This window comes from Chryseobacterium sp. MYb7 (genome assembly GCF_002979455.1).
In the GTDB taxonomy this organism is placed as follows: domain Bacteria; phylum Bacteroidota; class Bacteroidia; order Flavobacteriales; family Weeksellaceae; genus Chryseobacterium.
This window is the reverse complement of sequence record NZ_PCOU01000002.1, coordinates 1-115,343: the sequence shown is the minus strand read 5'-3', so window position 1 is coordinate 115,343 and position 115,343 is coordinate 1. Positions and strand designations below refer to the sequence as shown.

The 115,343-nt window shown below is 35.0% G+C and carries 103 protein-coding genes and 3 pseudogenes (1 of these 106 running past the window's edge); 51 read left to right on the top strand and 55 right to left on the bottom strand.

Translation table 11 applies throughout. From position 1 onward, the window contains the following. The 6 genes and pseudogenes from CQ046_RS02475 to CQ046_RS02450 all read left to right on the top strand — a co-directional run. Positions 1-148, top strand: partial view of a cupin domain-containing protein gene (locus CQ046_RS02475; RefSeq protein ID WP_105700750.1) — the 3' portion only. Its footprint begins 191 nt before the window's first position; only the last 148 of its 339 coding nucleotides appear in the window; the start codon falls outside the window, past its left edge; its stop codon occupies positions 146-148. Continuing rightward, on the top strand, positions 141-368 hold the full coding sequence (locus CQ046_RS02470; protein ID WP_105700749.1) for a hypothetical protein: 228 nt from the start codon (positions 141-143) through the stop codon (positions 366-368). Before CQ046_RS02475 ends, CQ046_RS02470 begins: the two co-directional genes overlap by 8 nt. Positions 369-375: 7 nt before the next feature. Then, positions 376-1,173, top strand: a complete 798-nt coding sequence (locus CQ046_RS02465) for a hypothetical protein (RefSeq protein ID WP_123906561.1) — start codon at positions 376-378, stop codon at positions 1,171-1,173. Between the two features lie 44 nt (positions 1,174-1,217). Beyond that, on the top strand, positions 1,218-1,481 hold the full coding sequence (locus CQ046_RS02460; RefSeq protein ID WP_105700747.1) for a heme oxygenase: 264 nt from the start codon (positions 1,218-1,220) through the stop codon (positions 1,479-1,481). A gap of 70 nt (positions 1,482-1,551) precedes the next feature. Continuing rightward, positions 1,552-2,556, top strand: coding sequence for an IS481 family transposase (locus CQ046_RS02455; RefSeq protein ID WP_105700746.1), 1,005 nt, complete (start codon positions 1,552-1,554; stop codon positions 2,554-2,556). A gap of 645 nt (positions 2,557-3,201) precedes the next feature. Next, a pseudogene (locus CQ046_RS02450) lies at positions 3,202-3,456 on the top strand (helix-turn-helix domain-containing protein); the annotation flags it as partial. A gap of 82 nt (positions 3,457-3,538) precedes the next feature. Here CQ046_RS02450 and CQ046_RS02445 read toward each other — a convergent pair. From CQ046_RS02445 to CQ046_RS02430, 4 genes are all read right to left on the bottom strand, one after another. After that, entirely contained in the window at positions 3,539-4,327 is a 789-nt protein-coding gene (locus tag CQ046_RS02445; protein WP_105700745.1) for a hypothetical protein, read from the bottom strand. A gap of 6 nt (positions 4,328-4,333) precedes the next feature. Further along, entirely contained in the window at positions 4,334-5,116 is a 783-nt protein-coding gene (locus CQ046_RS02440) for a hypothetical protein (RefSeq protein WP_123906560.1), read from the bottom strand. A 12-nt stretch (positions 5,117-5,128) separates the two neighbouring features. After that, positions 5,129-5,923: a hypothetical protein gene (locus tag CQ046_RS02435; protein ID WP_105700743.1), complete on the bottom strand. Its 795-nt coding sequence runs from the start codon at positions 5,921-5,923 to the stop codon at positions 5,129-5,131. A 237-nt stretch (positions 5,924-6,160) separates the two neighbouring features. Further along, positions 6,161-6,328: a hypothetical protein gene (locus tag CQ046_RS02430; protein WP_262498041.1), complete on the bottom strand. Its 168-nt coding sequence runs from the start codon at positions 6,326-6,328 to the stop codon at positions 6,161-6,163. 300 nt (positions 6,329-6,628) lie between these two features. On the opposite strand from CQ046_RS02430, the gene CQ046_RS02425 reads away from it, so the two are divergent. After that, positions 6,629-8,110, top strand: coding sequence for a serine hydrolase (locus CQ046_RS02425; protein ID WP_105700742.1), 1,482 nt, complete (start codon positions 6,629-6,631; stop codon positions 8,108-8,110). 104 nt (positions 8,111-8,214) lie between these two features. On the opposite strand, the pseudogene CQ046_RS24025 reads toward CQ046_RS02425, so the two are convergent. From CQ046_RS24025 to CQ046_RS02390, 5 genes and pseudogenes are all read right to left on the bottom strand, one after another. Next, positions 8,215-9,385 (bottom strand): annotated as a pseudogene (locus CQ046_RS24025) (IS3 family transposase). A gap of 127 nt (positions 9,386-9,512) precedes the next feature. Continuing rightward, the gene (locus CQ046_RS02405) at positions 9,513-10,031 is read right to left on the bottom strand and encodes a DUF2911 domain-containing protein (RefSeq protein ID WP_105700738.1); all 519 of its coding nucleotides are present in this window, start codon (positions 10,029-10,031) and stop codon (positions 9,513-9,515) included. A 35-nt stretch (positions 10,032-10,066) separates the two neighbouring features. Then, on the bottom strand, positions 10,067-11,758 hold the full coding sequence (locus CQ046_RS02400) for a sodium:solute symporter (RefSeq protein ID WP_105700737.1): 1,692 nt from the start codon (positions 11,756-11,758) through the stop codon (positions 10,067-10,069). 100 nt (positions 11,759-11,858) lie between these two features. After that, complete coding sequence (locus tag CQ046_RS02395) at positions 11,859-14,363, bottom strand: PIG-L family deacetylase (protein WP_105700736.1); 2,505 nt, start codon at positions 14,361-14,363, stop codon at positions 11,859-11,861. Between the two features lie 339 nt (positions 14,364-14,702). Further along, positions 14,703-15,374, bottom strand: coding sequence for a hypothetical protein (locus tag CQ046_RS02390; RefSeq protein ID WP_105700735.1), 672 nt, complete (start codon positions 15,372-15,374; stop codon positions 14,703-14,705). A gap of 577 nt (positions 15,375-15,951) precedes the next feature. Here CQ046_RS02390 and CQ046_RS02385 point away from each other — a divergent pair. Next, complete coding sequence (locus CQ046_RS02385) at positions 15,952-17,166, top strand: hypothetical protein (RefSeq protein WP_105700734.1); 1,215 nt, start codon at positions 15,952-15,954, stop codon at positions 17,164-17,166. Positions 17,167-17,469: 303 nt separating this feature from the next. Here CQ046_RS02385 and CQ046_RS02380 read toward each other — a convergent pair whose 3' ends face one another. From CQ046_RS02380 to CQ046_RS02365, 4 genes are all read right to left on the bottom strand, one after another. After that, positions 17,470-17,796 (bottom strand): transposase, encoded by a 327-nt coding sequence (locus CQ046_RS02380; RefSeq protein WP_105700733.1) that lies wholly within the window; start codon positions 17,794-17,796, stop codon positions 17,470-17,472. A 28-nt stretch (positions 17,797-17,824) separates the two neighbouring features. Further along, positions 17,825-18,265: a transposase gene (locus tag CQ046_RS02375; RefSeq protein ID WP_105700732.1), complete on the bottom strand. Its 441-nt coding sequence runs from the start codon at positions 18,263-18,265 to the stop codon at positions 17,825-17,827. Between the two features lie 161 nt (positions 18,266-18,426). Further along, positions 18,427-19,425, bottom strand: a complete 999-nt coding sequence (locus CQ046_RS02370) for a hypothetical protein (RefSeq protein ID WP_105700731.1) — start codon at positions 19,423-19,425, stop codon at positions 18,427-18,429. A gap of 38 nt (positions 19,426-19,463) precedes the next feature. Continuing rightward, a complete protein-coding gene (locus CQ046_RS02365; RefSeq protein WP_123906559.1) occupies positions 19,464-19,931 on the bottom strand; it encodes a hypothetical protein in 468 nt (155 codons plus the stop codon). 352 nt (positions 19,932-20,283) lie between these two features. On the opposite strand from CQ046_RS02365, the gene CQ046_RS02360 reads away from it, so the two are divergent. After that, positions 20,284-21,249 carry a helix-turn-helix domain-containing protein gene (locus CQ046_RS02360; RefSeq protein WP_165790449.1) on the top strand — a complete coding sequence of 322 codons (966 nt, stop codon included), beginning with the start codon at positions 20,284-20,286 and terminating at the stop codon, positions 21,247-21,249. 191 nt (positions 21,250-21,440) lie between these two features. On the opposite strand, the gene CQ046_RS02355 is transcribed toward CQ046_RS02360, so the two are convergent. Beyond that, entirely contained in the window at positions 21,441-21,995 is a 555-nt protein-coding gene (locus CQ046_RS02355; protein WP_105700728.1) for a hypothetical protein, read from the bottom strand. Between the two features lie 90 nt (positions 21,996-22,085). On the opposite strand from CQ046_RS02355, the gene CQ046_RS02350 reads away from it, so the two are divergent. Next, the gene (locus CQ046_RS02350; protein ID WP_047486272.1) at positions 22,086-22,319 is read left to right on the top strand and encodes a helix-turn-helix domain-containing protein; all 234 of its coding nucleotides are present in this window, start codon (positions 22,086-22,088) and stop codon (positions 22,317-22,319) included. A gap of 171 nt (positions 22,320-22,490) precedes the next feature. After that, positions 22,491-23,432: a DUF2806 domain-containing protein gene (locus CQ046_RS02345; RefSeq protein WP_105700727.1), complete on the top strand. Its 942-nt coding sequence runs from the start codon at positions 22,491-22,493 to the stop codon at positions 23,430-23,432. A 246-nt stretch (positions 23,433-23,678) separates the two neighbouring features. On the opposite strand, the gene CQ046_RS02340 is transcribed toward CQ046_RS02345, so the two are convergent. Then, on the bottom strand, positions 23,679-24,641 hold the full coding sequence (locus CQ046_RS02340) for a beta-1,6-N-acetylglucosaminyltransferase (protein WP_228406853.1): 963 nt from the start codon (positions 24,639-24,641) through the stop codon (positions 23,679-23,681). Positions 24,642-24,902: 261 nt separating this feature from the next. Here CQ046_RS02340 and CQ046_RS02335 point away from each other — a divergent pair, with 261 nt between their 5' ends. The 6 genes from CQ046_RS02335 (at position 24,903) to CQ046_RS02315 (ending at position 31,233) form a co-directional block, all read left to right on the top strand. Beyond that, a complete protein-coding gene (locus CQ046_RS02335) occupies positions 24,903-26,027 on the top strand; it encodes a helix-turn-helix domain-containing protein (protein ID WP_105700726.1) in 1,125 nt (374 codons plus the stop codon). 141 nt (positions 26,028-26,168) lie between these two features. Then, positions 26,169-27,215 carry a serine hydrolase domain-containing protein gene (locus tag CQ046_RS02330; RefSeq protein WP_105700924.1) on the top strand — a complete coding sequence of 349 codons (1,047 nt, stop codon included), beginning with the start codon at positions 26,169-26,171 and terminating at the stop codon, positions 27,213-27,215. A gap of 122 nt (positions 27,216-27,337) precedes the next feature. After that, positions 27,338-28,270, top strand: coding sequence for an AraC family transcriptional regulator (locus CQ046_RS02325; protein WP_228406852.1), 933 nt, complete (start codon positions 27,338-27,340; stop codon positions 28,268-28,270). Next, positions 28,239-28,463, top strand: a complete 225-nt coding sequence (locus tag CQ046_RS23830; RefSeq protein WP_228406851.1) for a helix-turn-helix domain-containing protein — start codon at positions 28,239-28,241, stop codon at positions 28,461-28,463. Before CQ046_RS02325 ends, CQ046_RS23830 begins: the two co-directional genes overlap by 32 nt. Positions 28,464-28,552: 89 nt before the next feature. Further along, positions 28,553-29,095, top strand: a complete 543-nt coding sequence (locus CQ046_RS02320; RefSeq protein WP_105700725.1) for a DUF3575 domain-containing protein — start codon at positions 28,553-28,555, stop codon at positions 29,093-29,095. A gap of 182 nt (positions 29,096-29,277) precedes the next feature. Continuing rightward, positions 29,278-31,233 (top strand): KUP/HAK/KT family potassium transporter, encoded by a 1,956-nt coding sequence (locus CQ046_RS02315; protein WP_105700724.1) that lies wholly within the window; start codon positions 29,278-29,280, stop codon positions 31,231-31,233. Between the two features lie 143 nt (positions 31,234-31,376). On the opposite strand, the gene CQ046_RS02310 is transcribed toward CQ046_RS02315, so the two are convergent. Beyond that, positions 31,377-33,290: an amidohydrolase gene (locus tag CQ046_RS02310; RefSeq protein ID WP_105700723.1), complete on the bottom strand. Its 1,914-nt coding sequence runs from the start codon at positions 33,288-33,290 to the stop codon at positions 31,377-31,379. Positions 33,291-33,799: 509 nt separating this feature from the next. Between CQ046_RS02310 and CQ046_RS02305 the strand changes: the two genes are divergently transcribed. After that, entirely contained in the window at positions 33,800-36,199 is a 2,400-nt protein-coding gene (locus CQ046_RS02305; RefSeq protein WP_105700722.1) for a TonB-dependent receptor plug domain-containing protein, read from the top strand. A gap of 138 nt (positions 36,200-36,337) precedes the next feature. On the opposite strand, the gene CQ046_RS02300 is transcribed toward CQ046_RS02305, so the two are convergent. The 4 genes from CQ046_RS02300 to CQ046_RS02285 form a co-directional block, all read right to left on the bottom strand. Next, entirely contained in the window at positions 36,338-37,357 is a 1,020-nt protein-coding gene (locus CQ046_RS02300; protein ID WP_105700721.1) for a S41 family peptidase, read from the bottom strand. 65 nt (positions 37,358-37,422) lie between these two features. Next, positions 37,423-38,481 (bottom strand): serine hydrolase domain-containing protein, encoded by a 1,059-nt coding sequence (locus CQ046_RS02295; RefSeq protein WP_105700720.1) that lies wholly within the window; start codon positions 38,479-38,481, stop codon positions 37,423-37,425. 155 nt (positions 38,482-38,636) lie between these two features. Then, positions 38,637-39,776: a helix-turn-helix domain-containing protein gene (locus CQ046_RS02290; RefSeq protein ID WP_105700719.1), complete on the bottom strand. Its 1,140-nt coding sequence runs from the start codon at positions 39,774-39,776 to the stop codon at positions 38,637-38,639. A gap of 767 nt (positions 39,777-40,543) precedes the next feature. Next, complete coding sequence (locus tag CQ046_RS02285; protein WP_105700718.1) at positions 40,544-41,077, bottom strand: hypothetical protein; 534 nt, start codon at positions 41,075-41,077, stop codon at positions 40,544-40,546. A 95-nt stretch (positions 41,078-41,172) separates the two neighbouring features. Here CQ046_RS02285 and CQ046_RS02280 point away from each other — a divergent pair, with 95 nt between their 5' ends. The 5 genes from CQ046_RS02280 to CQ046_RS02260 all read left to right on the top strand — a co-directional run bounded on the left by CQ046_RS02280 (position 41,173) and on the right by CQ046_RS02260 (position 45,692). After that, positions 41,173-41,454 (top strand): helix-turn-helix domain-containing protein, encoded by a 282-nt coding sequence (locus CQ046_RS02280; RefSeq protein ID WP_105700717.1) that lies wholly within the window; start codon positions 41,173-41,175, stop codon positions 41,452-41,454. Between the two features lie 94 nt (positions 41,455-41,548). Then, a complete protein-coding gene (locus tag CQ046_RS02275; RefSeq protein ID WP_105700716.1) occupies positions 41,549-42,334 on the top strand; it encodes a Shedu anti-phage system protein SduA domain-containing protein in 786 nt (261 codons plus the stop codon). Between the two features lie 235 nt (positions 42,335-42,569). Next, positions 42,570-43,613: a helix-turn-helix domain-containing protein gene (locus CQ046_RS02270; protein WP_228406850.1), complete on the top strand. Its 1,044-nt coding sequence runs from the start codon at positions 42,570-42,572 to the stop codon at positions 43,611-43,613. A gap of 379 nt (positions 43,614-43,992) precedes the next feature. Then, on the top strand, positions 43,993-44,463 hold the full coding sequence (locus CQ046_RS02265) for a hypothetical protein (RefSeq protein ID WP_105700714.1): 471 nt from the start codon (positions 43,993-43,995) through the stop codon (positions 44,461-44,463). 548 nt (positions 44,464-45,011) lie between these two features. Further along, positions 45,012-45,692 (top strand): hypothetical protein, encoded by a 681-nt coding sequence (locus CQ046_RS02260; protein WP_105700713.1) that lies wholly within the window; start codon positions 45,012-45,014, stop codon positions 45,690-45,692. Here CQ046_RS02260 and CQ046_RS02255 read toward each other — a convergent pair. Then, on the bottom strand, positions 45,689-46,609 hold the full coding sequence (locus CQ046_RS02255) for a helix-turn-helix domain-containing protein (protein WP_105700712.1): 921 nt from the start codon (positions 46,607-46,609) through the stop codon (positions 45,689-45,691). The two genes, CQ046_RS02260 and CQ046_RS02255, sit on opposite strands and share 4 nt — an antisense overlap. A 63-nt stretch (positions 46,610-46,672) precedes the next feature. Beyond that, entirely contained in the window at positions 46,673-47,500 is an 828-nt protein-coding gene (locus tag CQ046_RS02250) for an SDR family NAD(P)-dependent oxidoreductase (protein ID WP_105700711.1), read from the bottom strand. A 791-nt stretch (positions 47,501-48,291) separates the two neighbouring features. Between CQ046_RS02250 and CQ046_RS02245 the strand changes: the two genes are divergently transcribed. From CQ046_RS02245 to CQ046_RS02235, 3 genes are read left to right on the top strand one after another with little or no spacing between them, the layout of a single operon-like run. Next, the gene (locus tag CQ046_RS02245; protein WP_123906558.1) at positions 48,292-48,867 is read left to right on the top strand and encodes a hypothetical protein; all 576 of its coding nucleotides are present in this window, start codon (positions 48,292-48,294) and stop codon (positions 48,865-48,867) included. Between the two features lie 59 nt (positions 48,868-48,926). Continuing rightward, positions 48,927-51,677, top strand: coding sequence for a hypothetical protein (locus CQ046_RS02240; RefSeq protein ID WP_105700709.1), 2,751 nt, complete (start codon positions 48,927-48,929; stop codon positions 51,675-51,677). Positions 51,678-51,696: 19 nt separating this feature from the next. Beyond that, a complete protein-coding gene (locus CQ046_RS02235; RefSeq protein ID WP_105700708.1) occupies positions 51,697-52,197 on the top strand; it encodes a hypothetical protein in 501 nt (166 codons plus the stop codon). A gap of 81 nt (positions 52,198-52,278) precedes the next feature. Here the strand turns inward: CQ046_RS02235 and CQ046_RS02230 are convergent, their stop codons facing one another. Continuing rightward, entirely contained in the window at positions 52,279-52,533 is a 255-nt protein-coding gene (locus CQ046_RS02230) for a helix-turn-helix domain-containing protein (RefSeq protein ID WP_165790448.1), read from the bottom strand. Between the two features lie 68 nt (positions 52,534-52,601). Beyond that, entirely contained in the window at positions 52,602-53,297 is a 696-nt protein-coding gene (locus CQ046_RS02225; protein ID WP_105700706.1) for a hypothetical protein, read from the bottom strand. A 462-nt stretch (positions 53,298-53,759) separates the two neighbouring features. Between CQ046_RS02225 and CQ046_RS02220 the strand changes: the two genes are divergently transcribed. The 6 genes from CQ046_RS02220 (at position 53,760) to CQ046_RS02195 (ending at position 57,203) form a co-directional block, all read left to right on the top strand. After that, positions 53,760-54,185 (top strand): helix-turn-helix domain-containing protein, encoded by a 426-nt coding sequence (locus tag CQ046_RS02220; RefSeq protein WP_105700705.1) that lies wholly within the window; start codon positions 53,760-53,762, stop codon positions 54,183-54,185. Further along, complete coding sequence (locus tag CQ046_RS02215) at positions 54,161-54,496, top strand: transposase (RefSeq protein WP_105700704.1); 336 nt, start codon at positions 54,161-54,163, stop codon at positions 54,494-54,496. The genes CQ046_RS02220 and CQ046_RS02215 overlap by 25 nt, the downstream gene beginning before the upstream one ends. A gap of 53 nt (positions 54,497-54,549) precedes the next feature. Continuing rightward, the gene (locus tag CQ046_RS02210; RefSeq protein WP_105700703.1) at positions 54,550-55,179 is read left to right on the top strand and encodes a hypothetical protein; all 630 of its coding nucleotides are present in this window, start codon (positions 54,550-54,552) and stop codon (positions 55,177-55,179) included. A 12-nt stretch (positions 55,180-55,191) separates the two neighbouring features. Beyond that, a complete protein-coding gene (locus tag CQ046_RS02205) occupies positions 55,192-55,827 on the top strand; it encodes a hypothetical protein (protein WP_105700702.1) in 636 nt (211 codons plus the stop codon). A gap of 6 nt (positions 55,828-55,833) precedes the next feature. Next, positions 55,834-56,496, top strand: coding sequence for a hypothetical protein (locus CQ046_RS02200; RefSeq protein WP_105700701.1), 663 nt, complete (start codon positions 55,834-55,836; stop codon positions 56,494-56,496). 221 nt (positions 56,497-56,717) lie between these two features. After that, positions 56,718-57,203, top strand: coding sequence for a hypothetical protein (locus tag CQ046_RS02195; protein ID WP_105700700.1), 486 nt, complete (start codon positions 56,718-56,720; stop codon positions 57,201-57,203). A 73-nt stretch (positions 57,204-57,276) separates the two neighbouring features. On the opposite strand, the gene CQ046_RS02190 is transcribed toward CQ046_RS02195, so the two are convergent. Then, a complete protein-coding gene (locus CQ046_RS02190; RefSeq protein ID WP_105700699.1) occupies positions 57,277-58,143 on the bottom strand; it encodes a LysR family transcriptional regulator in 867 nt (288 codons plus the stop codon). Positions 58,144-58,237: 94 nt separating this feature from the next. Here CQ046_RS02190 and CQ046_RS02185 point away from each other — a divergent pair, with 94 nt between their 5' ends. Together CQ046_RS02185 and CQ046_RS02180 are read left to right on the top strand one after the other, a co-directional pair. Continuing rightward, entirely contained in the window at positions 58,238-59,215 is a 978-nt protein-coding gene (locus CQ046_RS02185) for an alpha/beta fold hydrolase (RefSeq protein ID WP_228406849.1), read from the top strand. A gap of 25 nt (positions 59,216-59,240) precedes the next feature. Then, positions 59,241-60,203, top strand: coding sequence for a zinc-binding dehydrogenase (locus tag CQ046_RS02180; protein WP_105700698.1), 963 nt, complete (start codon positions 59,241-59,243; stop codon positions 60,201-60,203). 93 nt (positions 60,204-60,296) lie between these two features. On the opposite strand, the gene CQ046_RS02175 is transcribed toward CQ046_RS02180, so the two are convergent. The 3 genes from CQ046_RS02175 to CQ046_RS02165 form a co-directional block, all read right to left on the bottom strand. Beyond that, positions 60,297-60,830, bottom strand: coding sequence for a MaoC family dehydratase (locus tag CQ046_RS02175; protein WP_228406848.1), 534 nt, complete (start codon positions 60,828-60,830; stop codon positions 60,297-60,299). A gap of 290 nt (positions 60,831-61,120) precedes the next feature. Next, entirely contained in the window at positions 61,121-61,315 is a 195-nt protein-coding gene (locus CQ046_RS02170; RefSeq protein WP_047388211.1) for a cold-shock protein, read from the bottom strand. 54 nt (positions 61,316-61,369) lie between these two features. Then, a complete protein-coding gene (locus tag CQ046_RS02165) occupies positions 61,370-62,086 on the bottom strand; it encodes a DEAD/DEAH box helicase (RefSeq protein ID WP_228406847.1) in 717 nt (238 codons plus the stop codon). A gap of 447 nt (positions 62,087-62,533) precedes the next feature. Between CQ046_RS02165 and CQ046_RS02160 the strand changes: the two genes are divergently transcribed. Further along, positions 62,534-63,481, top strand: a complete 948-nt coding sequence (locus CQ046_RS02160; RefSeq protein ID WP_105700695.1) for a beta-1,6-N-acetylglucosaminyltransferase — start codon at positions 62,534-62,536, stop codon at positions 63,479-63,481. A gap of 111 nt (positions 63,482-63,592) precedes the next feature. Next, a complete protein-coding gene (locus CQ046_RS02155; protein ID WP_105700694.1) occupies positions 63,593-64,801 on the top strand; it encodes a winged helix-turn-helix domain-containing protein in 1,209 nt (402 codons plus the stop codon). 77 nt (positions 64,802-64,878) lie between these two features. Here the strand turns inward: CQ046_RS02155 and CQ046_RS02150 are convergent, their stop codons facing one another. The 3 genes from CQ046_RS02150 to CQ046_RS02140 form a co-directional block, all read right to left on the bottom strand. Next, positions 64,879-66,387 (bottom strand): adenosine kinase, encoded by a 1,509-nt coding sequence (locus CQ046_RS02150; protein ID WP_105700693.1) that lies wholly within the window; start codon positions 66,385-66,387, stop codon positions 64,879-64,881. A gap of 164 nt (positions 66,388-66,551) precedes the next feature. Continuing rightward, positions 66,552-67,472, bottom strand: coding sequence for an AraC family transcriptional regulator (locus CQ046_RS02145; RefSeq protein ID WP_105700692.1), 921 nt, complete (start codon positions 67,470-67,472; stop codon positions 66,552-66,554). Positions 67,473-67,618: 146 nt separating this feature from the next. Further along, the gene (locus CQ046_RS02140) at positions 67,619-68,530 is read right to left on the bottom strand and encodes an SDR family oxidoreductase (RefSeq protein ID WP_105700691.1); all 912 of its coding nucleotides are present in this window, start codon (positions 68,528-68,530) and stop codon (positions 67,619-67,621) included. Positions 68,531-68,943: 413 nt separating this feature from the next. Here CQ046_RS02140 and CQ046_RS23480 point away from each other — a divergent pair, with 413 nt between their 5' ends. From CQ046_RS23480 to CQ046_RS02130, 3 genes are all read left to right on the top strand, one after another. After that, entirely contained in the window at positions 68,944-69,093 is a 150-nt protein-coding gene (locus tag CQ046_RS23480; protein WP_165790447.1) for a hypothetical protein, read from the top strand. Between the two features lie 195 nt (positions 69,094-69,288). Continuing rightward, positions 69,289-72,243 (top strand): SusC/RagA family TonB-linked outer membrane protein, encoded by a 2,955-nt coding sequence (locus CQ046_RS02135; RefSeq protein WP_105700690.1) that lies wholly within the window; start codon positions 69,289-69,291, stop codon positions 72,241-72,243. A 10-nt stretch (positions 72,244-72,253) separates the two neighbouring features. After that, complete coding sequence (locus CQ046_RS02130) at positions 72,254-73,717, top strand: RagB/SusD family nutrient uptake outer membrane protein (RefSeq protein ID WP_105700689.1); 1,464 nt, start codon at positions 72,254-72,256, stop codon at positions 73,715-73,717. A gap of 275 nt (positions 73,718-73,992) precedes the next feature. Here CQ046_RS02130 and CQ046_RS02125 read toward each other — a convergent pair whose 3' ends face one another. Further along, on the bottom strand, positions 73,993-74,505 hold the full coding sequence (locus CQ046_RS02125; RefSeq protein ID WP_123906557.1) for a hypothetical protein: 513 nt from the start codon (positions 74,503-74,505) through the stop codon (positions 73,993-73,995). 112 nt (positions 74,506-74,617) lie between these two features. On the opposite strand from CQ046_RS02125, the gene CQ046_RS02120 reads away from it, so the two are divergent. After that, entirely contained in the window at positions 74,618-75,658 is a 1,041-nt protein-coding gene (locus CQ046_RS02120) for a serine hydrolase domain-containing protein (protein WP_105700687.1), read from the top strand. Positions 75,659-75,940: 282 nt separating this feature from the next. On the opposite strand, the gene CQ046_RS02115 is transcribed toward CQ046_RS02120, so the two are convergent. Beyond that, positions 75,941-77,056: an acyltransferase family protein gene (locus tag CQ046_RS02115; protein WP_105700686.1), complete on the bottom strand. Its 1,116-nt coding sequence runs from the start codon at positions 77,054-77,056 to the stop codon at positions 75,941-75,943. A 186-nt stretch (positions 77,057-77,242) separates the two neighbouring features. Here CQ046_RS02115 and CQ046_RS02110 point away from each other — a divergent pair, with 186 nt between their 5' ends. From CQ046_RS02110 to CQ046_RS02095, 4 genes are all read left to right on the top strand, one after another. Continuing rightward, entirely contained in the window at positions 77,243-78,307 is a 1,065-nt protein-coding gene (locus CQ046_RS02110; protein WP_228406846.1) for a sensor histidine kinase, read from the top strand. After that, positions 78,300-78,995, top strand: coding sequence for a LytR/AlgR family response regulator transcription factor (locus CQ046_RS02105; RefSeq protein WP_105700684.1), 696 nt, complete (start codon positions 78,300-78,302; stop codon positions 78,993-78,995). The genes CQ046_RS02110 and CQ046_RS02105 overlap by 8 nt, the downstream gene beginning before the upstream one ends. A 381-nt stretch (positions 78,996-79,376) precedes the next feature. Further along, entirely contained in the window at positions 79,377-79,937 is a 561-nt protein-coding gene (locus CQ046_RS02100; RefSeq protein ID WP_105700683.1) for a hypothetical protein, read from the top strand. 80 nt (positions 79,938-80,017) lie between these two features. Then, entirely contained in the window at positions 80,018-80,713 is a 696-nt protein-coding gene (locus tag CQ046_RS02095; protein ID WP_105700682.1) for an ABC transporter ATP-binding protein, read from the top strand. A 39-nt stretch (positions 80,714-80,752) separates the two neighbouring features. On the opposite strand, the gene CQ046_RS02090 is transcribed toward CQ046_RS02095, so the two are convergent. Then, complete coding sequence (locus CQ046_RS02090) at positions 80,753-81,043, bottom strand: hypothetical protein (RefSeq protein WP_123906556.1); 291 nt, start codon at positions 81,041-81,043, stop codon at positions 80,753-80,755. Positions 81,044-81,235: 192 nt separating this feature from the next. Continuing rightward, positions 81,236-83,173, bottom strand: coding sequence for an SPFH domain-containing protein (locus CQ046_RS02085; protein ID WP_105700680.1), 1,938 nt, complete (start codon positions 83,171-83,173; stop codon positions 81,236-81,238). A 446-nt stretch (positions 83,174-83,619) separates the two neighbouring features. On the opposite strand from CQ046_RS02085, the gene CQ046_RS02080 reads away from it, so the two are divergent. Continuing rightward, a complete protein-coding gene (locus CQ046_RS02080) occupies positions 83,620-84,057 on the top strand; it encodes a hypothetical protein (RefSeq protein WP_105700679.1) in 438 nt (145 codons plus the stop codon). Positions 84,058-84,187: 130 nt separating this feature from the next. Here the strand turns inward: CQ046_RS02080 and CQ046_RS02075 are convergent, their stop codons facing one another. From CQ046_RS02075 to CQ046_RS02060, 4 genes are all read right to left on the bottom strand, one after another. Then, a complete protein-coding gene (locus CQ046_RS02075; RefSeq protein WP_105700678.1) occupies positions 84,188-84,988 on the bottom strand; it encodes a patatin-like phospholipase family protein in 801 nt (266 codons plus the stop codon). Positions 84,989-85,271: 283 nt separating this feature from the next. Continuing rightward, positions 85,272-85,862 (bottom strand): hypothetical protein, encoded by a 591-nt coding sequence (locus CQ046_RS02070; protein ID WP_105700677.1) that lies wholly within the window; start codon positions 85,860-85,862, stop codon positions 85,272-85,274. Between the two features lie 59 nt (positions 85,863-85,921). Beyond that, complete coding sequence (gene lpdA, locus CQ046_RS02065) at positions 85,922-87,310, bottom strand: dihydrolipoyl dehydrogenase (protein ID WP_047378183.1); 1,389 nt, start codon at positions 87,308-87,310, stop codon at positions 85,922-85,924. Between the two features lie 228 nt (positions 87,311-87,538). Then, positions 87,539-87,802, bottom strand: a complete 264-nt coding sequence (locus CQ046_RS02060) for a hypothetical protein (RefSeq protein WP_105680809.1) — start codon at positions 87,800-87,802, stop codon at positions 87,539-87,541. A gap of 180 nt (positions 87,803-87,982) precedes the next feature. Between CQ046_RS02060 and CQ046_RS02055 the strand changes: the two genes are divergently transcribed. Together CQ046_RS02055 and CQ046_RS02050 are read left to right on the top strand one after the other, a co-directional pair. After that, positions 87,983-88,369, top strand: coding sequence for a hypothetical protein (locus CQ046_RS02055; protein WP_105700675.1), 387 nt, complete (start codon positions 87,983-87,985; stop codon positions 88,367-88,369). A 125-nt stretch (positions 88,370-88,494) separates the two neighbouring features. After that, on the top strand, positions 88,495-89,376 hold the full coding sequence (locus CQ046_RS02050) for a hypothetical protein (protein WP_105700674.1): 882 nt from the start codon (positions 88,495-88,497) through the stop codon (positions 89,374-89,376). A 53-nt stretch (positions 89,377-89,429) separates the two neighbouring features. Here the strand turns inward: CQ046_RS02050 and CQ046_RS02045 are convergent, their stop codons facing one another. The 14 genes and pseudogenes from CQ046_RS02045 to CQ046_RS01985 all read right to left on the bottom strand — a co-directional run bounded on the left by CQ046_RS02045 (position 89,430) and on the right by CQ046_RS01985 (position 110,293). Next, positions 89,430-91,055 carry a beta-glucosidase gene (locus CQ046_RS02045; RefSeq protein WP_262498044.1) on the bottom strand — a complete coding sequence of 542 codons (1,626 nt, stop codon included), beginning with the start codon at positions 91,053-91,055 and terminating at the stop codon, positions 89,430-89,432. After that, positions 91,047-91,797 (bottom strand): annotated as a pseudogene (locus tag CQ046_RS23825) (glycoside hydrolase family 3 protein); the annotation flags it as partial. The pseudogene CQ046_RS23825 and the gene CQ046_RS02045, both read right to left, overlap by 9 nt. 164 nt (positions 91,798-91,961) lie before the next feature. Then, a complete protein-coding gene (locus tag CQ046_RS02040; RefSeq protein WP_105700673.1) occupies positions 91,962-93,407 on the bottom strand; it encodes an alpha-L-fucosidase in 1,446 nt (481 codons plus the stop codon). Between the two features lie 50 nt (positions 93,408-93,457). After that, complete coding sequence (locus CQ046_RS02035) at positions 93,458-94,357, bottom strand: TIGR01777 family oxidoreductase (RefSeq protein ID WP_105700672.1); 900 nt, start codon at positions 94,355-94,357, stop codon at positions 93,458-93,460. A 64-nt stretch (positions 94,358-94,421) separates the two neighbouring features. Next, the gene (locus CQ046_RS02030; protein ID WP_105700671.1) at positions 94,422-95,126 is read right to left on the bottom strand and encodes a YqjF family protein; all 705 of its coding nucleotides are present in this window, start codon (positions 95,124-95,126) and stop codon (positions 94,422-94,424) included. Positions 95,127-95,144: 18 nt separating this feature from the next. Beyond that, entirely contained in the window at positions 95,145-95,621 is a 477-nt protein-coding gene (locus CQ046_RS02025; protein ID WP_105700670.1) for an SRPBCC family protein, read from the bottom strand. A gap of 153 nt (positions 95,622-95,774) precedes the next feature. Further along, entirely contained in the window at positions 95,775-96,437 is a 663-nt protein-coding gene (locus CQ046_RS02020) for a class I SAM-dependent methyltransferase (RefSeq protein ID WP_105700669.1), read from the bottom strand. Then, positions 96,430-97,374, bottom strand: a complete 945-nt coding sequence (locus CQ046_RS02015) for a hypothetical protein (RefSeq protein WP_105700668.1) — start codon at positions 97,372-97,374, stop codon at positions 96,430-96,432. The genes CQ046_RS02020 and CQ046_RS02015 overlap by 8 nt, the downstream gene beginning before the upstream one ends. Positions 97,375-97,453: 79 nt before the next feature. Then, positions 97,454-97,957: a GbsR/MarR family transcriptional regulator gene (locus tag CQ046_RS02010; protein ID WP_047388136.1), complete on the bottom strand. Its 504-nt coding sequence runs from the start codon at positions 97,955-97,957 to the stop codon at positions 97,454-97,456. 131 nt (positions 97,958-98,088) lie between these two features. Beyond that, complete coding sequence (locus CQ046_RS02005) at positions 98,089-102,609, bottom strand: TonB-dependent receptor plug domain-containing protein (RefSeq protein ID WP_105700667.1); 4,521 nt, start codon at positions 102,607-102,609, stop codon at positions 98,089-98,091. Between the two features lie 3 nt (positions 102,610-102,612). After that, positions 102,613-105,384: a hypothetical protein gene (locus tag CQ046_RS02000; RefSeq protein WP_105700666.1), complete on the bottom strand. Its 2,772-nt coding sequence runs from the start codon at positions 105,382-105,384 to the stop codon at positions 102,613-102,615. Between the two features lie 64 nt (positions 105,385-105,448). Beyond that, a complete protein-coding gene (locus CQ046_RS01995) occupies positions 105,449-107,356 on the bottom strand; it encodes a vWA domain-containing protein (RefSeq protein WP_105700665.1) in 1,908 nt (635 codons plus the stop codon). A 90-nt stretch (positions 107,357-107,446) separates the two neighbouring features. Further along, the gene (locus CQ046_RS01990) at positions 107,447-109,762 is read right to left on the bottom strand and encodes a T9SS type A sorting domain-containing protein (RefSeq protein WP_105700664.1); all 2,316 of its coding nucleotides are present in this window, start codon (positions 109,760-109,762) and stop codon (positions 107,447-107,449) included. Positions 109,763-109,774: 12 nt separating this feature from the next. Next, complete coding sequence (locus CQ046_RS01985) at positions 109,775-110,293, bottom strand: RNA polymerase sigma factor (RefSeq protein ID WP_105700663.1); 519 nt, start codon at positions 110,291-110,293, stop codon at positions 109,775-109,777. A 196-nt stretch (positions 110,294-110,489) separates the two neighbouring features. Between CQ046_RS01985 and CQ046_RS01980 the strand changes: the two genes are divergently transcribed. Together CQ046_RS01980 and CQ046_RS23475 are read left to right on the top strand one after the other, a co-directional pair. Next, positions 110,490-111,692 carry an aminopeptidase C gene (locus CQ046_RS01980; protein WP_105700662.1) on the top strand — a complete coding sequence of 401 codons (1,203 nt, stop codon included), beginning with the start codon at positions 110,490-110,492 and terminating at the stop codon, positions 111,690-111,692. A 195-nt stretch (positions 111,693-111,887) separates the two neighbouring features. Then, a complete protein-coding gene (locus CQ046_RS23475; RefSeq protein WP_157885757.1) occupies positions 111,888-112,052 on the top strand; it encodes a bacteriocin-like protein in 165 nt (54 codons plus the stop codon). A gap of 224 nt (positions 112,053-112,276) precedes the next feature. Here CQ046_RS23475 and CQ046_RS01975 read toward each other — a convergent pair whose 3' ends face one another. Next, positions 112,277-113,338, bottom strand: a complete 1,062-nt coding sequence (locus tag CQ046_RS01975) for an NADH:flavin oxidoreductase (protein ID WP_105700661.1) — start codon at positions 113,336-113,338, stop codon at positions 112,277-112,279. Between the two features lie 167 nt (positions 113,339-113,505). On the opposite strand from CQ046_RS01975, the gene CQ046_RS01970 reads away from it, so the two are divergent. After that, positions 113,506-113,898 (top strand): winged helix-turn-helix transcriptional regulator, encoded by a 393-nt coding sequence (locus tag CQ046_RS01970; protein WP_105700660.1) that lies wholly within the window; start codon positions 113,506-113,508, stop codon positions 113,896-113,898. Positions 113,899-114,026: 128 nt separating this feature from the next. Then, positions 114,027-114,443 (top strand): carboxymuconolactone decarboxylase family protein, encoded by a 417-nt coding sequence (locus tag CQ046_RS01965; RefSeq protein WP_105700659.1) that lies wholly within the window; start codon positions 114,027-114,029, stop codon positions 114,441-114,443. Between the two features lie 2 nt (positions 114,444-114,445). Here CQ046_RS01965 and CQ046_RS01960 read toward each other — a convergent pair whose 3' ends face one another. After that, positions 114,446-115,261, bottom strand: a complete 816-nt coding sequence (locus tag CQ046_RS01960) for a DUF7003 family protein (protein ID WP_105700658.1) — start codon at positions 115,259-115,261, stop codon at positions 114,446-114,448. Positions 115,262-115,343 lie beyond the last annotated feature (82 nt).

The window sequence follows — 115,343 nt, the reverse complement described above, 5'->3', positions numbered from 1 at the left end:
AGGTAAGGCGGAAATCATCATAGATGGAGCTTCTTATTTTGTGGAAGAAGGCGAATGTATTATCATTCCTGCTCATCAGCCTAATTCCATAAAAGGAAATAAACGTTTTAAAATGATATTAACCATAATAAAAAGCGGCTATGAATAAAGTAGAAATCACATCCATTTTAACAAAGAGGATTTTTAAAAAGACGCTTGAAATTCAGAAAAATTACCCTGAATTGTATGAGCTTTTAGACGAAACACCGCTATTTTTTTCTTTTACAGAAAAAGATATCACAATCAAGGACTTAAGACAATACCTTATTTCACTTATTATGCAAAAAAAGTATTTTGAAAAAAGGAATACAAAAAATGATTTACAATAAAACTCTAATGAAAAAGTTAACTAAACATCCCAAGAAGAGATTAGGATTCCGAAATAAAAAAAACATTACAAGAAGAGCCTATTACTCACAGTTTGTTGCTTTATTCTATATCAGGAATGCCAATATCACCCTGGAAAGGGATGCAACAGAGGTTCTTAGAATGTTAAAAGAATTACAGCAGCTTACTAACAAATCAAGATTAGTATTCAGCACGTACTGTAGCTTAAGCCAACATAATTTGTGGCAGTCTGTTTTAGAAGACATGAGCGAGAATATCAAAAATATTAGAATGCAGTTTGAATTTATACTTGAGAATATTATTAAAAAAAATACAATCAATTCACCCATATTCTGGCAGCAAAACAAAGTCTATACAGATGAACTGGAAGTGAGCCATAAAAAAATCACCCAATTGGCTGTTCAGGTTTTACCGGAAGAAGAAAGATTATCATGGAAGGCCACTATTTGCAATTTTTATGATGAAATTTTTTCTTTACTCATCCCACTTATCGGGATGTGCAGGCTTGAATTGGACTTTATAGAAAAACACTCACCAAAAATCTTTAACCAAACTGCTATGGATATTATTAAAGATATTCCGAAAAACTACACATTACAGGAAGCAAAGGAATACGAACATGAATACTTAAAAGTATTAACTAACTACAGTCATGAATTCTATAAAAAAAATAACTTTTGGAACAACTTATTATATATGCTTTCAGGTGGCATGTACGCACTACCATCAGAACGTACTTTATCCAAAAGAAGGATCAACAGAAGAATTAAAGATAAGCTTTCTTAATAAACTTCAACCTAAATTTTTCATTTTTATTAAATATTTTTCCAATGAAAACATTACATCTCTTTCGGTTTAACGATTCTATTTTCCGTAAAATTCCTTTCTTCAAAGAAGAACATAGGTTGAAAACCGATGTAGCGGACATCGATTTAATGAATATTGAAATAGTAACCGAATATATCGTGAAAACCCATGATGACTTTAGTTTCGACAACACATCAGGAAATGATCTTTTATCCATGTGTAAAAAAGCTCAAAAAACAATTGAACATTACTTTGTAATAAAATTAGATCATTATGATTTTATTTAAATGTAAAGTATCAATAGATCCGCTACAAAAATGACTTAAATTTATGGTGTAAAGTTTAAAACCTTTATCCATGAATAAACAGCAACAGCAAGTCAAGGCTCGCAAAGATTGGCTTAAAATCTATTTAGAATCGGGATCTGTAACGAAAACGGCTTTACGTTGTGGAATTGCAAGATCAACACTTCACCGATGGATAAAAAGGTATAAAGAAGAAGGAGAACAAGGACTGTCAGATAAGTCAAGACGTCCTAAAACCCTTACCAATACTAAGGTTACAAAAGAAACTGAATCTATTATCCTCGATTTAAGAGAGAAAAAAAGATGGGGAGCTGCAAGAATCTCAACCCATCTACTCAGAACGGGAACTTCATTATCTGCAATGACTGTTTGGCGGGTACTCTTTAAACACAAAGTTAATCCTGTAGTAAAAAGACGTAAAAAATCTGATTACAAAAGATACAGCAAAGAAGTTCCAGGGGATAGAGTTCAGCTGGATGTTACTAAAATCAGGAGTAAGGCTTATCAATTTACAGCTATTGATGACTGCACAAGAATGAAAGTTATTAGAGTTTACCCTAATAAAAAAGCAGAAAGTACGATACATTTTTTAGGTGAAATTTTGGATACATTCTATTTTCCTATACAGCATATTCAAACCGATTGGGGTACGGAATTTTTTAATTACTCCTTCCAATATGAGCTGCATGAACATTTTATCAAATACAGACCCATCAAGCCCAGATCCCCTCATTTAAATGGTAAAGTAGAAAGAACCCAACAGACTGACAAATCTGAACTCTGGTCACTAGTGGATTTATCTGATCCAGATCTCAATTTAAATACTTTAGCTATTGAATGGCAGGAGTTTTACAATAAGAAAAGACCACACTCTTCTTTGAATGGAAAAACGCCTTGGGAAAAATTACAGTCTTTGGAACATCTTATCCCTATTCAGCCTGATGTTACCGCTAAATTTTGGGACTCAAATGAAGAAATATTGCCCAGAAATTATACGTATTTAAATTACATAAGACAAAAAAATACTAATTTAGTCTCAAAGCCCAAGAGGAAGTAGGCTCTGCTGGGGAGCAACCTACCAGCAATAGGCTTTTAGATATACGGAAAGGGAGACCGAAAAGGTCTCCTCTTTTTATTTCCGGTATCTTTTTATGGCTAAGAAAACCCTCTCTTAATTTGTAGCGAATCTATTGTTATAGCACAATTTAAAACTGTTATTTATTGTACTCAAGAGCTTTCTACTCAATAAAATTGTTGAGTTACTATAAAAGTGATGTCTTTACTAAATATCTTATTAAAAGAAACAAGACAAATAAAACCAATTAAAGATAAACTAAGCCAAGTTCGCTTATGTTTAATTTTTGAAATTAAATTGTTTTGAGTTTATAACATTTTTATTCTAATAAAAGTTTCTTGATCAAAATAACCTTATAATTCCCCCCTAATCTTGCTCAAACGAACCAAATCATCGATAAAAGTGTTTGAAGATACACTCGTCTTATTCACAAATAGCCAAAATACGTCACTAAACTGACGTATTTTTTATTAAAAGATCTCAATTTTTCTAATTGTGCTTATCAAGTTTATTTCTTTTTCAAAGGTGCTTCCACATAGGAAAATTGTTGTACAAAAGGTGGTAATCTATCTCCTGTTATTTTAATAACATCCAGCTCATTACTTAATTCTTTAAATTCAGCTGCCTGTAGCCTACTGTGCCGAAGAATTACATTTTTCTCCAAATTATTTTGGAGACCTCATCAACAAAGAAACGGGAAAAACAGCACAGGAATATATTCAGAATAAAATTATTGATGTAGCCAAGCAAAGAGTTTTCAATGTTGATAAATCTATTGCTCAGATTGCTTACGAGCTGGGATTTAAGTATCCACAGCACTTTAATCGTCTTTTTAAACAAAGAACAGGTGTTACTCCTAATGAATATAGAAGTTTGAATTAGATATTCAATCAATTGCACTTGACTTTCATAACATTATTCGGTTCTTTTGATTTAAATCAAAAGAACCGAATAAATATATTTTTTATGATCCTAAGTAAACAAAAACATTAAGATTAAGGTGTTTGGGATCAATAGATACTGGTGTATTCGTTCCTCCGGTAGGTACTGTAAAAGTATGGGTATGTGCACCGGCAGTACTTGTAGTGAAAGTTCCTGAAGTGTCATCAGCATTATCATTGCCAGCACCTCCCCCGTTTACTGAAGAACTCCCTCTGTCCACATAGGTATGAGAGTGATTACCGGCTGAAAGTGCTGTACCATTGAAGGTAACGGCTGGTAAATTAGTCTGTGTAAGTACAAAACTTGAATTTCCACCTGATGCTCCCAAAACTTCGGCACCCGTTTTTGCCTTCAAATACCTATTTGAAGCATCAGGAATATTTGCAGGAAAGCCTAGAGATACAGCAGTTGCCTGTACAGCAGCTGGAAGGGAAGATACTGCTCTTCCATTCAATAAATACCATCCGTTGTGGTCACCCGTCTGCACACTATATTTTATGTGCCCTTTAGGAATATCTGAAGTAGATAACCGAAACCATTGGGCTCCGTTATTCATATAAAGACCTTCTGATACTAATGCATTACTTACTGTATTATAAACGATCATTCCTTTAACATGTTGGGAAAGAGGAGATGCACTTGTAGTATTAACCAAAGATATTCTTGGAGGTAACCAACCTTTATTGGTAGAATTTAATTCTAATAAAGCATTGGCATTGGGGTTAGGTGTATCAATGCCTACCTGACCTTTCAAAATATTGCCATTCCAAATAGCCGTAGTTAAAATTAAAGTAATAATTATATTTTTCATAATGTGCTAATTTCCTAAATAGATAAAAACATTTGTTACCAAATAACTTGGCGTAATATTAACTGGTTGGGAAGTTCCACCGGAACTGAATGATACGGTATGAGTGTGTGCACCATCAGTTGTTGTATTAAATGTGGCTGAAGTATCATCGGCTATCGGATTGGTAGCCCCAGTTCCACTGTTAACAGAAGAACCTGCTCCTCTATCTGTATAAGTATGCGTGTGAGCTCCGTCAGTGGATGTAGTGCCGTTAAATACAACATTTGGCAGATTAGCCTGTGATAAAACGATACTAGAGTTACCACTTAAAGCACCTACTGTTTCCGATGTGTCCTTAGTTTTAATAATTCTGTCATCTGCATTAGGTAAATTGGTTGCAAACCCAAGGCTGATTGCTCTTGCCTGAATATTGGATGGAAGTGAAGAAACTGCTCTTCCATTTAACAGATACCATCCATTATTGTCTGCAGTGGCAAAACTATTTGAAATTGTACCATAAGGATAATCACGGGAAACAGCAGACCAGCTTGTTCCGTTATTCTGATAAAGACCTTCAGAAACATCATTAACATTGGCCAGATTGTAGGTGATCATTCCTTTTACATGGGCAGATAAAGGGGCAGGAGAACCTGTATTCGTAAGATTGTTTCTCATCAAAAGCATTCCTTTATTTGTTGTAGTCAGGTCCAAAATAGAATTTAAGCTGGGAGAGTTTGTTCCTATACCAACCTGACCACTCATACTAATTGTAATTAAGACAGGTAGTAGATAAAATAATTTATTTCTCATAATATGTTTTTTTTAAAGGCCTAGATAGATAAAAGTATTCGCTGCAAGATTTTTGGGTTCGGTATCAATAGCTGTTCCGGATCCGCCTGAACTTACCTGTACAGTATGAGAGTGATTGCCTGCAGAACCAGTATTTTGATTGGTAAGCTGCGCTGTGTTTGCAAATGTTGCAGTACCAGTTCCATGATTCCACGTTGTTTGACCTCTATCTACATATTGGTGGCTATGATTACCATTGCTGGAAGTTGTCCCTGTATAAGTAATATTGGGTAGGTTTTGCTGTAAAAGTGTTGTAGTTTGTGTACCAGCTGTACTTAGTAATGCAGAAGCTCCTTTTTGTTTTAAATATCTGTCTGCCGCATTAGGAAGTGAAGTTGTTATACCAATTTTAGCTGCATTTGTCTGGGCCGCAGCAGGTAATGAAGTAATATTTCGGCCATCCAATAAATACCATCCCTGATGATCCGATGCTACAAAACTATAATATACATCTCCTACATTGGGTTGGTTGGTATATAGTCTGTTCCATTTTGTTCCGTCATTTTCATACATCCCTTCCACAACATCATTTATTACAGCTGTATTGTATACAACCATTCCTTTTTCATGGGCAGAAAGAGGTGAAGATGAAGTAGTATTTGTAAGTGCCACACGTGATAAGAGTAATCCTTTTGAAGTAGAAGAAAGCTCTAATACAGCATTTGAATTAGGATTAGTTGTACCAACCCCAACTTGCGCATTTAAGAAATTTGCTGAATTTATTGAGACTAATAAAAGTACAATTTTGCCGATATAATTATTTTTCATAAAATTTCATTTGTTTGGGCAAATTTATATCTTTTTTCATATTAGGCAATACAATATTTTATAATATTTTAATTATAGATACTGATCACGACCCAAATACATGTTAATTTAATTTCATATTAAATTAATTTATAGAACTCAATAATAAGTTCAAATATTTTATTTTAAAAGAGTTCTGCGACAATGAAATATAGAGTTGAATCTAATGGTTAAACCAATGATTAAAATTCCATAACCCTATCTAAACCTCTCTTTAAGCCGGTAAATGTATTCACTTTTTATAGCAAGAAGAGCTTCATTGATATAAGGTTCTGCTCCTGTACCTGAATCGTGGCGAATTGTTAATCTCTCATCTTTTAGTCCAAAAACAGACTCTATAGAAATAACATATCCGGGACGTCTCACAGAATGTACTTTTAGCCCATTCAAATTAGCTCCACGACTACATTTATCACCAATAATTTCAAAGAAGCAAAGAATAGAAATTAAAAATCGAAAACAAATGTTTATGGAAATTCAAAAAGAAACTTAGGAAACAATATAATTCTCAATGTAACAAATACTTTTTTTGAGTTGTCTTAATTAGAAACTAATAACACCTAAATGAAAAAACTAAACATTATCTTTTTATTGCTATTGTCAATTCATACTTTTCCACAGAAAATTGATAAAGAAACTTCAAAGTAAAATAATTAAATTAAAAAAATGAAAAAACTACTGACCATCATCCTAATCATATCCGGATTTTTTGCTTTTGCCCAAAAAACCATCACTGAAAAACAAATTTTTGCTGCAATGGATTCTCAGGCAGAAATATTTTTAAAAGCAACAAAGGCGAATTCGTTCTCTATCGGAATCGTGAAAGACGGGAAAACGTACACCAGGCATTACGGTGAAATGGATAAAGGAAAAGGAAATAAAGCCAATAATTATACATTATTTGAAATCGCTTCCATTACCAAATTATTTACAGGAACATTGATGGCAAAAGCTGTTTTGGACGGAAAGATCAATCTGGATGATGACATCAGAAAATACATTACAGGATCTTATCCGAATCTTCAGTTTAATGGAACACCTGTAACGATTAAAGATTTGGTTTCATTGAAATCCGGTTTCAATAAAGATTTACCAGACAGAAGTGAATTGTTGAAAGTAAGAAATGATAGTACTGCTTTCAAAGTTGAAAAATTGGAAAAAGCGTATACGAAAGAGCAATTTTTCAAAGATTTGAAAGCAATTAAAGTGGAGACTTTGCCAGGGACAGTCTATAATTATAATAACGGAACTTTACAGCTGGCAGCACATATTCTTGAAAATGTTTATGGAAAAAGCTTTGAGACATTATTGAAAGAAAACATGCTGATTCCTTTACAATTAACTCACACAAAACTTCATATCAACCCAAACGAAACTATTGCAAATGGTTATGACGGAAACGGGGTTTTGATGCCGTTTTTACCATACTCACTCTGGGGAGCTTCGGGTTATATGAAATCAACTCTGACAGATTTAACCACATTTTTAAAATTTGAAATGGATAAAAAGAATCAGCTGGTTCAGGAATCACAAAGAGATTTACTTAATAATAAAAACTATTGGAACGCCTATTTTTGGGATGAAGTTACTGTAAATCACAACGGGCGAAATGCAAGGAAACACGGTGGTGCTTTTGGGACACAGAATTTATTTTGGGTTTTCCCAGATTATAACATCGGGATTTCTGTGATTACCAATCAAGGAGGAGAAAATACTTATGAAAATTTATACCATGCTGTTCAAAATCTGGTAGACGATTTGAAACCGTTTGGACAAAAATTAATAGGGAGAGAAATCGATAAAAAATGTTTTGAAAATATCGATTCCGGAATTGCTTATTACAAAGAATTAAAGAAAAACAAGCCTGATTCTTTCAATTTTTCTGATGAATCTGAATTGAATAATTTAGGCTACAAATTAATGAGAAGCGGAAACATAATTTCATCCATCAAACTGTTTCAACTGTATGTTTCTGAATTCCCAAACTCAGCTAATCCTTATGATAGCTTAGCAGAAGCCTATTTCAATAATAAAGAATATACACTTTCTAAGCAAAATTATCTGAAATCTTTGGAGTTAAATCCTGAAAATACAAATGCCAAAGAAATGCTTTTAAAAATCAGTCAAATTCTATCTCCGAAAAATTAATTACAATGAAGAACCGATTTTTCCTATTATTAGCCACTGTTTTATTTACAAATACGTTTTCTGCTGAACTTGCAACTATTTTTGAGACAAAATTTATATACTCATTATGCTACATTTTTAGATTGATTAGACATTAAATTTTGATACTCTCTTATGGTTAAATTCCCTAAAGCTGAATGCCTTCTGTGAGTGTTGTAAATGTTTCTATATATTCAAACACAGAGTTTTTGGCATGGTTCTCTAGTTTCATATTTATTTTGATAAACAAGTTCGGTTTTCAGAGTCTTGAAAAAACTCTCCGCTACGGCATTGTCATAGCAATTTCCTTTTCCACTCATACTTCGGGTAATGTTTTTCCCGACTATTGACGTAAATTCTGTACACGCATATTGTATCCCTCTATCTGAATGGAAAATCAAGCTGCCATGATCCTGTAAAGGACGATGGAGTCTTGCCATTTTCAAGGCAGCAATACTAGTGTCCTGAGCCTTCATCGTCTCACTTAATGACCAGCCGATAACCTTTCTGTCAAACAAATCAATGACTATAGTAAGATACAACAACCCTGACCTGTGCGGATATACGTAATATCAGACACCCAGACCTCTTTACTGTTTTTAACCTGAAAATTTTGATTCAAATAATTCTTTACAACAGGGTATCGATGGGATGAGTTGGTAGTTTTTTTTAATTTTTTCTTTACAATACTTCTCAGGTTGCGTTCTCTCATTAATCTAGCCACTAAAGGACGTGAAGCTCTCATTCCTTTTGCTTCTAGTTCTCTGGCAATACGAGGGCTTCCATACCTCCCACGGCTCCAATGATAAATACTGAAGATTTCTGCTTATAAAATGGTTCTTCTTTCAGATCGCTTACTAGGCTTTCTTTTCTTCCAATAATAAAAACTGCTCCTGCTTACCTTTAATACTTCGCACATCTTCCCGACAGGAAACACCCCAGCGTGTTCTTTGATAAATTTAGATCTTACCCGTCTCTCTTGGAGAAGATGCCTACCGCCTTTTTTAAGATGTCACGTTCAAGCTTTGTTTCTTCTAGTTCCTTGCGTAGTCTCAATAACTCTTCCCTTATCGGATCAGAGGATATTTGTTTTTCCTTACTAAGTTTTCCTTCTTTGTGAAGTTTTCGCCAATTAACTAGACTTTCTTTACAGATCCCCAACTCTTCAGCTACCGAGGATACATTGCCTCGCTGCTCACTTAAAGATACTGCCCCAATCTTGAACTCTAAACTGTAATTTTTTCTGATCTTTTTCATACTCTTAAAGATAAAGAGTATAAGAATTGTGTCCTAACAAAGTTAGCAACTCCAATAGTTGTTATACCTTATAATTGTAAACAAAAAAATCCCGTTAATACGGGATTTTGATTTTTGATCTTCAAATTTATTTGATCTCTACAGGAACTGAGATTTTATCCCAATCCATTGTAAATCCATTATTGTTTATTTTATACACTAAAGTTTCCTGTGTAGCTGGTAAAGTCTTTGTTTTTATATCAACACGTAAAGCATCTTTTGCTTGTTCGTATTTATAAGCGCCCCATTGTTTGGGCTCTTTATTAAAAATGGCAGTCCAGGTTCCGCTTTGTTTAGGGATTAAGAAAAAGCTGTATTTACCTGCAGGAAGTTTTTTACCCTGAACAGTAATGTCTTTATCCGTTTCAAAAGTAGTTGCTTCATTGGCTCCCGCACGCCAAACTTTATCATAAGCTTCTAAACCGCCCCAGATGGTACGCCCTTTTACTGAAGGACTGCTGTAGGCTATGGTAATGGTTGCATCTTTAATTTTTCCCGTAGCAGTAGCTGGAGGGCTGGCAGGTTTTTTAGTGTCCTGTGCAAAGGCATTCAAGGAGATTGTCATTGTCGCAACAAGTACGGCAGCAGATTTCATGATAGTTTTCATATTATTTTTATTTGTTTGTTTTTATTATTATTTGATTACGAATTTACTTCTTTCTGTTTATAAAACAGCAATCCAATTGCAGAAAATATAATGACTGCTGCTGCCCCAATTACATTAAGCCAAAGGAAAGAAACGATATCAAACTGATACACGGCAATAACCGTAATTTCTGATAAAATGACAGCAATAAATACATTCGGACCGTCGATTTTTTTATAGTAAAATGCAACCAGAAAAATTCCCAATATCGGACCATAGAAAAGAGAACCCAATACATTCACCGCTTCAATAAGGGAACCCATTTGGGTTGCAAACATGGCTACGCCGATTGAGAAGATCCCCCAGGCTAAGGTGTGCAGACGGCTGTACTTCAATTCGGTTTTCTCATCAGGAAGCTCTTTTTTGAATATTAAATGAATATCTTTTAATGAGCAGGCAGCAAGGGAATTTAACGCAGCAGAAATGGAACCCCAGCTGGCCAGAAAAATGACGGCAAACAGTAAACCGATCATCCCTACAGGCAAAGTGTTTTTTACGAAATACAGGAAAATATAATTCGTATCCGTTTTCTCCGCGTTATAGTTTGATTGATTGATCGCTTCTTCTACCCTTCCGTGCAGTGCTTTTACTTCGGTTTGTGTATTTTTAAAATCCTGAATCGTTTTTTTAAGTCGGGGAGAATGAGTTTCTTTCAACTTTAAAATTTCTTTTGATTCTGCATTAAATTTGAGTTGTAAATCCTGATGTTCTTTTTCAAAAACCGCAGCCTGTTCTGGTTTTGTTTCCTTTAAATATTGATAAGAGCGTTCGTTAAAATAAATCGGAGCCGGTTTTAGAGAAAAGAATGCAAAAAGCAAAGCACCGATCAGAAGAATAGCAAACTGCATTGGAATTTTAACCAATCCGTTCAACAGCAATCCCATTTTTGCATTGGTATTGTCTTTCGCCGTAATATACCGCCCGACTTGGCTCTGATCCGTACCAAAGTAAGAAAGCGCCAGAAAAAAACCGCCGATTAAACCGCTCCAAATATTGTATTTATCCTTCCAATCGAATTCTGTGGTGATTACATTCAGCTTTCCGGATTTCCCTGCCAGATACAGTGCATCATTAAAACCAATTCCATTCGGCATATTTTCAATAAGCAGATACCCTGCAAAAGCCATTGTTCCCAGAATAATAAGAAACTGTAATTTTTGGGTGTGAGCGATTGCTTTTGCTCCGCCAACATAGGTGTAAATCAACAGAATACCACCTGTTAAAACATTCGTCAAATAAATATTCCAGTTTAAAACGCTTGATAAGATGATACTCGGAGCGTAAATGCTGATTCCCGTTGATAAGCCTCTGGAAAAAAGAAAAAGCAGTGAAGTGAGTACTCTTGTTTTTTTATCAAAACGGTTTTCTAAATATTCATAGGCGGTGTAAACATTTAAGCGCTGAAAAATCGGGATGAAAGTAATACAGATCACAATCATCGCCAAAGGCAGACCAAAATAATACTGAACGAAACGCATACCGTCCGTATAAGCCTGTCCCGGTGCAGAAAGAAATGTAATGGCACTTGCCTGTGTAGCCATAATCCCTATAAGTACAATGTACCAGGGCATTTTGTTATCTGCTTTCAGGTAGGATTCGTTGCTTTTTTGGCCGCGGCCGATGAATACGCCGTAAACAACCACTGCAACAAGTGTAAAAATGAGAACTGTCCAATCTATATTACTCATGCCCAGAATTTAGTAAACCAATAATAAAATACGATCTGCAATACTAATGCAACTGCCAATAGTATGTACCAGATATTCCAGTTTTTAAGTTTCTTGTTCATCAGTTTTTCTGTGCAGATAAAAAGTTTAAAAATAAACGTGCTGCACCCACATTTCCTGCAGGCAGCTGTCTGAAAAACGCCAATGGTGTATAAATAAAATTACCCTTCCCGTATTTGGCATATAAAGTTGATCCCTGCAGTGGTTCTTCATCTGTATCGTGCATTTCAAAAAGCGGTTCATACGCAGCATCCCATTGAGCAGGAAAATAGGCACCACGCTCCTGTACCCAGCCTTTAAAATCATCAGCAGTAATTTTATTCGGAAAGTTCAGTAGTTTATGATTTGGATTTAAAAACGTAACTGCAGCATTTTCTTCGGTAACACGCTTGTTGGCAATGCTGAAATTGTACATCCCCAATTGGTCCACGGTTGTATCCTGATTGGTGTTATACTGCATCACCAAATTACCTCCAGCTTTTACATAAGACCATAAAAAAGGCATCCAGCGGCCCAGCTTTTTCTCTGTATTATTGGCCCGGACACCCAATACGATGGCGTCATATTGCGATAGCTTGTTTGAGTTACCGTTTCCACCGGATTCATCTAGGTTTCCATAAAAATCTCCGTCTTTCAAAACATCTACCTGAATACCGGCAATGCGTAGGAATTCAGGAATGAAATCGCCCGCACCTTCTATGTACCCCACTTTTTTAACCTTCGCCTGTATATCGCCTTTCATTACAGTTACAGTGGCGGGTGCAAAATATTGTAAGGAGGGTAAATGCGGGTACTGAATTAATATTTGTTTTTTATTATAAGTGACTCCATCTGCAACAAAATTGGCATCCAATTGCAAGCGGGATAAATGTATTGCAGCAAGCTTATTTTTTGGAATAACATAATCGATGGTAGTATCCTTTCCATTGAACGAACTTACATCAGCGCCTCCTAATCGTTCTCCGTTGTACATCAGGTTAAGCTTACCATTACTGTACTTTCTGTTAGAATTAACCTTAACATTTAAACTCAAATGTAAATCTTCATTTTCTTTGATTAAATAAAGGGGTTGTGTAAATTTCAGTTCTAATGCAGGAACTATGCGCAAGGCTTCGACCACATCACCACGCACCGGATCTAATTTTTTGAAAGATAATGGAAGTTTAACCTGAAACTTTTCCGAGCCGATTTTTAAACCAAGCAAAACATTTAATGGTGATTCTGCCTCTGGCAAACCGATTAATGTATCATTCGGAACAGAGAAAGTTGCTGCGTTCGCAGGAGGTTTTGCCAACCAGTAAGGTTCTGTGAGTGCTGCATCTGCAGGAATCTGAATGTCATGCTGAATGGTAATTAAAGAATCTTTTGATAGTTTTCTGTTGAAGTTTTCTGATTGACTTAACCATTTGACATCTTCTAAAACAACAGGATTTGCAGCTCTTGAAATCAAATTTAATCTGAAATTATAATGATCCCCTGCAACAGCTTCAGCCTGATTGGTAACGATCTCGCCCATAAATCCGGCACAGCTTAAAATGATATTGTCAAGAGATTTAATTTTATCCTTTTTTAGGTTTACATCCTGCAGCGCGATAACCTTTTTCCGCAAAGCAAGTAAAGCAGGTAAGCTTAGGTCAGGATTATTAAAATTGAAAGATGAAATAATCTGATCTAATGACTGGTCAATATCAGTGTTTCCTTTTGTAGTCCAGGTTTTAACTACTCCGTCAAAAAGTGTCGTTTTTGCAGGCTCGCCCATAACGTGGGAAAAATATTCAGTTCTTATCCCGGCTACAGACTGTGTTCCTGCACCCTGGCTTTTATGTAAACTTCTGCTTAATCCTGCCAATTCACCATAGCCCATACCTAGTTGCGCGTCATATTGCCCAACCGTGACTTTCAGTTGATTTTCGGCAGTTGTATTGACCCCTCCAAATCGGAAAGTATTCCACAATACCCGCTTTGGCTGCCATACATTCACATATTTCAGTTGATCCGGGAAAGCTGTTTTATCACCTGCCAGCTTAAAAGCTTTTTCTGCAACCACAGCCGAAGCGGCGTGTTGCCCGTGTCCTGCTGCTGCAGTAGGAGGAAAACGACAGATGATAACATCCGGGCGGAATTTGCGGATTACCCAAACTACATCTGCTGTAATGCTGTCTGCATTCCATTGTTTAAAAGTATCGGTAGTATTTTTAGAAAACCCGAAATCAATCGCGCGGGTAAAAAACTGTTGGGCGCCGTCTAACTTTCTTGCCTCTAAAAGCTCGTGTGTTCTGATCAAGCCCAATGCAGCACCTTGCTCTGTACCTAATAAATTCTGACCGCCATCACCTCTGGTTAAAGACAAATAACCTGTTTCTGCATTTTGGTCGTTGATTAACCAGGAGAGCAATCCTGTATTTTCATCATCGGGATGAGCTGCAAGGTATAAAACTTTAGGCAGCTGTTTAAGGGTTTTGATTTCGCGGTAAATTTCAGATGATTTGGAAGGCCGGACCTGTTGGGCCGAACAAAAAACCGTATAAAATCCGAGGATAAATACTGTACTTACTTTTTTGAACATTTAGATTTGCTTTGCAGGACAAATATAAGTAAATCATCTTTCTTTCAACATTAAAAGAATTAGACTCCTAATTTCGCAAAAAAACTGTTTAATTTTTTCATTAAACCACAAAAGGCACAAAATTTTATTTTTTTAAACTGTGGAAAGTGTAAGAAAATACCGCACAATTAAGTTCATATAAGATGAGAATCAAAGATTTCAACAAGACTTTAGTGTACTTCTTATACACAAAGTATATAACTTAAATAGCTTAAGTGTTTCAAAAGCTTTTGTGACTTTGTGGTTAAGTTTAAACCCACTTTATGTATGATTTAGGGATTCAAAGAAAACAAAAACCACTTATGTTTTTCTAATTGTATTCCGTGTAAGATAGATATAATTAAACATGCAAAATGTTGCTGCCGCTCCGAAAGTATGCCATAAAAAGTGTGTTCCGAAGCTAAACAATTCCCATTTATCAGCGATACGGAAGGTCAGTGCAAAAACAAACGATAATAAAGCAAAGCCTACCCATTTGCCGACTTTCCATTGGGTATAGATTAAATAACTTACTACCGAAAAAAATACAAATGAAGCCATGATTGCATAATTTACGTTGATAAAAAGAGAAGTATTATCTACCAAAATCCAATTTCTCAAAGCAAACATAAGTACCGGATATATGAGAACCATTAAAACAGCATAGTACCATCTGGTGCTCTGAGCGACAAAATAAAATCCGGCAGACAAGCATAATAACATAATGGGCAGCCAATCCATCATGATAAATACCGACCATTGTCTGAATGAATGGTAAATAGTTCCCCCTATGGCACCAATGTATAATAAAACCAGGCAGTAGGTTAAAAAAGGATATTCTTTAAAATTACCCTTTATTTTAATGGTCCAAAAAATGGCTAAGGCTAAAAATAATATAGCAGTTACTGCATTTAATGGCTCAGGGAAAAACTGGGCCATATCCGTTTCTTTATATAACATGCCTCCGTCCGGAGGTATTGGGTTTATCGGCATTGTCTTTTTTTAATATTATATTGATAGGCATGTTTTAGAGTGCAAAATACAAACACAAGCCATTTTAGTAAACATTAGTAAAACATATACTAATCTTCTTCTAAATATAGAAAAAATTATGGCATTATATACCTGGACATGCCCGATTGTATTTTATAAAAATGTTAATTCTACTTCTTATACCCATAAACCAGATTGATTATTTATTGATTAAAAAGATGAACGCAAAGTTTATTAATAATTTCATTTATTGTAAGCAGGCAAAGCGATGCGACTTTGTCACCGGCAAATCAACAAAGTTGATGCTATCTTCTGCTCTCCTAAAACCAATAATTTCAAAAATGAAAGTTTTACACCATAAAATCACAAACAACATTTTATTTTTTCAATAAAAGAACAATCAAAGTATGTTATTCATATAAAAACAGAATTCAATATAAATAATTTTAATCGAAAATAAAATACTGAAATCAAATAAAACATTACCAATTAATTAACTTTCATCAATTTTAAAGTCATTATTTTTTATTTTCCATAAAAAAAGTTATATTTGACCTACAACATAAATCACCTTAATATGAAAACAAAATTTGCACAACTCAGTGTTATCCTTATTTCTGGATTCTCATTTGCCCAAGTAGGTTTCAATACAACCTCGCCAAAAACAATAGTGGATGTATCTGCTAAAAGAGATACTTCAGGAGTGATTACGGATAACACACAAACATTCGGATTACAGGCTCCGAGGCTTACAAGAGCTGAGCTTACAGCCAATACGGCAACCTACAGCAGCGATCAGAGTGGAGCATTAATTTACATTACTGACGTTACTGGCGGAGACGCTACGGGACAACGTGTCAATGTTACTGCTATGGGCTATTATTATTTTGATGGATCTGTGTGGCAGAGACTTACACAAGCAACAAACGCCATCTCTCCAGCAATTTCTGCATTACAATGTACTTCAGCTTACTTAAGTCCTTCTACTTATACTGCCGGTACACCTTTCACCGGAAACCTAAAAGTTACCTATAGCCAGGGAAACGGTGGTACCTATAATTCAGGAGCTCCTTTTACTGTAAATGGATTAACCTTCCAGCTAAGACCCGGAACTTTAGAGTTTGGTGACGGCGAACTGGTATTCTCAGTAACGGGAACACCTACCACTGCTAATGATATGACTCTTCCTCTGAACAGCACTGCAATTCCTTTCTTAACATCAGGACAGAACTGTACCGCTATAGTGGGAAATAGCAGCCGTGCAGACATTTCATCTCTCGCTGTGATGGGATATCCTACCCTAACAACCGATCCCAACGGGAAACAAGCTTATACTTTACCTCTTGCTACTTCAGATGGTAAATATTCGATCAGGGTAATATTTGATACCACAAGTGGTACAACCGCTGCAATTCCTAATGTACAATTGTATAATAATACAGGTTCTACCGTTAATCTGTATTGGAATTACAATACCGAATATGGTGGTTATATTGGTTCAGCTGTAACCACAAATAATATTACTTCAGGAGTATGGGGCGGTATGGCAGACTCATCAACTAGCTGGTTTCCTCAGGGCACAGGGGCAGTAGGATCTGCTTACTGGGGAAACCTAGGGATTATAGACGGATCCAGTGGACCTGAACACAGAAGATATACCTGGATAGACAGTAACCCTTCTTCAAAAACGGCTTATACTGCAACCATTATGGTAGGAGCCCCTACTACAGGTAGCGCTCAACCTAACCTTTCTAAAGTATTCATAAAGATAGAGCAGGTAAAAGCACAATAATGATATAATGATATGAATCTACACGGATAAATGTATTGAAAACTTTTGAATGCTTTTTCATTCAGTGATTCGATTCTAACAGCACAAATGAAACAAGAGGCTGTATTGAAAGTTTTTATACTTTGATACAGCCTCTTTCTTATTACTTAATTCCCACTTTTGTAATGAAAATAAACTAATTGAATTAAATCTAAGGGTTCCCAAACACCTCTAACTTTTAAAAATAATCAAATACAATTTACAAGCATTCTAAATATTAACATCACGTCCTATAATTTAAAATACCCTGTAACCATAAAAGTCTCATTTCAAAAACAACCTTTTCCATTTCGTTAAACTGTTTCTACTTACATTAAACACTTTTGCTGTCTGAACATTATTCAGACGATATATTTTCTGATAATTTAAAATTCTTAGGATAGCTTCCTTATCATATGACCGGTATTTTTGACTATTCTGCGTATCAGAGCTATCCTCTTCACCAAATAACATCTTATTAACCTTTATTACACTGAGAATATCCAGATTATTTTTCAATAAAGGCTTAAATTCTTCACTTCTTTGCGGAAACTTTTTTTTAATAAGATCCATGTATATATCATTATAATTAGGGTAATTTATCTTTTCCATTATAAGATTGATTTTTCTATGACTTAGACTACGGCCTGCCCAGTCTTTTACTATACTTATATAACCACCTGTTTACCGTTGTTTTCGGAATTTTATATTCATTAATCACATCATTAATACTCTTTTCACCCGTTTCAATGATTTCCAAAATAAAATCTATCAAGTCTTTGGTATAGATATTCTTCCGGAACTCCGGCATTTTAGAATGGTTCGTATTGAGGTCTGAAATATGATTTACGTTTTGGGGAGCAAACAAAATAATGTGTTGAGTGTATATTCTGAAGAAATCATATTTTAATAATTTACTCCATTTAAGCAAAATATCAGTATTCAGATTTTCTGACTGGTACATTTCTTCAATTTTTCCTTCACTACATTTAAAGTATTTACCTATGCGTTCCTTTTCTATTCCGTAGTCTTCCACTCTTTGCCGGATCAAAGATCCTATATTTATAGTCTTAAAATTCATAAATAAGATTGGCGTTACGCCTTTAATAATAATTTTTTGAGAGCGATTTTGATTCACAAATTATATGAACAATCGAAATTGAGGATTGTTCATATAATGTAGTATATAGATATTGTGTTTTATACACAAAGAACTTAAAGATAAAGTTCTAATAATGACAATTAATACCTACCATAAGTCGGGGTTAAAATATTATCATTGTTTGTTGTCCCCAATTGACGATAAGCATTATATCCGCAAACTATGATTCTATTGGAGTTTTCAAGATCTGTTCCTACAAGCAGACCTGAATAATCCAGATCAAGAGAAGTAAGGATAATGTCACCGTCATATATTTCACTGTTTAATTTAGCCCAGGTAGTAATTTGTGCACCACCATTAGAAAATCTGTAAGCTGTGTCCACACCGAATCTCCACATATAATGATTGGTTATGATTGCCCCACCCAGATCACTAAAGTCAAAATCAACAATTTTTTCACCAGCAGCCATCGTAATATAACCTGTAATATCCTGTAAATCTGATGAAGTTGAAGCTGCGGTTCCCAGGCCGATATAAGATTTTGAAATTCCAACAGATTGCGCAGCCCATATTGTCCCGTTACTTAGCAATGCAAAACTTCCATTATTACCAATCATTACTTTTTTTACAACACCGCCTGATGCGGTAGCTGCTGCAAAAGAAGATGTAATTTCTATTGGAGTTGATTTCACCCCGTTAGCTCCAAGACTTGAGCTTAGCCCTGCATTACTGTAATTTCCCCAGGCATAAATTTTATTATTATTGGTAATAGCAGTAAACATATCATTGGCATCAACATCATCCCCGCCCCAGATGGATTTTACATTACTTAAAGAGGCTATTTTTGTAAAACTTGTTGTATATCCATTTACAGTTCCCAGACCCGTTTGTCCAAAACCATTATTCCCTGCAGCGTATACATATCCTTTATTGGTAAGAATAATGGATGCATAAGGTGACATTTGTACCTGTATTGCTTTCTCATCTGCGGCAGCACCACTTAATGTAACCTCCTGCCATGTATCAAGATTTGAAAAATTTCCTGTTCCCAATTTCCCGTTAGTATTAACTCCCGTAACAAAAATTTTTCCATCCGTATTGATCAGAATGCTGGATTGATAACTACCGTTTACTGTCAATATATTGCTTTTATAGACTCTTTTGGCAGGAGATACAGCTACCGGCGGTCCGGGTACTCCAAACCATATGCGGGGTATCCTGCACCAGTAGAATAATCCTTATCTGCTGCATTGCCAAATACAGTAGCATACTGAGTTCCGCTGAACTTTTTCTGCATTAACGGCTCCGTCAATGTGGAAAAAGAACTCGCTACCCAAAAGGTATTTCCTAAAGCCGTAATACTTACATTGGATTGATCAATTAAACAGTTGGACCACCCGGCGCCTGTCTTTACACGGATACACTGGCTGGTCTGGTCATATACCAAAGTACTTTCTACAGCAGTGCTTCCGGATGGTGTTACGGTGTTATTAGCATCATCAACGACCGGCAGAACCAGACCGTTTTTGACGCCATTCTTGTTTTTTATATCTAACACGCCCTGAGGATTCTGAGTATTGATACCTACCTGTGCTGCAGAAAAACTCGAAATAGAAATTAAAACTAGTAATACATTTTTCTTCATTTTGTTGAATATTTTAATGGTTAAACTTATCTTGTAATTTTCAGACAATACTTTAAAACTATTTCTTAAAAAGCTTTGATAATAAAGCAAAAAACAGATGTATAAGATTGTACTTGGCAAATGTATAGGTTACCTAAAATCTTAATAACAACAACAGTCATCAAATTGTAAAAAACCAAGAAAAACAACATAACTAACTGAAAATAAAATAAATAAAACTTCAAAAAAAACTGTTTTTTGTTAAATTGATCTTTATGATGACCCTAAATTTATTTATTGATTCATGCCGTTATTTTTATTAATTTTACAAATGGAAACAAATCAACTTTTACTCCTCAAGGAAAAGGAGTTCATGAAAAATTTTATATTATTTACATCCCCGTTTTATTTCTTTATGGGTTGTTTCTATTTTATTGTTGATCCGGAAGGAATTGGTTATTTGATTATTTTCTCGTTTTTCCCCTGTGTGGTGGCTGGCTGGATGATTGGATTAAAGAAAAAATTAAGTTTTAAGGTCCTTACCACTATGTATGTGGTTGCGTATTCTATTTTTCAATATTCTTTCTATCTTATCTATAATTCTGTTTTAATACAGGCTCTTTACTATATTCCTGTTTTTCTTATTTTAAATTATCATTATAAGATGCGGACATTAATTTTATGGGCCATCTATATCATGATTTCTTTTCTTAGTCCATTCCTCTTATCCAGATACATCAATATTTCGCATCCTCTTCAACTTAGCAGAACGGAAGATATGGTTCAGAATATTTCGACAATAATAACTGTGCTGTTCTGCATATTCTTTGTGCTGCATTATCTGAAAATATTTAATAAAATAAAAGAGAATAAGATTCTGCAAATTCAAAATGAAAATTTATTACAACCTCAGGTACCAGCTGCAGACATCCATCCAAATAATGCGGCGATTACCACGGTAAACAAAAGTAAACCCTACCAGGACAAATTTGACGAGCTTTATCAGAATGCCATCAAGTGTTTAGAAGAAAAGAAACTCTGGCAGGATCCCAGCTTCTCGCTCAATCAGCTTGCAGAAATGCTTAATACCAACCGTACTTATCTTTCTAAAGCATTGAAGGAAAAAGGAAATACTAATTTCAACAATCTGTTGAATCACTACAGGATTAAACAGGTACTGGAAGATTTTGACAGTATGGAACATAAAAATTACAAAATTTCATCCATTTTCCAGAAAGCAGGCTTTGCCTATCAGGCAAGTTTTAACAGAGTGTTTAAACAGGTTACGGGCTGTACTGCAACAGAATATTTGCAGCAGCAGGAGAAATACGAAGTTTAAACAGGTCACACTGTTCCTATCTCTGTTCTTCTGAATTCAATTTATGCTCTGTCGGCTGCTACAGAATAAAAAATAAATATTATAAAGTCCAGCACTTCCTAAAAATGTACCTGCTCTCTGAAGTCTCCTGACTTTGGAGCAGGTTTAAAGGAAGACCAGCTGATTCACAACTCCCCACCTTTTACTTACGTTTAATCTCCTGATCCTGAATTAGTTTCAGCCATTTTCTTTTCTCTCTTTCTTTGAAGGATAAGGTGCGCGGCATCCAGCATTTTAACTGTGTGGATGTACGGCATCACGATATTCCTTTCCGGTAGATTTTCATAGACACCCATTGAGAAATAGACAATTCCGGACATAAAATAATCAAATTCTTTGAGGGTGTATTCTCTGAATGCGTTTCTGAAAACCAGCAGAGGATTCCGGTATTCCTTCTCCGAAAGCAGGCCAAGAACCCATGGGGAAATCTTTTCCGGTTGGGTATCTACCGTCCATTTTCTTTCCTTCAGCATGATGAGATAGCCTGCCCGGATCAACGACCGCATCGATTGATGAAACTGGAAGATCACCGCCGGATCTTCATTGATCCAACTATTTCTCTTTACTGCATAATTCATAATGTTGCTGAGTCTTTCTTTGGAAGCATCCAGCTCATTGAACTGAAAGAAAGTTTCCATCAGCTGCAACCCGGAGTGCTTCTTGTCTGCCCAAAACTGGGGAGCAAAATCTTTTTTTATCTTTTTCATTGTTTGTATTTTTTTATAAATGTAAGAAAAGAAATTCAATTACGGTCGATCGACCGTAATTTTTTATTATTTAATTATTTCATTTGTTCCATGACAGATATAAACGAAAAAATTTGTTTATACATTACAAAAAAATGGTTGATACCTTGGCTTCAAGAAGGCAAGTCACAAAATTCTTTTGCCAAAAATCATGGTGTGGAAGAAAGTACCATTAGAAAAATTAAAAGTGAAGAAACTTACAGAATACCAGTTGAAACACTTTTTAAAATATGTGAAGCAAGAAAAATTAGTTTATCTGATTTTTTTAAACTTATAAATGAATAGTCCTGACGAAAGTTGGGATTTTTTTGTGAGAAAATTTGCAAAATCTTTAAGGAATTCCGTGAAAATACTGATTGAAAATTTTAAGATGATTTTTATTTTAAGGGCGTATAAATTACTCAAACACATTAAGATAAAAACATCGATTTATTAATTGAAAAGTAACTAGATATCATGAATGAACAAAATGATAAAGACAACAAATTTATTATATTCTTTGAAGAATTAAATAAAATTCCTCTTCCTGGATGGATTAAAAATAATATCCTAATAGCATTAGGAAAGGGAATTGGTAAGTTAATTATTTCTAGCTTTGATTGGCCAACAGCCTATTTGGAATCCAAATCATTAAGCATAAGAACAAAAGCAGAAGGAAATAGAATAATACAAATTGAAGCTGCAAAAAATGCTTCTGAACTATTTAAAGCAGACTCTGAACTTACTAACAGAGCATTACATTATTATGCTGAGAAAATTGTTAGTTATCAAAGTAATAGAGAAGATATAGCAACTAATTTTATCAAACAAATACAAACCCATAAAATTAATGATGAAAACCAAAATAGTATTGATGAAGATTGGCTTGACATTTTTTGGAGCGTTGCTGAAACAAAAACAAATGAAAATTTGAAAATTATCTTTGGGAAGCTTCTTGCTCAAGAAGTTACTAACCCAAAAAGTATTAGTCCTACAACTCTTCAATTAATAGCGGCAATAAACAGTGATATAGGAGAAACATTTACAAGACTTTGCAACTTATCAATTGATATTGGAAACTTTACATTTGTTGTCCATCCAAAGGCTAATACTTTGTTTAATAATTATGGAGAGTTATCAGAATATGGAATTAGTATTAGTGAGCAAATGGAATTAGAAAGTCTAGGACTTATTAGGTCAATAAATTCAGTAAGTCTTCAAATAGGATCACAACAGGGATTGGTCGAAGCAAACTATGCTGGACACAAAGTTGAATTTAATTTTGGTAAGGGAGTAAACATAATAGATTTAACAAGAGCTGGCAGGGAAATTAGGAATCTACTTGATCTTACCCCAAATCAGAAATACACAGATTTTTTATTTAATATGCCTGACAACCTTATAAAATTCAAAGAATAACTCATGTTATTCAAATTTTATCGATTTCAAAGTTTTCATTCAATCAAACCATAACAAAAAACTTAATTACTAACCATCATCTTCTCCCCGCTCCCCGAAGTTCTCCCAACTTTGCAGCAAGTTTAAAGAAAATAATCTTATTTACCAGCTCAAAGTCTGGATACTAGATCTACCCGTTTTTACCAGCAATAAAAAAACCTCTATCAAGTTTGATAAAGGTTTTTTATTACAATTTCAATAATCTTTTTAGTTGAGATGATTAAAATTTCTGTCCATATTTTTCACATGGGTTATTTTTACTGATGTTTTAAAAGGCTCATCATATTTCATCTTAATATAATCAATTATTTTATTGTCAACATTATCATCGAACTTCCTGGCAAAAAGATGATTTCCTGTTTGGAGAAAGCTTATATCTGTTTTGGTGAATGTTTTAGGACGTAATTTGATGTCTCCGTCAGGAATCCAGATAATTGCTCTTTTGTCATCATTGACTAAAGTACCTCTAAATGAAGTATTCATCAAAACGGTTTGAAAGAAAGATTCATCAGCAATGAGTGTATTTAAATAATACTCTTCAAATTTTTTAACCTCAGCATTGTTGTTTATAAATTCACAGCAATCTCTCGTCAAAATCATCCATTGCCCTCCGATATAAGGTATGACATCTTTCATGAAGCCTCTTTTATGGGTTTTGTCAGAAATACGATCTTCCAACTCTTCAAAATAGTTCTCAATTCTGTTCATCGTTTCAGGTCTTATTTTTTCCTGATTGTCAATTTTAATATAGCTTTTACCATTATTTTTCGATAAAAACTCTTTGATGATTTTTTGTGATTTTAACGGATAATCCTGCCCGCTTAGGTTTATAAAATAATCCCATTTTGCATTCATGCTCAACAGGTATTTTATACCATCCAACTCAGCCTGAACCATACTATATCCTCCCCAAATAACATTTTCACTGTTTAGGATATGTACGTTCGGATATTGTTCTAAAAAATCCTTTACATCTTTCCCAATTTCCTGATTGGCTTTTTTGTCAATATGAATAAGGTAGAAATTAGTAGAATCGTAGATGGCTTTAAAAAGCTTCTTAAATTGATTCGGTAAGCGATGTACTAAAATTAAGTATGCTATACTAATTGATTTCATTGGAGTTTCACCAATTCTATGTCCGTCGCTTTCGCTTACATAAACACTTTTCATTTTATTTTGTTTAAAAATTACTAATGTTTACAACTTATTTCATAAAGTATTAATAGACATTTTTATAAATATACGAAATTTAAACTACTTTTATTGAAAATAATAAAATAAAAACATTCTCAACCCACTTAAAGCTTTGGATTGCGAAAGAATGGATTAATAAAATTTGAGGACTGATGATGATGAAATACAATATTTGAAAAATGATGATTGACAATCATTTCTCTTTATGACTTATATCCTATTTTTGTAAAAAAACTAATGGACAAATTAAGTTTTCTGGAAGTTATTGCTGCGATTGCCGTTTTTGTATCGCTGCTGCTTGCCATATTTTTAGTAACGGTAAAAACAGAAAGAAAACTGGAAAACAGATTATTTGCAGCATTCCTTATCATTAATGCTATTGATATCAGCGGAATTTTCATGCACCTTTTTGTGGATAGTTACAATCTGAAAGCGTTCAAAATATCTGCTTACTTATTGGTAATGCCTCTTTTCTATCTGTATGTGAATGCTGTTTGTTATTCTGATTTCACTTTAAAAAGAAAGCATTTGCTGCATCTTATTCCTTTTATTGTTGCCAACTTAATTTTAGTTCCAAGGCTTTATCTGGCGGAAGGTACTGCAAAAGAAAATTTCTTTACAACGATGTGGAGTTCTCCTGAAATGTTTATTTATCAACTCATCGGGGAACTGCAGTTTTTCTTTTATATCGTTGGCATATTCCTTATCCTTAGAAAATATAAGAAGATTTATCTTGAAAATTATACGAATCCCAACACCTTATTATACCAATGGCTGTCTCAGCTTACCCTCATATTTCTGTTCATTCATCTATGTATTATTTTTAAAAATATCATCCGATATACCGCATATAACGACTTGTTTATCTGGATCCATATTGCAGCGGGAGCTTCATTTTTATTGGCCGCCTGCTGGTTTATCTTAAAGGCATTACATTATCCTGAACTTTTTCGAAGAATTGATTCTACCTTACAACCAACAGAAGATTTTGCCGAAACATTAGAAACTGAAAATACAACCGACGAAACAAAAAATTCTCAGATTGAACAGCTTAGAAAATTCATGATTGAGAAAGAACCTTTCTTAGATCCTTCATTAACGATTCAGGAATTGGCAGATCAGGTGAATATTCCCGTTCGTGAGCTGTCTGTATTAATTAACCATCATCTCAATCAGCACTTTTTTGATTTCGTAAATGAATACCGCATTAAAAAAGCAATGACCCTATTGAAAGATCCCGCGAGGAAAGAATATACGGTGTTAGAAATTTTATATGAAGTGGGTTTTAATTCAAAATCTTCTTTTCATACCTATTTTAAAAAATATACGAACCAAACACCAACAGCATTCAGAAACAACTGATAATTAAATAATTGCAAATAATCAAACTTTGGATTGTAAATAATCGGACTCATTTTATTCATTACAATGCGTCCGACTTTTTTACACGGACTTTTTTCAAGATTCTCTACAGCATATTTGCATCAAATTAAAATTCTGACCATGAAATATGTAACCCTTATTATATTTTTTGCCTTACTTGGATGCAAAAGTGTCCACCCAACCCATCAACAAAATGTTGAAAATGCAATTACAAAAAATGCGCTGAAGTTGTTAGAGGACAAAAGATTTCATTCTGTTTCTATTGCTGTGCTTAAAGATGGAAAATCCACCACAAAACATTTTGGAGAATTGACAATTGGAAAAGGAAACAAACCCAACGATTCTACTCTTTATGAATTAGCTTCTGTAACCAAAACCTTTACAGGTTATATCGCCGCTAAAGCTGTACTTGATCAAAAAATACATTTAGAAGATGATATCAGAATCTATCTGGACGAACGTTATCCCAATTTAGAATATAAAGGGGAACCTATTAAAATCAAACACCTCATCACCCATACTGGTGGATTTCCTAATTTCCCCATAAAAAGCGAAAATAAAAAAGCTTTTTTTGAAGGATTAAAAATCATCAAAATTGGAACGAAACCCGGAGAAGTCTATTCCTATTCCAACACAGCACCGGAGCTGACCGCCTATATCCTTGAAAAAGTATATCAAAAACCTTTTGAAGAACTGGTCATTGAATTTATTCTGAAGCCCAATAATATGAACCAGACAAAGTTTACACTCAATAAAAGTGACAGAACAAGATTGGTAAAAGGCTATAACGATAAAAACGAGATAATGCCTAATTTCAACAGAACGTTGTGGGGCGGAATTTCAGGATTGCACTCCACGACCACGGATTTAGTGAAATATATGAAACTGCAGCTTGACCCATCAAATCCTATTGTCAAAGAATCTCATAAAAGATTATACAAAGAAGGTTCTGATTTTTGGGAAGGTTATCATTGGTACATCATAGAAAATGATAATCAATTACTATACAGACATCATGGAGGGATATACGGAATGCAGAATTGGTTTGTGATTTATCCTAAACAAAGCATAGGAATATCCATATTGACCAACACCAGCTTTAATGAAACGGGAGAAATTTTAGAAAAAACAGTTGATAATCTGTATGATGACATCAATGTAAAATAAAAAATAAACGGCCATCTGTATTGATATCAATCCGTTTTATCAATTCGTATGAAAGAATTATATTTAAACTATAATTCTCAGGATAAGCCAAAGCAAATCTTTACAACAACTTTTATAAAAAATTGATTTATACAACACTTTTAAATATTGCGGTTTTCCAGGGAATCATCTTAGGTTTAGTGATCTTAAAATCTTCCTTATTCAACAGTAATTCAAACAAATATTTAGCATACTTACTATTTACCCTTTCAATTATTTTACTGAATTATGTTTTTGAGCTTCATCACGTATTTGCCTCCTATCCTCTTCTCCATTTTACAGACAATATCAATTGGGTATTTCTAATGCCTGCTTTCCTATTCCTGTTTATCATAAACCGGATTGATCATACCAGAAAATACAAACAAAAAAAATATTTGTGTTTTATCCCATTTGCTTTTTCCGCTATCCTTAACATCATCAACGATCTTGATCATGTTGCAGGAGTTTATACTTTTTCTGAGACCGGCATCACTATCATCCAAATATTGAATCTGATTCAAATTTTTTTAGCTATTACATTCATCCCATTCCTTCCAATTTACTCTTATTTTATGATAAGACATTTAAAAGATTCACAGGAAAAAAAATGGATACTAACCTTTTTGACAATTGTTTCTTCTGTTCTGTTTGTTTGGCTTATTACCGCTCTAGCCGGCTTATTTTTTAACTATGATATATCTTCAACAATGCGTGTCATAGCTTTATTGGCTACATTCATCATTCATTGGACAGCTTATATAGGCATTTACAAATATAAACTTGCCAAAAACAGAGAGGCTATCTACAATTTTTTAAATCCAGATTCAGCTATTTCGTACCCTGATCTGCAAATTGTAGAAAGTAGTACACCCCAGGAATATAAGGAGTCTATTACCGTGGATAATCTTTATTTTCAAAAACTGGAACTTCTTTGCAAAGAACAGCACATTTATACCGACAGCACATTAAACAGAGAAAAAGTAGCTGAAAAACTAGGCATAAGTGCAGGAAATTGTAAACACAATAACAGGTGACAACTTTGCTCATTATATCAATCAATATCGGGTGGAAGCAGTAAAGGAAATGATATCAGATTCAGAATATGACAACTATACTTTGCTGACGATGGGCTTAGAATCTGGGTTTACTTCAAAAACAACTTTTTATAAAGCCTTTAAAAAAGTGACCGGCCAAACACCTAATGAATACAAAAACGCCCTCAAATAAGTACCATTTTCTCCATTTTTAAGCTTTTGAAACCTGTTCCAATTTGAATTCATTGAGTTTTGCACTTAAATAATTCAAATAACTTTTTTATGAAAAAAATCTTTTTACTCATCATCACTTTATGTGCTTTTTATTCTGTCAAGGCTCAAAGCAACGAAAACAACGCGGATTCATATGAGAAAAAAAATGAAATTAAACTGAATTTATTATCTCCTTTAATGGGTGCTTTTGAAGTAGGTTATGAACGGTTTCTTAACAAAAATTCATCACTCGGAATTTCTGCATTTAAGGTTTATAACCATTCAGCAAATGAGGACATGAATTACTTCATCTCTCCCTATTACAGACATTATTTTGGAAAGAAATATACTGCCGGTTTTTTTGTTGAAGGATTTGGAATGTTCACTTCCATTGATGGTAAAAAAATATATGCAGCAGATAACGTAGCATTCACTGAAGGTAAAGATGTTTATGATCTTGCATTAGGAGCAGGTCTTGGCTGGAAACTGGTGACAAAGAAAGGATTTGTTTTTGAAGCCAATGCAGCTTATGGAAGACTTCTATTCAATGCAGATAAAACAGATCATGATCAGGTTATAAAACTCGGATTAAGTATTGGCTACCGATTTTAATAAATGGTTTGAAGATAATCTGGTCTCACTCCTTTAAAGAGATATTTAACAACTGTCTCTTTTTTATTCAAATTACGATGGTCCAAATTTCTAAGATGTCTTACATTGACACATGTAAAGAATATCAATAAGTTTTTGTACATACATTCTAAAATTTATTTTACTTTGCAGCAAAACATTTTATGACTGGACAAAATACTTCTGAGTTCCACAAAAGAATAACATTAGGAGGTTCTTTAATTGCCATAGGCATTGTATTTGGAGACATTGGAACCTCTCCCCTCTATACTTTAAATGCAGTTTTTCATCACAGAATCATCACAGAGGCCATTGCACTTGGAAGCTTGAGTTGTATTTTCTGGACCCTTGTTTTTCAAACGACTATTAAATATGTTTTAATCACTTTACAGGCTGACAACAAAGGCGAAGGCGGAATTTTCTCACTCTATGCTCTGGTAAGGAGATTCAGCAAAAAATGGCTCATTTTTATTGCGATGGCCGGAGGAGCTTTTCTTATGGCAGACGGCATTATCACCCCTCCCATTTCCGTTGCTTCTGCAGTGGAAGGTGTTCAGGCAGTTGTCCCCGGATTCAATACAGTCCCCATCATTGTTGGAATTTTAATTGTTTTATTTATCTTTCAGCAATTTGGAACAGACAAAATAGGGAAAGTCTTCGGGCCGGCAATGGTAATCTGGTTTGGATTCATCGGAGTCTTGGGAGCTATGTCTTTAAGTGAAAACTGGAGTGTTTTAAAAGCTTTAAATCCTTATTACGCTTATCAAATGTTAGTAAACGAGCCCAAAGGATTCTGGCTGCTAGGCAGTATTTTACTTTGTACCACGGGTGCAGAGGCTTTATACAGTGACATGGGACATTGTGGAAGAAACAATATAAGAATAAGCTGGCTTTTTATCAAGGTAGCTTTAATATTAAGCTATGCAGGACAGACAACATGGTTAATGAATCATGTAGGTGAAGAAGTTGGAAACTTAAGTCCATTTTACCATATAGTACCCCCATCTATTTTTTGGTTTGCATTAGTCATTGCAACATTGGCTACTATTATTGCTTCACAGGCTTTAATAAGCGGCTGTTTTACTTTAATCAATGAAGCAATCAGACTCAATATCTGGCCTAAACATCTGGTTTTGTTTCCCAGTAATGTGAAAGGGCAATTATATATTCCGGCTATTAATTGGTTTTTAATGGTTGGTTGCGTAAGTATGGTTTTACATTTTAAGGAGAGTACTAAAATGGAAGCTGCATTTGGGCTCAGCGTTACATTGACTATGCTGATGAGTACAATTTTGATCAATTCATATCTAAGAATAAAAAGAGTTCCTCTGATTTTTAATTTCCTAATTACAGGAATCTTTTTAGCCATCGAAATCAGCTTTTTGGCAGCAAACCTTCAAAAAGTAAAAGAAGGAGGATGGATTACCTTAATTATTGGATTCTCTTTATTTGCCATGATGTATATCTGGTGGAGAGGAAGAGAAATAAAATCCAGTATTCAGCCATTTGTAAAATTATCAGATTATATTCCAATGCTGAATAAGCTAAGTTTGGATGAAAATCTCCCTAAATATGCTACGAATCTGGTATATCTCACTACTTCCAACTCTGAAAAGAAAATTGAAAAAACAATTATTGATTCAATATTAAAGATAGGATTGCCAAAACGGGCAGACATCTACTGGTTTGTTCATGTCAATATTTTGGATGAACCTTATGCTCAAAAATATTCAGTTAATACCATTATAAAAAATGATGTTTATTATGTAGAATTTGATTTGGGATTCCGTGAAGAGCCTAGAATTGGTTATTACTTTAAACAGGTAGTGAATGACATGATTGAAAGAAATGAGATAGACGTTATGGATTCTTTAGAGCAGGCCTACCAGCAAAATAAAATTGGTGATTTTAAATTTGTATTGATGGACAGCTTCCTTTCTTACGACAACAAAATGCCTATCTGGAAGAATTTTATTATGAGATCTTATTATAATTTACTCCACTTATCCATAAAAGATCATATCAATTTTGGATTGGATGTAAGTCATTTACAAATGGAACAATACCCATTGGTTGTGGTACCTTTTGTTCAAAATAACCTGGAAAGAAAAGAAAATTAGGAAAACTTCAGGATCAATATTTTCAAAAATATTTCCTTATTGAGTTACAACATATACAATCAAAGCCATAAAAAAATCAGAGTAGAAATCATCTACTCTGATCGGGTTTGATTAGCAACTATTTAATTCTTCTCAGAAATAAATTATACGTTATCTGAAAAAAACACTTTTTTTCCAGCTACTTCTTCTGTACTCTTATTATTTACATAAACAGGTATACCACCCACCCATGTTTCCAATACGGGAATATCTCTCATTTTCATATACTGTAATGATGGAGTATTTAATGAAAGAGGATCTTGTTCCAATATAACAAAATCAGCAAAATACCCTTCATTTAACGATCCCACCCATTTGTCAGCATAACACTGCCAGGCAGCATCATAAGTAACAGCAATTAAAGCCTGTTCAGGGGTAATACGTTCGGCACTATTTAAAACTTCAATATCCTTCGGATTTTTTTCCATGATTCTGGTAATCGATTGCTCCATCATTCTTAAAGGACCCAATGGACTTACTTCATTGTCACTGTGAAGGGTAATTCTCATACCCGCAGCAAGTGTGGAACCACAAAGATCAAGCATTTGTGCCTTTTCCCCGAATATCACTTCCTTAAAAGCATATCCCCAATAGCCAACATGTCCGATAAGGAAACTTGGTGAAACACCCATTTGGAGCATATTGGTAATTTGATCCGATGTCAGAAGCGAGCAGTGTTCTATACGGTTGCGAAGTTCCGGACCTCTATATTGAGCAAGCGTACGTTGATAAGCATTGATAGCAAATGTTACCGCCTGATCCCCATTAGCATGAACCATCAATGGCCATCCTTTTACAGCTACAACCGTATTGATTAAGGTATTATAACTTGGCGGAATCGTATGCGCCGGAATACCTGACTGCGGGAAATTAAATACTCCCGTATTATCGGCAGGATTACACAGATAAGGAGCACTCTGATAACCCGTCAAACCTTGATTGGAACCATCTGAAACCACTTTAATATGTCCATTATATACCGGCTTATAGTGATCAGGCTCTTTATAATGATCCAGTTTATCTACATCTTCCTGGCTGGAACAAAGATATGCTCCGCCTGTTCTTACCAATTCAGGATGCGTCTCAAAATATTTGGTTAAAAGTGTTTCTGATCCTTTATTCAATCCGGCATCATACATAAAAGTAACGCCTCTTGAATTGGCTGTATTAAAAAGATCCGTCAGATATCTATTGATCTCTATGCTCATGGCAATAATCTGCAGCTTTACCGTCTTCAATGCTGGGGTCATCTGCAAGCCTTCCTGCAGCTGGCCTTTGGTTTCAATAATATATTTTTCAACGGTTTTATATTCGGCCTGTATGTCAGAATTATTCTTGAATACATGCTCCAATGCCATTGTATTCAGATAAAGCGTATGCATGGAAGCACTTAATAACATCATAGGTGTTTTAGCATTAATACTATCAAGTACCGCATTATCGATCGTTATTAGTTCTTTTTTACCGTCTTTTTCCTTAAAAGGCATAAGTGACGGATCCAACCCTCTTCCTAAGATAACAGCTCCGAGAACTTTAGGGGGAATGTGTGCATTGATGATAGCTCCAACTGAGTTCAGATCATATACAGCCTTTAAATTCTGTCCTTCAAAAGGGCTTAGATCCAGCCAGCCATGCATCATTGCTGTAGGAACCATATGAACATGGGGCTCTATCAGACCTGGAAGTAAGGTTTGAGTTCCTGTTAATTCCTTTTTTTGATGTTTCGGATGGTGTTTCGTCATATATTTTGCCACCTCTTTTTTCTCACCGGTTACCACCACTTTTCCATCAGCAAAACCAATGGCTTCAACGGTATCTGTTGATCCGCCAATCATAGGACGAATAATTCCTCCACTGACCATCAGAGTTTGTGGTTTTTCGTGGGTTGCTTTTCCTGAACCTGGATTTATTTTTGTTAGATTTTCTGCACTGAAAAGCTCTTCTTTGAGAACTTCCAAAACAGGATTGTTGCAAGAGCAGTGTGTACAGCCATGTGTGTGTTGGTGTGGTTTTTCCATAAGAATGATTGGGTTTGATTGTATGTTTAATTGTAATTCTATCTGTATTTATTTTCAATTACATATTGCTTTTGTACCCACAGAAACAAAAGCCTACGAACAAGCAAATACAATATATTATTGAAATAAAAATAGATAATTTTTAGTAAATTATATTTACATAAATATTTATGTGAAAATATTTTTCATTTATTTTCATGTATTAGTTTATTTTATAAAAATAATAAAAATATTCATTCAATACACTTTTTTTCACCGGATATTGATTAATTTTTATAACCTAAAACTTTAATTCACAAAACGTTTCCATTAAGTTCACACTTATAACATCTGTTTCTCTCAACATTTAACGGTGAGCACTTTCGGGCAATACTATTTTCTGATGCAGAAATTATAGTAAGGAAATATTCTCATCTTAATTCATTTCTTCTGAAATAAGACGTTAAATATCAATTTTCAAAGTCTTTAAATCATTACATTAGCACAGAATTAAATGCGTTAAGATTTCTATGAAAAATATATTCTGTGTGTTGCTTCTTTCCATGGTACAACCCGTACTGGCACAAGCTAAACTGGAAAAAGCACTTACCAATCTTGAGGACAATTACGAACAAGAAAAAGTATACTTACTTACAGACAAATCACAATATGCAGCAGGTGACAAGATTTGGTTTAAAAGTTTTGTATTTGATGGCTATAACCGTTCTGCATTATCTACTACCCTATTTGTTGAATTGTATGATGCTGATAAAAAATTAATAGACTGGAAAACAACACTTCTGACCAATGGTGAAGGCTGCGGAGATTTTCAACTAAAAGAAGATCTTCCTGAGCAGGTGTACTTTGTAAGAGCTTATACTCCTTACATGACCAATTTTAATGAAGATTTCCAAATTGTCAAAACACTTCCGGTTTACAATCCAAAATCTAAGCAATCATTAGTCATTTCCAAAAGTTCTGACTGGTCTGCAAAAGCTTTTCCTGAAGGAGGAACTTTCATTAATGGTATGCCCACGAAATTTGCTGTAAGGTTATCCAGCAACACTTCTCTCCCGGATAACTGGTCCGGAAAAGTAATAGATATCCAAAATCCTAAAACTCCTGTCGCTACATTTAAATCTTTTGATAAAAATGTAGCCTCTTTTACATTCACTGCAACATCAGGAAAAAAATACCAGGCTGTCATTCAGGATAATTCCGGAAAAATCCAGACAATCGACCTGCCGCAGGCTGCAGACAGCGGCCTTAGTGTAGAAGTCAGCAGCTCTAAGGAAGGTGTTAAATATACATTGAAGGGCGTTAACCTAAAACAACAGCTTCAGGGCTATAAAATTGTCGGAATTATCAATAACCACCTTGCTTACAGAGCCAATATCAATCATCTGACCAATGAGGCATCCAGTCTTATCCCTACAAAAGTAAGCAATGGAGCTAATGCTGTTTTGCAGCTGGCCATTTTTGATGAGCAGGATAATCTTGTTGCCAAGAGACTTTGTTTTATAAAACCCGGCAATTTAAAGGTGGAGAAAGCAGAAATAGTAGGTCAGAGCCTGAAACCTACTCCAAGAGCCTTCAACAGCATTGATCTTTCCCCGGAATCCAATTTTAAAAACTATACAGTTCTCGTAAAAGAGGACAACGGCACTCCAGATACGGAAGATGAGAATCTACTGAGCGGGCTTTGGTTAACAGGAGATTTTACTTCAAAAATAGACAGTCCTGCACAATATTTTTCTAAAACGGCCAATACTGAAGCACTGGACGCGCTGCTTATTTCTGAAACCTGGAAAAGATTCGATTGGAATTCTGTTCTTAGCGGATCTACCCCAGCCATTAAAAACAATTCTCAACAGTTTCTTTCCTATAGGGTAAAACCCATTAAAAACAATGCTCTGCTAGTCAATAGCACAGTAAACCTGGTATTGAGAGCTGGTAAAGGAGATCCTGCCATCAATCAGTTTCAAACAGATCAGAACGGATATGTCTATCTGAACAATATCAATACTGATGAGCCTTTGAACGTTTCATTATTTGTGAACGCGGAAAAAGATAAAGATGCCAGTAGTGATAATTTATTCGTTACAGTGGAACCTCTAGTGAATCCTACCACATTTAAAGGGAATTTCCCGAGCACAAAATATACATTAGTAAAATCTGGTGAAAACAAAACCCTTCCTCCAGCCATTGCCAGAGCCATCAACACGCAGAAAAACATTAAAAAGAAAGAAAGTGCTGATATCCAGATTCAGGAAGTAGCCTTGGTAGGAAAAAAGAAAGATCCGAAAGAAGAGTTAGACAAACAACTGTCTACCGGAATGTTCAGTTCTGTCAATTCTACGGTATTTGACTTCGTTAATGAAAACCAAAATGCCGGAGGGTCCAATAATATCTTAGACTGGCTTCAGGGAAGAACTGCCGGATTAACGTTTCAGAGAAACAATTCAGGGGTAAATGTACCTTATATCCGTGGTCAGCAGGCTAAGCTCTATTTAGATGAAGTACAAACTGATCCTACCATGATCTCCAACCTTCCCATCAACAATATTGCGATGGTAAAAATCATTAAAGGAGCAGGATTAATAGGTGATGCAGTAGCCATCTATACAATGAAAGGCAATATGAAATCTAAAAGCACTGAAAAAGAAACTCCTAACAATAACTCGGCTATCATAAAAGGATATGACAGACCTTCGGAATTCCCTATTGAAATGATCGATGATGACGCTCCGGAAAAAATTGAAAATGACACCAGAGAAACACTGTATTGGAATCCTAATTTATTTGACAGCGATTATGTTCCTCCAAGAATTAAATTCTTTAATAATGACAGTGCAAAACAATATAAAGTCCTGATCATAAGCTTTGATGAATACGACAATATTCTTTATGATCAGCAAATTTTAAAATAACCTTTTTCATACCATCAGAATTACAAAAAGGTACTGAAAACAATCTTATTTTAACCACATAAAGGGACAAGTCTAAATCCAGATCTGTCCCTTTTTATTGATAGATTCTAAAAAAACAGCACACTATCAAAAGTCACTTCAATTAATCTCTTGTTCTAATTGATGAACAAGCTTTTTTATTTCAGCTGGGCTTAGCTCTGTTTTTGTTTCTGTTTTTACAATATTTTTTAAAATTTTACTATGAGCCGCTTTTAAAGCATCTTTGGCTTTTACCTCCTGATCAGGGCTTATACCGATATGTTCCCAGTTTTTCTGATTGACCAAAGAACTTACTTTTCCTGTCGGAACAAGTAACAGATATTGATTTTGAATAACAAAATGATCTACCGGATTGGCTGCTCCAGGTGTTTTCTCACCTATTACTTCAGCCAGTTTATGTTGCTGCAAAAAATAAGCAAGCGCTTCTGCTGCAGAAAAAGTACTTTTGCTGGTAAGGATATAGATTTTTTTATGGAGATATTTTGCCCCCAAAACATCAGATTGTGTGCTGTTTACTACAGTGCTGTCATTATGTCTGAAGTAGGTGGTATAAAGGTCTGTTTTTTTATCAAAAAAATAACTGCAGAACAGGAGAAGCATTTCATTATCTCCCCCTTGATTTTCTCTGAGATCAATGATCAAGGCGCTCGTATTGGCAACAAAATTCATGGCAGCAGACAATGTAGCCGCGCTGGACTTTGATGAAGCAAAGCCTTTATAATTAATGTATCCTATATTGCCCTCCAATCGCTGAACACTTTCAAAACCAAAATTCTCAAGACTGTTGTGAAAATCATGCAGCTTCTCCTTTTCTTTCTCATCAACTACCTTTTCAGGGCTATAGTTTTCCAGATATCTGAAAGAAAAATGGTAGTCTTTTACATCCGATCTCAGTTTCTTAGCAAGAAGCGCTGCAAAATCATTTTTATTCAGCTTATTAAATACTCCTTTTTTAAGGTCGCTTTGAAATGAAGAATCTACTTTTTTGTAAGCTTCTTTATCGATATAATAACGCTTTACTTTTTCTGTAATTTCAGAAAGAACGATTGTCTTATCATCCTTCTGTGCATACGATAACAGGGAATGAAAAAGAACAATTCCGATTACTATTTTTTTCATGGAAATTGGTATTTATTTTAATAAACCGGGATACTCTTTGGTGGTAAAAGACTTATTATTTGTATTTATTTCAGAACAGTATCATAAATTTTGTTCATCAGATCCTGTCTCATTTTTGAGTTTCTCTGATCAAGAAGGATAATGAACCCCCATTTTTTTGCTCTGTTGTAACATATAATGGAAGACTGCCCCATAGAATCTCCTGATTTATAATAAATTGTATTTTTATCATCTGTTGAGATTCCTAAACCTAGCCCCATTTCTCTTTTTTCATCTTTATAAAAGATTTTTTCCTCAATGATGGCAGCCTGCCCTACTCTGGTTCTATTATTTAATACAGCTTTTAGAAACTTAACCATATCAACCGCATTAGATTTCACTAATCCTGCAGGTGCTGTAATATTCCAATTGAAGAATTCCTGAATTCCTCCTTCCGGATTGTGAGCCGTTGTTCTGTTTTTCACATTAAAATCTTTAGTGAATGTAGTTGTCATTTTCAACGGCTGAATAAGTTGATCTCTGATAATGACATCATAGCTTTTACCATATATTTTTTCCAGAATCTGTCCCAGCAAAGTATAGCCAATGGTAGAATATCGGTATTTACCATAATCTTTCAGCTCACTGCAGTTATTGATAATTGAGCTCAATGTATTTTGAGTAACACCGCTTACTGGCTGCTGTGGATTCTGCTCAATCAATTTTGGAAAATCGATGTCAGGTAAACCAGATTGATGGGATGCGAGATCTGAAACTCTGATTTTGTTTTTAAGATTCTGGTTCAATACATATTCCTTCGGAAGGTAGCTGTCTATATAATCATCCAGTTTTATTTTATGGTCAATAACTGCCTGAGCAATTAAATTTGAGGTTAAAATTTTAGTGATTGATGCAATTTCGAATAGAGAATTTTTGTCAATTTTAGTCTGGCTTTCCGCATTCAGATTACCATATGCAGTATAATATTCTTCGTTGTTACTGATGAAGCCAACACTGATCCCAACATTAGGATTTTTTTTATAATTATCCTGTATGATAGAATCAATCTTGGTGGAAAATTTTTGCCCAAAAGAAAAGCTGCTGATGAATAAAAGTACTGCTAAAAGTGAGAATGAAGTTTTCATTGTATCGTTTTTTAAATGTTAAAAATTTATTTCGATACAAAGATGTGGAAGACGCTGAAGCTATGCGACCGAATAAAAGTAATCGATCCCATTTGCTCAGAAAAATAGGTTAGAATCTTTCAAAAAAAGAGTACGAGTAATTACAAACAACTGTATTACAAATTCTTACGGTAATAAGTTGGCGTATTCCCGGTATGTTTTTTAAAGGCAGTATTAAAGGATGATTTTGAATTAAAACCCACTTCATATAGAATTTCAAGGATCGTCACCTTGCTTTTTGTAGCATCTTTTAAAATATTCATCGCATTTTCTATCCGATAGGTATTTATAAAATCATAAAAATGCTGGCCTAATTGGTGGTTGATCAAAAGAGATAAATCCCGGACAGGAATTTGTATTTCACTGGAAACATCCTGAATGGTAAGTGAGGAATTAAGAAAAGGTTTTTTCTCAATCATATAATTTTTTAACCTCAAAAGCTCTTCATTATATTCCTTGTTACTGGACACTGATTCATCACTGTTTTTCTCCTCTGAAATAATCTCAGACACCAGTTTTAATTTTGAATCAACGTTTCTGAACAGCTCCGGATTATTTAATGCTTTGAAAAGATACCAGCAAATAATAAAGAGCGACAGTAATAAAAGCCCAACCTTCATCCACTCAGAAATATAGGGATAATCTGAAAACTTAAAAATATTTTTCAAAAGAGCTATAGCATATACAATGCACAAAACAATCGTAAACTGGAAGAGCCAATTGTAAGAATTTATACTTTTCCCTGCATAATTTTCAAGATAAAGCGTCTTTGATTTTCTTAATACCCTGAAAACACCAACGAAATACGCAATCATCTGAACATGAATCAGGATATGATTAAACTGCAATTCTATCATGCTTTGGCGATTTTGAATAAAGCTGATTTTTGCAGCTGTATCTACCCCATAAAAACGAGGCACTAAAGCCAGATTAGCAATTAAAAACGGAAGCGCATGCAGGATATATTGAGGCCTAAGTTTGAAATCGGAATAGCAAACAGATAAGACATAGAGATAAAAAACCGGAATTTGCAGGTAAGCAAATGTATTTCTAAGCATTCCAAGGTTAGAGGGCCCATCAACCATCATATTAAACAATGGTTCGCTAATATCGATAGCATTGATGATCAGAAAAACAGCAAACAACCTATTGCTTACTTTATGTTTTGTCTCTACGGTAACAAGGAAAATAGCAAGAAGCACTGAAATGAATACGGAAACCGAAGCCACAATAATTAATAAATTACTCTTATCCATTCCTGATTCTTCTTTGTTTTTGGTTATTTTATTTTTAGTCTTTTTTATTGGGGTTTTTCCATATTTTGGTTATCCCCCAAGATGTGCAAATATAAAAATTAGATTGATACTGACTGAGTTTTTTCTCAATTGAATGAAGGAGGCCTTTTATTTCTTTAAAAACGCAAAGATCAAGTTCAAACCGTTTTATCTTTAAGGGAGCTAAGAGGGCGACAAAGTCGCAGATGAAGCCACATGGCTATGCGTCCGCTTAGAAAAATCAATGAAATTGATTCCACCTTTGCTCCCTTGTAATAGGATAATGATAATAGTAAACCTTTGCGTTAAATTTTTAGCTTAACACTGTCATTCTGACGAAGGAAGAATCTCTTTAAAATATATAAGATTCTTCACTACATTCCTGAGCTATGTTTGCAGACTTTTATTTCTTTAAAACGCAAAGATCAAGTTCAAACCGTTTTATCTTTAAGGGAGCTAAGAGGGCGACAAAGTCGCAGATGAAGCCACATGGCTATGCGTCCGCTTAGAAAAATCAATGAAATTGATTCCACCTTTGCTCCCTTGTAATAGAACAATGTTAATAGTAAACCTTTGCGTTAAAAAACCTTAGCCCAGCATTGTCATTCTGACGAAGGAAGAATCTCTCTGAAATATTTGAGATTCTTCATTACATTCCATTTCATTCAGAATGACAGCGTTGGAATCAAGATATTATCATACCAACCACCCGTCACCACGACTCATAATAACTTCCATCTTCCAACCTCCTACTCCACAACTCTCTTCCCTCTCCTTTCAAGAATCAGGTGGGCAGCATCCAGCATTTTGGTCAGATGGATGTAGGGATTGACGATATTTCTTTCCGGCAGATTATCATACATTACCATTGAGAAATAGACAATACCGGACATAAAATAATCAAACTCCTTGACACTGTATTCTTTGAATGCTTTTTTAAAAACCAACAGAGGATTTTGGTATTCTTTCTCCGAAAGCAAGCCAAGAACCCATGGAGAAGGATTTTCTAAATGAGCATGGGCAATCCGTTTCTTTTCCTTCAGATGAATGAGATAACCGGCACGCACAAAAGACCGCACCGCCTGATGAAACTGATAGATCACAGACGGGTCTTCATCAATCCAGCTATTTCTCTTGATGGCATAATTCATAATGTTGTTTAACATCTCTTTAGATGCTGTCAGATCATTGAACTGGAAGAAGGTCTCTATCAGCTGTAATCCGGAACGCTTCTTATCAACTGCCCAAAAACGGGTTTCAAAGTTTGTTCTGCTTTTTTTCATGTGTTTGTATTTTTTTATAAAAGTAATAAAAAAAAACAAAAAGGATACATATAAGTATCCTAAATTTTAACTCTAATCTTAGAATTTTACAGTTAATGAATGATATTGAACTTAATAACTGTAAAAAAGCTCTTGGTTATAGAATTTCTGAATTAAGAAAGAAAGTTATAAACCCAGAGACTAATAAACCTATCTCACAAGAAGAACTGGGATTAAGAACCGGACATGCAAAAAAGACAATAGGAGAATTGGAAAGAGGAAATACTAATCCACGATATGATACCTTACTTATAATAAGCAAAGAACTTAATGTCACAATACAAGAGCTCTTTGATTTTGATATGAAAAAATACATTAAACTATCAAACAAATCCTGACGAAAGTTGGGATTTATTCTTACGGAAAACAGTAAAGTTACTAAATAATGTATTTTGTATATTTGAAAGTTATGTACAATTCAATACCAATAATATGTATCACTTTGATGAATTAAGCTTAGAACAAAAAGAAAAATTCAAAGAATTTAAAAAAATCACAAGTTCCTATGAAATTGATATTGAAGCTTGGTGTAAAATAACGAATGATAATCCATTTTTATGGTATACTGACTCATATTTTCCTGATAATTTTCTTAGTGATTTCGATCTAAAAAATCATCATATTGAATATAATAAATATCTTGATGATTTAAAATTAATAATTGATAATAAAAATAGTACAGAAAGAGATATATTAAATTTCATTTCTAATAATAAACTTTTTATTGCAACATCAATTTTAAAAAACTTTACTCTATTTGGACATCATGACAGATATATTTTTAAAGAGTTTGAATTACCACCCCATCATGTCTGTGATTATTTAATTATTGGTAAAAATTCTCATGGCTATCATTTTCTATTGATTGAATTTGAAAATATATATAATAATATAACAATTTCTGATGGAGATTTTGGAACAACTATAAGAAAAGGCCTAAATCAAATTGATGATTGGAAAATTTGGATGGATAAAAATTTCCAATCATTTTCAAGTAACTTAAAAAGATTTAATAATAAATATAAAACTCTACCAGATGAATTTAATGATTATGACTCAACCAGATTTATATATTGCGTAGTTGCAGGGAGAAGAGAAAACTACAAAGAAAAAACATATCGTAAAGTAAGAGAATTATCTAAACAAAATATTATTTTAACTCACTATGACAAGCTCTTGGAAGAGGCAAAATTTTTAATAAAATCTGGAAATTACTAGAAATACATAAAAAATGTTTACATAATGCAGAATTAATTCCCCTATCATATAAATACTTTCTGATTCTTAGCATTATAAATTAACATTCTAAAAACAAAAATATAAATCCATCAATTCTACTCTGAAATTCAAGGAAAATTGGCCGGAATATAGTTTAATAATATGGGAATATTTCACTAAAATTATTATTTAGGATTAAAACAAACTAAATCAGAATTGAATTAATTACATATATTTGAAAATAAGTACTATTGCTAAAAATAATATGACTACGGAAATTTTTGAAAAACTAATTAAGCAAAGTGAATCAGATATTCTGGATTTTAAAAGATCAGAATATGATTTTTCAAGTAATGCACCAGAACCTAAAAAATCTGAATTTATAAAGGATATTATATCATTTTCCAATACCATCAGAAATGAAACATCATATATCATTATCGGGATTGAAGAAAATAATAAAAAAATAGAATTAAAAGGTATCACGCAAATTACAGATGACAGTATTCTTCAACAAAAAGTTAAAGTCAATGTCTTTCCAATACCAACCTTTAGATATTATTCTTTCCTTTACAAAAATATGTTATTTGGCATTATTGAATTTCCTATTAAAAAGTATGAAAGACCTATTACTCCTACAGTAAAACTAAAAGGATTACAGCCTGGCATGGTATATTTTAGAAGAAATTCAAGCAATGATGAGGCCAATGCATCAGAAATTATTCACATTAATAACTGGTTAAACTCTCTATCTACAGAATACATTTCCTTTGAAGAAATTATTAATAAACACTTACTCGAAATTCTAGATGATAGTATTCCACTATCAAAAATCATAGTTCAGTTGCTAAATGTAAGCAAGAAATTTGATATTACTAAATTAAAAAAGTTTTGTGAAAGAGAAATCAAAGGATTAATAAAAGGAGAGAACTATTCTGACGATGAAATCTATTCTATATTAGATTACAGAGTTAAAACAGTTACCGCCTTACCATATGAGATTAATTTAGAAGCAGCATCATACTACACCTCAAGCCAATTACTACAAGTATTAAAAAATGAACACGGGGCTTGGGATCAGCAACTGCTATTACAATACTCAATATTAAAAATTGAGAATCATATTAAAAATTTTCCAAAAGGTCAAAATACTTTACTCCATATTAAAGATAAAATGAATGATGAAGATATTTATATCTATTTTGATAAGCAAAGACTGCAATCATACTATCAATCAATTAGAGAAGAGTTAAAAAACTTACTTATTAATTTATTATAGAATAGTATCATAATGTAAAATAAATGATTAAACTTGTATAAATGTTAAGAATAAATAAAATTTTATTTCTACGGAATATTTGCCTGCTATTAAGTAATTATTTAAATCCCCCCGCTACCGCACGAATCCTTTCGTGTGGTTTCAATATTAAAATCAAACATTCTAAAAGCAACAATATAAATATCCTTGTCAAGGTTTAAAACCTTGACAAGGATATCAACCAACATCTCCCCTTTCCAAAGTCTCCCAATTTCGGAGTATTTTTAAAAGAATCATTTTTCATAGCTTCAAAGCCAAAACATTCCCCAGAAATTTCAAAAAAAACATCATCTTTCAAAAGAAACTTCTAAATATTCCGTTTAATTCTTAAATTTGGTTCATGCGAAAGAATTTTTATCTCATCATTATCTTATTTTCCCTTACCAGCTGCTATACCTATCAGGTAAAAAAGCCAGTAGATCCGGCAGCCAACAACAAGCAAGATCCTAAAAACAATACAGCTCCTGCCAATACTGCTTCCCCGCAAATGAACAGTACAGGAGCGGCACCTCAAAACCTGAATGCAGTACAGGCACCTACTCCGGTGAATGTTCAGGAGAAGCTTGCCCCTGGTAAGAATGTTAAAATTGAGGTCAATGGTAAGAGTTATAAAGTAATCGTTGACCGATGGGAAAGCGACAGCCTGGTAGCCCATCCTGTTCGCAATGCTAAAACAAGTCTGAAGTTCCATAAGAACCAGATCAACAGCGAAAAAATTGCAGAAAAACGTTTCTCACAACCCATTGCAGATATTCTTACGGTGACAGCCTATACTGCCATTGGTGTTGGAATCTATCTTCTTGTCCGCTAGTTTTTAAACTTTCCGGCTCTCCAAAGTCTCCTGACTTCGAAAGCTCTATTTCAGTGACTAAAAAACTTAAAAAATAGCCTGCAGCCCCTTCCGAAGGGTCTCCAGGTACTTCTACAACCCCCTCCAGGGCCTTCCGAACGGTCTCCACCCCCTTAAGCAACGGTCTACCCCCCCCTTACCCAAGGGTCTCTACCCCCTTGGGTAAGGGGGTAAAGGGGGTTATGCAAGGGGGTAGAGAGGGTTATATAACCGGGTAGAGACCCTTATCCAACGGGCTCGAGACCCTTATGATACCCCCTCGAGGGGGTTACGAACGGGGTACAGTGATAAATCGTATTTATTTATACCATTACCGGAACTTCAAAATCTCAGACTCTGGGGACTCTTCAAAGAATTTGTTAATTGATGATTTCCAAGTCAGTAAACTTTACGCAGCTGGGTGTTTGAAAACATAAAAGAACTGACAAAACATTAATGGAATTGTCTATATCGGGAAGAGTTGCCTATATTTGAGAGGAGCGAAATTATGGAACCGCAACACTTACCCTATGAAAACAAAACTTAGCTATCTGTTTATTCTATTATGCGCCCTTATAAATGGTCAGGGAAAATCTGTTATGAATGACCTTCAGTTTTCTAACTATTCCTGGAATCCCAAAACAATTACAGAGATCATCACCTTTTCACCGGAAAATATCAGTAAAAATATTTCTTATTATGACAGAGAGGGCTTTCTGACAAAAATAGAATATTATAACGCTATCGGAACCGGATCTTCTAATGAAAGATCTCTCAATAAAATTATCAGCTACAATTCAAAAGACAAAGCCAAACGCCATTTTGAAGCCATTAACCCCGGAAATAAGAAGATAGAAACGACAGGCAGTTTTGAAAAAATTTCTGATTCTCTGTACAAAAGAGTTTCCCATAATTCTGTTCACAGTATATCACTCAGCAAGCTGTTTTATTTTGACAAAAACAACCGCCTTATCAAAACAGAAGAAACCGGAAATTTCTTCGAAACTCCCGTTAATAATGTCATTCTTTATACCTATATCAATGGGGTAAAAAGTGAAACGCTTCTTGAAGATCTCACGAGCGACAAAAAGTCTAAGCTTATTTATAAAAATGTGAAACTTGACCTTCATGCCAATCCTGTTTATGAAGAATTAGTTGATGATCAGGGAACAATGCAGCAGAAAACAGAAAGAATATTTGAATATTATTAATTGAAAGACTTCCTGAATTCTAAAGGAGAAAGTTTGGTTTTTGTTTTAAATAAATTGCTGAAAGACTGGGAATGCTCAAATCCCAGGGCATACGCTACTTCGCTCACAGATAGGTTGGTAGTGGAAAGCATTTCTTTAGCCTCACTGATCAGTTTATCATGAATATGCTGCTGGGTACTCTGCCCTGTTAAAGAACGCAGCATATCACTCAAATAGCTGGGTGAAAGATGAAGGTTTTCTGCAAAATAACTCACCGTGGGTATTCCTTTGTTAAGAGATATTTCATCTTTAAAATAAGCATCCAGCAAATCTTCAAATTTCTGTAAAAGGGTACTGCTTGTTGCTTTACGGGTAATAAACTGGCGTTTGTAAAAACGATTGGCGTAGTTAAGAAGCAGTTCTATCTGAGAAATCATCACATCATGGCTGAAATCATCAATCCGGCTGTTGAGCTCAGATTCAATAAAATTGAAGATAGAAATTACCGTATTTTTTTCTTCTTCAGAAAGATGAAGTGTTTCCTTTGTGGAATAGGAGAAAAAGCCATACTGCCTGATCTTCCTCATGATTGGATATCCCAAAAAGAAATCAGGATGAATAAGCAGAGAATATTGTGAACAGACTGTATCACTGTTTCCGTTCCCTCCTATTACCTGGCCGGGTGCTGCAAATAATAATCCACCCTCATTAAAATCATAATAGCCCTGCCCGTATTCTATTTTACCCTCTAATTTGGGTTTATAAGAGATCTTATAGAAGCTCAAAACATGTCTTTGAGACAATTTATCGGTCAGCACCATATTGTGTGCCCCATTCATTAAGCTAATGAGAGGATGTTTGGGTTTGGGCAGTCCAAAAAACTGACTCGCTTCAAATAGGGATCCAAATTTTAATGGAGTTTGATCTGTCTTTTTCATAAATAGTATTTTAAAGGTACAAAAAACCGGCTATACATGGATAACCGGTTTTTATGGTTGTTATTACCCTTGCGCAGCACTGGAAACCTCGTCCCATGCTTCCCAAAGACTGATTCTGTCAGCATATACAGACTTCACCTGTGGAAGATTATGACTTCCCAAATGAAAACGTAACGGTGGGTTTTCAGCATCTACAACTTTGAAAAGTGCCTGTGGGGTTGCATTAGGATTTCCTCTTTCATAAGATTGAATGGTCTTTACAAACTCTGCTTTGAAGTCATTGTACACCTCCAGGTTTTGAGAAAACTTCAGAGAGTCCTGACTTCCAAATTCTGTTGCATAAGCTCCCGGCTCTATAATGGTTACTTTAATCCCGAATTGTTTTATTTCTTCTGCAAGACTTTCATGGATGGCTTCAAAAGCCCATTTAGAAGAGCTGTAATAGCCAATGACAGGCAGTGTGAAATGTCCCAGATTACTTGAAGTCCCCAAAATATGTCCATACCCCTGTTCTCTCAAGATCGGCAGTGCCGCCTGAATGACACTTACGGGACCCAGAATATTGGTTTCATATAAAGCACGTATTTCATCTGCACTGGCCTCCTCTATGGTTCCCACTAGTGAATATCCTGCGTTATTCAGTACAATATCCAGTTTTCCAAAATGCTGATGTGCTTTATTTACGGCTTCTTTCACCTGATTTGGATTGGTAACATCAAGTTCTAAAGTCAGCACATTATCGCCATATTTTTCTTTAAAATCGGCAATACTTTCCAGTTTTCTTGCGGTTGCCACCACTTTATCACCACGTTCTAATGCTGCTTCAGTCCAGATTCGTCCGAAACCTCTTGATGCTCCGGTAATGAACCAGATTCTATTTTGCTGTATCATAATTTTAAATGTTTTTATTTACTAAGCAAAGTTATACAGCCTGTCTTCCGGAATTGTAGGCTAATCGCAGACCTTTGTAGGCGAATTGAGGATCTTTATTTTGATACTCCTAATTGATCAACCAAAAAATGTAATATTTTTCATATTTAATCCAATTAGAAGTAAAATTTACATTCTACCATTTTCTATTTGCAGTCTTGATCTGTTTTTATTAAGATATTCAGAGTATTCTTTATTTTAAATTAATTCTACTTTTTCTCTTCTCAGGAAGGTAGAAGGAGACTTATTTTATATTCTTTGAAAAATCAGGGATTCTATTATTCGACTTATTCTACAAAATTTGTTTTTTAACTTACCTAAAACAATGAAAAGCAAACACATATGAAAAATCAATGATTTTACTAAAATGACTTAATGTTATAAATAAAATCTACAAAAAACATTAATATTAATCTAATTTTACCCCAGAAAACAAAACATAAAATCAATGGTATTTTAGATTAAAATGTTCAACAAATAAGAATTTATATTCAACAAAACACCTACTAATAATGTTTATCATAAGTCCATTCATTATGTAAAAAAATTATTCTTTTTATGATTTCATGAAAAATATTCTTCAACTTATCATTCCCCGACCACAGAAAGCATAACTGAATTTCAACCAGTTATATACACTTCAATTTCTAATTAAAACCTTAATCCCTCATTATATATGATTCAGATTTTTTCTGAACCAGGAAAAGTATTGAAACAAAACTCTTGTTTCTTATCAACATAAAACACACACAATGAGATCCCTACAACAGCAACTGAAGCTTTTTCTCCCTTTATATAAGAGGGCTTCATTGCTGTTGTTTTTATTTTTCGTACCCTTCAAAATACATGCACAGAGTCTCTATTATGTAAAGGGCACCAGCATTACTATTGGGGAAAATACAACGGTTTATATTGCCCATTCAGAAGAAATACATCAGGAGGATCTAAAGGATTTTGAGGGAAAAACTTCGGAAAAGAAAGGGGTACTGAAATCCAGAAAACAAAAGAAATCTGCATTCAATGCTGAGAAAACATTAGCCGGACATCCGGCAGCAAAAACAAAAACATATCCAAAGGTACAGTCGATAGTATTTGCAGTGCCTCAACCTGATGATTTTTTTCTATCATATTCGAAAGGAGAAGCAATTTCAGCATCAATAACAGTTCATGACCAGACCCATTATTCAATTGAGAATAAAAAACTAAGGATTACCCATGAATATCCCAACAAGATTAATCATAAGATCGTAAGCAATAGCTTTATTTTCTTTAAAGACTATTACTGGTTTCAGTGCAAAACCCGTCCTCCGCCATCTTCATTGGTGTAAAAGAATCGATATAATATTTAAATTTTAAACATACTAAAGTGAAAAAACACAATATATTAATGAGTATATTCCTGATAACGAATATATTCATGTTTACAAATGCCCAAAGCCCGGGAGGAATTACTCCTCAGCTGTGGTACAAAGCCGATGCAGGGGTTAATTCTTCATCAGGAATTGTAAATCAATGGAATAACAGTGCTTCTCCGGGAACTTATGATCTTATCCAACAGGCAGCAGCAACCAGTACTTTGCCTGCTTATAATACAAGCCAGATTAACTTTAACCCATCAATAAGATTTGATGGGGTTGATGACCGTTTGGCAGCACCCAGTGTTCCACAAAATGTAACAGTTAGTTCACCATCTCCTTATCAGTCATCACAATATGTGGTATACAGAAAAGTAGGAAGTATTGCAAACTCCTTATACAACCATTCTAATGGTTTTGGAGGAACATGGAATGTGGGAGGAAATTCCAATGGAGGCATGCTTATTACGAACCGTAGTGTAGGTTCTACAACTCCTGCAATCAATGAAATTAGGTTACAGTCAACGGATGGAACTTCAAGTTTAATGAATGTGTATGTGAATGGCCAATTTAAGTCTTCTGCCTTTTCCAATGGTAATGCTGTTTCTACTTCAGGTACACAGCCTGTTTGGGTAGGAGGCCAGGGACTTAATAATTTCGTGAATGTCGATATCGCTGAAATCGTTATTTACAATACCACGAAGACCTTAGAACGTCCTCAGATAGAAAGTTACCTTTCTCTGAAATACGGAATTACAAAATTTGGTGATTATATTGCTTCAGACGGAACAACCTATTGGAATTCCGCAACGAATAGTGCCTATAGCAACAATATAACAGGTATTGCCAGAGATGATAATTCAGCTTTGTACCAAAAACAGTCGATGAGTATTAATCCCGGACAGCAGCTTTTGATTGGGCTTACAGGAATGGCTAATACTAACGCTTCCAATTCGGGAACATTAGCCAACCTGCAGTCACTTGTCGTTGGGGATAATGGTCTTTCAAAAGCGCCTACAACCCTTGTAAACAACATTCCGGGAGCTAATTTCCTTTTCGGTTCTGTGTGGAAGGTTCAAAATACAGGCTCTGTAGGAACAATAAGGGTAATGTGGCCTCAAGGGCTGAATAATTTAAAATTGATTCAGAACAATTCGGATCCTACTTTTGCTTCCGGAAATACCGTGACTGATATGTCTGCCAACACACAGACTATTAATGGAATTGTATATAATTATGCCGATGTTTCCCTTGCAAACGGGCAATTTTTTACATTCGCATCTTTCGCTCAGGCTCCGGGAGGAATTTTAAACAATCTGCGCGTCTGGATAAAAGCAGATGATAATCCCAACGGAAATACTACGGATAACGTAGCAATAAGCACCTGGCCGAACAGATCGCCAATTGGTGGAAATTTGATTGGAGGGGCTGCGTTTCCCAATACCATTGCATTACAAACTACCGGTCCATTGTATCGAAATTCTTCAGCAATGAATATCAATTTCAATCCTGTGGCACAATCTACTTCCACCTCCGGGCTTGGTATGCAAAATGCGTTTGCCACTATCGGGGATGATTATACGATGATTGCCTTGCATAAAAACCCCACTCTTCCTTTTGCAGGATTTAGAAATATGTTTAGTTTCCATGATAATGCAAGCCTAAATACAGTAAGTACCTCTAGCAGCTGGTTTGGGACTTATACTAATTCTCCTATTGCGTGGCCAAGTGCTGCCGGAACATCCGCATATACTGTAAACATTCCTGCAGTCACTACATTTTCAGCTACGGGAACAGGAACAATTGCTTATCAGGTAAATAGTATATCCAAAGGCAGCGGCACCAGTCTTTCAAAAAACGGAACCAATTTAGTGATAGGCGTAGATGCTGATGGTGGATCTGATGATGGTATAGACATTATTATGCCTGAAAACATTATGTACAATTCCGTACTGAATGCTGCAGATTATAACAAGGTAGTATCCTACATGGCCATTAAATATGGTGTAACATTAGGTACATTTGCTGTCCCGGTGAACTATACAAGTACTAATGGTACAACAGTGTGGTCTACAGCGGTAAGCACCTACCAGACTAATGTAATAGGTATCGCAAGAGATGATGCAGAAGCTTTGCACCAGAGAATTGCAAAATCACAGGATGCTGTGGCAGATATTATTACCATCAGTACGAATAATGATTTTACAAGCACTAATACAGGTGCAGGTCATTCCAATATTACTAATGATCAATTTTATTTTATAACCGGGAATAATGGTGCTGCAACCACATATAATGCTCAAAACTTAATACTGCGCAGATGGAAAGTACAGTCTACGGGTACGGCACAGAATCTATTTATTAAGACTTCTGACAGCCAAGCGACCTATCTTGTGTATGCTGATGATGCAGCGATGACTACCAATGTCGTGAACGTTCATCTTACAGGCGGCTCTACTCCTGGTATTCAGATTCCGAATGGGAAATTTTTCACGTTTGGAAAATTTACCTACTGTACCCATACCCCTAATAACTCCCCTGCTGATATGGTTACCAAAATAGGTATTACGACTCTGTCTAAGCAAAACGGATGGCCTGAAGGTATTCCTAACGGTGCTGTTGCTCTGGAGTCTAAAACCAAAGGTTTTGTTATTACCCGTGCCCAAAGCTCAGCTATTGCAAACCCTGTAGAAGGTATGCTTATTTATGATACGGTAAGTAAATGTATGAAGCTTTATAACGGAACCAGCTGGAACTGTGTAGTAAGAAGCTGTAATCAATAATAATTTTAATACATCAAAAATGAAAAAAGTAATCATATTAACCCTTATTTTCACCGGCCTTTCTTCTCTTAAGGCACAAGTGGGTATGGGTAAGGCCTCTGTAGACGGAGATGCTATTTTAGATTTTCCCGTTTCTAAAACCGGAATTATTCTTCCTATAGTGGAAGCACTTCCTACGGGTGCAGCAGCCACCAACGGAACGTTTCTTCTGGATAAAACCGATATGACAATAAAGATGCGTGAAAATAATCTTTGGGTACCTTTATCTGATGCAGGAAACCTCACTGGAACAATGCCCAATACTTCTGCAGAAACAGGAGGTGGGGTAATTATTGGCGCCGGAAGCTCACCTGCACAGGGAGTACTGGTTCTGGAATCCACCAGTAAAGCGTTGGTTTTACCTAAGGTGAATGATCCGGTAGCGAATATGAAAAGTCCGGTAGCAGGAACCATCTGCTATGATACCGTAAGCAAAACAATGGCTGTATTTGACGGCATTAATTGGAGTTTCTGGAAATAGTAAATTTTGATAGATTAATGATGGAGTCCGGCACCAAAGGTGCCGGGCTTTTTTTATATTAATTTACTATTGAATTTATTTCTATTCTTCAATGTTTAAATTAGTCAGATATTCTGATGGAGTAACTCCTTCAATCTGTTTAAATACCCTGTTAAAGGTTGATTGATTGGAAAATCCTGATTCCGTATAGATATACATAAGGGTTACTTTGCTGATATCATTTTCCTGAAGGAGTTTCTTTACATTCTCTATTCGGCAGGTGTTAAGATAATGGCTGAAGTTTGAAAATCCATTTAATTTAATAGCTTTAGAAATATACAAATTATTGGATTTCAAAATATTGGATAATTGAGAAATGGTAAATCCTACATCTTTATAATAGGCTTTGTCTTCTACAATATCTCTTATCTCGTTAAACAGAAGGTTGTATTTTTCTGTATTTTCAAGGTTTGCAAAACCTGCTTTTCTTTTTCAACAGCTTCTTCTTCGGGTATAACGTACATCTCCTGCTGTTCGGAAAACCCTAGTTTGGTCAAAATATTTCCTTCTATTTCAACCTTCCTTATTTTTTCATTATAATACAGCAAAAGAGCAAATACAGCTATATTGGAAACGCCTACAAAAGTATCAGAAGCTACAATCACCTTCACATCATTGAGGGCAAAATAATCAAATACAAAAAACTTAGTAAGAATGCTTACAGCTACTATAATCAGTAAAATATATAAGGTATAAATGTAGATATACTTTTTCGGCAGAAAAATGTGAGCCCCCAAAGGAACAGGGAGAAGCCACATAGCAGTAGCGGCAGAAAATTTCCAGAAATCCAGCATGACAAATCCGGCAAATAAGGGTGCATAAGAAATATAGAGATGTACCAAAAACTTTATATTATAGCTTTTCCGGATCACCATAAATGTATAAAACATGGTAACAGCATAGGTAAGTGTACATGCTGCAAAAAAAATATCTTTGATAATAAAGTAGAATACAAGAGAATAAGCCAGCAATATGCCGGACATAAGATAAACATATTGTGAAATAAGTTTTCTCTTGAGCGCATCTACAGATTTATCCATGAATTCTTTATCAGCTGTCATCCTAATGTTTTTCAAAAAATAACTTATGCAAAAAACTGATTATCAGAATATTGAAAAATTAAATGAATTTAAAAATTCAATTTAAGCTTTCAATTTTTGATTGTTTTTATCTGTTAATTTTGCTAAAGTAAGTTACAAATTTAATAATATATGATCATATTCAAAATGATGGAAAATATAAATCAATTTTCAATTTAATACATATAAATAATTATATAAAGATAATTTTTGAGAATTTATTACAAACCATACAGAAAAGTAATATTTACATCAGAGAATAACATATTTAGTAAAAAAGATAAAAAAACATCAATTTGAGATAATTTAACAAACGATCAAGTTGGTTTATGTCTGCCGTTTTTCAAACACACAAAGGATTTAAAAAATTTAAAAATTATGATAAAAAAACACGATTTCGAGACTCTCAACTATTCTATCACACTCCTGCATACCCCCTCTTAGATGAAGTTCAAGAACATACACATTGGCGCAATGATCAATAAGCGTGTGAAAGAGTGTGAAACTCCTATACCGAGAATTTGTAAATTTTTCAACTGTACTGAAGAGGATATTTCGGAAATGTATACTTCCAAAAGTCTGGATACAGAAATTCTCCTGAAATGGAGCAAAATTTTGGAATATGATTTCTTCCGATTCTATTCTCAAAACCTGATCTTCTATTCTCCAGCGTCACCTGATGTAAAAAACAAGAAAAATAGGCCAAACTCAGAGATGCCTTATTTCCGTAAGAATATTTACACCAAAGAAGTCATCAATTTTATGCTGGAAATGATTGAATCCGGAAAAAAAACCAAAAGTCAGGTTATAAGGGAATATAATATTCCTAAAACTACTTTATACAAATGGATAGAAAAAAACAAAAAATAGAACAACCTTACTATAAAAAAATCTATACAGATATTCTTCTCATCAAGTTTCCGGAAAAGCTTGATGAATGTAAATCCCTACTCTCAAAAGAAAAGCTGAGTGTTTTGGATATTATTCAGCTCAATCAGAAGATTTTTGGATCTGAAGAAATTTCGTCTGAGAATCAGCGGCTGCGTTCTTATGATGATGAGACCATTATACAGATATTAGAATATCAGAAGAAATATAAACTTAATAATACCCAGCTGTCTAACCACTATAAACTCAGTAGAAATACCATTACAAAATGGAAAAACTGTTATAAAATTTAGCTTCAGCTTACTAATTTCCATGCAAACTATATCATACATTTAACACAACATTAATGAATAAAATTATTTTGACAGTACTGCTCACCGGTGCTCTTATTCCTGTGTGCGCACAAAATACAGGAAACGTAGGAATCAATACACCCAACCCCGAAAAAGAGCTCACGGTAAATGGTACGATGAAGACATCCGGTATGACCCTGAAGGATCCTCTGGAAAAACTTGGAGCAGATGAAAATTATTCTTTTTTAATCAAATCTCCGGCTCCCCAAAACAAAATCACCTCTTATAATGAGTCTTTTGTGCCCGCCACTCCGGCTCCTATTAACCTTATCCAATATAAGATCACTTGTAATAGTGCAGACAAAGATTGGGTAGATGAATATGATACTAAAATTAATTCAAATAAATTTTTAGTTGTTATTGCCTCATATGGTTTTACACAGCCCGTATTTACTTATACCTCAAGTGTAATTACTCCTGTACCCGAAGTTTTTGCCTACAATACCAACGGCACATGGAAACTCAAAGCTGATTATGTAGGGTTCTCAACAGATGATTCTTTACCTGATGGGGTCTGGACACTCAATTTACTGGTTTTTGACAGAGCTTATACCAAGGAATTTACCTCTGCACAATCCGTTACCTCCGGAACAGGTGCCGCTTCTGTTCCTTTAATCCAATAATAAAAAGAGAATATGAAAAAAATAGCCGCGCTTTTATCGACAGCATTTACTTATTTTGGAGCCAATGCACAAGTGGGAATAAACACAAAAAATCCTCAGGGGATGCTGGATGTTCAAGGGGGAACACTTGTTGAATCTTATATCATTGATACTGCTAATTCAGATGCAACCGGCAACTATTATCTGCTTACGCGTTCAAAAGATACAACGCCAGTAGGAAAGGTCAAGCTTCTTGATATTTCCCTTCGAAATGTAGCTCCTGTTAATACGTATACTATTACCCTCAAAAATGTGAGCCAGACAGATGTTGTTAGTCTTAACACAGGACTGGAAACAGAAAAATACATTGTTGCCATTACGGGAGCCGTTTTCACAGATGCTACAGCGGGTGTCAATACTACAACAAGCTTTCCATCATATGGAGCGTATTCTACAGAAATAACTCATGTGTCAAGTGGAGGAAAAATTTATAATGCTGTTAACCTGAGCTTTAAGGGAGCGGGCACAACATCTGCACAGAACGGAACCTGGACCCTTACACTTTGTGTCTATGAAAAAGCACTCATTAAAGACTGGGGAACTTACACAGGAAGCGTAAACGGTTCATTTACAGGAACTTCAACAAATACACCAACAGGACTTCAATAAACTAATATGAAAAGAGTAATTTACAGCACAATTGTATTTCTTTTGGGAATATTTATTAATGCTCAAAATACAAAAATAGGAATCAATACCTCAACACCATCCGAAACACTGGATGTAAACGGTTCAAGCTTTACCAATTCTTTATACTTAAGAAACCTTGGTGAGCCGGATAAAACGGGAGGCCGTTTTCTTGCTACTTCTAAAAATACCCTGGATGTGTATAATCCAGCACTTGAAACCAGCGGATTATTTAATTATATCAAGCTAACCATTTCAGGAGTTCCTTCCACAGGAATCGCAGATTATGACACTAAAATAGATGCTACTAAATTTCTGGTAGTAGTGCATAATTATTCATTCCAGCTTAGTAATGGTTCTACAAAAGTTGCTCTTGACTATGGCAGTAACGGCGTTAATGATAACAAACAGGGGTCTCCCAATGTAAATACCTTTAAAAGTAACGGAACCTGGCACATCAGAGCAAATTTTACGAATAGCAGATTAGAACGTTATACCAACCCGAACGGCACTTACAATAGTTTTAAAGTTGATCTTTATTTAATGGCCTATAAATACCTTATCACAAAACAGAATATTAATGATGATACAAAGGATCTGGGCGGTACAAACGGATCCGCACAAGTATTGAGCAAACCTTCCGGCTTTTAATTGTTTAAAAAATTAATTTCCGTTCATCAATTCCTGCTCTCCGAAGTCTCCCGACTTCGGAGATTTTCACCCTTGTTATCCTTTTTTACGCCCGACTAAAGCTTTACAGGCAAAAAACAATCTTCATTTTTTTCTTACAGTTTTTATTTTCCTAAAATCACCTCAAAACCCGGCAGAACCAACACTTTTTAAGTATTTTTACATAATAATATAAATAACTTATGAAAAGATTCATATTGGCGGGAATAGTTACTTTAGGAGGGTTTCTTACTGCAAACGCACAGTGTAAACCTGTAACAGCACTCACAGAAAATTTTGATACATGGAAAGACATTAACAAATGCTGGACTGCCCAAGGAGGAAAAGCAATGCTTTATGCAAGTGATAAGAAAATCATTTTCTATTCCATGAACAATCCTGGAGAGAATATGTATCTGGTAACTCCGGAAATAAAAGCGGGTATTTATACATTGAACCTTGATATTTCAGATAACGGTGGAGAAACTTCACTGGAAATTTTCTCAGTAGGTAATGCTTCTGATGCAAAATCTTACACTTCCATTGCTAAAGCTTCAAAAATTTCGGGAGAAAAGAAAACTTATACCATTTCTATCAAAAAAGATACGCACTTGGCACTGAAAGTTTTACTGAACGGTGTACACCAGGCTGTTTATGTAGATAATTTCTCATTAACACCTAAAAAGTAAATCTTTTAAGATCTAAATAAGCTGCCTCAAAAGTGAGGCAGTTTTCATACGTTTTATGAGAATCACGCCATTATCACGCCATTTCTGCATACATATCAATAAAGCATTGTAAAGCTCGTGACTGTGGCCCATCCTTTCTAAAAACAAGAATCGTATTCATAGTTCCCAGTTGTTTGTTCAGTCCGTAGGTTTTAAGTTCTCTTCCAGCGTAATATTTAGACACAATTTCTTCCGGCAATATGCTGATTCCCAAACCTGCTTCCACAAAGTTAATCACTCCTTCAATAGAGTTCAGCACTGTACTTTTGTAATTCAGAATTCCTTTATGGCTTAACCATGATTCTAATCTTTCCCTGAAAATACATCCTTCATCAAATACTACTATTTTCAGTGGTTCATTCGCGATGAGTGTCTGCAGATTCGGGCCTTTTGAGGAAGCAAGAATAACTAGCTGCTCTTCTTTAATACAAATTTTTTCCAGGCCTTTAGCGTTTACAGGAGCAGAAACAAAGGCCGCATCCAGATTGTAATTTACGACGTCAGAAAGCACTGAATCTCTGGTATCTGATTTAAACTCCAGCTCAATACCGGGGTATTTTTCATCAAAAGTATTGAGGATTTCAGGTACTTTCAAAGCCATCGTTGTTTCTATACAGCCTATCTTCAGACATCCTCTGATATTGTCACCACTTTGGATATTATTCTTGGCTTCTTCCACCAAATGCTGAATCTGTTTAGAATACTGCATCAGAATCATCCCTTCGGAAGTAAGCTCTACTCTTCTGGATGTACGGGAGAAAAGCTTTGTATTAAACTCTTCTTCCAGACTTTTTATTCTTGCTGTAACATTGGACTGAACCGTAAACATCATAGTGGCTGCTTTTGTAAAACTTCCGGTTTCTGCAACGGCTTCAAATATTTTCAAATCATGTATATTCATTTTAATTAATCATTAAAAGTGATTTAATTGATTATAATTAATCGTTTTTAATAATCAAATATCCGTATTAATTTTGAACTGTCAAAAAAAATAAATGAAAATAAATTCAAGACAATTCATTACAAGTCTGTCGGTTGCTTTATTCACAGGCAATATGACAATCGCTCAATCTCATCAAAACTTAAATCTAAATAATCACATTATGGAAAACCATCCCACTCATTACCGCAACATCAACGTAAATGATTTAAATCTGTTTTACAGAGAAGCAGGTCCTGTCAATGCACCTACAATACTTCTTCTACACGGATATCCTACCTCATCTCATATGTTCAGGAACCTAATCCCGATTTTGAGTAAAAAATACCATGTTATCGCTCCGGATCTTCCGGGATTCGGTTATTCTGATGCTCCGGATCATAAAGAGTTCTCTTATACTTTCGACAATCTTGCAGGAACGATACAAAAATTTGTAGATAAGCTGAAAATGAAACGTTTTGCGGTTTATATCTTTGATTATGGAGCTCCTGTAGGTTTACGTCTTGCTATGAACAATCCTGAGAAAATTACGGGTATCGTTTCCCAAAACGGGAATGCTTATGAAGAAGGACTAAGCAATGAATGGAATCCGATCCAGAAATACTGGAAAGACCCATCACAGGCAAACCGCCTTGCTTTAAAAGGCTTTGTTTCTAAAGAAATTACCTTATTTCAATATCAACATGGTGTTTCTGATCTTTCTTTGATTGCGCCGGAAGCCTATACCCTTGATCAGAAATTTCTTGACAGACCGGGAAATGTAGAAATCCAATTGGATCTGATGAGAGATTACAGAACCAATGTAGCCTTATATCCAAAATTTCATGAATATTTCAGAAAATACCAACCCAAATTATTATTAGTATGGGGAAACAAAGATCCATATTTCCTTCCTGCCGGAGCTGAAGCTTATAAAAAGGATATTCCGGATGCTCAATTAAAATTTTATGATACCGGACATTTTGCCCTTGAGACCAACGCTGAAGAAATAGGTGCTGAAATAGTTGAATTTATGGGAAAATTGCCTCAATAGAGCATATAATCAATTGCTAAGAAATATGAAAACAATTGTTATTAAAAACTATGGCGGACCGGAAGTTCTGCAGCTAGAGGAAATGCCTGTTCCTGTTATAGAAGATCCGTCTCAGGTTTTGGTAAAAGTAAGAGCAACCTCTATTAATCCTCTTGATTACCAGATTAGACGAGGTGATTATGCCTCATTTTTCGACTTACCTATTATAACAGGTCACGATATTGCTGGCGATATTGTTGAAGTAGGTGAAGCTGTTAAAAAATGGAAAGCTGGTGATAAGGTTTATTATTCTCCACGTTTTGGCAGCCCTGGCAGTTATTCTGAATATCATCTTACCGACAAGTCTTCATTATCAAGAATGCCTGATAATATTAGCTATGAGGAAGCTGCTTCCATTCCGCTTATTGGAGGAACGGTTTGGGAAATGCTTGTTGTACGGGCAAAACTAAAAAAGGGAGATCGTATTCTCATTCTTGGCGGCGCAGGAGGTGTAGGAACACTTGCTATACAGGTAGCTAAATCTCTGGGGGCTTTTGTCTATACAACAGGACAAAGTATTTTACATGAAAAACTAAAAAATCTCGGAGCAGATGTAGTGATTGATCATCATAAAGAAAACTGGATTGAAAAAATACAATTACATACGCATGGAAAAGGTGTAGACGTAATTATTGATACCGTGGGAGGAAGCACACTTTCAGACAGCCCGCTTGTTTTAGCTGACTATGGTTCTGTTGTAACCCTGGTTGATATTCCACAACCACAAAACCTCATTAATGCCTGGGAAAAAAATGCTACCTATCATTTTGTTTTCACGCGGCAAAGCAGAGATGAGCTTGATCATATTACTGAATTAATTGAAGACGGACATGTAAAACCTGTTATAGACAGTATATATCAGCTTGAAGACGTTCAGGAAGCGCATCGGAGAATTGAGAATTCCAAACGAAAAAGGCCTTTATTCGGGAAAATTGTTCTAACCGTGTAAGCTCTTTATAATGTGAAAGTATCATTGCATTCAATGATGCTTTTTTATTTGTGAAATACTAAATGTTGGGAATTTGTATACTCCGAAAGTAAATTAATCTTTAAAATGATAAAGGAAAATAACATCTCCTGTATAAGCAGGTTTTGCATGGTCTTTAATTAAGAGTTTGGCTTCCACGATTGCTTTTACAGTTCCTCTGAGGTTAATCACAGATTTTACAGTTGCCCGCAGCTTTACATCGCTATTTACCGGAACAGCTTCTCCGAATTTAAGGTTTTCTATTCCGTAATTGATCTCCATTTTTACATTTCTCACATCCGCAATCTGTTTCCAGAGATAGGGAATCAATGATAATGTTAAATAACCATGAGCAATGGTTGATTTAAAAGGACCTTCTTTCTCAGCTTTTTCCTGATCTGTATGGATCCACTGATGATCTAAAGTAGCATCTGCAAATCTGTTGATCTGTTCCTGGCTGATCGTATGCCATGCAGAATCTCCCAGCACCTGTCCTTCAAGAGATTTATACTCATTAAAATTATTAATAATAATCATATCCTTTTCTGAACCTTTTGAGGGATTAAAATATGTACAGATGTTATCATCACTGTAATAAGTGTATATCAAGTCTGCATATTTATTTTCCAGACATCCAGTCTTAGTCTTTCAATATTCAGACCAATTGCTGCCTTATTTTCTTAAATCCCTGAAAAACCTCTCACATAAAAGTAAGAGGCTAATGAACATAATGAAAATAAAAAATAAAAAGTAATTTACATTACATCAATGTTCTTTCAAACAATATATCCAGATCCTAAAGTTCCATGGATTTTTGAATTTTAAAAAAAAAATATAAAAATATGAGACTTGATATGGCAAAGAATGTCATTCTAACATCCCTGCAATTAAGATTTTAATTACGCTAACTTTACGTTAACAGCATTTAAACCTTTATCGCTTTTTTGTACATCAAAAACTACTTTATCATTCTCACGGATTGCTCTTGTATTTAATCCTGAAGAATGTACAAATATGTCTTTACTTCCGTCTGCCGGAGTAATAAAACCGAAGCCTTTTGCTTCATTAAAAAATTTTACGGTGCCTTCTTGCATTGTAATTGGTATTAAAAATTGTGTATTATGATCTGTAAACGCTACAGATTGTATTTATGATATTCTGGCAGGCATTATGTTTCCTACCAGCGGTTGAATATTTTTAAGATCCGGAAGCTTTACCGTCTGGGGTACTGAAGAAGCGGGATCTACAATAATCTCTACAGGATTATTCAGGATTGTTTTGGCAAAATATTTTAAACTTCCCGGCATTGTAGCAGAAAAAAGCAGATTTTGTCTTCTGTGGGAAGCCAGATTCAATATTTTCTTTATATGATTAATCAATCCCATATCAAGCATCTTATCTGCATCATCCAAAACAAGCAACTCAATTTTAGAAAGATCAATATGTCTCTGATTTTCTACATCAAGCAGCCCTCCGGGTGTTGCCACAAGAACATCTACTCTTTTTCTCAGTGCTGCAAGCTGGCTTCCAATGGAAACCCCTTCATAAATGGAAAGCAGAGATAATGGTAAATATTTACTGTAAATTTTAAGATTTTCTTCTATCTGTACTGCCAGTTCCGGTGTAGGTGTAAGAATTAAAGTCCGTATTTCTTTATGATCCGGAGTATGTCTTTTCAGCAGCTGCAAAATAGGCATAGCAAATGCGGCTGTTTTTCCGGCACCTGTCTTCGCACATGCTGCAACATCTCTTCCCGATAAAATATACGGAATCGCAGTATACTGTATTTCAGTAGGCCTGGAGTATCCTGCTTCTGTCACTGCACGGATAATAGGATTGATTAAATTTAAATTTTTAAAATTCATTATAAATTCCGGTTTTTCCGGTATTTTGCAAACAAATCTGCTGATCAGAATTTGAATTGGTGTATTATAATGATAAACAAATAAGGAATGTTCTTTTTCTGCTCATCTTTTTCTTGTTTCGGCTACTATACTATTTTTCAATAGATTACAAATTACCGGCAATGACTTGTCACTCTTATCTACAATACAACTTCATAATCTCTTACTTCCACTATGGAACCCAAGACTATAAATTGGTAGCTGAAAAAGCAAGACTGAAAGAAAAAATGTGATTTTAAACTATGCAGAATAGCAAAGGCAGTGACCTGTTTTATAAATGTTCTGCAAACCTACAATAAAAAAAACAAACACAATTTCATTTAATTGATTGATTATCAAAAATATATTCGTACCTTCTGCAAATAAACCGAATTATTTGGTAGCGCGGATGATTTTAAACTCCGAAACATGCAAACTTCTTCCCCACTAGCAGCCCCCTACCCCAAAACACTAGAATCACGCACTGCACCGCATGTAAGAATTGCTTATTTTATCATGGTACACCATAAGCCTGAAATATTTAAAGACATGTTTCAGAAGATCTATACAAGGGATCAGTTTTATCTTATTCATATTGACAGAAAAGCAAAACCTGATTTCATAGAAGAAATACAGCAGTATATTGTTCACTTTCCCAATGCCTATATTCTGGACAGTATGAATATTGTTTCAGGAGGCTTCAATATGGTTCAGGCTGAGCTGAATGCTATGGAATTTCTTTTAAATGTAAGCAAAGAATGGGATTATTTTATTAATCTAAGCGGTGAAGATTATCCCCTGAAATCACAAAATATTATCCGTAAATTTCTTACGCTCAATAAGGGGCGTAATTATCTTTTTTACTATGATCAGAAGTTTTACAGGCCAGATACCCTGCAAAGAATACAAAATCATTTTACGGAATTAGCTTATATTATTTCTACTTTCATCTACAGAAGATCATTCATGAAGGATGTGACACCTTATATTGGTGGAAAATGGTTTATTTTCACAAGAGAAACCTGTGCATTTTTAACCAATAACAAAATCGTTATGGATTTTGAGGATTACTATCTCCACACTTTTTTACCTGCAGAATCTTTTTTTCAGACTGTCCTTATGAATACATCATTCAGTGATATTATTATCAATGATGATAAAAGAGCGGTACTTGAGAAATCTATTTTTCAAACAGCACAGAATACCTTCAATTATATTGAATCTTTAAAATCCGGCAATCAGCTTTTTATCAGAAAATTTAACAAAAAAACGGACGAAAATATCAGAAAATACATAGAAGAAAGCTATCTTACACCTCTTCCTTTTGTGAATGAAATCGAAAGAGAACTAAAACGGGATAATCGTCAAAATAACTGACTTCTGACCAACTTACCCAGAATATTTAAAACAGATACTGTTCAATGCATTTTCCGTTAAATCATTATATTTGAAAGAGGATCATAAAATCTGTTTTCTTCAAATTAACATATGGAAAAGACGCTGACGCAAGAACAATTAAAGCTTGTAACTTTAGAAAGTCAGGGATTAACACAAAATACTCCTTTCGGAACCGGAAAAACTGCGGTTCTGAATGCTTTGGAACATCTCGGATATATACAGATTGATACTTTATCGATAGTAGAACGAGCTCATCATCATACCCTTTGGACGAGAATCCCGGATTTTCAGGCAGATGATCTGGAAGAACTGGTAGAAGATCGTAAAGTATTTGAATACTGGTTCCATGCAGCTTCTTATCTTCCTATGCAGGATTTTCGATATGTTTTACCTCAAATGCTGACAATCAAACGAGGAGAATCCCGATATTACAACGCTGATCCTAAAGTGATGGAATATGTAGTAGACAACATCCGTAATGAAGGTCCAAAAAGAGCAAGGGATTTTGAAAATGAAAGCTATAAAGCAGGAAGCTGGTGGAACTGGAAACCTGCCAAATTAGCGCTAGAAAGACTTTTTATGCAGGGAGACCTGATGATCAGCGGACGTTCCGGAATGCAGAAAACGTATGATCTTGCAGAGAGAGTTCTGCCGTCTTTCATTGATACCACAGAACCTACTCCACTTGAGCTGGCTGAATATCTCGTGAAAACCAATCTGCGGGCTTATGGATTTACTACATTGAAACAGATCACCCATCTTCGGAAAGGAAATGATTTAAAGAAAAATGTCAACCAGGTTTTACAGACTATGCTGGAAGAGGGATCAATATCTCAAGTCAAAATAGAAGGATTATCTTCTGCTTTTGTTCAGAATGATGTTTTTGAAAACACATTTAATGTTAAAAATTCTGGTGTCTGGCTGTTATCTCCGTTTGACAACGCTATTATTCATCGGGATCGGATCAAACAGGTCTTTGATTTTGATTTCCGCCTGGAATGCTATACTCCGAAAGAAAAAAGACAGTACGGCTATTTCTGTCTGCCCATCCTGTTTGGAGATCAGTTTATTGGAAGGGTTGACTGTAAAGCGCACAGAAAAGAAAAAAAGCTGGAACTTATTCATTTACATATTGAAAACAGTACTATAGAACCTGAGCTATGGCTTAACCCTTTTGTAGAAACTATAAAACGTTTTGCCATTTTCAATAACTGCGAATCCCTGGTTCTGACAAAGGTGAATCCGTCAAAATTAGGTGCTGTTGCAAAAAAAGAATTATCAAGATTAAAATTTAAATAGTAATTGATAGCTATTTAAAAGACAAATCGCATTATTGAAGTCAATAATGCGATTTTATTTTTCCAGAATGATCCTGATTAGTTTAATTTCTGATTTGTTTTCTGAACAAAATCATTCCATTGCTGATTCAGATAAGTTACTGCTTTCTTTTTCTCATTGTCATTCAAAGAAGAGTAATTAATAGAATTGAAAACCAGTTTTTTCAATGCTTTCACATCCAGCTCCCAATAGACCTGTGTTACCCAGAAATCATAGCTCAAACCTGTGTACCCATATACAGAAGGATCATCACTGCTGATGGAACACTGTATCCCATTGCTCAATAAAACTCTTGCAGGATGATTTCTTAAATCACTTACATATCCCAAAATTTGATTACTGATTGGGCTTACTTCTACCAGTTTGTTCTGTTTTCTGATTTGTTCCATTGTTTTAGGGAAGTAAATCAGATTAAGTCCGTGACCAATTCTTTTATTATTTAACAGGGCAACATCCAGAACATTTTTATTCAGGGCAGAATTGCTTTCTCCGGCATGAAGGAAAAGAGGTAATTCCACTCCGTACTTTTTACTAAGTTCGCTCATTTTTGTCCAGTTTTTCTCAAAAAAATTAATGTTATGTCCTGCAGCTTCATCTGCCACAAGATCAAAACCTGAGATCATATCCGGAAATTCTTTTTTCATTTCAAAAGCTGTTTGCAGCTGTTTCCCAATACTTTCATTATCTAAGAATTTAAAGCTTGAATAGATCAGTTTCAGGGTAAATTGCGGATCAGATTTGTGTATTTCTTTAAGAATATCCTGCAGATCTGTGATGGACGTTTTCAAAGGATATTTCCCATGTTGAAAATCGTAAAGTTCATCAAAGATGTATCTGATTTCTACATGCTGTACTTTGTCTTTTATTAAATCCTGAAATCCTTTCAGATAATATTCTTTAAAGAAAGGACGGTATGGAAGCAACAGGCTGATGCGCTTAAAACGTTTTTCAAATTCAATCCAATAATCTGTATAAGAGCAAAGATTGTCACGTTTTAAGGTAAGAAGATCCGACAGCTTATTTTCAAAATCCGGGGTTGAAGTCAGCTTTTTATCAAGGCTTACAAATCCAGCCGGAACTTTTCCTTTTTCAAAAAATCCAAGCTGTCCGAAAATAAACTGATCATTATCCTCCCGATCGAAAACATAGCATTCCTGATATTTTCTGGCAGCCGAAATAATCCATTTCACATCGGTTATTCCTCCGCTGTGGGTATGCAATAAACCTCCTTTCGGCATGGTCTGAAGAATTTCAAACATCTTACTGCCTTCTATTAATGGTTTTAATTCATTAAAAGAACTGTTATATAAAGATATTTTCTTTGTATCCGTATCACTGAGAAGCTGTTTATGAAGCTGGAATAGCTTTTTGTCCAAAGCCATTTCTGCATCGGATAATTGTATATCAGCATCAAATGCCATCGCCTCGTTTTCTTTCTCTGATAGTGTCAGATTCTGCTGGTATACAGATTTTTCATTCACTTTATTTTGTCCCAAAAATAAGGGTGCTCCCAAAAGTGATATATAGATAAGGTATTTTTTCATCATAATATTGGTGGAGTTTGTACTATCGGTTATGTCTTAACCGACAAAAGTAGCTTGTTACAGCAAAAATTGTGCAAAATAAAGATATTTCAAAAATAAGATTAATTTTTCTGTGAAAAACCTTCAATATTTCTTTTTCTTATCTACTATAAATGATTTTTCATTTTTTACTGAAAAGAGGTTCTGAATTCCAATGGAGAGCACTGGGTTTTATTTTTAAACAGTTTTGTAAAAGACTGTGGATGCTCAAAGCCTAATTCATAAGCAATTTCACTTACGGATAAATTTGTTGTAGAGAGCTTTTCTTTTGCTTTTTCAATCAGTTTATCATGAATAAACTGCTGTGTACTTTGTCCGGTAAGGTTTTTTAATAACCGACTGAGGTAATTGGGAGAGATTCCAACTTCATCGGTAACAAACTGTACTGTCGGTAATCCTTTTGATATCAGATTATTATCATTGAAATAATCCCTCAGCAAATCTTCCAATCGATTGAGGATGGAGTGATTAGTCATTTTTCTGGTGATAAACTGTCTTTCGTAGAATCTTTCGGAATAATTGAGCAGTGTTTCAATATGGGAAATGATGATATTCTGACTGAATTTATCGATAACTGCGTGATATTCCTGCTCAATATTTTCTATAATTCCATTGATGGTAAGTTCTTCTTTTTTTGAAAGAAACAAGGCTTCATTCACAGAATAGTCAAAAAAGTCATACTGTTTTATGGTCTTTGCAAGAGAAGTATTCCACAGAAAGTCAGGGTGAATCAACAGCATCCAGCCGGATTGTTTTTCCTGTCCGCCGGGATCTGATTCAATTCTGAAAACCTGGTTCGGGGAAATAAAAAACAGAGTTCCTTCATCAAAGTCATATTCCTGCTGGCCATACTTCAACTTTCCATTCATACCTATTTTTAAAGAAATCTGGTAAAAATCCAGCATCCAGTTGAACTCTCCGATATCGGCAGGCCGTTTTACCTCTTTATAGTCAATCACACTGATCAACGGATGTTCAGGAGGAGGAAGCCCTCTTGAGCGGTGAAATTCTGTAATGGATTTTATTCTTTTAATTGCCCGCTTTTCCATATCTATAAAATTACAAATTGTTTTTACAGTAAACTTTTGTTGTAGAGTTTTTTTTTACCACGGATGGCACAGATTTTCACAGATGCTTGTGGCTAAAGTAGTGCTTTGTTTATTCTTAAACATTTGTGACGTTTGTGGTTTGATATTTACGCTTCATCATTTTGATAGGCAGCAGCAAATTCCTTTGCAAAGTCTGCCAATTTTACTTTTCCTAAAACAGGCTGATTCTGATAATAATCTTCATACACAACTCCGCTTCCCTGGCTTGCCTGAGTTTCTACAAAGCCTTTAGCCACCTGTTCATTGAAACCGATATCAAGCCAGTTTTTCAATAATTCTTCATCTGAAATCACTTTCCACTCAAGATTCGGCTTACCGATTGCTTCACCCAAAGTTTTTGCAATTTCATTAGGAGAAACCACATCACTGGCTACATAACGTACTGTTCTTCCCTCAAATGGCTTTTCAATTTCTTCCGCTACAACGCCTGCAATATCCAACGGAGAAACCCACGGTTCTTTTTTATCTCCTCCCCAGTTGGAAATAATAGCCCCTTTGTTCTTAATCGTATTGATGAATGAAAACATATTGAAATAGATGCCTACCGGACGAATAAATTTAATGGCAACATCATTCGGAAGCTGTTTCAGAATCTGCTCTACATGGTAATGAAATACAATAATCCCCGTACCTCTATCCGTATGAGCTCCAATACTGCTGAGATGGATAATTTTCTTCACTCCTGAGCGCTCCACAGCAGTTTTATAGTGATGACCAATTTCACTGATCTTTTCGATAAAATCAACATTTTTATCAAATAAATCTCCTGCTGCCTCCATGGTTTCCATGAGATAAACAACATCTGCTCCTGTAAATGTTTCAGTAAGAAAATCAGGATCAAACATACTGCCTATAGCAGCTTTTGCTCCTAAAGCTTCAATAGCTGCCTTTCTTTCTTTATTACTGCTGATCACCGTTACCGAGTGTCCTTTGTCTACTAATTCTTTTGTAAGCGGCTTTCCGATGTTCCCGATGGAGCCTGTTAAAACAATATTCATTTCTTTATTTTTTTGTTGATGTAAAATTCCGAATTGCCTATGAGGAAAACTTCGCCGAATCTATCTTCTTCTTAGCCAAAACCAAACTCTATCAATAGCATTTCTTCTTATCATATTTCTTTCTTGAACATTGTAGAGCTATAAAATAAATAAAAAGTCTACAAAACAAATAGACTTATAATTTTAATTTTAATTCACACCTGAAAATTAACTTTTTTATCATTTTTTAACATTTACAACATTCTAAAAAATAAATTGATAATCAATATTTTATATCATTATAATTTAAATTTAATTTAATAACCTACTAATTTAGTAGACTAATATGATTTATCTCATACTCTCTTTTTATAGGGGTTTACCTTTTATTAAATAATTTTGACCCAGTTAAAAAAATCATAAACTTTATTCTCATGAATAAGAATACCTTTAATTCTTACCTATGCACCATTACGGTGGCAGCTTCTGAACAGCAAAATTGTTGTGGAATGCCTGCCCTTTCACAGCACAACAGTATTTCTCAAAACATGTGCTTTGATATGATGTGCATGATGATGTACTAACTTTTTTAAGAGATACATTCATTACTGTAGGAATTAAAGCCAAAGAGTTCAAGGCTTCTTTCATCCGGGTACATCTCCTGTAAATTTAATTTTCTATTTGTTATATCCTCCCTGAAAAAGGAGGCAGGAAATTATTATTTCTTACAGAGAGATCAGCAGTAATACACAGTTCAGTTTTAAACCTAGATTAATATAATGAAAAAGAAACAATGCAAGCTTGGTGTATTGGCCTTACTCCTATTCGCGGAATATGGTTTTGCACAAAGTAAGGACAGCCTTTCCAACGAAACTTCCATCAAAGAAGTGGTAGTAGTGGCCTTTGGAAAGCAGAAAAAAGAAGAGATCACAGGATCTGTACAGTCCTTGAAGGCCAAGGACCTTTCTAATCTTCAAAACGGAAATATTCTTCAGGGAATTGGAGGAAAAGTAGCTGGGGTACAAGTAATTTCATCAGGTCAGCCGGGTTCCCAGCCAACGATCAGAATGAGAGGAATAGGTTCCATCAATGCTTCAAGTGATCCATTAATTGTTCTGGATGGTATTCCGTACAGTGGAAACCTGAACAGTATTGCCTCATCAGACATCGAAAGTATTTCTTTCCTTGAAGATGCTTCTTCAAATGCTTTATACGGTTCCAGAGGAGCCAATGGAGTTATTATTGTGAATACAAAAAGAGGTAAAAACAAGGGCATAAGTATTGAGGCCGATGTAAAAACAGGAGTTAATTTCAGATCAATTGAAGATTATTCAGTTTATACTTCTCCGCAGGATTATTATAGTGCATATTACAACAGAGCCAGAATTGGTGAAATTGCGAGGATGAAACAACCGGGAGCAGTTCCTTCCGGTCCTTCTCCGCATGATGTAGGGCTTGCAGCGTTAACCAAACTGGGATATGATGCTTATAATGTTCCTTTTAATCAACTAATATCAAAGGATGGTTCTTTTAATCCGGATGCAAAATTGTTATATCAGGACGATTGGAAGAAACTACTTTTCAGACCTGCTTTGAGAAGAGAAGCCACTGTAGGCATCAATGCCAATGGTGATCAGGTAAAATCATATACTTCACTTAACTATCTGGATGACAAAGGATATTTGATTTCTTCAGGTTTTGAAAGGTTCGGGATTCGGTCTAATGTAGACTACTCTATCACCTCAAAACTGAAATTAACCAGTGCTTTGTCTTATACCTATAGTAAGCAGGATTTTGGTGAGACCGGCGGATTCTCCAACCCTTTCCAGTTTGCCCGAAATATTGCGCCTTTCTATCCTGTTTTCCTGAGGGATAATAACTACCAAAGGCTTTATGACAGCTATGGGAATGCTTTATATGATTATGGAGACGGTCAGGGACCTAACGGAGCCACCAGATCTTATGCCGTTTTTGAAAACCCAGTAGGTAACCTTCAAAAGAATAAATCACAGATCGTAAGTAATGTGACCAATCTTAATCTTGGTTTAAATTATGAAATCATCAAAGGACTTGATTTCACCTATAATTTCGGAGCCTATCTTGAAAATACAAGAAACCTGCAGTTCGGAAATACGGAAGGAGGAACATCTTCTTCTGTAGGGGGAACTATTTCGCAGAGTTCGAACTTTAAATATACACTGAACCACCAGCAATTGCTTACTTACCAGAAAAAACTGGGAAATCACAGCTTCAACCTCCTTGTAGGACATGAACTGAATAAGATAAAAGATGATGGATTATCAGGATCCAAACAACAGCTTTTATTACCGGATTCTCAAGCTTTTGATAATGCGGTAAAAATTACAGGTTTATCGGGAAGCGGTTATGAATATGCTGTAGAAGGGTATTTCACAAGGTTATTGTATAACTATGACGGTAAGTATTTCTTCAATGCCAATATCCGTAGAGACGGTTCTTCAGTATTTTCTCCTGAAAGCAGATGGGGGAATTTCTATGGATTAGGACTGGCGTGGAATATTGCAAAAGAAGATTTCCTTAAGGACAACAGCGTGATTAATTCTTTAAAATTAAAAGCCTCTTACGGTCAGCAGGGAAATGACAACATTCTTTTAAGCGGATCTACCAGAGACTATTATGCTTATCAGGATATCTACGGGATTAATAACTTCGGAAATGACAAACCTGTTCTGTCTCTAAAAAAACAGGGAAACAAAGATTTAAAATGGGAAACTTCCAAAAACCTGAATGCCGGTTTTGAGATTTCACTTTTAAAAAGCAGAATCACCCTGAATGCAGATTATTTTGAAAGGAAAGTATCGGATATGATCTACGCTCTTCCTCTTCCTCCATCCAATGCAGGATCTTATGTAAAATATGGCAACATTGGAGATATGACCAACAGAGGTGTTCAAGCCAACATAAGTGTGGATATTCTTCGTGGTGATGAGTTCCAGTGGAACTTTTATGCCAATGCCACCCATTATAAAAATAAGATTACCCGATTACCGGCTGAACAAAGGAATACAGGGCTGGTTAGTGGCTTGTTTATTCTTGCAGAAGGCGGAGACCGTTACACTTATTTCCTGAAAGAATTTGCCGGAGTAAATCCTGAGAATGGTGATGCTTTGTGGTACCGTACATCCATAAATCCTACCACTCAAAAGGAAGAAAGAACAGTTACCAGCAATTATAAGGATGCCACTGATTATAACACTGGAAAATCAGCAATTCCAAAAGTATATGGTGGATTCGGAACAGATTTCAGCTATAAAAGATTTAATCTGGCAGTGAATTTTGCTTACCAGTTCGGAGGATATGGATATGATGATATTTACAGAAGTTTATTCCATTCCGACAGCTATGGTTCTAACTATTCTACGGATCTGGATAAAACATGGACTCCGGAAAATCCTACGACTGCATTACCAAGAGTAGATCTTACCGCTACGAATCAGAACGGAAACTCAACGCTTTATCTGATCAAATCAAATTATATCAGTCTTCAGGACGTTACTCTCTCCTATCAGCTTCCTGACGGTTTTGCAAAGCAGGCAGGTTTATCAGGTCTGAAAGTTTATGTGACTGGAAACAACTTATACCTATGGTCCAAGAGAAAAGGATATGATCCGAGAGCTTCACTTACGGGAGTTTCTGACGCCTACCGTTATTCTCTGTTATCGAGCGTCTCTTTAGGCTTTAAACTTAATTTTTAAAAGAACAGGAATGAAAAAAATAAAATACATTATAACAGCTGCAACCATAAGTTTCATTGCTACTAGTTGTTCCAATGATCTCAACACATTACCGGACGGAGATATTTCCGGTGAACAGTTGAATAACGACGCCAACAGCCCGGAAAAAATACTGGGTGGAATCTATCTTGACCTTCGCAGCAATGGTGCCGGCGGTACTACCGTTCACTCAGATTTCGGAATCATGGGAATCAAGGCGGGTGCAGATCTGATGTCCAATGATGTCATCCAATCTACCAACCAGCATTTGGGAATGTTTTATAATTATGAGGCTACCAATGCCAGCAATATTGCATCTGAGATTGTATGGACCACTTTTTATGCTAGAATATTTATCATCAACAAACTTCTTGATAACCTGGATAAAAATGCAAACGCAAAAAACAGAGCTATAGCAGGGCAGCTTCTCGCTTTAAGAGCTTATTCTTACTTTTATCTGGTTCGTTTCTACGCTAATGATTATAACGGACATCAATCTGAACCAGGACTCCCATTGGTTCTTACAGCCAATAACCCAAGCCAGGGACTTCCGAGATCAACGGTTGCTGAAGTGTATACACAAATCAAGAAAGATATTGAAGAATCTGTTTCCCTTTTGGATACTTATTCCCGTCCATCCAGAGCTCAGATCGACCAAAGAACTGCTAAAGCTATTGCTGCAGAAGTATTTCTGGAAACAAGAGATTATATCAAAGCGGCCAAATATGCTGAGGAAAGTAAGCAGGGAGTAGTCCTTATGACTGAAGATGATTATACCAATACCGGATTCTCCAACATCAATAATCCTGAGGTAATATGGGGTTTTCATAATACGATTTCCACCATGAGTATCGGGAATTATTATGCTTCTTTCTTTTCGATGTTTGATAATACCAATGAAGGATATGCGGGAGCTGCACAGATCCGTAAACTGATAGACAAGCGTCTTTACGAAGCTATTCCGGCAACGGATTACCGTAAGAAAGTATTTAATGGAAGCCAGAATGCAACATATACTTTTAATGGAAAAACGAAAAATTATCCGCCTTACGTAAGCTGGAAGTTTAAAGATCCTACCCTTTTTGAAGGAGATTATATTTACATCAGAGCTTCTTCACTGTATTACATACAAGCTGAAGCCCTTGCCAGACAAGGAAGAGAAACGGAAGCCAGACAGGTATTATTCGACATTACCTCCAAAAGAGATAAAGCTTATACGATATCTACAAAGTCAGGCAGTGAGCTGATCAATGAAATTGTATTGCAAAAGAGGATAGAACTTTGGGGTGAAGGCTACGCCTGGTTTGATATGAAGAGATTAAATACTCCTTTAGAAAGAGTATACACAGGAACGAATCATACTTTTGGAAGATTCAACCTGACACCGGATAAATTCAGATTCCAGATTCCTAATAAAGAGATTAATAATAACCCACAAATCAAACAGAATGAGTAGATAAACAGAAACAATTTTACATTCAAATATATTCAGTGACGAGGAGCCATTTACTTGTAAATGGCTCCTTTTTTATGTTTAATTTAAAATGCAAAGTAAGAGTTATTCAAACGTTCATTTTTAAGGAGGCAAAGGAGTACGACTTTGTCGCCTATGAAGGTGGATGATGATACGTCTGCTCAGAAAGAATCAATTTATTGATTCCAGCTTTTTGCTTCCTTAAAAATTATAAAAGCATCAAAGAAGCTTTGCGTTAAAAAAATCTTGCAGATTATTTATTTTATAACAATATCAGATTTGTAATGATCTTTCACCAGCTCGCCATTTTTATACAACCGCTGGTTAATCACCTTCCCTTTTTCATTAAAATAAAGCCACAAAGCATTTTTTCTTCCTAAAGAATCCAGACGTCCCATTTCTTTTGGCATTTTATTGTTATGAAGAATTTGAACAGGATATAATCCTTTCAAATCTTTTAAAGAATCCATTTTTTCCGGGATCAGTTCAGATTCATTTCCAATCTTGAAAATATATTTTTTCCCTTTATCACTATTCAACATCAATTCATCACCTGATATTTTATATTTCCCTTCAGAGAAAGTTGCTGTTACGATTTGATCATAACTTACATGTTCTGTTTTTAAAAACTCAAAAGTTCCATCTTTTATATAAAGTGAATAGGTTCCATTTCCAGATTCCAGTTCGACATATTTTGGGTATTCTTTATCTTTTTTACAGGAAACAACAGAGAAAAAAATGATAGAAAGGCTAATAGTTTTAATTTTCATAGAGGCTAAATTATTATAATATTTGGAATAAAAGAAAAAGAGGAAATACATATATTTGAAAATCATTTTCATTTCTTACATCCCTTACTTTTTTCAATAATAAAAATATATAATGACCATAAAAAAATTACTCTTCACTGGTGTATTTTCCACCCTACTGTCTATTACCGTAACAGCTCAGAAAAAAGACGCTTATACTCATAAAATTGACAGCATTATCACAGCTTCCAGTCCGATAGAATTCAACGGAGTGGTTTTGGTGGCCCAAAAAGGAAAAACACAATACTTGAAAACCAATGGCTACAAAGATTTTGAGAAAAAAATTCCGTTGAAAACAGATGATCAGTTTGAAATCATGTCAAACTCCAAGCAGGTGACCGCTGTTTTGGTTCTGCAGGTTGCCGAACAGGGAAAACTGGATCTTCATACTCCTATCAAAAAATATCTTCCTTCTCTTACTCAAACCTGGGCAGATACAGTTACGATCCATCATCTCCTGAACCATACCCATGGGATTACAGATAAGGAAAAACCCACAATCTTCAAAACGGGTTCCCAGTTCAAATATGGAAATCTTTCCTACATGATGCTTGGAGAAATCCTTAAAAATACAACTGGAAAAAGCTTCACAGAACTGGCCAATTCTCTTTTCAAAAAACTGAAAATGGATCATACTTTTGTTTACAATACAAATAATAATCAATCTCTCGTTCCCGGTTATATGAACGAAAACAATCAGTTTGAAAAAGTAAAAGAGTCTTTTCTGAATGACGATATTGCTCCTGCTGCAGGAATTATTTCTACGGTACAGGATCTTGCAAAATGGGATCAGGCATTATTTAAAGGAAAACTTCTGTCTCCAGAGTTTCAAAAACAGATGCTGACCCCTTCCACCAGCTCTCAGCATGATGTATTTGGAAAAGAAAGCATGGGATTCGGGTATAATGTGAGGTTTATCAAAGAAGCTGGGCTGAATTATTATGCAGTGACAGGCCTTGGTGATGGCTTCACCTGCCTTAATGTGCACTTCCCTTCCACAGATACTACTTTGGTTATCCTTGAAAATCAAATGCCTGAAAACCGCGAATACTGGAGTTTTAAAGAAGCTGCAATAAAGAATGTAGTTCTGAAAGCAATTACAAACGGACAATAATTTCATTTATGAATAGTTTCAGAAGTGGATCTTGCTTTACTATTTAAGTTCCATAAAAATTTAAACGCAAAGTTTAATAATTCAAATAAAATATATTGAAGAAAGCAAAAGAAATGCGACAAAGTCGCGATGAAGCTAAATGATAGGTGTTCGCTTAATCAGAATCAATGCAATTGATTCCAGCTTAGCTTCCTTATAATTTTATGATCGAGAAGATAAAGCTTTGCGTTAAAAATAAATTAAGATCTTTTTGTAAATAATCTTTGTAACAGCTTTAGTAGATTACTCAGATTCTTTTAAAATTCTTGTTTTAACAATAGAAAAAGGTTTTTCTATCAAAAATCTGTAGAATAAACCTCCCAAAATACAGGCGAAAAGGCAAATCATAAGGCTTATATTATCTGACGTTTCCAGTTTAAAATAATCAAAACTCTCCTGCACCATATGAATAATTCCTTTATGTGAAAGATAAACAGCATAAGATAAAGCGGCCAGTTGAGCGGTAATATAAGACTTCGATTTGTACAGGAAAGACGATTGGGAAACCGCAGCCATAAGGATAATTCCATAGCTTACTGCCACCAGTGTAAATCCAAATAGAGAAGCTGTTTTTGAAGCCTGCTCATCACATACCCAGAAAGAAATTCCCAACAGTATAATTCCCAAAAAGAAAAGTTTATTTCCGTTGTGATTCACTATTTTTTTGAACTTTGAAGAATATTGCATTAGAAATCCGATCAAAACCCCTGTTCCAAGTCCAGCCAGCCTTGTATGGGTAGGGTAATATATTTTCATATACCAGAATTTCCAGAAATCTGAGGAAGCAGTATCCACTCCTGTTATACATTCATTCCATACCATTAGTCTGGCTATCATAGAAAATCCTATAACCGTCATCATCAGAACTGCCATATACCTGAACAGTTTTGTTGGCATCACTATCAAAAGGAATAAAGGAAGAATGAGATAAAACTGCTCTTCGATACATAATGACCATGCATGAGAAAATGTTCCCCGGTTGATTACGTCCAGACCATAATTTTGAGTAAAACTCATAAACTTCCACAATGGAGATAAAGCTTCTCTTTCCCTGAAAAAAGGAAATGTAAAATACAGAAAAAGTGTAAAAAAATAAGCCGGAATAATCCTGAAAAAACGTTTTATATAAAATGTATTCAGATGGATTTTCCCTTTAATTTCTATTTCTTTAAATAGCCGGCCTGAAATCAGAAAACCACTTAAAACAAAAAAGAGATCCACACCCGTCCATCCAAATCTTCCGATACTGTCAATCCAATCCGGATGTTTAAAAGCACGGTAATGGTACATTAATACGAGTAAAATAGCGGCAGCTCTCAGATGATCCAATCCGTAAAGCCTTTCAGAACGTTCTGTCATTATTTTTTTATGCAAATGTTGACAAATTTCAGACTGCTTTCTGATATGGGATCCAGACTACAGCTTATTCAGAATCAACAGCAAAATAAGCAGTCTATATAATAAATGATGTCATCTGCCATTATTTTAAAGCATTTAAGACGACCGCTTTCTGATGTTACTTAAGATTTTATATTTTTGAGGATGATGAAAACTCCGTCAGAAATTCAGATCAGACAAACACTATACTTCCAGCTGCTTTTCTGGACGGCTTTATTTTTATTCGGAACGGTAAGAATGTCTGAAGACTATGATAGTGAAGCTACCAAAGGATTGATTATTTATAATTTTTGCCATTGGATTTTCCAGATTGCGGGAGCCAATTTTATTTATTTTGTTCTGATCCGTCATTTCTTTGATCAGAAAAAGTATGCTGAATTAATACTGTCTATTCTTCTCAGCCTTTATATTATTTCTGTCATTAATCGGTTTTTTATCGTTTATATTGCAGAACCACTATTCATTAATGAATTATTGAAAGATACCCCTTTTGAAATTTTCACAGATATTCCTTACCTGCTTCTTCATTATACCTTTCCGATTATCAGCGGTGCATTTATTTTTATCTCAATCATGTTTATCATAAGGTATAAAGATGAAAAGGAACGTACTATCAAACTGCAGAAGGAAAAAACCGAACTGGAACTCCAATCACTCAAATCCCAGCTCAATCCTCATTTTCTTTTTAATACCCTGAATAATATTTATTCCCTGTCTGTTAATCATTCTGATAAAACCCCTCAATCTATCAGCCAGCTTTCTGATATTCTGGATTATATTCTGTACAAAGGGCAAAAAAAATGGGTAGCAATCTCTAATGAACTGAATATTATCGATCATTATATAGCTCTGGAAAGTCTCCGCTATCATGATGAAAGATTAAAAATTGAGAAACATTTTCTATTAGGCTCCCAGAACACAATTCCACCACTGCTATATCTCACTTTAGTAGAAAATGCTTTTAAACACGGAGCAGGAAAAAATTCAGAAACAACAGAAATAAAGATTGAAATAGAAACGAGTAAGCAGTCTTCTGTTTTTAAAATTGAAAATACTTTTTTTGAAAGCCCGGCAGATAACGAAAAAGGAATTGGACTGCAGAATATACAAAGACAATTACAATTTCATTATCAAGGAAAATCTACCTTTCGGGTTTCACAGGAAAACAATATTTTTAAAGTTGAAATAACCACTCCTTCCCATTATGATTAACTGTATTATTGTAGATGATGAACCTCTGGCTGCCTCATTGCTGGAAAACCATATCTCTAAGATTGACGATTTAAAGCTGACAGGAAAAGCCCAAAATGCAATGCAAGCTTATAAAATACTACAGAATCAGACTGTAGATTTGATGTTTCTGGATATACAAATGCCTCATTTGAACGGAATAGATTTTTTAAAATCACTGCCGCAGAAACCTAAAACCATTTTCACGACAGCCTACCGGGATTTTGCCATTGAAGGTTTCGAGCTGGAAGCAGTAGATTATCTTCTTAAACCTATTACTTTTGAACGGTTCTTCAAATCTGTAGAACGTATACTCAGAAATACACAGGACAGTAACGAAGATTTTATCATCATCAAAACTGAAGGAATGCACCGTAAACTTTCCCTTTCGGAGATTGCTTATTTTGAAAGCCAGGGAAATGACATCAAAATAGTACTTACCAATCAGGAAAATTGTGTTTCCAAAAATAAGATTGCTGATCTGGAAAAAACTTTATCAGGTAAAGGTTTTGTAAGAATTCACAGGTCTTTTATCATCAATTCTGCTTTTGTAACTGCTTTCAGTAATAATGAGATTGTGGTATGCCATCATCAGATTCCTGTGGGAAGAAGCTATAAGCAAGAGTTTGAAACCTTCATATCTTCTGTTTCCAGAAGAAAACTGTTATGAAACTATTTATGAAAACTTCAATATTGAATTTCTCACTTCTTTTTTAGAATTTAATCTATAAAGCCGCATTTTTAACATTTATTTCAAATTAATTTTCAACTCCAACGTATTTGAGCAATATTCAATCTGTATTTCAGCACATTACATCATATTAATTATTGTCAATCTGAATTTAATCAGAATCAACACTTTCGCGCAAAAAACCATTAATCAAATGATTATCAATTTATTAAATAAACAATGAAATCCATAGTATCCACAGATAATCTCCTATTGATATTAAAAAAAAATGTTACTTTTGCTTGAACTAATAAAGTTGTTTTTTGCTTTTTTATTAGTAAATTTATGTACACCAAGTAATAAAACATTAAAATTGATTTTATGAGAAAAATAATTCTACTTATTACATGTATGTTCGGTATTTCAGTTTTCTCACAGATTAAAGTGTTGAAGAATGAAAGTTTGGTGGAAATTGGTAAAGATAATTCCGTTGGTCTATATAAAAAGGAAGATAAATTTACAGTCAACTACCAGGATCTGAACACCAGTAACCTGAATACAATCCGATCTTTTTCTTTTCAGAACCTTAATGGGGATGTTGCCGGATTATATAAAATGATCATGGATGGCTTTGTTACTCCTCCGGAGGAGAATATTGTATTGGAACTTCCTAATGACATTATTGAACTTCATTATGAAAAGAATTACGGCCAGCAGACCGTACAGTTTATCCAGGTGATCAACAAAAACCGAAAATACATTGGAAAATCACAGTTTTTAACTCAAAAACAGGTGGAGAAAGTTTTCGGAAGAACCAATGGAAAGTATGCAATGTATGACAAACCTGCTTCTGTAAATCCTGCAGCGAGTAAAGGAAATGGAAATACAGCATCTACTGCAGCACCTGCAACTGGCGGAACCAAGAAAAAATCAAGAAAATAATTATATTTTATAAATATTGCGAAACTCATTCTATCGGATGAGTTTTTTTATTTTATTTTTGCAAAAACATCGTAAAACATATGCCGCTTCAGATAATCAATTTAACCAAAAAATTTGGTGAGCAGACTGCCCTAGACAATATCAATATTTCTATTGATAAAAATGAAATCATTGGTCTTCTTGGTCCAAACGGTGCCGGAAAATCTACCTTGATGAAATCCATTGTCGGAGCACTGAAAATTGATCAGGGTGAAATTATTTTCAATGGGATGAATATCTCTGACCATGAGATTGAAAGCAAAAAGAAAATAGGTTTTCTTCCTGAAAACAACCCGCTTTATCTGGAAATGTATGTGAAAGAATACCTTCAGTTTATAGCCAACATCCATAAAATCTCTGAATCCAGAGTAGATGAGGTCATAGAATTGGTAGGAATTACCCCCGAAAAATCAAAAAAAATTGGTCAGTTGTCTAAAGGGTACAAACAACGTGTAGGGCTTGCACAGGCTATTATTCATCAGCCGGATCTATTGATTCTGGATGAACCTACCAATGGTCTGGATCCTAACCAAATCATAGAAATCCGTAATGTAGTAAAGGAAATCGGACAGCAAAAGACGGTTTTATTATCAACACATATTATGCAGGAAGTAGAAGCCCTTTGTTCAAGAGTAATTCTTATACACAAAGGAAATATTCTTCAGGACTGCCCTATTGATGAGTTTAAAGGTAAGTTTGAAAGTCTGGAAGACGCTTTTGCAAGTTATACCGCATAAAGAATATGAAATCGCCCGAAAGTTTTTCGGGCGATTTTTTTAGTTTTTAATGATATATCCTACTGGTGCTGTAATTTTTAAAATCTCATACTTTTTATAGTGAACCCAGAATTTATTTTTATCATGAAAATCCTGATTCATATAAAGCGTATCTTTTTGAGGCATAAGCACAATATAAATATCCTTATCAACAACTCTCATTTTCTCACTTACAATATGAATATCAGACAATTCTCTTTTTGAAAAAGATGAATTGCTTTGTTCTATTTTTGAAGTTTTGATATTTTCTACAAGTTCATTTTTAACCAAATGATTGCGTACTGTAATCATTAGAAAAAATAAAATCAGGCTGATAAGCATGCCAAAAAAGGCTTTAGAACTCTTTTTCACAATTTCACAATAGATTTCAATAATGGAGAAAACAAAAAAACTAATAATCAGTAGTGCTATAATGAGCTGAACGATATAAATCATTTTAAAAATTCAAAATTTGAGTTAAGTGTAAGTTATTGGCCAATTGAGTTAAGAATCATTATCCGTTTTTTCTTCAGTGACAGGAACCGTTTCTACATTTTTCTTCTGAATCTGTTCCAACAGCTGAAGTCCTAAAAGTCCACTGATTCCTCCATTGGCAGAATCTCCGCTTCCCCCGATTAATACTTCAGGCATTATTCTTACATTCTGACTCGCTATATTTTCCATAATCTTTAATTGGGTGAAATTATTTCCGCCCATTGCTTCTACAGACAGTTTATAGGATTCCGCATTAGATTTACCAATGGCCAGAATTTTCTCTGCTTCAGCATTACCAGTTAATGAAATCTGTTCAGCACTTGCTTTTGCCAGCAATTCAATTTTTTCAGCTTCAGCTTTTGCCAGAAGTCTTGTTTTCTCAGCTTCTCCGGTTGCTAATAGCTTCAATCTGTCTCCTTCTGCATTCGCCTGCAATCTTACAGAATTGGCATCTCCGGTTGCCTTTTTCACCGATGCATCAGCAATTCTTTCTGCAATCACAACCCCTTGATCCGCTTTTACAATTTCCTTCTGCATATCAGCAACGGCTGTTTCTTTTTCAAGAGCTTGGCGCGTTTCCTGAGCCAGCATTTCAGTTTCATAAGTTATTTTCTGTTCTTCCGCTAATTTTCTGTCTGTCAAAGTTTTCATTAAACTTTCAGGAGGAACGATCGCGCCTATCAAAGTATCAACAGCGTTTACGTTATACTGTTCTAGAACACTGCTGATATGGTCTTTGGCAGATTGCTGTCTTTCTTTTCTGCTTCCTAAAAATGCAATCACATCACTGTCCTGTGCTGAGTTTCTGAAATAATTTCCAATCGTTGGCTCTAAAACCTGGCTCACAAGATTGATCATATTTCCGAAACGGGCGATCACTTTTGGAGCTTCATAAGTTGGAATATGAATGATTTGCGAAACATCAAGGTTGAAAGGGAAACCATCTTTACTTCGTACTGTAATGGTTGAAAGGTTCTTATCAAGCTGATGAGATTCACTTCTTTCATAAGCCCAGTTCAATACTAAATTGGTTGTAGGAACAAGCTCAACTTTCATAATGTATGGATTGATAGGATATTTTCCGGGACCAATAGGCTCCGCCCAAACTCCTTTATGACCTTTCTCCACAATATTTCCATGTTTAAAATCAACACCGCTCAGATCTTTTCCATCTTCTCCCACATAGCTGATAATAACGCCCACATGGCCAATCGGGATTTCCGTCATTTTTACCATTTCTACTTTTGTGAACCAAGGGTTCAGGAAATAAGATCCGGCAAGGATTACCTGCTCCTGAAGACCTTTATATCCTCCATTGTTTAAAAAGGTATCAACATCCTGAAATTTATTATGATCACTGATAATTTTACCGGCAATCTGACCTTCTTCCAGAGGACTTCCTTCCATGGTTGTAATAATTCCTACCGCATTATCAGGAATCTGAGTCATATCCGTTAATTCGATTTCAAACAACAATGTATTGATTCTGTAAGATCCCGGTGCAATGATTGCGGTCTGACGGCCTTTTCTTCCTCCGTTTTTTAAAAAAGCTTCAGCATCCTGAAAAGAATCACAGTCCACTTTTCTGGCTAAAATTCTTCCGGTTTCCAGCTCTACACCATCTTTTGCCAGTAATAATCCTATTTTACCGGTCGGGATCACTGTAAAAGATTGAAAATCGATAGAATACTGCCATATCCATTTCCCAAAATAGACTCCCGGAGCTAATGTCTGAGCCTGAAAACCTGCTTCTCCATTGGTGGCGATAATCCTTCCCTCAGGAAGTTCCTGTTTACCTACCAACACAAATTTTTTGGTAACCAAACCTATTTTGTCCTGGGGAACAATGATTAATCCAAAGAAAATTCTTAAGATGAATTTGTAAAAAAGTACGCACAAAAGCGCAATTACGGCCGGAACCATCCAGCCATGAAAAGCTAATTCCATAGTTTGTTTTTTTTTGTTTTTGATTAAATTTTAAAACAAGGATTGTGCTCTGATTCTTCAGAATATGAAAAAACAGAGTACGAATTATGTGATAATTCTTTCGAAAAAAATTAAGAAATTACAGGAGGAGAAGTATTAAAAATCGTGAAGATGATTTCTGATACTTTTAATAGAAAAAACTTAAAGTTAATTAGTTTCATTTTGATAATAAAGGAACGAGATCCTTTGATGGTACAAATGTACATAAGAAAAGTATTCAGTTGTTTCAGAATTTGATAATATTTCACAAACAAAATGGTAATCAATTGAAAATCAATATTATTATTTTTCAGAACCTCTATACAAAAGCCTTAAGGACTTATTTTCCAGAACGATAAGTCTTCTCTTTAATAAAAAATGGCTTCATATTTGATAGAGTCTGAAATGTTAACCAATAACCACTCAATATGATAAAGCATATTTTATTAGGAACTTTCTGCTTAGCTCAGTTTTCTTTCGTTTATGCCAAAGAAGTTCCTAGTCCAAAAACAGAAGGTTTTATAACCTCTTCTATCCTTCAGCAGGTCCCGAAGACTGTTATTATCAAAACCAAAAAATTCAAGATCAGAATAGACAAGCAGCCGAATGGCAAGTACCTTTACCAATCATGGAATGCCAATGCAAAGATTACGGCTAAACCAAGCATGATCATCAGTGATGGGGAACTGATTCCTGACGGTTCAGGAGGGAATTATTACATCAACTTCAATAATGAAGGACACAGCTATCAGGTTTGGAGAAATTACCTTACAGATTCTGCAAAAAAAGCTCCTTACACATTGGTTGTCAACGATGCTAATGACCGTGAAATTGTTCGTCAGGACGGATATGTGGTTAAAAATTAAGTATAAAGGCTGGAAGCTGGAGGATAGAAGATGGAAGGTGCTGTAGTTTGTCTACAACATATCTTTAAGAATTCAAATTTGCTTTCCTTTCTTATAAAATAAAAATCCTGCATATTGATGCGGGATTTTTTTATGTTCCGGATTGTCTTAATTCTGTAAAAAAGGTACTTTCCTCATAGCTTTCTTTTGCTGCTTTGTAACCGATATTAAAAATCTCTTCCAATCTGTCTTTTCTGCGTTCAAAAGTTCCATAAGAAGATAATTTCTGGGACGAAATGAACCAGTCACAGTAATCAAATTTTACTTTTTCTATCCTGTAGGAAAGCAAATCGTAAGAACGGGAAACAATCGCTTTAATGGAGTTCAGATCTTTAATCTTGGCTTCGTTGGGAGGAGAGACAAATACACCGATAAGCTTTTCACAATCCTCTCTGATGATATCTGCCGGAAAATTATTCAAGACTCCCCCATCACAATACATTTCATCCCCAATGATATAAGGTGTTGTAATTCCCGGAATGGAACATGAAGCAATGATGGCATCCACGATCTCAAAATCTTTATCAAAAATCTTCTGCGTTCCGGCAACAAGCTCAGTCGCTACAATTTTCACCTCGATATCAAGGTCACCCAATTTCATTTCATGGAAAATAGGTTTCAGATAGTTTCTGAAGATCACTGAAGAAACAAGTCCCGGCTGATTGAAGGTAAAGTGCTTCCAGTTGAAAAAATACACAGAATTGAAAAATTCCAGGATTTCTTCCGGAGTTTTTCCTATAGCATGAAGACATCCTACGATAGATCCGGCACTGCAGCAGGAAAGGATATCAATTTCAATTCCTTTTTCCTGTAAGAATTTTAATACTCCTGCATGAGCGATTCCTTTGGTACCGCCTCCTGATAAAACAAGTCCTACTCTCTCAAAATTCATTGAATAAATGTATGAAAACGGTATGAGATAATTAAGTTAATTTTTATAAATATGTTAATTTTAAAATTATTTTAAGAAAATCCACTGTATATAAATTAAAAATTCATCTAAAAACTTCATTTAAGAAGAATATAGAGTAAACAATAAAACTAACAGGTTTTTGAAATATATTAGGTTTATTGTTACATAAAAAAGAAGAGGCTGTTTCAAAAGGTAAACCAACGCTCTGAGAATTCCTTACATGACAAAAGTTGTCAGACAGGAAGACAGCCTCATTTAAATCTTATTTTAGTTTACTATCATATAATTGTAAAAGCTTGATGTAATCTTTCTCTATTTTAGCTTGCTTTAGTTTTTCCGTCAAATCCAAATCTTCTTTAAATAACTTCTTTAAATTCCGACTGAAGCCATCTAAAAGCATCTCTTTATAAAGAATATTTTTATCCTTATCCACCAAATAATTCACAATTTGGATACCTTGTGACAAAATCGAGTTACTAAAAGCCTTATACCAATTTATATTCTTTCCTTCATAAACTACCTCAACCAGCCCTTTCTCTTTAATAAATTTATCCGTTGATGCAAAATATTCATGCTTCTGCTTATCCTCATCCAAAATTTTAATATATCTTACTTCATTAATGGGGACCCAGGTTGTATTTCCTTTTTCATCCATCATCTTCATTTTAAATAAAACAGTAGCAAATGAATATTTTTTATTAGTATACATACCAGTATTTCTCACTCTAGCCTTTATGGTATCTCCGGACTTTTTTAAAACATATTCCGCTGGAAAATATCTTTTGTTTTCTTTTTCTTGAGAAAAAATGAAGGAGGAACAAAGGATTGCAAATAAAAAAAATATTTTCTTCATAGTTAATTATTAAAAAAAGCCCAGAAAAATCTGAGCTTTTATATATTTAAAATAATTGATTAAATGTGAATCACTTCACCGTAAGCAGCAGCAGCAGCTTCCATAATGGCTTCAGAAACTGTTGGGTGCGGGTGGATAGATTTGATGATCTCGTGACCTGTAGTTTCTAGTTTTCTAGCAACAACAGCTTCAGCAACCATATCCGTTACTCCTTCACCAATCATGTGGCATCCTAACCACTCACCATATTTAGCATCAAAAATTACTTTGATAAATCCGTCTGTATTTCCGTTTGCAGTAGCTTTACCACTTGCAGAAAGAGGGAATTTACCTACTTTGATTTCGTATCCTTTTTCTTTAGCCTGCTTTTCAGTAAGACCTACAGAAGCTACTTCAGGGTGGCAGTAAGTACATCCTGGGATATTGCCATAGTCGATTTTTTCAACGTGCATTCCTTTGATTTTCTCAACACAAGTGATTCCTTCTGCAGAAGCTACGTGTGCCAATGCCTGAGTTGGGATGATATCTCCAATGGCATAGTAACCAGGTACTGAAGTTTCATACCATTCGTTTACCAATACTCTTCCTTTATCTGTCTGGATTCCTACTTCTTCTAAACCGATGTTCTCGATGTTAGCAGCAATACCTACAGCAGATAATAAGATATCAGCTTCAAGAGTAATATTTCCGTTAGCTGTTTTCACAGTAGCTTTTACGCCTTCTCCACTTGTATCAACGCTTTCTACAGATGCGTTGGTCATGATCTCGATTCCTGTCTTTTTCAGAGATTTCTCTAAGTGTTTAGAGATTTCTTCATCCTCTACAGGAACGATGTTTGGCATAAATTCAACAACAGTTACTTTAGTTCCCATTGTGTTATAGAAGTCAGCAAATTCTACCCCGATAGCTCCAGAACCTACAACGATCATAGATTTTGGCTGCTCAGGAAGAGATAATGCCTGTCTGTATCCGATTACTTTTTTACCATCCTGTGGCAAGTTTGGTAATTCTCTTGAACGAGCTCCAGTTGCAATAATGATGTGAGTACCTGTATATTCAGTTACTTTACCTTCTTTATCCGTAACAGAAACTTTTTTACCTTTCTGTACTTTTGCAGTACCAAGAATTACGTCAATCTTATTCTTTTTCATCAAGAATTCGATTCCTTTGCTCATTTTGCTGGCAACACCACGGCTTCTCTGAATTACATTTGGGAATTCAAAGCTTGCCTCCACTTTATTCAAACCATAATCTTCAGCGTGGTTGATATAATGAAAAACCTGAGCAGATTTCAATAAAGCTTTAGTTGGAATACATCCCCAGTTAAGGCAAATTCCTCCTAAATTTTCTTTCTCGATAATTGCGGTTTTGAAACCTAATTGCGCTGCTCTGATCGCAGTAACATATCCACCAGGACCACTTCCAATGACAATAATATCGTAATTCATTACTTTAAAAATTTTTATGCGAATTTAAGGAAAAATATTGGATGTTTCATGTTTCTGTAAACTGATCTTAAAATGCATCAATAAAGCTATTTTCATTCAATTTTAAACAAAGAAAGAGAACACAAAACGCATTCTCTTTCAATATTTTTTATCATATATTAAAAATTCTTCAAAACACAGCATATGAAAATTGGCTTTTTCAATTTTTATAACTGCAAGAATTCTTTATTATTTTGCCTGTCTAAGTAATCGTTTTTCAGTCGCATACCTTTGGTTTAAGGCTTTCATCTGATCTCTTTTCATCTGTTTAGTGGCAAGAGGATGATTAAGGATGAGTTTTTTCTCTGTATTATATTTTTTGGTAAGCTCCTGCATTTTAATATTCACCAACTCACTTTTTGAAGGATGTGGAGGAACGGGTGGATGTTTCTGTGCAGAAACATTCATGGATAAACCTAGTAACAGTACTGTTGAAATTAATAACTTTTTCATAATGCTCATATTTTTGAATGATTTCAATTAATTCAATATCATTTAATTAAATTCATTCCGGTTCATTATCAATCTTGCATATATCATACCAATATTTTTTTATAACCCGTAAAAAACACAATGTAATATTAAAAGATGCTCTATTTTTCATACATTTATTTATCCTTTAAATAAGCGTTTATGAAGACTTCCACGAAAAAAAACAATCAAACTAAAGACAGTATCTGGATGAAAGAACCGGAAGATCACGATTTTCCTGCAGCGCAGGATTATCTGGAACTCCTTTTCGAACCGGATGAAGCCAAAAAAATGGTTGAAAAACTTAAGACCGCTCCTACTATTACCAAAAAGTCAAAAGACATCTTAAGAGCCAGTAAGCTTGCTTTGCTTCCGGAAACCAATATTCATGTAAAGGAGAATCTGAAAAAAGTACAAAAAAATAAGAAGCTTTCCCCTATACTGCTTGTAAGAGGCCAGCATGAACTCATCATTGCTGATGGTTATCACCGGCTATGCTGCAGCTACTATCTTACTGAGGATCTGGAAGTACCTTGTCGTCTGATCTAAAATATTATTACTATTATTAAAAAGCATAAAGGATTATTCGTATTAAAAACATACAAATAATTCTTTATAAGGTGATTTTTGCATCATATTTTTTATATTTTTGTTTGAAACCAATTTTATAGAATATGAAAAAATACATCTCAATTCTTTTATTTGGGGCTCTGCCCTTGTCTGCACAAGTAGGTATTAATACCTTAACTCCAAACAGTACTCTCGCCATCAACGGTTCCTTAAGGGCTGGGTACAAAGAGGTCACTGCCACCACTTATAGCATTCTGACAACTGATCATTACATTACCTATAACGGGACGGCTGATGCTACATTTACACTTCCTGTTGTTGGAGCAGGAACTACAAGTTTTACCGGGAGAATTTATAAAATCAAAAATATCTCCGCGAATGCCATTACACTCCAGGCTTCCAGTGGCAATACCTTAAGGATTGATAATACTCCTGTTGCGTCTTTTGTAATTCCTACGGGGGCTTATGCTGAAGTGGTAAATAATAGCAATACTACGGGAGGAACCTGGGATTTATCTTTTACTGTTCTTCCTAAACCAAGTAACGTGGAAATTTATGGTACGCAGCTTTTTATTCCGCCTCATGCTTTGGGAACGACAGCTATTGCAGACTGGACGAACCATTTTAATCCTGCCTATGACTCTGGTTCTGCTACTGACAGATGGTGGATTGTGAGTAAGGCGTCTGTAGATAATGCTCATTCTTCGCTTTATACCAATGCCAGTAGAATGACTCTTGTTTATGAATATCAGGGCACACCGTTTAATGTTACGAATATGTATCCTATCCTTACGGCAGGAAATAACTCGAGTTTTCCTGATGTATTTACTGCTTCGTTTGTGAGTCTTGCCAATAATGGGACTGCGGGAAGAACGAGACTTACAGTGTCTGTAGCACGTGTTGATTTTATGGGAAATAACGGATCCAATAACAGTAACTGGACAGGAACTTTCTTACTGAATGTTCTTTTGGCTAGAAAATACTAGAGATTCTTACAATATATTCAAAAAAGAGCAGATTTTTTCTGCTCTTTTTATTGTTATAATATTTCAATATTTTGTTTTAAAGAAAGGTTTTTTGAAGAGTTCCCTACCATGATTCTGTATGTTCCTTTTTCAACTACCCATTTCATTTTTTCGTTTAAAAATTGCAGTTGTTTTATAGGGAATTCGATTGTCACAGATTTTGATTCTCCAGGCTGTAATTCTATTTTCTGAAACCCTTTGAGTTCAATAATGGGTCTTGAAACAGAAGCTAACAGGTCTTTTACATATAACTGAACAACTTCGCTTCCTATTTTTGAACCTGTATTTTTTACATTTACTTTTGCAATGATGGTATCATTTTCTGAATACTGAGTTTTATTCAACTGTAAACCGGAGATTTCAAAGGTGGTATAACTCAGTCCAAAGCCAAACGGATATAATGGTTCTCCGCTCAGGTCATGATAATCATTCCCTCTTCCTGTTGGATGATGATTGTAAGTTAAAGGTAATTGTCCTTCTTCAATCGGAAAAGTAACAGGAAGTTTTCCTGACGGGTTTTCAACTCCGAAAAGCGTTTTGGCAACGGCATTCCCGCCTTCTTCACCCGGATACCAGATATCTAAGATGGCTCCTACTTTATCTTTCCATGCTGTTGTTTTTATGGCTGAGCCACCTATCAAAACAACTGTAGTTGGTTTATTTAATTTTGAAACTTCGTGAATAAATGATTCCTGGTTTCCCGGCAGACTTAATGATGAGCGGTCCTGAAATTCCCCTTCATGAATTCCGGCTGTAACAATGATATAGTCTGCTTTTTGAGCAAGGTCCAAAGCTTCTTTAAAATCTTTCTGATAATTGTGCAGGCCGTAGTTCCAGATCAGTTCCAGATTGGCTTCACCACGATTTTCATGAAATTCAATCTTAAGATCATATTTTTTTCCTTTTAAGAAATCTAAAGCAATCGTTTTTGTGGAATAGCTCAGTTTTTCCCATTGATCAATGATTAATTTCCCGTCAAGATAAAGCCTGAAACCGTCATTTCCTCGTAACCCCAATTGATACTTCCCTGATTCCGGCGCTTCTAATTTCCCTGTCCAGCGAACACTGTATTGATCGGGCTGAAGTTTTTCAGGATCAGGAGAATATAAGGTCCATTTGAAATTAAGCTGTTCATCCTGTTTTTCGAAGGCTGGGTTTCCTTTTAAATCTGTATTAGAAAAATAGCTTCCTTTTAATCCCTTTTTGTTGTCTGAGGACAAATATTCATTTGGAATGGTGGTAAAATCTTTTACATTCCAGTCAATTCCTTTTGAGTACATGATTTCAACTCCTTTATTCCTGGCATAATTTTTAAGTCCATCCAGAATATTTATTTTCTTATTTCCAGGCCCGGAATAGCCGCCTAATCTGGCGTCTGTAGCATCTGTACCCACTACCAGAATCTTTTTTATATTCTCAGAAAGAGGAAGTGTGTTATTATTGTTCTGCAGCAAAACGAAAGATTCTAAAGCTGCTTTTTCTGCTAAAGATTTATGATTCAATTTCTTTAATTCTTCAATTTCCTTAGCCGAAACATAAGGATTTTCAAATAATCCGAGCTCAAATTTGGCTTTCAATACTCTTGAAACGGCATCATCAATTCTTTCTTTCGATATTCTTCCATCCAAAAATGGTGGCATAAAAAGCTCATAATGTTTGTATTCTGTCTGAAAAATCACGTCAAGCCCGGCATTTATTGCTTGTGCAGAGGCATCATCATAATCTTTTGCTGTAAAATGAAGCACATTCGCTCCACCAACTGCACTTGCATCGCTGATCACGAAGCCTTTGAAGTTCCAGTCATTTTTTAATTTCTCTGTTAACAGCCAATGGCTTGCTGTTGACGGTCTTCCGTCAAGTAAGTTATAAGAAGTGCTTTGGAGTGGTAATAATTCCCTTATTTTCAAATGAACTGACAAAGCTGACTCCCATTACGGATGTCAAAAAAGGATCTTCACCATAGGTTTCTTCTGTTCTTCCCCATCGTACATCGTTTGCAAGATTGACCACGGGTGTCAGAATCTGACGAATTCCTCTCAGTTTTGACTCTGTAGCAATCGCTGTTGAAACCTGAGCCATCAATTCCGGATTAAAAGTAGCAGCTAAACCAATTGCCTGCGGAAAAGCTGTAGCACCTTCCCGAACCAACCCATGTAAGGCTTCATCAAAAGGAATAATAGGAATTCCTAATCTTGATTCTTCCACAAAATATTTCTGAATGGCATTGATTTTTTTCACCAGTCTCTCAGCATCTTCGTTGGCATTATATTTCAATAGTTGCCCTGCTGCTCCACCTCCTTGATTTCCTGCGCTTACCTGCAATCCAAAAATCCCATGGGAATATTGTGCTTTCGGGACGTTATCCAAATCTCCGGGAATCATGAAACACTGCCAGAATTTTTCTTCCGGAGTCATTCTCTTTAACAGGTCCTGAACTCTGGTTTCAATAGGCTGCTTTGGGTCTTTATATAAAGGTTTTTGAGCAAAAGTAATCACAACATTCAACAATAATGTGACTCCAGCAAGTTTAAAACTAATACATCTCATTATTGAACGATTTGAATTACAGTAGCATATTTCAGATTTTTCCTTTCTTCAGGTAATTTGATTTCAATGATATTTTCTGCTGTTTTCTTCCATTGAATTTTGCTTGATAATCCTAAAACTTTTAAAGATTTTGGTTTAAAAGTTTCGGAAATGGAAAAGGTAAGAACGGCTGGAGCCTGATATTCCGACTGTTCACTAAGATGAAATACATTTACTGTATGGTGATCCTTGCTTTGAGTATAATAGTAATTTCCTTCGTGGTAAGGTATAATGCTTCTGGTCGCAAAAACTGCTGACTGATTTTTCTCCATCCAGCCTGAAATCTGCTGTAATCTTTCATAGACTATTGGGTCATAATCTCCATTAGGTCCGGGAGCGATATTCATAAGATAATTTCCACCTCTTGAAATGATTTTAACCAAGGTTTCAATGATCTTCTGGGAGGTTTTATAGTTGTCATTCGGAACATAGGAAAAGGAATCTCCCATTGTAATACAGCTTTCCCAGGGAATGGAAAGAGCATGCTCAGGAACTGCCTGCTCGGGAGTTACATAATTTTCCCATTTGCCGGGAACGGTACGGTCTACAATGATAATCCCCGGTTGATTTTTTCTGGCCATCGTCCCTATTTTGTCCATATCAATATCCTGTTCTACTTTAATGGTGCGCTGCCATTCAACTTTCGGATCTATGGTGTGAAAAGGACGTACCCAGCCACCATCCAGCCAAAGAATATCCACTTTACCATAATTGGAAGTGATTTCGTTCAGTTGGTTAAAGGTAAATTTCTTAAAGTTATCCCATCTTTCCGGATATTTCTTTGGATCATAATTCACATTTCTGTCTTTGGGCGGAAAGTAAGACCACCAGTAATCATCAGAGTGCCAGTCAGGTTTTGAGAAGTAAGCTCCTATTTTAAATCCTTCTTTTCTGAATATATTGAAAATTTCTTTCGTCACGTCGGATTTTGGATTTTTTGAAAATGGGATCTTGGAAGATGTTATTTTATAATCCGACTGCTGGGTATCAAACATGGCAAACCCATCATGATGCTTGGTGGTAAAAACCACGTATTTCATTCCTGCTTTTTTTACAGCATCAGCCCATTTTTGGGGATTGAACTGGGTTGGATTGAAAGTTGTCTGAAGGTTTTCATAATTTTTCACATATTCGTAGTAAGATTTTCCGTGCTCAGGTTTTCTCTGCGTCCATGATTCGTCTTCAGGACATAAACTCCAGCTTTCTACAATTCCCCATTGGCTGTAGGTTCCCCAATGCATAAACAGCCCGAATTTCATATCCTGCCACTGCTCCAGATTTTGGGCAACCAAGGGATCTGTAGGCTTCTGATAGCCGTCAGACACATTATGAGCCTGCGAAAATGCTATTGAACTTATCAAAAAGTATGAAAGAAAAAGGGGTTTTACTTTGGATGTAACCGGCATATGGAATAGTTTTCCGCTAATTTAATTATCCTTTGGGAAACCCGCAAACATTAGGCTTCCAAGAGATTAAGAATTGCGTCATCAAATCCTGGATAGGTAAACTGAAATTCGTTTTTAATGAGTTTTTCAGGATAAACGTTTCTGCTTTTTAAGAGTAATTCCGTTTCTGTATTCAGGAATACTGATGCAACTTCCAGCTGCCACACAGGTGCATTGAGTCCAAAGGGTATTTTCATTTTATTTCTAAGCTTTTTCATCATATTTTCATTGGAAACAGCCTCTGGAGCAGTTATGTTAATAGTTCCTGAAATAGTTTCATTCTGAATAATCCATTCTACTGCTTTGCAGAAATCGTCAATATGAATCCAGCTTACCATTTGATTTCCTCTTCCTTGTTTTCCACCTAATCCCAGCTTTGTAATCATTTTGAGTTTTGGAAAGGCACCACCGTTATTTCCTAAAACAATAGAAGTACGAAGAGCAACTTTTCGTATTTCTTCATTTTTAACTTTAAAAAATTCTCTTTCCCAGCTCTTACAGATATTCATAGAAAAATCATCTCCGATAATTCCGTTTTCTTCTGTATTGATATGTTTTTCAGAATGAACATAAATAGTTGTCGAACTGGCATTCAGCCAAATTTTTGGCTTATCAGAGCATTGATCTATGGCTTTCTGTAATATTCTTGTGCTCTCGATTCTTGAGGAGTAGATTTCATTTTTATTTTTCTCGTTATAGCGGCAATCGACAGATTTTCCTGTAAGGTTGATGAGAACATCTGATTTTTCAAGACTGCTTTTCCATTCGCCTATTGTTTGAGCATTCCAAAATATTTCATTTTTACGTTTGGGATTACGGGTAAGAATGTAGACCTGATTTCCTTTTTCTGTAAAGTATTTTTCTAAGTTTTCGCCGAGGAATCCGGAACCTCCGGCTATGATTATTTTCATTGTTTTTAAATTTAAGGGATTAGCCTACTGATCGCACAGATTTTTGTGGCAGGAGTTTTTTATTTTAGCTGATGTGTTTTTTGGTTTTGACCTGAATTTCTGAGCCTTCGGCCAACATTACAGAAATGGGTTGCTGGTGATTCAGGCATTCAAAATCATTTCCATAGGTCTTGTGAAAATCAACTTCTAAATAGTACTCTTTTACAGGGTAATATTCCCATTTTGGATGACATACTTCGTATTCAGAGGTTGTATTTTCTTTTTTTGTAAAGCCAAAATAATGTTCTGTGATAAATTCAAATTCTGAATTTTCTTCCATAGGTTTTGGTGTATTTTCCGCTATAATCTGAATGGAATGCCAGCTTTTATCTTTCCAAAAATACCGGATCAACAGTTCATCTTCTTTTTCATGAATCTGATTTTTCATCGGCATAGTGTGATAATTTTCTTTGTAAATGGAGTTTGCTACAAAGCTTAATGCAGGTTTTGGAACAATCTCTTTGATGAATACAACTCCCCTTTTCCAGATTCCATTTTCTTTTTTCTTTACATAAAATCTTAGGTTTACTTCTTCGAAATTCCGGTGAAAAGGGATTGGCAGTCCTAATAATTTAGTATTTAAAAACATAAACCCGACCAGACTTACATAGCATTTGCCTTCGTAAAAATCAAGTTCCGTCCCTTTTGGCAGGTATGGCAGTAAAATATTAGGATTGATTTCGTAATTGATGATGGCCAGTTTTCGCCATTCTGCTTGTAAAAAATTCATAATTGTGTATTTTTTGGATTAAAAAATGGCTATTCCGTCATGGGTAGAAGATTCTGCAATCGTTTTGATCATTTCGTTTCTTTTGAGCAGAAACTTTCTGAGATATCCGGTAAGAAAAATAGCATTAAATAATTTTCCAATGATGCCCAGCGGAGATTCAAACTCGAAAATATCGGTCATAAGTGTTTTCCCGTTTACCGTTTTAAAAATATGTCGGTGACGTATAGATTTGAAAGCTCCTTTCTGCATCACATCAATGAACTGAACCGGTTTCTCCATGCTGACAATTTTCGTGGTGAGGTTTTGGTATACTCCCAGATGTTTTGCACGCCAGGTCACGGTTTCATTTTCTTCAATCAGCCCTGAGGTACGCCCTGCAATTGCTTTTTCATGAGATTTTGAGGTAGACTGCTGATGCAGATCAATATTCCTTGCCAGATCAAAGACATAGTGAATATCTGCTTTGATGACTGTGTTTAAATAGATTGTTGACATTTTTTAAAAGGTTTTAAAGTGGTTAACTATAGTTTAAAGTGATCCTTTTTTTCTGAAATAAATAATCAGGAATAAGTGAATGATTAAATTTTTCATGATTATTATTTATTTAAAATGTTCAGTAATTTTTGAAATATAAATTCAAATAAAAAACTAGTTTCTTCTCACATGAAGGATTTCAACTAAATCAAGATATCTTTTGTGAGATATGATAGAAAGCCTGTTTTTGCTAAATTGATTTTTAAGATCTTCAAGGCTTTCATTTTTGTTGATATAGTGAAACAGTTTTCCAAATTCGTTTCCAAAAAGCTTTGAAACAAGTACTTCGATATACCATTTCACACAGCTGAATCTCCACTTTGTTTTCGGTTTTACAAATTCTACAATGATGATTTCTCCTTTTTCATCAATGATTCTTGACAGTCTGTCGGCAAAAATTGGTTTCTGATCTTCTTCTATTGTCTTTGTTCCGTAAGAGCAAAGTATGATGTCCATAGAATGATCTGGAATTTGACTTTCAAAAAAATCTTTCTGGATCTGTTGTATTGATAGCTTATTACCAAATGTTGCAGCCAGTTTCATATGCATTGCTGAAGAATAATCCAGTGCTACAATTGCTGTATTTTTATTGTGAGATTGTATAAATTCCAGATTTTCTCCCTGCCCGCTCATCAGATCCAAAACTCTTTTGTCTCCATAGCTTTTTACCTTTTGAACGGCCATCTTTCTGAACAGTCTGGTAAATCCTAAAGATGCAATTTCATTAATATAATACCTTGGCTGCAGGCGGTCAAAATATTGTTGCAGATCATTCATTTTCAGATTGTGTTTTTATAGATTGTAATACATGGGTTTGCATTTTATCAATGATATAGCCAGACCATTTTTTCCAATACCATGTGGGTGCTATTTTATAACTGTATTTTGTTTTCGCAATGATCTTTGTTTTATTTTCTGACAGTTTATCTAAAGTAATCTCGCCATACTTCACAATAAAGTAATCATGTAAATGCCTGGCATCAATATCTTTATAAGGGGTGATCTCTTTCATAGGAACAGTTTGATTTTCCAGAGAGAATTTTACTTTTTTATTTTCTATCAACTCATCAATATTAAGCTGTAGTTGATCATTGTTAGTCTGACAGCTATACCCCAATTTTCCGTTTTTATTTATCAGCTTTATATTCTTTGGATAACTGACTCCTTTTTCAAACAGTATAAAATCAGGGGTATTGAAATTGATTTGTGTATTTAAAAGCTTCCAGACCTTCTCGTTTGATGAGTTTACAATCATTTCTGTTGTAATAGTCTCCTCAATGGGCTTTGTATAGGTATCAAAAATATAAGATGCCGGATTGATGAAAAGAAGAAATGCAATAACACTCCCCATATGTCTTTTCTCATCAAGAACCCCAATAATAAAACCAATAGTGAAGCCCACAAACATGGCAAAGCCAATAAATGGAATAGCCATAATAATACAAAGAGCTCCTTCTGTTCCGGCTGCTATCAAGATCACAGAGAAAATGACCAGCCCTAAAACGATTTTTAAAATAGTTTTCAGGACATTCATCAATCCAATTTTTTTAAAATACTTTACATATCCGATGATAAATCCTATAGAAACCGGAATAGTAAAAAATAGAGTTACGCCGTACTCGCCTTCGGCAACCAGAAAAAACCATATACCAGCAATTAAAACGACCGTTAGAAACAGGCTTAAATAAAGGTATTTTTTGAAAAATTTCTTCATGATATTATAAATTTTATATTTTCAGTAATTTTTGAAAATTAAATTCAAATAAAAAAGGATTTGTATCCTCTTTTGTTCTTTATTTCAACAGATTGGTAATCTTCCCTACCAGCCAATGGTCATCACTTTTTATCGCCAGATCCATGATATTATTGATTTTTCCGGTTACAGAACTGAAATCGTTCATCAGCTTGATAAATTCCTGAGCTTCTTCCGAATCTTTATCTTCAATATTTTTTAACTCTTCAAGAAAGGAAATGACAGGCTCAATTTCTCTCTTTCTGCGTTCTTTCGTAATCTGTTTGAACAGGTACCAGACATCTTTCTCGGCTACAAAATATTCTTTACGGTCACCTTTCACAAATTCTTTCTTCACGATTCCCCAATCTATCAGGGCACGAAGATTCATATTGGCATTTCCTCTTGAAATCTCCAGCTGTTCCATTACCTCATCGGTAGAAAGGGGTCTTCCACTAGCCAAAAGCAGCGCATGTACCTGTGCCATCGTACGGTTGATTCCCCAATTGGTAGCAAAGGTTCCCCAGGTCTGAATATATTTTTCTTTTGCTTCTGAAAGTTGCATTGTATTTCCCTTTTTAATTTCTGTAACAAATGTAATTATATTTTTTGAATTTTCAATAATTTTTGAAAATTAATTTCCAAAATAAAACAGACATTCCTGATAATGCCTGTTTAGGTTTATAAAATTTAAAATTAAGGTTCTATTTTCGTAGTTATTCCCTGGTTCCAGTATTTTGCTTCCGGCATGTAGTACAGATATGCGTTGCTTGATTTTCCGGTATAAATTCCTGCAAATTCTACTTTGAGGTCAAGATTAATGGTTTTCGTTTCCTCAGCATCAAAATGTTCCCAGTACAGAACTAAATAGTTGTCGAAAATCTCATAATAAGAGATCTGCTTTTTATCAATCAGATCTTTTAATAAGGCATTTTGAAGGGTTAGCCCTGCAGGAATACCTATTTTCGCGATCGTCATCGGCAGCTGACCATTTATTTTATTTTTAATGCTAACAGTCATTCTGTTGGTCTCCCCTACTTTTGATATCCCGGATTTCAGTTTTGTTTCCATAGTAAGAGGAATATCTTTACTTTCCGGAGCCTGCAGGGTATAATACTGGTATCCCAGTTTATAAGGCAGTCCTTTTTGCGACGGATAATGAATACTGATATCATTTCCTCCAGCTTTAAATGCTGACGAAAAACTGAGCATAGGAGAAATTTGTGCCTGATTAATCCTGATAACAGGCTTTTCAGTTCCATATATTTTTTCATTTTTAGAGAAAAAGTCAGACAGCGCCTGTATTGCCAGTGTAGTTGCCTGGGTAGAACCGAATCCAAAATACCCATCGAAAGCAATCAGCATATCTACTGCCTCTGCAATTTTCAACTGGTTTAGTTTTTCATCTTTCTGAAGTGCCATAATATACAATGAAAGGGTTTCCGCCTCTGCAGACCTTCCCCATGAACCTGTAAAAGTGATTTCAGATTTTATATTCTTCGCTTCATACTGCTTGTCCAGAATTTTCATCAGATCGTCATATTCCTGTTGTTTTCCAAGATCTGCAGCCGCATTGGCAAGTAAAGCCAGCTGATACGTATCTTTTGTAGTCAAAGCTCTTTTCAGTGTTACCTGAAAGGTATCTTCAATTTCATTTTTGAAGCCCAGTTTGGATAAAGCATAGACAACGTACATATTTCTCGACCAGGAATATTCAGAATATGCTTTTTTGGATTCATAGGGTCTTCTGACTTCAAATAATCCGTTTCCGTTTTTTCTGGATAAAATAAATGAAGAAAGTCCCTGAATAATTTTAGCATCCGGGTTTACATATTTCTTTAATTCCGTAAATTCCAGTAATGCAAATGCAGAAAGTGCCACATCTGATTCTTCAGAGCTGAAATACCCGATCCCTCCATCTTTATTTTTATAGCTCAGCATTTTCTGGAAACCTTTTTTCAGGTTTTTAATCACCAGATTTTCCGTTGCCGTATTTATTTTTTTAGTTGATTTTAAATAATCAAGGATAAAAATATTAGGATATACTGTTGAAGAAAGCTGTTCAAAGCATCCGTAAGGTTCTCTTTTCAGTTGTTCCAGATCTTCAAATAACTTCAATGCGGTATTTTCAAATACATAATAGGATGAATACAGCGTTCCGTTGATGTATTCCGGAATATTGATTTTGATATCCTCTGTTTTATTATTAATAATGGAAAACTGATGTGGAAATCCCTTTTCTTCTACTTTAAAAGGAAGAATCATTGTTTCTCTGAAATCTCCGGATCTCACAGAAAACTGAATATCAGAATTCACGATCTCATCAGTCTGTATTTTAACAAATAATCTTCCTGATTCCAGTGGTTTTAGGGTAATAATACTGTCAGAACTGACTAGTTTTACATGGTTGGGAACAATCACATCCATAGTCATTTTACGGGTTTCAGAAGAATTATTTTTTATCACCACAGGAATCATCATCTGATCTGTTCTCGTCAGGTATTGCGGAATTTTTGCATCCAATGAAATAAGGCTTTGCGCAGCATAGGTGGTTTCATCTCTTCCTAAAAGCCCTGTTGCAGAAATACCTTCTGTCATTACTCTAAACGTAGAATTGGCATCTGAATTATAAAACGCCACCGTCGCTTTACCGTTTTTATCGGTTTCTATCACCGGATTCCAGTAAAGTGCTTCTCTGTAATCGAAGCGATAGGAAGTGTTGGTAGTTTCATATTCCGGATAGGCAAATTCTCTTGCAGGAGCATATGATAACAATCTTCCGGATGGTAAACTTTCTACAGCAATATAAGATTTTGGGGTGATATCCAACTTAATTTGTGAACTTCCACTTTTGTATGAGTTAATTATCACCACTCCATTTGAAGCTCTGCTTCCATAAAGGGCAGTAGCGGCTGCGTCTTTAAGAATGGTAATACTGTTGATATCATTAGGATTAATCGTGGTATTGAAATTTTCTACAGGAGCTCCATCCACAATAAACAACGGATTTTTATTTGTAACAGAGGCTTCTCCCCGAATTCTGATTTGTGCACTTGCGCCAGCCTGTCCCACTGGGGTTATTATTATTCCGGCAGCTTTTCCGTTTAATAATGAAGGTATATTGGGGTTCTGAATTTCTAAAGAAGATGTTATGGTATTGGATGCCACGATACTTTTGCTCTTAGCTATTGAACTATATCCTAATACCACAACCTCTTCAATACTTTTATTTTTAACAGTATCGGTTTTTGAGTAGACAGGTTTACTCAATGGGCTGGTATTGTTTCTGTTTTCTGTTTTTATTTCTTCTTTTTTTTCGGCTTCCTTTATAATTTCTTCAACATCTATATTGGATAGCTTTTGTTTTTCTAAAGGATTAATGTCCAGATTATAAGATAAAATTCTGATTTTCAGTTTCTGTTTTGGCTGATAAGATTTTGCAATAATTTTGTATGAATTTCCAACATTTAAATCTGAAAAATAAAACTTTCCGTTTTCTGCAACGGTTTGTTTAAGGATCTTTTTATTGTTCGTACTTACAAGGAAAACATCAGCTTTCACTGTTTTTTTGTTTTCATCTTCCACTACTCCATAAATTGTATTTTTCTTTTCGGGAAGGTATTTGTATTTGTTGGTCTTCAGTATTTCGGGGATCAATTCGAAATATCTGTAACCATTCGTCAGCATAACAAGATCAAGGCTTCTATCGGCTTTTTCTTCTTTTGTATCGAAATAAAACTGAGGTTTTTCAATTTTCCCTTTCAGTTCAGAGTCCATCAATAGCCATGAGATGAGATGATTCTGCTTATCGTCTGCATAGGTCCAAAGCTTATCATCTACCACGCTCATTCCGAGGTTGGCAGGAACGGGTTTATTATTTTCATCGGTAGTTTCAATATTCAGAATAACTTTTTCTCTTGGCTGATAATGCTTTTTCACCGGAGTAATCTTTACATTAAGCAGGTTCTTCTTATTGGTGAAAACAATACGTTCTGCAACTGGAATATTATTCTCCAGAACAGTAAATCTGCAAATTCCTGTCGGAAAGTCTTTCACTTCAATTTCCAAAGAATTCATTCCTTTTTTTAACAGAATTTCTTTGCTGTACAATTCTTTTCCGCGGAAACTTCCTTTCAGGGTAATCGTTTTTTCATCTGTTGAAATGATGGTGAAACTCAGTTTTGTATTCTCATTTTGAACATTCAACACCAATCCTTCATTTTTTGCTACTGGTAAGTTAAAAATCTGGGCTATATTGTCTGGTTGTATAACTTTAGCATAATAATTTTCTCCTTTTTTAGGGGTAAAACGAAAGCTTCCCATCCCGAAATTATAGGCCGAAATTTCTTTTATTTTTTCATGATTCTGGTTGTAAACAGCCAAAGCAGCATCTACGGGTTTTTCAAACTCATCAAGGATTTTAAATGCGATATTTTGTTCTATTCCATTGATAAATGTTCCTCCTTCAGGTAAAAATTTCACATCCAGATTATTCAGAACAATGGGAATATTTCTGGAAATAGATTCTGTAAATCCGTCAAAATTCACTTTGATATTCAAAAGGGCATCAGAGGATTTCAATACTTCAGGAAGCTTAAAGGTCAACAGTTTTTTGCCTTCTTTATCTGTAATCAGTTTTCCAGCAGAAATGGTTTCTCCATCACACATTACCGTATAATCTGCTTCATAAAAAGGAATCGGAAGACTGCTAAGACTTCTCATTGAAAAGTCGGCCGTCACCTCATCTCCCGGACCATATCCTTTTTTAGGAAAATCCAGTTTCATGAGAATCCTTGGGGATACTATTTTCTGGAGGGTAATTTCTTTTTCGAAAGCATTTTTCTCTTCTTCATTCTGCATCCAGTTGGTATAGGCTCTGATTTTATAAATCGCGCCTTTCATGTCTTCATCAAAATAGAAATAGCCCTGGGCATAGCCGTTGGTAATTTCATATTTTAATTTTTTCACAACACTTCCTGCCGGATCAATAATTTCAACATTAACAACCCTGCTGGCATCTGTCGGGAGGTTGTTATTTCCTTTTACCACGTACATTTTAAAGTACATTCCCTCTCCAGGTTTATAAAAAACATGATTGGTCTGAATGTAGGTTTTCTCTTTTTCAAAATCCTGAAATGATTGTTGAGCTTTCAGAGAAATCGTTGACAATAAAAAACTCAGCAGGATGATATAGGCTGATATAAATTTGAAATTCATAGGTTAAAATCTAAGTGAAACAATACATCCAAAAGTTTTAAAAGACGGAAGGTTGAAAAAATCCAGTCCTCTTCCATGGTCCATATCATAAAAATTCTGATTAGGATCTACGCCTTTATTGGCCTGCCAAAGCATTATATTATTGACGTAAAAGGTCAGTTTGAGATTCTGTTTTCCATAGTTAATCGGAAAATTGGAAGACAGTGAAATATTATTGATTCTGATATAATCTGCCTTCTGAACATAATTTTCTGCCACACCAAGATAACCATACCTTGACCATCTGTTTTCCTGAACATTGCGATTGGGATCATAAAAATCTACAGGAATCTGATTGACCGTTCCGTTCGCCTGAAAACCTTCGAAAATATAGTTTTTAATATTCCTTTCTTCACCAGAACTTTCAGAGCGGCCGTAATAATCGAGAACGGCTTGAGTTCCGTTCCAGAGCTGACCGCCTTTTTTCCATTCCCAATTGATGTCTAAGGAAAGATTTTTATACACAAAATTATGATTGAACTTCATGACAAAATCCGGTGTAGGATCTGCAATAATTTTCATTCCGTCTGCTTTTTTCGGGAATCCGAACTCATCAATAATCAATTGCCCGGCAGCATTTCTTTCAAAATAAGTTCCCATTACAGCGCCCAAAACCTGTCCTTCCGACAATGTTTTGTAAATATCTTTGAATCCTGAAACTGCCAGATTCTGATATCCGGGGGTTATCCTGTCTACGATATCTTTATACTTGAAAAAGGAGACTTTATGAGTTGTATTTACCTCATATCCAAGACGTAGGTGTTCATAGGTAAAATTGAACTCATACCCACTGTACGTGTGATCGGCAATGTTTTTTAGTTTTAACTGATTGTTTTCAAAAACAGGAAATATATCGTCTGTATTCTTTTTATTGAAATACTCTCCATCTACGCTTATGTTATAGCCAAGGTTGAGTTTCGCTCCTATTTTCCATTCTTTAGTATTGATATTGGATAATCCTCTGAAATTTTCCACTTCCTGTACCGGAAAATATTGATTATAATCTGCTGCGTTCAATAATGTTGTGGCATACGACGCATATGATCTTGTAATATCAGGTTCGGAGCTTAATTGTGTATAACTTCCAAGCAGCTTAATATCGTAATTATTCCAAAAGATATCTTTGAATTTCACATAGAAATTAGTTCTTGGCAGCCAGTAGCTGTTTTTAAGGGAGGTATTAGAGATGTAGAATGAATTTCCAAGGTTAAAACCTGCTTCAAAGTCACGATCCTGAATATCCATATTATAATTAAAAATATGATCCTGTGAAGTTCTCTGGTAGAGATACTTTTGATTGACAAGACTATTATAAACATCTGATTTTCTATCGTTTAAAATAAAATTCAGACTGAATGTATTTTTAAAATTATAATCCCCTAATGTATATGTTCCCAATATATTAGATTGATACAAACCATTATTTTGAATCCTCTCATTAAAAGATCCGCTGCTGAAGCCATAGGTGGAAGGTTTATACTGATCCCAGTTTCGGATATTATCGTTTTCATACGACTGGTTAAGGTTTAACCTAAAATCTCCCCATGCTTTAACAAGATTAAGGCTAAACTGTCTCTGCCGGTTTTGATATCGGTATTTGCTGTCCTGATCAAAAAGAAACGAAGGATTGTCTGCATATTGGCTGTAACTTCTCTGCAGACCATTATTTAGGAAAGCATTCTGTTCATTTGAAAAAGAAATAGGGGTAAGCAATGAATTCTGATAGGCTCTGTTGAACAGCCCTATTCTGTTGGTATTTGTAGCTTTATCTTCTTCGTAATTAAAAGTAAGATTGAGAAAATATCCGGCAAAATTTGTATTCAGCTTTGTTTTAAAGGTATTGGCAATATCAAACTGATCGATGAAATACATCTGATTCTTTTGCTGTCCTATATTGAAAGAAAGACGAATTTTCTCATCATAACCTTCTTTTATAAAAGCACTTACATTGAGCTGATTATTGTAACCAACTGTAGTTTTAAAAATGTTGTTATTATATTTTTGGGCATGCTGAAGTCCGTCAACCCAGGGGATTAATCTTCCGTTCCTATCATATTCATAAGGTAATCCATTAAACCCCAACATAGAAATATCGGGTCCAAAACTGAACATTTCATTAGTTTCCGGGCCTTTCCAGATAAGGTTTCCATTTTCTGATCTTCCCTGTACATACTTATTTTGAGTTCCGGGAATGGCATTTCTGCTTTTAATATCAAGAGAGGTGGTAAAGTTTCCATTCAACACGAATGTTCTCTGACTGAGGCTTTTTAAGGTATAAATACTGTCATTCTTCCGCCTTAATTTTCTTATTTCACTAAAATAAGGATAGGACTTTTTACTTAAACGTGCCTTCGTCTTTTCAATACTGAACTCATCTTTAGTTTCTTTTGAAACCAGACTGTCATAAGCTTTGCTGTAAATATTCTCTACACTTTTCTTTGCCGTTTGATTTTCCAGAATTGATTTTAATTCTCTCACTTCGTAGGCAGCAATAACATGGCTATTCTTCCCTTGGTTCCATACGAGTGTATCATACGGTTTGGCGGCAATAATTGCAAATCCCTTATCATCAGTAAGTTCATAGACCCCACTGTTTTTATTATAAACCTTTAAAAAATTCTGTGCCTTATTTTTAGATGTTAAAAATTTTCCGGAGTAGTATAATTGTGAGTTTTGTGCCTGTAAAATGGTAATGGTAATGGTAAATGGCAATAACAGCAAATAATTCTTTTTCATCAGTTATTAGTATGCTTAAAAATATAAAAAAAGAAATTTCCGGGGAAATTTCTTTTTTTATGAATTATTTTTGAATTGTTTTATAGCTCTCTATCAGCCTTATAAATTCTGACCGATAGCCTTCTTCATCCTTACTTTTGCCCTGCTTAGCGAGGTTTTCAATATCGGAAAGATCTTTTTTTGTAATCAGTTCTGAGTTTCTTAGTACTAAACCGAACCAAGCTACAGAAGATGCAAATTTAAAATCCGGACTTACTGAAGATTTATCTTCTTTTTTAATCACTTTAGTTATCTCCATGCTCTTGTCTCCATCAGGTTTTTTGTACCTGAACTTGATTGTTGCCATTTCATCTCCAAAGTTCTTCTTCTTAGAAATTTCAGAATATTTCAATTTTGTTTCCTTTGGGATAAATTCAGAAGCTACATTTGCCGGGATAACTTCATATAAAGAAGTTACTGTATGTCCGCTTCCTAATTCTCCTGCATCTATTTTATCATTGATAAAGTCTTCGTTTCTCAGTTTCCTGTTTTCGTATCCTATCAAACGGTAAGATTTTACAAACTTAGGATTAAATTCAATCTGGATTTTTACATCTTTAGCAATGGTATAAATATTTCCTGCAAATTCTTTTCCCAAAAACTTTTCGGCTTCCTGCATATTATCGATATAGGCATAATTTCCATTTCCTTTATCTGCAAGAGTTTCCATAGTATTATCTTTATAATTACCCATCCCATAGCCAAGGCAGGTAAGGAAGATCCCTGTTTTCCTTTTTTGTGTAATTAAAGTTTCAATATCAGTTGTTGAAGAAGCACCTACATTAAAGTCTCCGTCTGTTGCCAGAACTACCCTGTTATTTCCTCCTTTGATAAAGTTTTCCTTAGCCAGCTTATAAGCAAGCTCTATTCCTGCCCCTCCTGCAGTGCTTCCTCCTGCCTGAAGATTATCTAGTGCTTTAATGATTTTTTCTTTTTCTCCCGCTGATGTAGGGGGAAGAACCATTCCTGCACTTCCTGCATATACTACGATTCCTACTTTATCTTTAGGTCTGAGCTGTTTCAGTAAAACTTTAAGAGAAGACTTCAGCAACGGCAGCTTATTTTCCTCACTCATTGAACCTGACACATCAATAAGAAAAACAATATTAGAGGCTGGTAGTTTATCCATTGGAATATTTTTTCCCTGAAGCCCTATTTTAAGTAATTTATGTTTAGGATTCCATGGAGAATTACCATATTCAGTATTAATCGAGAAAGGATTACCCGTTTCAGGCTGTGGATAATCATATTTAAAATAATTGATCATCTCTTCCACTCTTACTGAATTTGGATCTACTTTATTTCCATAATTAATCATTCTTCTGACATTAGAATAAGAAGCATTGTCCACATCAATAGAGAATGTAGAAACAGGTTGATTGCGGGTTAATTCAAATGCATTTTCAACTAACGCTGCATATTCTTCATTGTTAAAATCAATATCCTGATCAGCTTTTTTTGTAGTCTTTTTAACATTTTTTTTGTCACCTACCTGATGGTCATAAACTCTTCCTGATTTAGGGAATCTTATGGAACTTTCTACTTCCATTGCAGTAATTGACTTTGGTTTTGGGCAGCCATTATATTCCGGTAATCCTGGAACCGTAGGACAGGCATCGTCTTTATCCAAAATACCATCTCCATCTGTGTCCGGCCATGGGCAGCCATTATTTTCAGGAGGTCCTGCTACTGTAGGACATGCGTCATCTTTATCAATAACACCATCTCCATCCGACTCTACCCACGGACAACCTTCATTTTCTACCGGACCGGCAATATCAGGACATTTATCTAATTTATTAGGAATCCCATCCTGATCTTTATCTTTCCTGACACTATAAGTCTTTGGTTCGTTGACTGTTTCAGTATTTTTTTGAGTTTTACAACTTGTCAATGCAACAAGCGCTAGCATGGTTATTACAATTTTTTTCATCTTTTAAAATTTCGACAGGAAATTATTAAAATAAATTCAATCCTGTTAATAATTGTTAAATAAAACTTATTCTTTAAATAAAAAATACAGTTAATTTTTAATGACCTTAAACGTTTCCCATTGATCATTGTTCTTAATACGTACAAGATAAATTCCTTGAGGATAATAAGTTAAATCAATCGTGTTTTTACCTTCTGGCAATTTTTCTTTTCTCATAATAATTTTTCCTGCAAGATCATAAAGAAATAATTCATCAATTTCTTTTCTCGTCTTTATCTGTAGCAAGCCTTTTGTTGGATTTGGAAATATAACAGTTTTACTATCCGTCTGACTGTCAACTTCTGTCTGCATTTTTTTATTGATATTATCATTTGAAATTCCTTCGCTGCATTCTGGCAAAACGGCTCTTTGAAGGATTAATCTTAATAATAAATCATTCAGCTTTTCAACCTCATAAGAATCTATAGTAGGTTTTATATGGCTGTTTCCTATTCCACTGTCATCTGTAAGGAAGGTATAGGTACCATTTGTAAGTAAAGCAAATGTCCGCATCAGGTATTCTGTTTGTTTATCTGTATCACTGGCAGCCAGTGGAATAATGGTTATACCTTTTTTTGCTGCAGCCTTTATTTTACTATAAAGTTCCTTTATATTCTGTTCTGAATGGTGTGGTGGTGCGTCCAGAATTAAAAACATAATTTTAGTTGAATTTTCATTACTCCATTTCAACTCGTCAACAGAAACTTTCATAGCTTCCACAACAGCTTCAGGTGTGTCTCCTCCACCTCCGGCACTCTGTTTTTTTATAAATCCAATAAGATCTTCTGCTTTATCTGAAAAATCAAATTTCCTGGTTACATAATCATCCCCTTCGTCTCTATAGAAAACAGAACCATATCTTACTGTAGTATTCTTAAGTTGTCTTTCTATCTTTTTTAACACATCCAAAAGCTCAGATTGAAGATAAGAAATTTCATCACCCATAGAACCTGTTGCATCCACCACAAAAGCAAGATCCAGTACACGTTTTTGCAGACATTGCTTATCTACTATTATCAGGTTTTGTCCATTTTTAAATGTTCTGAGGTTACTACTGATTACCTGTCCTGAACCATCAGATAAATAATATTTCCCCGAGTCTGTGCTTTCATCCGTCATTGGTGATATCCATAGTTCTACATTGCCCAGGTTATCTGAAACGGCTTCCCAAATAACATTTTTCTTATCATCCAACAGTTTTACCTTTTCGCCCACCACTGGTCTTTTATCCCGGTTTACCAATTGAACAGAAACCCTGTTATCAGGAAAAAACTTCCAGGTATTTTTATATTGATCAAGAATTGGAACTGCAATATCTTTCCAATACTCCCATTTAGAAAAATCATTTACCTCTCCGGCTGTCAGCTGACCTGCTTTAGGAAGTATTTTTTCAGGTTCTTCATCTTCTTTTGAGGGTTCTTTTATGCTATCTGAAGATATTTTTTTAAAGTTTTCTATTTCAGCTCTGGATAATCCTTTGGTTGTGATCACCACCACCCCATTCGTTGCTTTACTTCCATATAAGGCTGTAGCTTCTGCATCTTTTATTACTTTTACCTCTTTGATCTTTTTAGGATCAAGTGTATTAAAAAAATCAGATTTCCTTCCTATTATAACTCCGTCAACTACATATAAAGGGCTTATCGAACGACCGTCTATACTCTTAGCTCCTCTAATCAGTATTTCACCAGATCCTTTAGTCCTACTTGTTACTTTTATCCCAGCAACACTTCCTGACAATGAAGATACTGCAGCCGGAAGACGTACAGAAGGTTTATCTGTAGAAGCAATCATAACCGTTGAAGATGCAGTAACAGATTTATAACTCTTTTTAATCCCTAATGCAGTGACAACAACCTCATCAATACTTTGTGTTTTTAAAGTGTCATTATATATTTGGGGTAAAGATGTTGTTATTCTATCAGGAGCTTGTATTGGCGGTAAATTGCAGGTAGGTGGAGACTTGTATACATCTATTCCTACAATAGATGAAGGTTGATTCGGTAAAGGAAGAGGTACAGATCCAGGCAATTCTTCTTTCCTGATATTTTCTTTTATGGTACGGTCAATTTTTGCAATATCTGTTTTGCTAATAGGTTCTCTTGACGTTGTATTCTCTGCTATTATTGGTTTTAAAGGTTCTGCAGCTTCTTTTTTATTCATAAAATAAAAAGCCCCCAGGCCAATCACCAGACTTGCAGCAATACCATACGGCAGCCAAAAAGGAATTATTCTCTTTTTATCTTCTTTTTTATCTAGTTTCTCTTCAACTTTTTCCCATACTTTTTCAAAACCAGGAAAAACTGTTGGTTCTTCTGAAAGCTTAGAAGCTTCATTGAATTGTTGGTCTATATGATTATTTTCCATTGTTGTAAAAGTTTAAATGTTTTGATTCACTAAAAGTTCCTGCAGCTTCTTTCTTGCAAAATTGAGCTGGGATTTTGAAGTTCCCTCACTGATGGAAAGCATGGCAGCTATTTCCTTATGAGGATATCCTTCAATAGCGAAAAGATTAAAAATTGCTCTGCAGCCTTCCGGGAGAAAGTTCAGTAAACTCAAAATATCTTTTTCCAGGGAAAGGCTTTCTGTATTTCCTTCAGAATGATCAATAAAGTTTTCTTCCAGGGAAATAAACAGTCCTTTGTTGGTTCTTAATTTCTGCAGGCATTCGTTTACCGCAATTTTTCTTGCCCATGCTTCAAAGGTATCAGCATTCTGAAGCTGAGTAATTTTCGTAAAGATTTTATAGAACGTATCGGCTAATACTTCTTCTATATCTTCATCGTTTTTCAAATAGCGTCTGCAGACTGAGTAGAGCCTGCCCGCCATTTTCTCGTAAACTTTCCGCTGGGCATTACGGTCGCTACGCTGGCATTCCAATAATAATTCTTGTTCCATAGTCAGGAGTTATATTATTATAGATGCAGAAACTTTAAAAAGGGTTGGAAACATGATCAACTTTTTTATTAAAATGAGAAAAAATAAATTTAAAAGTCAGTTTTTTAGCATTTTTTTAAATTTCAAATTTAACTTTTCCTTGTGTAACAAATCTCTATTATCAACGACTCTTAATATAAATAATCTTTTTATAGTAATGAAAAATGCCAAAATTGCATCATTACTTTTTGTTTTGTCTGCAGGAAGTATGATGTTTGCCCAAGATGACTTAATCAACAAGTTAAAAAACAATCAATCACAAAATGCTAATTTTCAGTTCACAACGTTAAAAGATGTTGGAGCAACTTCTGTAAAGAACCAGGGTTCATCAGGAACTTGCTGGAGCTATTCAGGAAACTCTTTCCTTGAATCTGAAATGCAGAGAATGGGCAAAAAACCTGTGGATCTTGCCGAAATCTTTACAGCAAGAAACTCTTATCATGATAAAGCGAAATTATACGTTTTGAATAATGGCGCTATCAGCTGGGGTGACGGAGGAGAACTTCACGATGTAATCAATATGTACAAAAAGTACGGAGCGGTTCCTCAGGATGTTTATACGGGACTAAAATCCGGACAGACTACGAACAACTTCAAAGAAATGCAGGGGAAACTAAAGCCCGTTCTTGACAGTCTTGTTCAGGCTTCTTCAAAAGGAAAACTGACAGACAACTGGATGGATTCTGTAGATGTTATTCTTGATGAATATTTAGGAAAAGTACCTGCTAACTTTACGTATGAAGGAAAAAACTACACTCCGAAAACATTTGCTAAAGAAGTAGTAGGAATCAATCCTGAAGATTATGTAGAGTTATCTTCTTATAAAGATTATGCTTATTATGAGAAATTCGTAGTTCCGATTCCTGATAACTGGAGCCACGATTCTGACTGGAATGTTCCGATGAAAGATCTTACCGCAATCATTGACAATGCTGTAACTAAAGGATATTCTGTAGGTTGGGCAACTGATGTTTCTGAGCCTTATTTTTCTTATAAAAACGGGGTAGCTTACGTTCCGGATATGGAGCTTGATCAGATTACTGCAGAAAACAAGCAGACTTTGTTTACAGAGCCTAAAAAAGATAAAACCATCACTGAAGACATGCGTCAGAAAGCATTGAACAACCTTTCTACAACGGATGATCACGGTATGCATATCGTAGGTTTGGCAAAAGACCAGACTGGTAAAGAGTATTATATGGTGAAAAACTCATGGGGAGTTACCAATGATTTCGCCGGATATATTTATGTAACAAGACCTTATGTTGAATACAAATCAACAGCAATCCTTGTTCACAAAAATGCAATTCCAAAAAGCATCTTAAAACAATTGAAACCAAATAAGAATATTGGTTTATAAGATAAAGAAATCATTTCTGCCGATTTAAAGGCAGTTTTAGATATTTAAATCTGTTAAAACCCGCTCCTGGAAATTCCGGAAGCGGGTTTGTTTTTAGAATATGCTATTTGAAAAAATATATTTCCCATTTTAGTGCAAAGTATTGTTTGATTTACAAAAAATATTATATTTGTATGAATCAACAAACTAATTAACATGAAAAATCTAAAGAAATTAACAAAATCAACATTAAAGAACATCATCGGAGGAAATGCTCCACAATGTGAAGGCGATACTGTTGCCTGCCGACATAAAGCCGAAAATGGTGTTCCTGCCTATTGGTCATGCGAACCCGCTGCAACAGGATGTAGATTCTTATAAAAGGAATTCAAAGCTTTTAGAAATTGTTTAAAAAAAAGCCAACAAAAACCCGATTTCAGAAATTCTGAAATCGGGTTCTTTAATAAATAGGTGAAAATTAAATATAAAATAAAGTGAATTATGCTGATTTAATATCTGGTTGCATCGTCAATTTTACTTCGCAGTGATTAAATTATGCTGTAAAAAAAATTAACTACGAAGCGAATTTCGATTCATTATTGATATTAAAATAAAACGCCCATACTTTCTGCCGAAAAGTCAAGAAGGCTTTCAGTATTCCCTTCTTTGATCTTCTGTACCCACTGGTGATCCTGTAAGATGGCTCTTCCTACTGCAACAAGATCAAATTCTTCATTGTCAAGTCTTCTGATCAGTTCCGTAAGATCTTTTTTCTCTGTTCCCTGTCCTGCAAAAGCATTCAGGAAATCTCCGTTTAAGCCTACAGAACCTACTGTAATGGTTGACTGTCCGGTAATTTTTTTAGCCCATCCTGCAAAGTTTAAGTCAGAACCTTCAAATTCCGGCTCCCAGAAACGACGTTGTGAACAGTGGAAAATATCTACTCCAGCTTCTTTTAATGGCAGTAACCATTCTTCCATTTCATTTGGAGTGAATGCCAGCCTGGTTTTATAATCCTGCTGTTTCCATTGTGAAAGACGGATAATAATAGTGAACTCCTCTCCTACCGCTGCTCTGATCGCTTTTACTACTTCTACAGCAAATCTGCTTCTTTCTTTTAGTGTTTTACCACCGTATTCATCAGTTCTTGTATTGGTTACTTCCCAGAAAAACTGGTCGATAAGATATCCGTGAGCTCCATGAATTTCAATACAGTCGAAACCAAGATCTTTTGCTGCTTTTGCAGAGGCTGCAAACTGAGCAATCGTATCCTGAATATCTTCAATAGTCATTGTTGAAGCCTTTTCCATTTGAACTAATGGATATTCTTCTGACATTCTTGTATCTCCCACGTGCCAGATCTGAGGTCCCATTTTACCTCCATTCTGATGAACGGTATCAATAACGTTTTTCCATCCGTTTAAAGCTTCAGTTCCATAGAAATCAGGAATATTCTGCATATTTTTTGATCCCGGTCTGTTGATCACAGTTCCTTCGGAAAGAATTAATCCCACTTCTGAAGCGGCTCTTCTTCCGTAATAGTCTGCAATATTCTGTGTAGGAACTCCATTATCAGATTGTGCTCTGGTCATTGGAGCCATTACAATTCTATTTTTAAGCTGTAAATTTTTGTATTGAAACGGTTTAAATAATGATGATGTGCTCATATTTAAATTTATATTTTATAATTGTTACACAAAGTAACTAATAATAGTTCACTTTTGTATCTTTTATTGAAAAAATAGTGGTAACTTCGCAGTAACTTACATTAGTAACATCAAAGTAACGTATGAAACTTATGTTCCTTACGATTATTTAAAATAAATTTCTCCTTATGAAAAAGAATGAATTAATGCAATACAGCTGTCCTCTGGGCAAGGCAATGGCCGCTTTGGGAAGCAAATGGAAACCCATTATAGTTCTGGTTATCAAGGACAGGAAGTTACGTTTTGGAGAACTGGCAGTACGCATTAATGTCATTTCCAGAAAGGTACTGACCGATCAGCTGAGGGAGATGGAAACTGATGGATTGGTGATCCGTGAAGAATTTAAAGAACTTCCTCCTCGAGTAGAATATTCTCTTACAGAAAAGGGATTAGCTCTGTTGCCTATTCTTTATTTATTGGAAGAATGGGAAGCAAAATATCAGGTAAAAGGGCAGCATGAAGATAAAGATTGTGCTCTCTTGAATGAGGATAAGAAAAATAAAAAGGCTGTCAATGTTTGATAGCTTTTTTGTTTTAAAAAAATACACCATTACATAGACTCACTTTCCAAAAGGTAAGTATATCACCAAAATGTAAGTATATAGGTCCAAAGCAATTTCTGATGCAAATTTGCAGAAAAATATTCATTATGAATTACAAAGAAATTGCAAAGGAAACGATTGGAAATCTGTATAGAGCCCATAACAGCATTCGAAAATCCGGTATTGATGAAAAACTGATTGCATTGGTGGAGTTACGTGTCTCTCAAATCAATGGCTGTGCCTATTGCTGCAGCTATCATGCTAAAGAACTCTCAGATTTTGGCTTTGAACAGGATATCATCAACAGGCTTCCGGGTTGGAAACATACGCAAGTTTTTAATGATCAACAAAAGCTTGTTTTGGAATGGGCAGAATCCGTTATTTACAACAAAGAGGATTGGAAAAGTACCAAAGCAAAACTAATAGACCAATTTACAGAGCGTGAAATTGTAGAACTTACGGCAAGTATAACGCTGATAAATACTTTGAATAAATTGAGGATTACTCTGGCTGAGAAGGATTAAAGTTACATGTTCCCAGATTCCCAATTACTCCAATGATTGTTAAAAGGCAATGCAGGCTTCCAATAAGAAGAATCCCTGGTAACCAAAACCTTGGCTATCATCTTATAGGTTTCCTGCTTGCTTGGTAAAATTTCTCTGTCATAATGAAACTTGTCTATGGTCATTATTTTTTTTAGTTTCCTGGGAATATGCATTTTTATTTCATCTTCTGAAGCATAGAGTAATGAAGGATTTATTTCATTGTAATATCTTATTAAATCTCCAAACCCTATCAGCCTCCTACCACTATCAAGGTTTTCTATTTTAATTCCTACTTTTTCATAATCTCTATAATTATGATTAAAAGGAAGAAATTGATTCCGAATTTTTATTTCTTTAATATGTTCTCCAATATGTTCAAATGTTTCTAAATCACGTCCTTCTTTATTTTCAATTCTTATGAATTCATCATTATCAATTAAAACAATATAGTTAGTGTTACTGATATAATTTATCTCTTCATATTTTTCTTTGGAGTAACTAATACAATTACCAATATAATTAAGCTCTATTTCTGCTCTTGTTGCTCTATTTTGATATCCGTTTTTTTCAAAAACTATTGCCCACTGTCCTTCATCATTTCCATATAAATGTATTCGATTTCCTGCTGTCATAAAATAACCATGTTCCAAATCCAAGAAAAAATTATATTGAATTTCATTTGATTTTTTTTGAGGGAAATATGAACTGGGGTTACCATTGAAAGCTAAATCCAATTGATTTAAAATTTCAGTTTCTGTATAGTTCTGTGCTTTACAAAAAAATAATATGAAAAGCATATATAGAACTCATCTTGACTTTCTTTTTATGAATTTTTTACAAGCAATAACAATAAAAGCTAAATAATTGAATCCGATCCAG

Bases quoted from the DNA above. Each gene is read 5' to 3' on its own strand.
- CQ046_RS02470 (WP_105700749.1), top strand. From the start codon at position 141: ATGAATAAAGTAGAAATCACATCCATTTTAACAAAGAGGATTTTTAAA.
- CQ046_RS02465 (WP_123906561.1), top strand. From the start codon at position 376: ATGAAAAAGTTAACTAAACATCCCAAGAAGAGATTAGGATTCCGAAAT.
- CQ046_RS02460 (WP_105700747.1), top strand. From the start codon at position 1,218: ATGAAAACATTACATCTCTTTCGGTTTAACGATTCTATTTTCCGTAAA.
- CQ046_RS02455 (WP_105700746.1), top strand. From the start codon at position 1,552: ATGAATAAACAGCAACAGCAAGTCAAGGCTCGCAAAGATTGGCTTAAA.
- CQ046_RS02445 (WP_105700745.1), bottom strand. From the start codon at position 4,327: ATGAAAAATATAATTATTACTTTAATTTTAACTACGGCTATTTGGAAT.
- CQ046_RS02440 (WP_123906560.1), bottom strand. From the start codon at position 5,116: ATGAGAAATAAATTATTTTATCTACTACCTGTCTTAATTACAATTAGT.
- CQ046_RS02435 (WP_105700743.1), bottom strand. From the start codon at position 5,923: ATGAAAAATAATTATATCGGCAAAATTGTACTTTTATTAGTCTCAATA.
- CQ046_RS02425 (WP_105700742.1), top strand. From the start codon at position 6,629: ATGAAAAAACTACTGACCATCATCCTAATCATATCCGGATTTTTTGCT.
- CQ046_RS02405 (WP_105700738.1), bottom strand. From the start codon at position 10,031: ATGAAAACTATCATGAAATCTGCTGCCGTACTTGTTGCGACAATGACA.
- CQ046_RS02400 (WP_105700737.1), bottom strand. From the start codon at position 11,758: ATGAGTAATATAGATTGGACAGTTCTCATTTTTACACTTGTTGCAGTG.
- CQ046_RS02395 (WP_105700736.1), bottom strand. From the start codon at position 14,363: ATGTTCAAAAAAGTAAGTACAGTATTTATCCTCGGATTTTATACGGTT.
- CQ046_RS02390 (WP_105700735.1), bottom strand. From the start codon at position 15,374: ATGCCGATAAACCCAATACCTCCGGACGGAGGCATGTTATATAAAGAA.
- CQ046_RS02385 (WP_105700734.1), top strand. From the start codon at position 15,952: ATGAAAACAAAATTTGCACAACTCAGTGTTATCCTTATTTCTGGATTC.
- CQ046_RS02380 (WP_105700733.1), bottom strand. From the start codon at position 17,796: ATGGAAAAGATAAATTACCCTAATTATAATGATATATACATGGATCTT.
- CQ046_RS02375 (WP_105700732.1), bottom strand. From the start codon at position 18,265: ATGAATTTTAAGACTATAAATATAGGATCTTTGATCCGGCAAAGAGTG.
- CQ046_RS02365 (WP_123906559.1), bottom strand. From the start codon at position 19,931: ATGAAGAAAAATGTATTACTAGTTTTAATTTCTATTTCGAGTTTTTCT.
- CQ046_RS02360 (WP_165790449.1), top strand. From the start codon at position 20,284: ATGAAAAATTTTATATTATTTACATCCCCGTTTTATTTCTTTATGGGT.
- CQ046_RS02355 (WP_105700728.1), bottom strand. From the start codon at position 21,995: ATGAAAAAGATAAAAAAAGATTTTGCTCCCCAGTTTTGGGCAGACAAG.
- CQ046_RS02350 (WP_047486272.1), top strand. From the start codon at position 22,086: ATGACAGATATAAACGAAAAAATTTGTTTATACATTACAAAAAAATGG.
- CQ046_RS02345 (WP_105700727.1), top strand. From the start codon at position 22,491: ATGAATGAACAAAATGATAAAGACAACAAATTTATTATATTCTTTGAA.
- CQ046_RS02340 (WP_228406853.1), bottom strand. From the start codon at position 24,641: ATGAAAAGTGTTTATGTAAGCGAAAGCGACGGACATAGAATTGGTGAA.
- CQ046_RS02335 (WP_105700726.1), top strand. From the start codon at position 24,903: ATGGACAAATTAAGTTTTCTGGAAGTTATTGCTGCGATTGCCGTTTTT.
- CQ046_RS02330 (WP_105700924.1), top strand. From the start codon at position 26,169: ATGAAATATGTAACCCTTATTATATTTTTTGCCTTACTTGGATGCAAA.
- CQ046_RS02320 (WP_105700725.1), top strand. From the start codon at position 28,553: ATGAAAAAAATCTTTTTACTCATCATCACTTTATGTGCTTTTTATTCT.
- CQ046_RS02315 (WP_105700724.1), top strand. From the start codon at position 29,278: ATGACTGGACAAAATACTTCTGAGTTCCACAAAAGAATAACATTAGGA.
- CQ046_RS02310 (WP_105700723.1), bottom strand. From the start codon at position 33,290: ATGGAAAAACCACACCAACACACACATGGCTGTACACACTGCTCTTGC.
- CQ046_RS02305 (WP_105700722.1), top strand. From the start codon at position 33,800: ATGAAAAATATATTCTGTGTGTTGCTTCTTTCCATGGTACAACCCGTA.
- CQ046_RS02300 (WP_105700721.1), bottom strand. From the start codon at position 37,357: ATGAAAAAAATAGTAATCGGAATTGTTCTTTTTCATTCCCTGTTATCG.
- CQ046_RS02295 (WP_105700720.1), bottom strand. From the start codon at position 38,481: ATGAAAACTTCATTCTCACTTTTAGCAGTACTTTTATTCATCAGCAGC.
- CQ046_RS02290 (WP_105700719.1), bottom strand. From the start codon at position 39,776: ATGGATAAGAGTAATTTATTAATTATTGTGGCTTCGGTTTCCGTATTC.
- CQ046_RS02285 (WP_105700718.1), bottom strand. From the start codon at position 41,077: ATGAAAAAAAGCAGAACAAACTTTGAAACCCGTTTTTGGGCAGTTGAT.
- CQ046_RS02280 (WP_105700717.1), top strand. From the start codon at position 41,173: ATGAATGATATTGAACTTAATAACTGTAAAAAAGCTCTTGGTTATAGA.
- CQ046_RS02275 (WP_105700716.1), top strand. From the start codon at position 41,549: ATGTATCACTTTGATGAATTAAGCTTAGAACAAAAAGAAAAATTCAAA.
- CQ046_RS02265 (WP_105700714.1), top strand. From the start codon at position 43,993: ATGCGAAAGAATTTTTATCTCATCATTATCTTATTTTCCCTTACCAGC.
- CQ046_RS02260 (WP_105700713.1), top strand. From the start codon at position 45,012: ATGAAAACAAAACTTAGCTATCTGTTTATTCTATTATGCGCCCTTATA.
- CQ046_RS02255 (WP_105700712.1), bottom strand. From the start codon at position 46,609: ATGAAAAAGACAGATCAAACTCCATTAAAATTTGGATCCCTATTTGAA.
- CQ046_RS02250 (WP_105700711.1), bottom strand. From the start codon at position 47,500: ATGATACAGCAAAATAGAATCTGGTTCATTACCGGAGCATCAAGAGGT.
- CQ046_RS02245 (WP_123906558.1), top strand. From the start codon at position 48,292: ATGAGATCCCTACAACAGCAACTGAAGCTTTTTCTCCCTTTATATAAG.
- CQ046_RS02240 (WP_105700709.1), top strand. From the start codon at position 48,927: ATGAGTATATTCCTGATAACGAATATATTCATGTTTACAAATGCCCAA.
- CQ046_RS02235 (WP_105700708.1), top strand. From the start codon at position 51,697: ATGAAAAAAGTAATCATATTAACCCTTATTTTCACCGGCCTTTCTTCT.
- CQ046_RS02225 (WP_105700706.1), bottom strand. From the start codon at position 53,297: ATGACAGCTGATAAAGAATTCATGGATAAATCTGTAGATGCGCTCAAG.
- CQ046_RS02220 (WP_105700705.1), top strand. From the start codon at position 53,760: ATGAAGTTCAAGAACATACACATTGGCGCAATGATCAATAAGCGTGTG.
- CQ046_RS02215 (WP_105700704.1), top strand. From the start codon at position 54,161: ATGGATAGAAAAAAACAAAAAATAGAACAACCTTACTATAAAAAAATC.
- CQ046_RS02210 (WP_105700703.1), top strand. From the start codon at position 54,550: ATGAATAAAATTATTTTGACAGTACTGCTCACCGGTGCTCTTATTCCT.
- CQ046_RS02205 (WP_105700702.1), top strand. From the start codon at position 55,192: ATGAAAAAAATAGCCGCGCTTTTATCGACAGCATTTACTTATTTTGGA.
- CQ046_RS02200 (WP_105700701.1), top strand. From the start codon at position 55,834: ATGAAAAGAGTAATTTACAGCACAATTGTATTTCTTTTGGGAATATTT.
- CQ046_RS02195 (WP_105700700.1), top strand. From the start codon at position 56,718: ATGAAAAGATTCATATTGGCGGGAATAGTTACTTTAGGAGGGTTTCTT.
- CQ046_RS02190 (WP_105700699.1), bottom strand. From the start codon at position 58,143: ATGAATATACATGATTTGAAAATATTTGAAGCCGTTGCAGAAACCGGA.
- CQ046_RS02185 (WP_228406849.1), top strand. From the start codon at position 58,238: ATGAAAATAAATTCAAGACAATTCATTACAAGTCTGTCGGTTGCTTTA.
- CQ046_RS02180 (WP_105700698.1), top strand. From the start codon at position 59,241: ATGAAAACAATTGTTATTAAAAACTATGGCGGACCGGAAGTTCTGCAG.
- CQ046_RS02170 (WP_047388211.1), bottom strand. From the start codon at position 61,315: ATGCAAGAAGGCACCGTAAAATTTTTTAATGAAGCAAAAGGCTTCGGT.
- CQ046_RS02165 (WP_228406847.1), bottom strand. From the start codon at position 62,086: ATGAATTTTAAAAATTTAAATTTAATCAATCCTATTATCCGTGCAGTG.
- CQ046_RS02160 (WP_105700695.1), top strand. From the start codon at position 62,534: ATGCAAACTTCTTCCCCACTAGCAGCCCCCTACCCCAAAACACTAGAA.
- CQ046_RS02155 (WP_105700694.1), top strand. From the start codon at position 63,593: ATGGAAAAGACGCTGACGCAAGAACAATTAAAGCTTGTAACTTTAGAA.
- CQ046_RS02150 (WP_105700693.1), bottom strand. From the start codon at position 66,387: ATGATGAAAAAATACCTTATCTATATATCACTTTTGGGAGCACCCTTA.
- CQ046_RS02145 (WP_105700692.1), bottom strand. From the start codon at position 67,472: ATGGAAAAGCGGGCAATTAAAAGAATAAAATCCATTACAGAATTTCAC.
- CQ046_RS02140 (WP_105700691.1), bottom strand. From the start codon at position 68,530: ATGAATATTGTTTTAACAGGCTCCATCGGGAACATCGGAAAGCCGCTT.
- CQ046_RS23480 (WP_165790447.1), top strand. From the start codon at position 68,944: ATGAATAAGAATACCTTTAATTCTTACCTATGCACCATTACGGTGGCA.
- CQ046_RS02135 (WP_105700690.1), top strand. From the start codon at position 69,289: ATGAAAAAGAAACAATGCAAGCTTGGTGTATTGGCCTTACTCCTATTC.
- CQ046_RS02130 (WP_105700689.1), top strand. From the start codon at position 72,254: ATGAAAAAAATAAAATACATTATAACAGCTGCAACCATAAGTTTCATT.
- CQ046_RS02125 (WP_123906557.1), bottom strand. From the start codon at position 74,505: ATGAAAATTAAAACTATTAGCCTTTCTATCATTTTTTTCTCTGTTGTT.
- CQ046_RS02120 (WP_105700687.1), top strand. From the start codon at position 74,618: ATGACCATAAAAAAATTACTCTTCACTGGTGTATTTTCCACCCTACTG.
- CQ046_RS02115 (WP_105700686.1), bottom strand. From the start codon at position 77,056: ATGACAGAACGTTCTGAAAGGCTTTACGGATTGGATCATCTGAGAGCT.
- CQ046_RS02110 (WP_228406846.1), top strand. From the start codon at position 77,243: ATGAAAACTCCGTCAGAAATTCAGATCAGACAAACACTATACTTCCAG.
- CQ046_RS02105 (WP_105700684.1), top strand. From the start codon at position 78,300: ATGATTAACTGTATTATTGTAGATGATGAACCTCTGGCTGCCTCATTG.
- CQ046_RS02100 (WP_105700683.1), top strand. From the start codon at position 79,377: ATGAGAAAAATAATTCTACTTATTACATGTATGTTCGGTATTTCAGTT.
- CQ046_RS02095 (WP_105700682.1), top strand. From the start codon at position 80,018: ATGCCGCTTCAGATAATCAATTTAACCAAAAAATTTGGTGAGCAGACT.
- CQ046_RS02090 (WP_123906556.1), bottom strand. From the start codon at position 81,043: ATGATTACAGTACGCAATCATTTGGTTAAAAATGAACTTGTAGAAAAT.
- CQ046_RS02085 (WP_105700680.1), bottom strand. From the start codon at position 83,173: ATGGAATTAGCTTTTCATGGCTGGATGGTTCCGGCCGTAATTGCGCTT.
- CQ046_RS02080 (WP_105700679.1), top strand. From the start codon at position 83,620: ATGATAAAGCATATTTTATTAGGAACTTTCTGCTTAGCTCAGTTTTCT.
- CQ046_RS02075 (WP_105700678.1), bottom strand. From the start codon at position 84,988: ATGAATTTTGAGAGAGTAGGACTTGTTTTATCAGGAGGCGGTACCAAA.
- CQ046_RS02070 (WP_105700677.1), bottom strand. From the start codon at position 85,862: ATGAAGAAAATATTTTTTTTATTTGCAATCCTTTGTTCCTCCTTCATT.
- lpdA (WP_047378183.1), bottom strand. From the start codon at position 87,310: ATGAATTACGATATTATTGTCATTGGAAGTGGTCCTGGTGGATATGTT.
- CQ046_RS02060 (WP_105680809.1), bottom strand. From the start codon at position 87,802: ATGAAAAAGTTATTAATTTCAACAGTACTGTTACTAGGTTTATCCATG.
- CQ046_RS02055 (WP_105700675.1), top strand. From the start codon at position 87,983: ATGAAGACTTCCACGAAAAAAAACAATCAAACTAAAGACAGTATCTGG.
- CQ046_RS02050 (WP_105700674.1), top strand. From the start codon at position 88,495: ATGAAAAAATACATCTCAATTCTTTTATTTGGGGCTCTGCCCTTGTCT.
- CQ046_RS02045 (WP_262498044.1), bottom strand. From the start codon at position 91,055: ATGCCACCATTTTTGGATGGAAGAATATCGAAAGAAAGAATTGATGAT.
- CQ046_RS02040 (WP_105700673.1), bottom strand. From the start codon at position 93,407: ATGCCGGTTACATCCAAAGTAAAACCCCTTTTTCTTTCATACTTTTTG.
- CQ046_RS02035 (WP_105700672.1), bottom strand. From the start codon at position 94,357: ATGAAAATAATCATAGCCGGAGGTTCCGGATTCCTCGGCGAAAACTTA.
- CQ046_RS02030 (WP_105700671.1), bottom strand. From the start codon at position 95,126: ATGAATTTTTTACAAGCAGAATGGCGAAAACTGGCCATCATCAATTAC.
- CQ046_RS02025 (WP_105700670.1), bottom strand. From the start codon at position 95,621: ATGTCAACAATCTATTTAAACACAGTCATCAAAGCAGATATTCACTAT.
- CQ046_RS02020 (WP_105700669.1), bottom strand. From the start codon at position 96,437: ATGAATGATCTGCAACAATATTTTGACCGCCTGCAGCCAAGGTATTAT.
- CQ046_RS02015 (WP_105700668.1), bottom strand. From the start codon at position 97,374: ATGAAGAAATTTTTCAAAAAATACCTTTATTTAAGCCTGTTTCTAACG.
- CQ046_RS02010 (WP_047388136.1), bottom strand. From the start codon at position 97,957: ATGCAACTTTCAGAAGCAAAAGAAAAATATATTCAGACCTGGGGAACC.
- CQ046_RS02005 (WP_105700667.1), bottom strand. From the start codon at position 102,609: ATGAATTTCAAATTTATATCAGCCTATATCATCCTGCTGAGTTTTTTA.
- CQ046_RS02000 (WP_105700666.1), bottom strand. From the start codon at position 105,384: ATGAAAAAGAATTATTTGCTGTTATTGCCATTTACCATTACCATTACC.
- CQ046_RS01995 (WP_105700665.1), bottom strand. From the start codon at position 107,356: ATGAAAAAAATTGTAATAACCATGCTAGCGCTTGTTGCATTGACAAGT.
- CQ046_RS01990 (WP_105700664.1), bottom strand. From the start codon at position 109,762: ATGGAAAATAATCATATAGACCAACAATTCAATGAAGCTTCTAAGCTT.
- CQ046_RS01985 (WP_105700663.1), bottom strand. From the start codon at position 110,293: ATGGAACAAGAATTATTATTGGAATGCCAGCGTAGCGACCGTAATGCC.
- CQ046_RS01980 (WP_105700662.1), top strand. From the start codon at position 110,490: ATGAAAAATGCCAAAATTGCATCATTACTTTTTGTTTTGTCTGCAGGA.
- CQ046_RS23475 (WP_157885757.1), top strand. From the start codon at position 111,888: ATGAAAAATCTAAAGAAATTAACAAAATCAACATTAAAGAACATCATC.
- CQ046_RS01975 (WP_105700661.1), bottom strand. From the start codon at position 113,338: ATGAGCACATCATCATTATTTAAACCGTTTCAATACAAAAATTTACAG.
- CQ046_RS01970 (WP_105700660.1), top strand. From the start codon at position 113,506: ATGAAAAAGAATGAATTAATGCAATACAGCTGTCCTCTGGGCAAGGCA.
- CQ046_RS01965 (WP_105700659.1), top strand. From the start codon at position 114,027: ATGAATTACAAAGAAATTGCAAAGGAAACGATTGGAAATCTGTATAGA.
- CQ046_RS01960 (WP_105700658.1), bottom strand. From the start codon at position 115,261: ATGCTTTTCATATTATTTTTTTGTAAAGCACAGAACTATACAGAAACT.